The sequence below is a fragment of the Neobacillus niacini genome (assembly GCF_031456445.1).
GTDB lineage: Bacteria > Bacillota > Bacilli > Bacillales > Cytobacillaceae > Neobacillus > Neobacillus niacini_I.
Map to the genome: position 1 here is coordinate 1 of NZ_JAVDUQ010000006.1, position 115,343 is coordinate 115,343.

Annotated in this window: 104 protein-coding genes and 7 pseudogenes; 30 read left to right on the top strand and 81 right to left on the bottom strand. The window is 38.8% G+C overall.

Going from position 1 to position 115,343, the window contains the following annotated elements; translation table 11 throughout:
- Positions 1-623: 623 nt before the first annotated feature.
- On the top strand, positions 624-803 hold the full coding sequence (locus J2Y67_RS07740; protein ID WP_310172521.1) for a DUF3896 family protein: 180 nt from the start codon (positions 624-626) through the stop codon (positions 801-803).
- Positions 804-1,175: 372 nt separating this feature from the next.
- Here J2Y67_RS07740 and J2Y67_RS07745 read toward each other — a convergent pair whose 3' ends face one another.
- Together J2Y67_RS07745 and J2Y67_RS07750 are read right to left on the bottom strand one after the other, a co-directional pair.
- On the bottom strand, positions 1,176-1,754 hold the full coding sequence (locus tag J2Y67_RS07745; RefSeq protein ID WP_310172523.1) for a hypothetical protein: 579 nt from the start codon (positions 1,752-1,754) through the stop codon (positions 1,176-1,178).
- Between the two features lie 361 nt (positions 1,755-2,115).
- Positions 2,116-2,946: a GNAT family N-acetyltransferase gene (locus tag J2Y67_RS07750; RefSeq protein ID WP_310172525.1), complete on the bottom strand. Its 831-nt coding sequence runs from the start codon at positions 2,944-2,946 to the stop codon at positions 2,116-2,118.
- A gap of 125 nt (positions 2,947-3,071) precedes the next feature.
- On the opposite strand from J2Y67_RS07750, the gene J2Y67_RS07755 reads away from it, so the two are divergent.
- The 3 genes and pseudogenes from J2Y67_RS07755 to J2Y67_RS07765 all read left to right on the top strand — a co-directional run.
- Complete coding sequence (locus J2Y67_RS07755) at positions 3,072-3,314, top strand: hypothetical protein (RefSeq protein WP_310172526.1); 243 nt, start codon at positions 3,072-3,074, stop codon at positions 3,312-3,314.
- Between the two features lie 9 nt (positions 3,315-3,323).
- Positions 3,324-3,554, top strand: a complete 231-nt coding sequence (locus J2Y67_RS07760) for a hypothetical protein (protein ID WP_310172530.1) — start codon at positions 3,324-3,326, stop codon at positions 3,552-3,554.
- Positions 3,502-3,719 (top strand): annotated as a pseudogene (locus J2Y67_RS07765) (hypothetical protein); the annotation flags it as partial. The gene J2Y67_RS07760 and the pseudogene J2Y67_RS07765, both read left to right, overlap by 53 nt.
- Here the strand turns inward: J2Y67_RS07765 and arsC are convergent.
- The 4 genes from arsC to J2Y67_RS07785 form a co-directional block, all read right to left on the bottom strand.
- The gene (gene arsC / locus J2Y67_RS07770; protein ID WP_310172533.1) at positions 3,716-4,135 is read right to left on the bottom strand and encodes an arsenate reductase (thioredoxin); all 420 of its coding nucleotides are present in this window, start codon (positions 4,133-4,135) and stop codon (positions 3,716-3,718) included. The pseudogene J2Y67_RS07765 and the gene arsC sit on opposite strands and share 4 nt — an antisense overlap.
- A gap of 12 nt (positions 4,136-4,147) precedes the next feature.
- Complete coding sequence (locus tag J2Y67_RS07775) at positions 4,148-4,789, bottom strand: MIP family channel protein (RefSeq protein ID WP_310172535.1); 642 nt, start codon at positions 4,787-4,789, stop codon at positions 4,148-4,150.
- Positions 4,790-4,799: 10 nt separating this feature from the next.
- Complete coding sequence (locus tag J2Y67_RS07780; RefSeq protein ID WP_310172538.1) at positions 4,800-5,132, bottom strand: ArsR/SmtB family transcription factor; 333 nt, start codon at positions 5,130-5,132, stop codon at positions 4,800-4,802.
- A 201-nt stretch (positions 5,133-5,333) separates the two neighbouring features.
- Positions 5,334-6,506 carry a sulfite reductase subunit alpha gene (locus J2Y67_RS07785; protein WP_310172541.1) on the bottom strand — a complete coding sequence of 391 codons (1,173 nt, stop codon included), beginning with the start codon at positions 6,504-6,506 and terminating at the stop codon, positions 5,334-5,336.
- Between the two features lie 428 nt (positions 6,507-6,934).
- Here J2Y67_RS07785 and J2Y67_RS07790 point away from each other — a divergent pair, with 428 nt between their 5' ends.
- On the top strand, positions 6,935-7,567 hold the full coding sequence (locus J2Y67_RS07790) for a hypothetical protein (RefSeq protein ID WP_310172544.1): 633 nt from the start codon (positions 6,935-6,937) through the stop codon (positions 7,565-7,567).
- Positions 7,568-7,773: 206 nt separating this feature from the next.
- On the opposite strand, the gene J2Y67_RS07795 is transcribed toward J2Y67_RS07790, so the two are convergent.
- The 18 genes from J2Y67_RS07795 to J2Y67_RS07880 all read right to left on the bottom strand — a co-directional run bounded on the left by J2Y67_RS07795 (position 7,774) and on the right by J2Y67_RS07880 (position 28,979).
- Positions 7,774-9,630: a sigma-54-dependent Fis family transcriptional regulator gene (locus tag J2Y67_RS07795; protein ID WP_310172547.1), complete on the bottom strand. Its 1,857-nt coding sequence runs from the start codon at positions 9,628-9,630 to the stop codon at positions 7,774-7,776.
- A gap of 246 nt (positions 9,631-9,876) precedes the next feature.
- Complete coding sequence (locus tag J2Y67_RS07800) at positions 9,877-10,935, bottom strand: 2,3-butanediol dehydrogenase (RefSeq protein ID WP_310172550.1); 1,059 nt, start codon at positions 10,933-10,935, stop codon at positions 9,877-9,879.
- A gap of 17 nt (positions 10,936-10,952) precedes the next feature.
- The gene (gene lpdA / locus J2Y67_RS07805; protein ID WP_310172552.1) at positions 10,953-12,332 is read right to left on the bottom strand and encodes a dihydrolipoyl dehydrogenase; all 1,380 of its coding nucleotides are present in this window, start codon (positions 12,330-12,332) and stop codon (positions 10,953-10,955) included.
- Positions 12,333-12,374: 42 nt separating this feature from the next.
- Positions 12,375-13,616, bottom strand: coding sequence for a dihydrolipoamide acetyltransferase family protein (locus J2Y67_RS07810; RefSeq protein WP_310172555.1), 1,242 nt, complete (start codon positions 13,614-13,616; stop codon positions 12,375-12,377).
- Positions 13,617-13,643: 27 nt separating this feature from the next.
- Positions 13,644-14,672 carry an alpha-ketoacid dehydrogenase subunit beta gene (locus J2Y67_RS07815; protein WP_310172557.1) on the bottom strand — a complete coding sequence of 343 codons (1,029 nt, stop codon included), beginning with the start codon at positions 14,670-14,672 and terminating at the stop codon, positions 13,644-13,646.
- A gap of 71 nt (positions 14,673-14,743) precedes the next feature.
- On the bottom strand, positions 14,744-15,736 hold the full coding sequence (locus J2Y67_RS07820; protein ID WP_310172559.1) for a thiamine pyrophosphate-dependent dehydrogenase E1 component subunit alpha: 993 nt from the start codon (positions 15,734-15,736) through the stop codon (positions 14,744-14,746).
- Between the two features lie 340 nt (positions 15,737-16,076).
- Complete coding sequence (locus J2Y67_RS07825) at positions 16,077-17,252, bottom strand: thiolase family protein (RefSeq protein ID WP_310172560.1); 1,176 nt, start codon at positions 17,250-17,252, stop codon at positions 16,077-16,079.
- Positions 17,253-17,628: 376 nt separating this feature from the next.
- Positions 17,629-19,251, bottom strand: a complete 1,623-nt coding sequence (locus J2Y67_RS07830) for an ATP-binding protein (RefSeq protein WP_310172563.1) — start codon at positions 19,249-19,251, stop codon at positions 17,629-17,631.
- Positions 19,252-19,328: 77 nt separating this feature from the next.
- Entirely contained in the window at positions 19,329-20,420 is a 1,092-nt protein-coding gene (gene phaC / locus J2Y67_RS07835; protein WP_396954060.1) for a class III poly(R)-hydroxyalkanoic acid synthase subunit PhaC, read from the bottom strand.
- Between the two features lie 91 nt (positions 20,421-20,511).
- Positions 20,512-20,895: a hypothetical protein gene (locus tag J2Y67_RS07840; RefSeq protein WP_310172566.1), complete on the bottom strand. Its 384-nt coding sequence runs from the start codon at positions 20,893-20,895 to the stop codon at positions 20,512-20,514.
- Positions 20,896-20,987: 92 nt separating this feature from the next.
- Positions 20,988-22,535: an acyl-CoA carboxylase subunit beta gene (locus tag J2Y67_RS07845; protein ID WP_310172568.1), complete on the bottom strand. Its 1,548-nt coding sequence runs from the start codon at positions 22,533-22,535 to the stop codon at positions 20,988-20,990.
- A 34-nt stretch (positions 22,536-22,569) separates the two neighbouring features.
- A complete protein-coding gene (gene accB, locus J2Y67_RS07850) occupies positions 22,570-23,115 on the bottom strand; it encodes an acetyl-CoA carboxylase biotin carboxyl carrier protein (RefSeq protein WP_310172570.1) in 546 nt (181 codons plus the stop codon).
- Between the two features lie 36 nt (positions 23,116-23,151).
- On the bottom strand, positions 23,152-24,504 hold the full coding sequence (accC, locus tag J2Y67_RS07855) for an acetyl-CoA carboxylase biotin carboxylase subunit (protein WP_310172572.1): 1,353 nt from the start codon (positions 24,502-24,504) through the stop codon (positions 23,152-23,154).
- Positions 24,505-24,535: 31 nt separating this feature from the next.
- Positions 24,536-25,504, bottom strand: a complete 969-nt coding sequence (locus J2Y67_RS07860; RefSeq protein WP_310172574.1) for an electron transfer flavoprotein subunit alpha/FixB family protein — start codon at positions 25,502-25,504, stop codon at positions 24,536-24,538.
- An 18-nt stretch (positions 25,505-25,522) separates the two neighbouring features.
- Positions 25,523-26,287: an electron transfer flavoprotein subunit beta/FixA family protein gene (locus J2Y67_RS07865; RefSeq protein WP_310172575.1), complete on the bottom strand. Its 765-nt coding sequence runs from the start codon at positions 26,285-26,287 to the stop codon at positions 25,523-25,525.
- A 263-nt stretch (positions 26,288-26,550) separates the two neighbouring features.
- Complete coding sequence (locus tag J2Y67_RS07870; RefSeq protein ID WP_310172578.1) at positions 26,551-27,291, bottom strand: SDR family NAD(P)-dependent oxidoreductase; 741 nt, start codon at positions 27,289-27,291, stop codon at positions 26,551-26,553.
- A 234-nt stretch (positions 27,292-27,525) separates the two neighbouring features.
- On the bottom strand, positions 27,526-28,002 hold the full coding sequence (locus J2Y67_RS07875; protein WP_310172580.1) for a 2,4'-dihydroxyacetophenone dioxygenase family protein: 477 nt from the start codon (positions 28,000-28,002) through the stop codon (positions 27,526-27,528).
- A 188-nt stretch (positions 28,003-28,190) separates the two neighbouring features.
- Positions 28,191-28,979, bottom strand: a complete 789-nt coding sequence (locus J2Y67_RS07880) for an SDR family NAD(P)-dependent oxidoreductase (RefSeq protein WP_310172582.1) — start codon at positions 28,977-28,979, stop codon at positions 28,191-28,193.
- 143 nt (positions 28,980-29,122) lie between these two features.
- Between J2Y67_RS07880 and J2Y67_RS07885 the strand changes: the two genes are divergently transcribed.
- Positions 29,123-30,028 carry a LysR family transcriptional regulator gene (locus J2Y67_RS07885; RefSeq protein WP_310172584.1) on the top strand — a complete coding sequence of 302 codons (906 nt, stop codon included), beginning with the start codon at positions 29,123-29,125 and terminating at the stop codon, positions 30,026-30,028.
- A 102-nt stretch (positions 30,029-30,130) separates the two neighbouring features.
- Here J2Y67_RS07885 and J2Y67_RS07890 read toward each other — a convergent pair whose 3' ends face one another.
- The 3 genes and pseudogenes from J2Y67_RS07890 to J2Y67_RS27940 all read right to left on the bottom strand — a co-directional run bounded on the left by J2Y67_RS07890 (position 30,131) and on the right by J2Y67_RS27940 (position 32,844).
- Positions 30,131-30,295, bottom strand: a complete 165-nt coding sequence (locus J2Y67_RS07890) for a hypothetical protein (RefSeq protein ID WP_310172586.1) — start codon at positions 30,293-30,295, stop codon at positions 30,131-30,133.
- Positions 30,296-30,328: 33 nt separating this feature from the next.
- Complete coding sequence (locus J2Y67_RS07895) at positions 30,329-31,618, bottom strand: MFS transporter (RefSeq protein ID WP_310172589.1); 1,290 nt, start codon at positions 31,616-31,618, stop codon at positions 30,329-30,331.
- A gap of 176 nt (positions 31,619-31,794) precedes the next feature.
- Positions 31,795-32,844 (bottom strand): annotated as a pseudogene (locus J2Y67_RS27940) (TauD/TfdA family dioxygenase).
- A 538-nt stretch (positions 32,845-33,382) separates the two neighbouring features.
- Between J2Y67_RS27940 and J2Y67_RS07910 the strand changes: the two are divergent.
- Positions 33,383-34,156, top strand: coding sequence for an SDR family NAD(P)-dependent oxidoreductase (locus J2Y67_RS07910; protein ID WP_310172592.1), 774 nt, complete (start codon positions 33,383-33,385; stop codon positions 34,154-34,156).
- Positions 34,157-34,283: 127 nt separating this feature from the next.
- Here the strand turns inward: J2Y67_RS07910 and J2Y67_RS07915 are convergent, their stop codons facing one another.
- The 8 genes from J2Y67_RS07915 to J2Y67_RS07950 all read right to left on the bottom strand — a co-directional run bounded on the left by J2Y67_RS07915 (position 34,284) and on the right by J2Y67_RS07950 (position 43,839).
- Positions 34,284-35,231, bottom strand: coding sequence for an alpha/beta hydrolase (locus J2Y67_RS07915; RefSeq protein ID WP_310172595.1), 948 nt, complete (start codon positions 35,229-35,231; stop codon positions 34,284-34,286).
- A 193-nt stretch (positions 35,232-35,424) separates the two neighbouring features.
- Complete coding sequence (locus J2Y67_RS07920; RefSeq protein WP_310172598.1) at positions 35,425-36,423, bottom strand: TauD/TfdA family dioxygenase; 999 nt, start codon at positions 36,421-36,423, stop codon at positions 35,425-35,427.
- Between the two features lie 168 nt (positions 36,424-36,591).
- The gene (locus tag J2Y67_RS07925) at positions 36,592-37,884 is read right to left on the bottom strand and encodes an MFS transporter (RefSeq protein ID WP_310172601.1); all 1,293 of its coding nucleotides are present in this window, start codon (positions 37,882-37,884) and stop codon (positions 36,592-36,594) included.
- Positions 37,885-37,977: 93 nt separating this feature from the next.
- Entirely contained in the window at positions 37,978-39,033 is a 1,056-nt protein-coding gene (locus tag J2Y67_RS07930; RefSeq protein ID WP_310172604.1) for a TauD/TfdA family dioxygenase, read from the bottom strand.
- Between the two features lie 31 nt (positions 39,034-39,064).
- Positions 39,065-40,579, bottom strand: coding sequence for a long-chain-fatty-acid--CoA ligase (locus tag J2Y67_RS07935; RefSeq protein ID WP_310172606.1), 1,515 nt, complete (start codon positions 40,577-40,579; stop codon positions 39,065-39,067).
- A gap of 289 nt (positions 40,580-40,868) precedes the next feature.
- Positions 40,869-42,665, bottom strand: a complete 1,797-nt coding sequence (locus J2Y67_RS07940) for a DHA2 family efflux MFS transporter permease subunit (RefSeq protein WP_396954061.1) — start codon at positions 42,663-42,665, stop codon at positions 40,869-40,871.
- A gap of 74 nt (positions 42,666-42,739) precedes the next feature.
- On the bottom strand, positions 42,740-43,393 hold the full coding sequence (locus tag J2Y67_RS07945) for an HlyD family secretion protein (protein WP_310172610.1): 654 nt from the start codon (positions 43,391-43,393) through the stop codon (positions 42,740-42,742).
- A gap of 5 nt (positions 43,394-43,398) precedes the next feature.
- Positions 43,399-43,839 carry a MarR family winged helix-turn-helix transcriptional regulator gene (locus J2Y67_RS07950; RefSeq protein WP_310172612.1) on the bottom strand — a complete coding sequence of 147 codons (441 nt, stop codon included), beginning with the start codon at positions 43,837-43,839 and terminating at the stop codon, positions 43,399-43,401.
- Between the two features lie 217 nt (positions 43,840-44,056).
- Between J2Y67_RS07950 and J2Y67_RS07955 the strand changes: the two genes are divergently transcribed.
- Positions 44,057-44,677 (top strand): TetR/AcrR family transcriptional regulator, encoded by a 621-nt coding sequence (locus J2Y67_RS07955; RefSeq protein WP_310172613.1) that lies wholly within the window; start codon positions 44,057-44,059, stop codon positions 44,675-44,677.
- Positions 44,678-44,782: 105 nt separating this feature from the next.
- Here J2Y67_RS07955 and J2Y67_RS07960 read toward each other — a convergent pair whose 3' ends face one another.
- From J2Y67_RS07960 to J2Y67_RS07970, 3 genes and pseudogenes are all read right to left on the bottom strand, one after another.
- Positions 44,783-44,932, bottom strand: coding sequence for an RNA-binding protein (locus tag J2Y67_RS07960; RefSeq protein ID WP_310172615.1), 150 nt, complete (start codon positions 44,930-44,932; stop codon positions 44,783-44,785).
- Between the two features lie 87 nt (positions 44,933-45,019).
- Positions 45,020-45,130, bottom strand: a pseudogene (locus J2Y67_RS07965) (hypothetical protein); the annotation flags it as partial.
- A 52-nt stretch (positions 45,131-45,182) separates the two neighbouring features.
- Positions 45,183-46,163 carry a glutaminase gene (locus tag J2Y67_RS07970; RefSeq protein ID WP_310172617.1) on the bottom strand — a complete coding sequence of 327 codons (981 nt, stop codon included), beginning with the start codon at positions 46,161-46,163 and terminating at the stop codon, positions 45,183-45,185.
- A gap of 251 nt (positions 46,164-46,414) precedes the next feature.
- Between J2Y67_RS07970 and J2Y67_RS07975 the strand changes: the two genes are divergently transcribed.
- Positions 46,415-47,734, top strand: coding sequence for a sensor histidine kinase (locus J2Y67_RS07975; protein ID WP_310172620.1), 1,320 nt, complete (start codon positions 46,415-46,417; stop codon positions 47,732-47,734).
- A gap of 4 nt (positions 47,735-47,738) precedes the next feature.
- The gene (locus J2Y67_RS07980; RefSeq protein ID WP_310172623.1) at positions 47,739-48,668 is read left to right on the top strand and encodes a response regulator; all 930 of its coding nucleotides are present in this window, start codon (positions 47,739-47,741) and stop codon (positions 48,666-48,668) included.
- 109 nt (positions 48,669-48,777) lie between these two features.
- Here J2Y67_RS07980 and J2Y67_RS07985 read toward each other — a convergent pair whose 3' ends face one another.
- The 5 genes from J2Y67_RS07985 to pdxS form a co-directional block, all read right to left on the bottom strand.
- On the bottom strand, positions 48,778-49,989 hold the full coding sequence (locus J2Y67_RS07985) for a Ger(x)C family spore germination protein (protein ID WP_310172625.1): 1,212 nt from the start codon (positions 49,987-49,989) through the stop codon (positions 48,778-48,780).
- Positions 49,986-51,077, bottom strand: a complete 1,092-nt coding sequence (locus J2Y67_RS07990; RefSeq protein ID WP_310172627.1) for a spore germination protein — start codon at positions 51,075-51,077, stop codon at positions 49,986-49,988. The genes J2Y67_RS07985 and J2Y67_RS07990 overlap by 4 nt, the downstream gene beginning before the upstream one ends.
- A gap of 25 nt (positions 51,078-51,102) precedes the next feature.
- The gene (locus J2Y67_RS07995) at positions 51,103-52,674 is read right to left on the bottom strand and encodes a spore germination protein (RefSeq protein ID WP_310172629.1); all 1,572 of its coding nucleotides are present in this window, start codon (positions 52,672-52,674) and stop codon (positions 51,103-51,105) included.
- Positions 52,675-53,185: 511 nt separating this feature from the next.
- Positions 53,186-53,776 carry a pyridoxal 5'-phosphate synthase glutaminase subunit PdxT gene (pdxT, locus tag J2Y67_RS08000; RefSeq protein ID WP_310172843.1) on the bottom strand — a complete coding sequence of 197 codons (591 nt, stop codon included), beginning with the start codon at positions 53,774-53,776 and terminating at the stop codon, positions 53,186-53,188.
- A gap of 1 nt (position 53,777) precedes the next feature.
- Complete coding sequence (gene pdxS / locus J2Y67_RS08005) at positions 53,778-54,662, bottom strand: pyridoxal 5'-phosphate synthase lyase subunit PdxS (RefSeq protein ID WP_310172631.1); 885 nt, start codon at positions 54,660-54,662, stop codon at positions 53,778-53,780.
- Between the two features lie 105 nt (positions 54,663-54,767).
- Here pdxS and pdxR (J2Y67_RS08010) point away from each other — a divergent pair, with 105 nt between their 5' ends.
- Together pdxR (J2Y67_RS08010) and J2Y67_RS08015 are read left to right on the top strand one after the other, a co-directional pair.
- Positions 54,768-56,177 carry a MocR-like pyridoxine biosynthesis transcription factor PdxR gene (gene pdxR, locus J2Y67_RS08010; protein WP_310172633.1) on the top strand — a complete coding sequence of 470 codons (1,410 nt, stop codon included), beginning with the start codon at positions 54,768-54,770 and terminating at the stop codon, positions 56,175-56,177.
- 172 nt (positions 56,178-56,349) lie between these two features.
- Positions 56,350-56,721, top strand: a complete 372-nt coding sequence (locus tag J2Y67_RS08015) for a hypothetical protein (RefSeq protein WP_310172635.1) — start codon at positions 56,350-56,352, stop codon at positions 56,719-56,721.
- Positions 56,722-57,001: 280 nt separating this feature from the next.
- Here J2Y67_RS08015 and J2Y67_RS08020 read toward each other — a convergent pair whose 3' ends face one another.
- The 5 genes and pseudogenes from J2Y67_RS08020 to J2Y67_RS08040 all read right to left on the bottom strand — a co-directional run bounded on the left by J2Y67_RS08020 (position 57,002) and on the right by J2Y67_RS08040 (position 60,569).
- Positions 57,002-58,621 carry an ABC1 kinase family protein gene (locus J2Y67_RS08020; protein WP_310172637.1) on the bottom strand — a complete coding sequence of 540 codons (1,620 nt, stop codon included), beginning with the start codon at positions 58,619-58,621 and terminating at the stop codon, positions 57,002-57,004.
- Between the two features lie 35 nt (positions 58,622-58,656).
- Entirely contained in the window at positions 58,657-59,064 is a 408-nt protein-coding gene (locus J2Y67_RS08025; RefSeq protein ID WP_310172641.1) for a gamma-glutamylcyclotransferase family protein, read from the bottom strand.
- Positions 59,065-59,320: 256 nt separating this feature from the next.
- Positions 59,321-59,650, bottom strand: a pseudogene (locus J2Y67_RS08030) (alpha/beta hydrolase); the annotation flags it as partial.
- Positions 59,651-59,683: 33 nt separating this feature from the next.
- Positions 59,684-60,082 (bottom strand): DoxX family protein, encoded by a 399-nt coding sequence (locus J2Y67_RS08035; protein WP_310172643.1) that lies wholly within the window; start codon positions 60,080-60,082, stop codon positions 59,684-59,686.
- Positions 60,083-60,146: 64 nt separating this feature from the next.
- Entirely contained in the window at positions 60,147-60,569 is a 423-nt protein-coding gene (locus J2Y67_RS08040; RefSeq protein WP_310172645.1) for a MarR family winged helix-turn-helix transcriptional regulator, read from the bottom strand.
- 195 nt (positions 60,570-60,764) lie between these two features.
- On the opposite strand from J2Y67_RS08040, the gene J2Y67_RS08045 reads away from it, so the two are divergent.
- The 3 genes from J2Y67_RS08045 to J2Y67_RS08055 all read left to right on the top strand — a co-directional run bounded on the left by J2Y67_RS08045 (position 60,765) and on the right by J2Y67_RS08055 (position 63,382).
- Entirely contained in the window at positions 60,765-61,622 is an 858-nt protein-coding gene (locus J2Y67_RS08045) for an SPFH domain-containing protein (protein ID WP_310172647.1), read from the top strand.
- Between the two features lie 13 nt (positions 61,623-61,635).
- Positions 61,636-61,791 carry a type II toxin-antitoxin system antitoxin gene (locus J2Y67_RS08050; RefSeq protein ID WP_310172649.1) on the top strand — a complete coding sequence of 52 codons (156 nt, stop codon included), beginning with the start codon at positions 61,636-61,638 and terminating at the stop codon, positions 61,789-61,791.
- Positions 61,792-61,966: 175 nt separating this feature from the next.
- Entirely contained in the window at positions 61,967-63,382 is a 1,416-nt protein-coding gene (locus J2Y67_RS08055) for a glycoside hydrolase family 18 protein (protein WP_310172651.1), read from the top strand.
- A 255-nt stretch (positions 63,383-63,637) separates the two neighbouring features.
- Here the strand turns inward: J2Y67_RS08055 and J2Y67_RS08060 are convergent.
- A pseudogene (locus tag J2Y67_RS08060) lies at positions 63,638-64,114 on the bottom strand (glycosyltransferase); the annotation flags it as partial.
- Positions 64,115-64,401: 287 nt separating this feature from the next.
- Between J2Y67_RS08060 and J2Y67_RS08065 the strand changes: the two are divergent.
- Positions 64,402-65,085: a response regulator transcription factor gene (locus tag J2Y67_RS08065; RefSeq protein ID WP_310172653.1), complete on the top strand. Its 684-nt coding sequence runs from the start codon at positions 64,402-64,404 to the stop codon at positions 65,083-65,085.
- A 3-nt stretch (positions 65,086-65,088) separates the two neighbouring features.
- Positions 65,089-66,582, top strand: a complete 1,494-nt coding sequence (locus J2Y67_RS08070; protein WP_310172846.1) for a sensor histidine kinase — start codon at positions 65,089-65,091, stop codon at positions 66,580-66,582.
- A gap of 1,003 nt (positions 66,583-67,585) precedes the next feature.
- Here J2Y67_RS08070 and J2Y67_RS08075 read toward each other — a convergent pair.
- Both J2Y67_RS08075 and J2Y67_RS08080 read right to left on the bottom strand, forming a co-directional pair.
- Positions 67,586-68,785, bottom strand: coding sequence for a class I SAM-dependent rRNA methyltransferase (locus J2Y67_RS08075; RefSeq protein ID WP_310172657.1), 1,200 nt, complete (start codon positions 68,783-68,785; stop codon positions 67,586-67,588).
- Positions 68,786-68,929: 144 nt separating this feature from the next.
- Positions 68,930-69,844: a LysR family transcriptional regulator gene (locus tag J2Y67_RS08080; RefSeq protein ID WP_310172659.1), complete on the bottom strand. Its 915-nt coding sequence runs from the start codon at positions 69,842-69,844 to the stop codon at positions 68,930-68,932.
- 120 nt (positions 69,845-69,964) lie between these two features.
- Here J2Y67_RS08080 and J2Y67_RS08085 point away from each other — a divergent pair, with 120 nt between their 5' ends.
- On the top strand, positions 69,965-70,285 hold the full coding sequence (locus J2Y67_RS08085; protein ID WP_310172661.1) for a thioredoxin family protein: 321 nt from the start codon (positions 69,965-69,967) through the stop codon (positions 70,283-70,285).
- A 134-nt stretch (positions 70,286-70,419) separates the two neighbouring features.
- Here the strand turns inward: J2Y67_RS08085 and J2Y67_RS08090 are convergent, their stop codons facing one another.
- Positions 70,420-71,268, bottom strand: coding sequence for an MBL fold metallo-hydrolase (locus tag J2Y67_RS08090; RefSeq protein WP_310172664.1), 849 nt, complete (start codon positions 71,266-71,268; stop codon positions 70,420-70,422).
- 256 nt (positions 71,269-71,524) lie between these two features.
- Positions 71,525-71,674: a hypothetical protein gene (locus tag J2Y67_RS08095; RefSeq protein ID WP_310172667.1), complete on the bottom strand. Its 150-nt coding sequence runs from the start codon at positions 71,672-71,674 to the stop codon at positions 71,525-71,527.
- 196 nt (positions 71,675-71,870) lie between these two features.
- Here J2Y67_RS08095 and J2Y67_RS08100 point away from each other — a divergent pair, with 196 nt between their 5' ends.
- The 3 genes from J2Y67_RS08100 (at position 71,871) to J2Y67_RS08110 (ending at position 73,281) form a co-directional block, all read left to right on the top strand.
- Positions 71,871-72,416 carry a Gp49 family protein gene (locus J2Y67_RS08100; RefSeq protein WP_310172669.1) on the top strand — a complete coding sequence of 182 codons (546 nt, stop codon included), beginning with the start codon at positions 71,871-71,873 and terminating at the stop codon, positions 72,414-72,416.
- Between the two features lie 186 nt (positions 72,417-72,602).
- The gene (locus J2Y67_RS08105) at positions 72,603-72,797 is read left to right on the top strand and encodes a hypothetical protein (RefSeq protein ID WP_310172672.1); all 195 of its coding nucleotides are present in this window, start codon (positions 72,603-72,605) and stop codon (positions 72,795-72,797) included.
- Between the two features lie 52 nt (positions 72,798-72,849).
- Entirely contained in the window at positions 72,850-73,281 is a 432-nt protein-coding gene (locus tag J2Y67_RS08110; protein WP_310172675.1) for a YfmQ family protein, read from the top strand.
- Between the two features lie 36 nt (positions 73,282-73,317).
- On the opposite strand, the gene pdxR (J2Y67_RS08115) is transcribed toward J2Y67_RS08110, so the two are convergent.
- From pdxR (J2Y67_RS08115) to J2Y67_RS08135, 5 genes are all read right to left on the bottom strand, one after another.
- Positions 73,318-74,763, bottom strand: coding sequence for a MocR-like pyridoxine biosynthesis transcription factor PdxR (gene pdxR, locus J2Y67_RS08115; RefSeq protein WP_310172676.1), 1,446 nt, complete (start codon positions 74,761-74,763; stop codon positions 73,318-73,320).
- Positions 74,764-74,888: 125 nt separating this feature from the next.
- Positions 74,889-75,275, bottom strand: coding sequence for a YkvA family protein (locus J2Y67_RS08120; protein WP_310172678.1), 387 nt, complete (start codon positions 75,273-75,275; stop codon positions 74,889-74,891).
- Positions 75,276-75,781: 506 nt separating this feature from the next.
- Positions 75,782-76,378 (bottom strand): DUF2306 domain-containing protein, encoded by a 597-nt coding sequence (locus tag J2Y67_RS08125; RefSeq protein ID WP_310172682.1) that lies wholly within the window; start codon positions 76,376-76,378, stop codon positions 75,782-75,784.
- A 22-nt stretch (positions 76,379-76,400) separates the two neighbouring features.
- On the bottom strand, positions 76,401-76,745 hold the full coding sequence (locus J2Y67_RS08130) for a DUF6220 domain-containing protein (protein ID WP_310172685.1): 345 nt from the start codon (positions 76,743-76,745) through the stop codon (positions 76,401-76,403).
- A 144-nt stretch (positions 76,746-76,889) separates the two neighbouring features.
- Entirely contained in the window at positions 76,890-77,408 is a 519-nt protein-coding gene (locus J2Y67_RS08135; protein WP_310172687.1) for a hypothetical protein, read from the bottom strand.
- Between the two features lie 256 nt (positions 77,409-77,664).
- Between J2Y67_RS08135 and brnQ (J2Y67_RS08140) the strand changes: the two genes are divergently transcribed.
- Together brnQ (J2Y67_RS08140) and serC are read left to right on the top strand one after the other, a co-directional pair.
- On the top strand, positions 77,665-79,017 hold the full coding sequence (brnQ, locus tag J2Y67_RS08140) for a branched-chain amino acid transport system II carrier protein (protein ID WP_310172690.1): 1,353 nt from the start codon (positions 77,665-77,667) through the stop codon (positions 79,015-79,017).
- A gap of 478 nt (positions 79,018-79,495) precedes the next feature.
- The gene (gene serC / locus J2Y67_RS08145) at positions 79,496-80,593 is read left to right on the top strand and encodes a 3-phosphoserine/phosphohydroxythreonine transaminase (RefSeq protein WP_310172693.1); all 1,098 of its coding nucleotides are present in this window, start codon (positions 79,496-79,498) and stop codon (positions 80,591-80,593) included.
- Between the two features lie 41 nt (positions 80,594-80,634).
- On the opposite strand, the gene J2Y67_RS08150 is transcribed toward serC, so the two are convergent.
- From J2Y67_RS08150 to J2Y67_RS08170, 5 genes and pseudogenes are all read right to left on the bottom strand, one after another.
- On the bottom strand, positions 80,635-81,918 hold the full coding sequence (locus tag J2Y67_RS08150) for a VTT domain-containing protein (RefSeq protein ID WP_310172696.1): 1,284 nt from the start codon (positions 81,916-81,918) through the stop codon (positions 80,635-80,637).
- A gap of 304 nt (positions 81,919-82,222) precedes the next feature.
- Positions 82,223-82,455 (bottom strand): annotated as a pseudogene (locus J2Y67_RS08155) (ABC transporter transmembrane domain-containing protein); the annotation flags it as partial.
- A gap of 375 nt (positions 82,456-82,830) precedes the next feature.
- The gene (gene pyk / locus J2Y67_RS08160; protein WP_310172699.1) at positions 82,831-83,895 is read right to left on the bottom strand and encodes a pyruvate kinase; all 1,065 of its coding nucleotides are present in this window, start codon (positions 83,893-83,895) and stop codon (positions 82,831-82,833) included.
- A gap of 220 nt (positions 83,896-84,115) precedes the next feature.
- Positions 84,116-84,487 (bottom strand): hypothetical protein, encoded by a 372-nt coding sequence (locus J2Y67_RS08165; protein WP_310172701.1) that lies wholly within the window; start codon positions 84,485-84,487, stop codon positions 84,116-84,118.
- Positions 84,488-84,637: 150 nt separating this feature from the next.
- A pseudogene (locus J2Y67_RS08170) lies at positions 84,638-84,853 on the bottom strand (glycosyltransferase); the annotation flags it as partial.
- Between the two features lie 183 nt (positions 84,854-85,036).
- On the opposite strand from J2Y67_RS08170, the gene J2Y67_RS08175 reads away from it, so the two are divergent.
- Complete coding sequence (locus J2Y67_RS08175; RefSeq protein ID WP_310172703.1) at positions 85,037-85,858, top strand: HAD family hydrolase; 822 nt, start codon at positions 85,037-85,039, stop codon at positions 85,856-85,858.
- 49 nt (positions 85,859-85,907) lie between these two features.
- Here the strand turns inward: J2Y67_RS08175 and proC are convergent, their stop codons facing one another.
- From proC to J2Y67_RS08205, 6 genes are all read right to left on the bottom strand, one after another.
- Complete coding sequence (proC, locus tag J2Y67_RS08180) at positions 85,908-86,705, bottom strand: pyrroline-5-carboxylate reductase (protein WP_310172704.1); 798 nt, start codon at positions 86,703-86,705, stop codon at positions 85,908-85,910.
- A gap of 65 nt (positions 86,706-86,770) precedes the next feature.
- Positions 86,771-87,688, bottom strand: a complete 918-nt coding sequence (locus J2Y67_RS08185; protein ID WP_310172706.1) for a DUF1002 domain-containing protein — start codon at positions 87,686-87,688, stop codon at positions 86,771-86,773.
- Positions 87,689-87,951: 263 nt separating this feature from the next.
- Positions 87,952-88,386 (bottom strand): hypothetical protein, encoded by a 435-nt coding sequence (locus J2Y67_RS08190; RefSeq protein ID WP_310172708.1) that lies wholly within the window; start codon positions 88,384-88,386, stop codon positions 87,952-87,954.
- Positions 88,387-88,453: 67 nt separating this feature from the next.
- On the bottom strand, positions 88,454-89,365 hold the full coding sequence (locus J2Y67_RS08195; RefSeq protein WP_310172710.1) for a ketopantoate reductase family protein: 912 nt from the start codon (positions 89,363-89,365) through the stop codon (positions 88,454-88,456).
- A 14-nt stretch (positions 89,366-89,379) separates the two neighbouring features.
- Positions 89,380-90,141, bottom strand: coding sequence for an SDR family NAD(P)-dependent oxidoreductase (locus tag J2Y67_RS08200; protein WP_310172713.1), 762 nt, complete (start codon positions 90,139-90,141; stop codon positions 89,380-89,382).
- 183 nt (positions 90,142-90,324) lie between these two features.
- A complete protein-coding gene (locus J2Y67_RS08205; RefSeq protein WP_310172715.1) occupies positions 90,325-91,434 on the bottom strand; it encodes an FtsZ/tubulin family protein in 1,110 nt (369 codons plus the stop codon).
- 201 nt (positions 91,435-91,635) lie between these two features.
- Between J2Y67_RS08205 and guaC the strand changes: the two genes are divergently transcribed.
- Both guaC and J2Y67_RS08215 read left to right on the top strand, forming a co-directional pair.
- The gene (guaC, locus tag J2Y67_RS08210) at positions 91,636-92,619 is read left to right on the top strand and encodes a GMP reductase (RefSeq protein ID WP_310172718.1); all 984 of its coding nucleotides are present in this window, start codon (positions 91,636-91,638) and stop codon (positions 92,617-92,619) included.
- Between the two features lie 198 nt (positions 92,620-92,817).
- The gene (locus tag J2Y67_RS08215) at positions 92,818-93,537 is read left to right on the top strand and encodes a cell wall hydrolase (protein ID WP_310172720.1); all 720 of its coding nucleotides are present in this window, start codon (positions 92,818-92,820) and stop codon (positions 93,535-93,537) included.
- A gap of 30 nt (positions 93,538-93,567) precedes the next feature.
- Here the strand turns inward: J2Y67_RS08215 and brnQ (J2Y67_RS08220) are convergent, their stop codons facing one another.
- Positions 93,568-94,923, bottom strand: coding sequence for a branched-chain amino acid transport system II carrier protein (brnQ, locus tag J2Y67_RS08220; protein ID WP_310172722.1), 1,356 nt, complete (start codon positions 94,921-94,923; stop codon positions 93,568-93,570).
- A 263-nt stretch (positions 94,924-95,186) separates the two neighbouring features.
- A complete protein-coding gene (locus J2Y67_RS08225) occupies positions 95,187-96,497 on the bottom strand; it encodes a HAMP domain-containing sensor histidine kinase (protein ID WP_310172725.1) in 1,311 nt (436 codons plus the stop codon).
- A gap of 192 nt (positions 96,498-96,689) precedes the next feature.
- On the opposite strand from J2Y67_RS08225, the gene J2Y67_RS08230 reads away from it, so the two are divergent.
- Entirely contained in the window at positions 96,690-96,998 is a 309-nt protein-coding gene (locus tag J2Y67_RS08230) for a DUF3870 domain-containing protein (RefSeq protein ID WP_310172727.1), read from the top strand.
- A gap of 120 nt (positions 96,999-97,118) precedes the next feature.
- On the opposite strand, the gene J2Y67_RS08235 is transcribed toward J2Y67_RS08230, so the two are convergent.
- From J2Y67_RS08235 to J2Y67_RS08245, 3 genes are all read right to left on the bottom strand, one after another.
- Positions 97,119-98,330 (bottom strand): acyl-CoA dehydrogenase family protein, encoded by a 1,212-nt coding sequence (locus tag J2Y67_RS08235; RefSeq protein ID WP_310172729.1) that lies wholly within the window; start codon positions 98,328-98,330, stop codon positions 97,119-97,121.
- Between the two features lie 26 nt (positions 98,331-98,356).
- A complete protein-coding gene (locus J2Y67_RS08240; protein WP_310172732.1) occupies positions 98,357-99,544 on the bottom strand; it encodes a CaiB/BaiF CoA transferase family protein in 1,188 nt (395 codons plus the stop codon).
- A gap of 281 nt (positions 99,545-99,825) precedes the next feature.
- Positions 99,826-101,055, bottom strand: coding sequence for a DUF438 domain-containing protein (locus J2Y67_RS08245; protein WP_310172734.1), 1,230 nt, complete (start codon positions 101,053-101,055; stop codon positions 99,826-99,828).
- Positions 101,056-101,332: 277 nt separating this feature from the next.
- Between J2Y67_RS08245 and J2Y67_RS08250 the strand changes: the two genes are divergently transcribed.
- Positions 101,333-102,331 (top strand): NAD(P)H-dependent flavin oxidoreductase, encoded by a 999-nt coding sequence (locus J2Y67_RS08250; protein ID WP_310172736.1) that lies wholly within the window; start codon positions 101,333-101,335, stop codon positions 102,329-102,331.
- A gap of 124 nt (positions 102,332-102,455) precedes the next feature.
- Here the strand turns inward: J2Y67_RS08250 and J2Y67_RS08255 are convergent, their stop codons facing one another.
- The 3 genes from J2Y67_RS08255 to J2Y67_RS08265 form a co-directional block, all read right to left on the bottom strand.
- Positions 102,456-103,058 carry a VanZ family protein gene (locus J2Y67_RS08255; RefSeq protein WP_310172738.1) on the bottom strand — a complete coding sequence of 201 codons (603 nt, stop codon included), beginning with the start codon at positions 103,056-103,058 and terminating at the stop codon, positions 102,456-102,458.
- Positions 103,059-103,187: 129 nt separating this feature from the next.
- Positions 103,188-103,835, bottom strand: coding sequence for a glycoside hydrolase domain-containing protein (locus J2Y67_RS08260; protein ID WP_310172740.1), 648 nt, complete (start codon positions 103,833-103,835; stop codon positions 103,188-103,190).
- Positions 103,836-104,123: 288 nt separating this feature from the next.
- Positions 104,124-108,467 carry a pullulanase X25 domain-containing protein gene (locus J2Y67_RS08265; RefSeq protein WP_310172742.1) on the bottom strand — a complete coding sequence of 1,448 codons (4,344 nt, stop codon included), beginning with the start codon at positions 108,465-108,467 and terminating at the stop codon, positions 104,124-104,126.
- A 233-nt stretch (positions 108,468-108,700) separates the two neighbouring features.
- Here J2Y67_RS08265 and J2Y67_RS08270 point away from each other — a divergent pair, with 233 nt between their 5' ends.
- Positions 108,701-109,114 (top strand): NUDIX hydrolase, encoded by a 414-nt coding sequence (locus J2Y67_RS08270; RefSeq protein WP_310172744.1) that lies wholly within the window; start codon positions 108,701-108,703, stop codon positions 109,112-109,114.
- 248 nt (positions 109,115-109,362) lie between these two features.
- A complete protein-coding gene (locus J2Y67_RS08275; RefSeq protein WP_310172747.1) occupies positions 109,363-110,550 on the top strand; it encodes an MFS transporter in 1,188 nt (395 codons plus the stop codon).
- A 35-nt stretch (positions 110,551-110,585) separates the two neighbouring features.
- Here J2Y67_RS08275 and J2Y67_RS08280 read toward each other — a convergent pair whose 3' ends face one another.
- The 4 genes from J2Y67_RS08280 to J2Y67_RS08295 all read right to left on the bottom strand — a co-directional run bounded on the left by J2Y67_RS08280 (position 110,586) and on the right by J2Y67_RS08295 (position 115,230).
- The gene (locus J2Y67_RS08280) at positions 110,586-111,365 is read right to left on the bottom strand and encodes an HAD family hydrolase (RefSeq protein WP_310172748.1); all 780 of its coding nucleotides are present in this window, start codon (positions 111,363-111,365) and stop codon (positions 110,586-110,588) included.
- Between the two features lie 105 nt (positions 111,366-111,470).
- Positions 111,471-112,649, bottom strand: coding sequence for a glucose-1-phosphate adenylyltransferase (locus J2Y67_RS08285; RefSeq protein WP_310172751.1), 1,179 nt, complete (start codon positions 112,647-112,649; stop codon positions 111,471-111,473).
- A 188-nt stretch (positions 112,650-112,837) separates the two neighbouring features.
- A complete protein-coding gene (locus tag J2Y67_RS08290) occupies positions 112,838-113,908 on the bottom strand; it encodes a permease (protein ID WP_310172753.1) in 1,071 nt (356 codons plus the stop codon).
- Positions 113,909-114,465: 557 nt separating this feature from the next.
- The gene (locus J2Y67_RS08295) at positions 114,466-115,230 is read right to left on the bottom strand and encodes a MerR family transcriptional regulator (RefSeq protein WP_310172755.1); all 765 of its coding nucleotides are present in this window, start codon (positions 115,228-115,230) and stop codon (positions 114,466-114,468) included.
- Positions 115,231-115,343: the final 113 nt, after the last annotated feature.

Sequence of the window (115,343 nt, forward strand, 5' to 3'; positions counted from 1 at the left end):
GGTGATGTTCAACGAGATTTGTATAGTGCCTTTCTAATTATGAATACAAAGGATAATCTGCGTGAAATAGATGTTGAACGAGCAAATAAAACTTGAAACAACTTCTTTGAAAAACACGAACAGGAAATGGAGCGAATGAAACATCTGAATAAGAAACAATTAAGCAGTATTGGCTTGTAAAACTACGAAACAAAAGGGTTTTGAACCGAGCCCACAGGGCGATAATGGCAGCAAAAGCTGCCTTGCCCATGAAAGTCTAAGGGAAATAGCAGAGTGGCTGATGTTAGCCGAAAACTCGTTTTCGGTCATTCAGACGAAGGCTGAATGAAAGTACCTTAGAACCTCGTGACTTCAGTCATGAGAGGTTCAGAAATCTATATCTCTGGGTATAACTCAGATTCTTATCATTGTTTTTTTCTCATCAATAAAATTAAGACTTCATATGTTAAGTTTATCACTGGCAACCTGATTTCATGAAAATCTGTACCAATTTTGTAACGAAGGTGACACCATTTCGCAACAGCTACCGTGCTGCACCTATCACTTCGGAGTATAAAATAAAGATAACACTTACAAAAAACATTGCTGTAATTCTATTCTTAAACAAGGAAGGATGCTGAAGTATGGACTATTTAGAAGTGATTTCAATCATTGAGAAAAACAAAATGAATTTAGTGAAGATGTTAGAAGAAAAGACCTTATCCAAAGAGCAAATGGATTCCATCCAACACTCGATTGATAACTATAATTATATTATAGAATTAACAGAAATGAACCACTTCGAAAGAGGAGCTTTAAATTAAGCTTTAAGCTCCTTGTTTTACATCTGTTTTTACTGTCAAAATAAAATGGCTCATTTCACTTTGGTGAAATGATCCATTTCTAATTTTCAATTTCATTAAATTAAGAGAAAGGCTTTACCTCTAAGAAGTAAAGCCTGGTTTGAAAAAAAAGTCTGGTTTATTTCCATATTGTCTTATATCCCAGTATGGACATGCACTTGATTACGTCCTTCTCGTCTTGCTGAGTACAAAGCTTTAACTGCATTATTCAAATGCTGATTTAGTGTTTCCCCTATCTCTTTCATTGTCATTTTCCTATACATTTAATAGTTGCGAAGGTAACAGAGCCCTTTTAGTACGTTTCGCTTCTTTTATTTTTGCAGCTAATTCTTATTAGAGAATATCCTTTTTCAGAGATGTTTTTACCAGGGCAATCTGTCCATTTTTAGGGACTAATTCACTGATATTTTCGTATTTTCCATCCATTTTTAAAACAACATCAGAGCTCTCCACTTTATATTCCTTAAAAGTCCAGGAAAAGAGTTGTCGTTCAACTCTTCCTTTATCCCCGATAAGAGTAAACCATCCTTGCCCAACATAAAAAGGGTTCATTAGCAGATTATTCACGATAAAAGAGATACGGGTATTTTCTTCCTCTGGTTCAAGTTTTGTCTTAAAAGAAAGCGCCAAAATAAAATAGTTTTTAAATTTATCCAATTCAAGTAATTGAAGGTGGTACCTGTCCCCCTGCTTTTGATTGAAGTCATTCAAGACCGTTTTAATACTTTTTTCCACATCAATTTCAAATTTACTGGCATCTCTCCAAGTCAACAATCGGGAATCAAAAAGGGACAGTGTCAAAATGTAATGTGCAGCAAAACTTTTTGGATTAAAACCTTCTTTCCCAACGGACTTCACATCTTCCGGTTCAACAATAAATTTTTTATATTCAGCAAAAAAATTTTCGTTCATATTCTATACCTTCCCTTCCTTCATACTTTGATGAAATGGATGATCTAAACTTGGTAATTCCGCATTTTTCTCGTAATCTTTCAATATATTGTAGATGACAGGCGAATCGTCATTGTATTTAACTATATATATTCCTCTACCAAAATCAAAAATCCTTCTTTTCCTTCCATAAATCTACATTAATTACTATTTTTAATCATAAAGTCCTATTATATTTTCTGAAAAATTATCGTAATGGGTATATAGATTAGCTTGTTAAAAGAAATTTTTAGGGGAATGAATAAGGCAAAAAAACTGTTGAAAATTTTTTGTTTCAACAGTTTTCCCATTATATTAAATGGTTTAAGTTGGTTCCAAACGATTACTTACCCAGATACTCATAATAATTCTGGGAGTGGTAGCTCCTAAATCCGCATGATTCATAGAGTCCAAGTGCATGAGCATTTTTGGCCTCAACTTCCAGAAAAATAGCCAGACCTTTTTGATCCTCCATTTTCACCACTTTTGAAAGGGCTTTTCTCCCAATTCCCTTCCCTCGTAGTTCAGGATAAATAGCAAAACCATAAATCCACGCTTCGCCATCTTTTTCATTCACACGCATTTTCCCTGCCGTTCTTCCATTGACTTCGATAATGAGCCATTGTTCACTACCGTTCTCCCTAGTCTCCCGTTGCATCTCACGTGCCTCATTTTCATGTAATCCAAAGCCCAAGACATCAAGCTGTATTTCCGCTTCCCAATCCTCATCGGATATAGAAGGTCTTAGGATTATTGCTGGGTCCTCAGATAATTCAGTGTTATGCCACTTCATTTGATATTCCGCAACAGAAAAGGTGCAGTGGATATTCTTTAAAAACCTTTTTGCCGTTTCGGAGCTGGTTGGAGCATTTAACAAAATATTTCTGACTTTTCGTTTCTTTGCTTCCTCAAGTCCCTTTTCTAGCAAATTAGTAAATATCCCTCTTCTTCGGTAATCCGGGTGAACCATTCCGCAGAGTTCCACTTTATTTCCAAAATAATAGCTTCCCAGAAATCCAACAAGCCTGCCATCTTCATAATGAAAGAAGTCATCCTTACTATTTTCTGCCCTGTTTTCAAGCATATCAAAATTCAACTTCAGATGAAATCCACCTTCTCTTTCACAAACCTCCTGAAGACCTTTAATATCAAGCAAATCTATCTCCGTTAACATTTCATTCCACTCCTTTCACAACGCTTTATTTCTATTCTCGTTAAACCCTTGCCATTCCTTCTTTTTTTGAAAAAAGTGGGATCTTGGGGTCTGACCCCCGATGCGGTAACGCGTTACTACACTGAATGCAAACCCCAATTAGTACTTTAAAACAACTTTCAATTCCAAATTGGGACCCGACCCCTGATAATTATCCTTATACGGGCAGAGGATTTACCGGCAGCCGCGAAATCATTTTGCCTGAGTATTATCAGAGTGAAAGAGGCTTCACAAGCGGTGATATTTTAAAAATAATTGAAGGGGATACAGGTAATACATCGATTACATTTGTTTACGACAAAAGGTTAGGATGGTTAAGATATGAATGAGGTGAAATTATGATTAGTGAATATTGTATATATAAAAATATGGTATACGAAGTTGAAATGAAAAATGAAAATTTAAGATTATTTAGTCATGATGTAAATGACAAAATAACAAATGGCTTTAACGAATATGTAGATGTTTTAGGAAGATTGTTCACTGGGGCTTGGTTTTTCAAATTTAAACGATTGCGAAATGAACACAAGCTGTTGTTACGCCCTGCAAGACAAATTCTGGGTTCATGACCCCGACGGAAACGAGTGGTAGTTTTTCTATACCAAAGCAGATGTTGAAAAAACAGTGAAAATACATCAGCTTGTTGCGTTAAATCCCACGATACAACAACTGCTGTTCATAAATTACAAAGGGGCTCACAGTGTGAGCCCCCTTATTGTACTCTTCCTTATTAATTCCTAGTTTCTGCGAATCGCTTAATCCGGTCGCCGATTTCATCGCGGACGCGTTGGAAGATTGCCCATTTTTCTTCTTCTGTCCCTTCTGCTTTGGCAGGATCGACAAAGCCCCAATGGACCCGTTTCACATGAGGGGGAGTTACCGGACAGTGATCTACCGCATGACCGCATAATGTGACGACTAAATTGGCATGGTTTAATATTTCGGGGTCAATGATTTCGGAAGCCTGATTAGAAATATCAATTCCTGCTTCCTTCATTGCTTTTACCGCATTCGGGTTTAGGCCATGCGCTTCAAGACCTGCACTTTTAACAGTCCATTCATCTCCCAAATATTTTTTTGCCCAGCCTTCCGCCATTTGGCTTCGGCACGAGTTGCCTGTACATAAAAAGTAGATAGTTTTATTAGACATGTGTTTTCTCCTTTATGATTCGTGTAGTAGCTTGTAAATCACGGCGGCACAGCATGCCCCTAAAATCGGTGCCAGGATATATATCCATAGATAGTCAGTATGACCTGAAACCAGTGATGGACCGATTGATCTTGCAGGGTTCATCGAGGCACCACAGATAGGACCTGCAAACATCGCTTCCAGTCCTACCGTTGCTCCAATCGCAATTCCGGCAAATTCTTTTACCGCTTTTCCATGAACAGCAGAACCAAAAATCACCAACATTAAGAAAAACGTCAGGATGAATTCCATGATGAACGATTGGAGCCCAGAACCTCTCGGCAAGGTTGCCCCGAGTGATGCTACGTTCCCAAATAGAGATAAAACCGTGGCGCTCGCTATTATTCCTGCCAGGATTTGAACCACAATGTAGAAAAGGGCTTCCCTCTTCTCTATATCCCCATGGATGAGAAACCCGAGGGTCACTGCCGGATTAAAGTGAGCACCTGAAAGGTGACCAAATGTGAAAATGAGAGCCATGACAACAAACCCGAACGTAAGGGCAACCCCTACATGGGTTAGACTTTTCGTCATTTGGTCAATGACCACGGCAGCGGTTCCAGCAAAGATGAGAAAATAGGTCCCTAAAAATTCGCTAATTAACTTTTTTTTCATGTTAATCCCCTTAACAACCGCAGCATTTTTCAATCTGTCTGATTTTTTCCGTCTGCTCCGGCACATGTGCCAAAATATCTTCGATGAGACCAAATAAATCACAATTCGAATTCAAGGAATAATACACCCACTGTCCTTTTCTTTCTTCCATCAAGATACCCGCATCCTTTAATTTTCGCAGATGCTGGCTGATAGACGGCTGACTCATCTCAAACACTTCCTGAAATTCACAGACACAGCAATCCCGCTGTTTTAGCATCGCGATAATCGTCAAACGTGTTTTATCGCCTAATAGCTTTAAGCCATTTGCTGCCCGTTCCAACTCAATTGGTGAATTTGACATACTTTTGTTTCCCTCACTTAAATTAACATATAACTATTTACTTATATAGACTATACCAAGCCTATCTCATTTTCAAGCTAAATAATTCAATCCCTATCCTCCATATTCAATAAAACGATGTTCCTCTGCTAAAGGATACAAAAAAGACAACGTCCCAAAGTGGGTGTTGCCTATTAATAAAAATATTTCGTTATTGCCTAATTAATATACATCACGCTGATAACGGCCATTTGATTGCATATCTTTTAGATACGCTTCAGCGGCATCGCGGGCCATTTCGCCTTCTTTTTCGATCACGGTAATAAGCGCTTCATGAACGTCTTTCGCCATATGTTCCTTATCACCACAAACGTAGAAGTAGGCACCCTTTTCTAACCATGCAAACAATTCTTTACCATGTTCAAGCATTTTATGCTGTACATAAACCTTTTGAGCCGTATCACGGGAGAATGCAGCATCCAGTTTTGTCAGTACCTCATCCTGCTGATATTTTTCTAACTCGTTTTGATAAAGGAAATCTGACGAAGCATGCTGGTCTCCAAAGAATAACCATGTCTGGCCTGTTGCTTTATTCACGGCACGTTCCTCGATAAAAGAACGGAATGGTGCAATGCCTGTCCCAGGGCCAACCATGATAATATCACTTTCCCCAGACTCTGGCAGATGGAAGTGTTTGTTTGGTTGAACAAATACTGGTAGCGTATCGCCTTCTTGAACACGTTCCGCGCATAAAACTGAACAAACTCCTTTACGATCGCGTCCATGAGAAGTGTAGCGGACAGCACCGATGGTTAAATGCACTTCATCGGGATGAGCGGCAATGCTGCTTGCAATAGAATAAAGCCGTGGCGGCATTTTTCTCAAAAGAGAAACGATTTCCTGAGCAGTAGCCTTCCATGGACCAAAATCACGTACCATATCCAGCAAATCACGACCATAACAATATTCTTTCAATTCGCTTGCATTTTCAACCAAGACAAGCTTTTGTAACTCTTCATTTTCAGTAAAGGCTGCTGCCTGCTGCAAAATCTTTTTATTCAGCAGTGTGATTTCAAAAAAGCTTGTGAGCGCTTCCTTCAATGGCAAAGTTTCACCTTGCTTATTAATGGTGACAACGGCTTCTTCATCCCAGTGCATTTCTTCAAGAAGGGTAGCCACAAGTTCTGGATCGTTTTCAGGAACAACACCAAGGGCATCTCCTGGGACATAAGAAAGGCCTGATCCTTCTAGTGATAACTCAATATGTCGTGTTTCTTTACTAGAGGCTTCTCCATTTAAATTTACATTTTTAAGAACCTTCGCTGGAAATGGATTCGTTCTTGAAAATGTAGGCGTAGGTTTATCCTTTTTTGCATTTTCTGCAGTAACTTGCATGATCTCTTACCTCCCAATGTTGTATATATGCTAGGATAACATATTTAATGAGAAAGCAGATATGTTTTTTCACACACAATGTTCAAAAAGTTTAATCCCGATCCTATCAAATATACTACTCTATAGAAAAAATTCATAATAATGAAAAATGAATCGTTAAAGGAACCGACAAAAAACGTTTCATTCTATTTTTTTCGATAGTGGTTCTGCTCATAATTCCTCAACATTTGAAAGCAAACCTCGTTTTTTATAAGAAAGTGACGATGAAAACTCATCATAGTCAGAAAGGAAAGAAGGAAATAATATTGAATTATACTTCATCAGGGTAAAAGACCTTGGAACAATTTCGGAAAGGTTGTGAGTGGATGAGACTTCAGATTGTACAACCTAAGAAAAACTTCAGCTACATCTTCGTTCAATTTCCAGGAATGAAAATGAACGTCCCAATGCTCTCGAGCAATAAGGGAAAGGCAGTGAAAGAAGATGTTGCTCTATGTGTCCAATTAAACTGCAATGAAAAGGTCAATCAATTGTACCTTGTGCACACAGAGAGTATAAAACCATTTGACTTCACAGATGAAGAAGTAGGTGCAACAGCCTATTATCGAGTCATCAAGAAAAAAGAAGCCTCTCCAGACTCACACACGAATGAATCCGAAGATTTCGTCACGTTTATTACCGATGAAGTGGCAGTTGTCCAAAAGAAGACAGAAACAGGATATCAATTCGTCTTGGTTCTAAATGAACGTGAAATCGGAATCGTCGCTTCGATTGAGGAAGAAGTTTTACAAACAGTGAAAGTCTCATTGACACTTCAAGAAGAAGCAAAAGTGCATAACGAAGTTAAAACTATTCATTCAAAAAATAAGATTGTCTTCCCATGGCGGGCTAAAAAGAAGATATTCGCAGGAGGTCATGCCTTTCAGGATAATGGAGTTTTTGAACCAATCCGAATTCTTTTGGAGGGCGCTAAAAGAAAAGTTGCACTATTTTCTCCTGCCGCATTAGACTTTATCGGTCCAGGTGATCAGAACCCAGTCATTTTTATTAGGAAGGGATGATGACGGGGATTATCCATAGCAAAAAAACAACTTCATACAGTATCTAATCGAAACAGAAGGATTAAAAAGGTAATCCTTTTCGATTAAATGAATTCAAAAAAATAAGGACGTGATAAAGAATATTCATTTATTGCTTGTCATAGATAAAAGGGACTTAACCAATCGGGTTAAGTCCCTTATTTCAGTTATAAAATCTCAGAAAGTATTTACATACCAAACTTTTGTAGCCGCTTATAAAACGTACTTCGTGGAATATCGAGTAATTTGGCGGCAGCCGTCACATTTCCTTTTGTTTTTCTTAAAGCCTCTAGCATTAAATCTCTTTGTATTTTTTCCCGTGCATTTAGCTTTCTTTCATCCTCCTCGGTTTCTTCCGGTTCTCTTCCTTGGGGAACAGATGGGTGGTGAATCGTTAAAATCTCAAGACCAGATTGCTGCACGGGTGACATGATATGTAATCGCTCGAGCATATTGGTTAATTCTCTAATATTCCCTGGCCATTCATAATCTTTTAATCTAGCTGATAAATCGTCCAAGTTCGGGGTGTTCCAGTTATTCATTTGACATATATAGCGTACAAGGTGTGGTATATCTTCTTTTCTTTGTCTTAGCGGCGGAACAGAGATTGGATATACATTCAAACGATAATAGAGATCCTCACGAAATTCCCCTTGTTTTACAAGCTCTGTAATGTCACGGTGAGTTGCGGTGATGATACGGACATCCACCGAAACTTCCTTCGTGCTGCCAATCGGTGTAACTTTACGCTCCTGAAGAACTCGCAATAACGCAACCTGCATCGTGTGCGGGATTTCCCCAATTTCATCTAGAAAAATCGTTCCCTTATGGGCCTGTTCAAATTTCCCTTTATACCCTTGCTTTCTTGCCCCTGTAAAGGCCCCCTCAGCATAGCCAAATAGTTCACTTTCCATTAAGTCTTTTGGGATTGCCCCGCAGTTTAAGGAAATAAAAGGTCCATTTTTTCTCGGACTGTTGTCATGGATGGCCCGGGCAATCAGTTCTTTCCCAGAACCGGTTTCTCCAGAAATATAGACCGTGGCATCCGTTGGTGCAACGAGTTTTACTTTTTGTAACGTATTCTGAAAAGCCTTACTTGTTCCACACTCTCCTTTAAAGATGAAGGGATTAGTACTTAAAAATGGAAAATTTACGTTTGGGTGATGAGCAAACTCCTTTGATAAGAAAAGGCAATTTCCGATAATTCTGTTGTCATCCTTTGAATGGAAAGGCATTTCAACCTCAATTTGGTACCTGTTATGTAACATTTCTTGAAGGTTCATTCCGATCACGTGTGGAATTTGTTCACGAACGGATTTACTTGCGGATATGACGATTTGGTTTTGATTACATACAAGGAAGAGCTGATTTGGATAGCACTCTGCCAGGTGAGAGGCTTGTTGGATAATTGCTTTTTCTACCCTATAGGAATGCTTGCATATTTCTTTTTCGATTGCATAGGCAATCGAAGTGACCATTCCAATCATAAAAGGATGGGAAAACTCAACTGGGCATGAAACATCAATGACTCCGATTAGGTTCCCATTTTCATTAAAAATAGGAGTGGCTGAGCAGCTCCATTGATGGGAAGCAACGGAGTAATGTTCAGCACCATTAATGATAACTGCCTCTTTTGTTTGTAACGCTGTCCCAATGGCGTTTGTACCGACCTCATTTTCTGTCCAGCGCACCCCTTCAACAAAATTAATTCTGCGTGCATCCATTAATGTTTTTTCGTTTCCGGTTAGAGATAGAACATATCCCTCTGGATCAACTAGCAGTGCCATCATACCAGAGTCTTTTATTGCCTGATCCATTTTATTTAAAAAAGGAGATGCTGTTTCGATAAGCAGTGAATTCTTCGCTTTTTTTGTCTGTATTTCCTCACTTGTTAATAAATGCATGCCTTTATTCAAATAGGGGTTTACCTTTTCTTTTTTACAACGGTACCAGGATTCCAAAATTCGTTTGTTCAACCGTGCTGTATCAAGAACTCCTTCTTTGACAAAACGCTTCCAAGCATCAAAATAAAAAGTAGTATTCATACAGGCTCCTTTAATCATGGTACTTTTTTTCTATTGATTTGAGATAGATTACTTTTTTTCTAGCTGAGTGAAAAAGAGTGGAAATTAGTAGGCTTTCAAAAAGAGGTAAAATAACTGTTATAATTATACAAAATTAAAAAAGCGCTTTCAATCCTACTATTGTCTTTATTTTAAAAATTCAAAAAAATAAACTTCGCGTAATCAACGCGAAGTTTATTAAATTAGTAAAATTATGCAGTGAGAATTTTATAATAAAGGGTCTACCAGTATTTTAATCTGGTTCTTATTTTTGGTTAATGCTTCAAATCCTTCGGCAACGATCTGCTCTAAAGATATTTTTTTAGTAATTAGTTCTGCTGCTTGAATTTGCCCATTGGCAATCAATTGAATAACTTGGGGAAAAATGTTTCGATAAGCTATGATACTTGTCATTTTTCTCTCAGTTAAAATAAAATTGTTCACCGGAATGCTGGCTGGTTTTTCCCAAATGCTAATATTCACAACATTACCTTCATATTTTGTTGATTCAATCGCAGTATTAATAGTCGCTTCGATTCCTGCTACCTCAAATGCAACATCCACCCCAAGTCCATTTGTATAATCTTTTATTGCTTGAACAGGATTTACTTCCAAAGGATCAATGACGATGTGTGCTCCAGCTTGTTTAGCAATGTCGCGTCGTTCTGGAGAAACCTCCACAGCCATAATTTTGCTTGCACCTGCAGCTTTAGCAGCTTGAATGACTAATAAGCCAATTGGTCCTGTACCAATAACAGCGATTGAATCCCCTATCTTCATATCGCTTTGGCGAACAGCGTGAACGGCAACAGCAGTTGGTTCAACAAGCGCTGCTTGTTCCCATGTCATATTGTCCGGTATTTTATGAACCATCTTAGAGGGCACGACACTATATTCCGAAAAACCTCCTAAGCCGCCAGAAAGACCAATGAAACCTAATTGTTCACAAACATTATAATGCCCTTTTTGGCAAGAAGCGCATTTCCCACAGCTGTAAATGGGTTCCACGCATACTCGGTCACCAACTTCAATCCCTGTTACGTTTTCCCCAACGGCTACCACCTCACCAGCAAACTCATGGCCCATGACAATCGGAGCCTTATCCCTCGATATTGGGTGTACTTCTTCTACTGGGATAAAAATGGGACCTGCTAAATATTCGTGCAAATCTGAACCGCAAATTCCACAATAAGATACTTTTATTTTCACCTGATTTTTTTCTGCCGAAGGCTCAGGAATATTTTCGACTCGAATATCTTTTTGGTTATACCAAAGAGCAGCTTTCATTTACATTCCTCCTTTTTTTACGCATGTACCGCATGCCCAACCGCACTAAGCACGGCTTCATGTACTGCTTCTGAAAGGCTTGGGTGGGCAGCGATGAAATCTCCCATTACATCCGTTGTCAATTCGGCATGAAGCATCACCGTTCCCTGTCCGATCAGTTCCGTAGCATGTGGACCGACAATCGAAATCCCAAGGATTTCCCTATATTCCGGTTCAATAAGTACCTTTACTTTTCCACTGCGTTCGTTCGCAAGCAACGCCTTCCCATTTGCAGCAAACGGAAATTCTCCTATCCGTATGTCGCCATATTGTTCTCTTGCCTGTTTTTCAGTAAGTCCTACACCTGCAATTTCTGGAGAGGTATAAATACAACGTGGGACTGCCCGGTAATTGACGTGGGCTTCCATCCCCGAAGCATTTATCGCTGCTACTGTTCCTTCATGGAAGGCTACATGGGCCAGCTGGATACCGCCGATAATATCTCCACAGGCATAGATATTCGGAATATTGGTTTGCATGTGTTCATTCACATGAATTCCTTGTCGGGAAAAATCAATTCCGATATTCTCAAGACCCAGGAAGTTTACTCTCGGCTTTCGTCCAATGGAAACCAGGACTAAATCGGCTTGTGCCTCATGTAGACCCTGATTATTTTCAAAAAGAACTTTCTTGTGATCAGAATTCAATTCTTTTAGCGCGGTCGAAGTGTAAATGGTTACATCCTCACTTTCCAACTGCTTATGTAAGACGGAGGCAACATCTTGATCTTCTCCTGGCAGCAGTTGGTCTGCCATCTCGATGATGGTCACTTTTGTTCCCAATCTGCTATAGATACTAGCAAATTCGCAGCCGATGACCCCGCCGCCAATAATCAGTATAGAGGAAGGAATGTATCGTAGTGACAAGGCCTGACCGCTATGAACTACCCATTCCCCATCAAAGGGCGCAAATGGCAGCTGTACGGGTTCTGAACCAGAAGCAATAATGATTTTGTCGGCGTGAATCTCTTCTATTCCTCCATCAGTCTCAATCTGTAGAACATGGCTTGTTACAAAGGAAGCTACTCCTTTGATGACCTTTATTTTATTTTTCTTCATTAAATATTGAATCCCTTGAACAAGTGTTGAAACGATTTTGTTTTTTCGGTTTAGGACCAACTTCCAATCCACTTCAATTTGTCCGTCTGGCAGGCGGATTCCGAAGTCCTCTGCGTGTTTCAATTGGCTGTATACTTCAACACTTTGCAATAAAGACTTTGTTGGCATACAGCCTTCATTTAAACAGGTACCTCCAAGGGGTCCTTGATCAATGATTGTCACTTCCTGCCCCTGCTGGGCCGCAGTAATTGCAGCCACGTACCCAGCAGGACCACCACCAATAATAGCGATTGATGCCATAGAAAATCCCTTCTTTCAATAAGGCTCTTTTCTTAAACGTTTTTATAGAAGCATGGTGATGGGAGCTTCTAAATATTGTTTCACCGTTTGTAAAAATGCAGCAGCTGGCGCCCCATCCAGTACACGGTGATCAAATGTCAGGCTAAGCGGCAAAATGCTCCTTCTCTCCAATTTTTCACCCAGATAAACTGGAGTGTCATTGACAGCACCTACACCAAGAATTCCTGTTTCAGGTGGATTTAACACCGGAGTAAAGTGTTCCACACCGTAGGCACCCAAATTACTAATCGTAAACGTGGAACCCTTCATATCCTCATTCGAAAGCTGTCCTTGCCGTGCCTTTTGGGCTAGCTCTTTAATGTTCCGTGACAAGTCAATAAGTGAGCTCTCATCAACATTTCGAATGACTGGAACCACTAATCCTTTTTCAAGTGCAACCGCCATACCGAGATGTACCTGTTTAAACAAGTGAATTTTATCCTCAATTAAAGCACTATTCATATCCTGATGGTTCTTAAGGGAAAGCACAACAGACCTCGCGATAAAATCAGTAACAGTTAGTTTATGACCATATTTCTTTTGAACGGTTTCAGCTGTTTGCTTTTGTAATGCAATGAGATCTGTAACATCGACCTTTATGTTAATGGTTAGCTGTGCTGATTTTTGGAGGCTATCGTGCATTCGAACTGCAATCACTTTCCGGATTCCACTAAGTGGAACCTGCTGGGTTTGTGACTTTTCTACAGGTTTCCTTTGAGGTACCACCCTTGCTTCTTTTGGCTGGTCAGCTTGAAGCCCACGTTGGGTTTTTAAGGCTTCTTGAACATCTTCCTTTGTGATTCTTCCTCCAGGACCAGTTCCTTGGATTTTCTCAATATCAAGGTTGCCTGCCTCCGCCATTTTTCTTGCCACTGGTGAAATTTTCATTCTGTCTTCAGACTTTTTAACTGCTTTTACCGAAGGAGTTTTTTCATTTTTGGAAGCTTGAGTTTCTGCTTTAGCGTTTTGAGCCGGTTCCGATGTCAACTGGGTACCAACTTCTTCACCAGGATTTCCGATATAACAAATAACGGTTCCAGGAGGTACCCCCTCCCCTTCTGGAACTTCAATTTTCAATACGGTTCCCTCTGCCGGGGATTCCACATCGATTTCAATTTTCTCTGAATTCACACTCGCAATGGGTTCTCCCTTCCCAACTGAATCCCCAACCGCTTTATTCCATAACGAAACGGTGCCTTCTTTCATGGCCATTCCCAATTTTGGCATCACGACCTCTACTGCCATGTCTATCTCTCCTTCCTGCCCATTGATTTACACTTCAAGTGGTGCACCGATTAGCTCTGATACAGTCCTTACTACTTTCTGAGCGGTAGGAAGATAAAGATCCTCCAGTGGCGGAGAAAATGGTACTGGTGTATGTGGTGCAGTGATCCGTTTGATTGGTGCATCAAGATAATCGAAACCTTTATCGGCAACAAGTGCTGCAATATCAGTGGCAATACTGCATCTTGGATTTGCTTCATCCATCACGACGAGCCGGTTTGTTTTTTCCACAGAGGAAAGAATGGTTTTTTCATCTAATGGTGACAAGCTGCGGGGATCCACAATTTCCACATCAATCCCTTTAGCAGCCAGCTGTTCAGCCGCCTCCAATGCGGTATGAACCATTTTCCCGACGGCTACAATCGTTACGTCTGAACCTTCGCGCTTGATATCTGCTTTGCCAATAGGAATGGTATAATACCCTTCTGGAACTTCACCTGTCATATTATAAAGAGTCTTATCTTCAAAGAAGATCACCGGATCGTTATCTTCAATGGCAGCAAGTAATAATCCTTTTGCCTCATAAGGTGTGGTAGGAACGACAACTTTTACACCTGGGATTGCTGTAAATAATGCATATAAACTTTGGGAATGCTGCGCAGCCGCTCTAAAGCCGGCACCGTGCATGGTCCGAATGGTCACAGGAACCTGAGCCTTTCCCCCAAACATGTAACGGAACTTAGCACCTTGATTTAAAACTTCGTCCAAACAGCTTCCAATAAAATCATTAAACATTAGCTCAGCAATGGGTCTTAAACCTGTGGAAGCAGCTGCCATCGCCGCACCCATATAACCAGCTTCGGTAATGGGTGTATCTAAAATGCGCTCCCGGCCGAATTCCTGTACCAGTCCTTTCGTTACTCCGAGGACACCACCCCAGGCATCTTCATCCTGTAAGTGGTCAACTTGCGCTCCGCCCGCTACATCCTCACCCATGAGAATGACATTTTCGTCCTTACGCATTGCCAGTTTCATAGCCTCATTGATTGCTGCAGACATACTCAATTTACTTGTCATCATTGATTCCTCCTTTTTAATGGATAAGTAACCCGCTTAAATTGATCCCACTAGAGGGCAAAGTCCTATTTTTAATAAGTTACGTATACATCCGTTAACAATTCAGAAGCACTTGGAAATGGGCTCTCTTCACTAAACTTCACAGCTTGGTTTACCGCATCTTCAACCGATACTTCTAAAGTGACTAACTCGTTTTCAGCCAATAGCTGCTCATACAATAAGTGATTTCTAAAAAGGAGAAGCGCATCTTTTTCCTGCTTATGCTCTGCCTTTTCTTGTTCTGTTTTGTATTTTTGAGCATCCCCTTCAAAGTGGCCATAATTGCGATAGGTCACACATTCAATGAGTGTTGGACCTTCGCCGCGGCGTGCTCTTTGAACCGCTTCTTCTGCAGCCTGGTAGACAGCTAATACATCCTTACCATCCACCTTGATACCAGGAATGTTGTAGGCAACTGCTCGATCAACAATGGATTTACAGCTGGAAGCATAGCTAAATGGTGTCGCTTCTGCATAACCGTTATTTTCAGCAACGAATACAACAGGAAGCTTCCAAATCGCAGCTAGATTGATGCCTTCATGGAATGTTCCATGGTTTTGGGCACCGTCGCCAAAGAAGCAAACGCTTACATTATCGGTCTTTTTATACTTAGCGGTTAAAGCTGCACCGCATGCAAGCGGAAAACCGCCGCCAACAATTCCATTGGCACCAAGCATCCCTTTATCTAGGTCCGCAATATGCATAGAACCGCCTTTCCCTTTACATAAACCTGTAATTTTTCCATAAATTTCAGCCATCATTCCGTTTAAATCGCAGCCTTTGGCAATACAATGACCATGTCCGCGGTGCGTACTGGTAATACTATCTTTATCATTTAGATGGGCACAAACCCCAACAGCTACTGCCTCTTCCCCTGCATATAAGTGAACAAACCCCGGCAAGGTTCCTGATGAAAATAGCTCATGAACCCTGTCCTCAAACTTACGAATCTCGAGCATTTTTTGATACATCCACTGGGCTTTTTCCTTTGTTAAAGCTACATTCTTGCTTTCCAACGTTCTCATTCTTTCAGCCTCCCTGCCTAAATTTCATTACACCTTTTCATTAATGCAAAAACCATGCCAACATAGAAAAGAGGATTTCTCCAATACTCCGGCAGAAAAGTTTTTTAAAAAAAGAGACAAAACAAGACAGGTGTCTCGTTTTGTCTCTTTTTGTTCATTGCTCGAAAAATATCCCAGCTTTTATTAGACTCGAATTTCTTATTAAATTTGTTATCTTTTTAACAATCCGACTGGGACTAAGTATCACTCAAACATTTATAAACATAACCTTAACCACAAAAAAACTGTATAGATAAATTTCTATACAGTTTACATCTTTTTGATAGGGCCCACATTCGTCTTATACCGCTTCTACAATAATTGACACTCCTTGTCCTCCGCCTACACATAAGGATGCTAAACCAATTTGTTTCTTTTGACGTCTTAATTCATGAACTAAAGTAACCACAATCCGAGCACCTGAACATCCTATTGGGTGACCTAAGGCAATAGCCCCTCCATTAACATTTATAATTTCTTCTGGTAAACATAATTCTTTATTTACTGCTAGCACTTGGGCTGCAAAAGCTTCATTTAACTCAGCTAATTCAATATCTTGTATGGTAAGATTTGCTCTCTTCAAGGCTTTCTGTGTCGCCGGCACTGGTCCAATCCCCATAATAGAAGGAGATACAGCTGCACTAGCTACTGAACGAATTTTGGCAAGTGGTTTTAAGTGATATTCTCTTACAGCCTGTTCAGAGGCAACAATAACAGCTGCGGCCCCATCATTTAATCCTGAAGCATTTCCAGCTGTTACTGTACCATTTTCTTTAAAAGCCGGCTTCAAATTTTGTAATTTTTCTAAATTAGTATTTTTTATATTTTCATCTTCTGTAAATAATGTTGTACCTTTCTTATTTTTGATAGGAACAGGAATAATTTCATCTTGGAATTTACCTTCTTCTATAGCTTTAATGGCTTTTTGTTGGCTTCCAAGAGAAAAAACATCTTGTTCCTCTCTAGAAATTTGATAGCGGTCTACTAGATTTTCAGCTGTAATCCCCATATGGTATCCTTCAATTGCACAATGAAGACCATCATGAAAGAGCGCATCCACTGTCTGCAAATTCCCCAGTTTCTGTCCCCACCTGGCATTCAGCACCAAATGAGGAACATTACTCATACTTTCTGTTCCGCCTGCAATGACTACATTCGAATCCCCGGCAAGGATTTGATGGTAAGCTAATGTTATAGAACGCAATCCTGATGCACATTGTTTATCTATGGTAATAGCCGGAACAGAAACTGGAATCCCGGAGTGGATGGCAGCTTGTCTTGCTGGGTTTCCCTTTAGCCCTGATTTTAATACATTTCCTAGCACGACCTCATCTATGCATTCTGGTGAAATGCCTGACCGTTGCCAAACCTCCCTTACTACATCCTTTGCAAGTTGTATCGCACTAACATCTTTCAGAGAACCACCGAAACTCCCTATAGGTGTTCTTAAAGCCTCTACTAAATAAACATTTTGCATTCACTGTACCCTCTTTCTTCATTATATTTATTCGATTACTTTCACAAAAATTATTTTTGTACACCTTTTACCCTATGCTTTTTCAAAAAATAATTAACCAGATTCAGAGGAATTTCTTGAAAGAGAATACTTAAACTCTTGTTTTTTAGAAAAATGGTAAGTTTGATGAGTATAATAAATTTTTGCAACAGCAAGATGGTCGCAAAGAGAACACTTAATTTGATACAAAGCTTTGCTAACATGGGGAGTTTCTAACAATAGCAGTCCTTCTTTCATGTGTGTGTTACAAACCCACATAATTTCACCCCTTCATATAACTTGACCATTTTGTCGACCTTTACTGCGTTCATACAATTTTTATTAAACAAACATTCACCTAACCAGCAATTGGTAAGGTAAGCTCAATTAAAGTACCTTCGTTCACCTTACTTAAATAGTTAATACTTCCATGGTGTTGCTTAATAATTTTATGACAGATCATTAATCCAAGGCCGGTTCCCTTTTCTTTTAAGGTGTAAAATGGCTCTCCTAAACGAGGAAGGAGCTCTTCAGGTATGCCACATCCCTGATCTTGAATAGAAATAATACACGCGCTATCTTGGCCTTTTCTTAAATTGATATAAATCTCACCACCTGTATCCATAGCTTCCATTGCGTTTTTTATTAAATTAATAAAAACTTGTTTTAATTGGTTCTTCTCACAAGTAATAAAAATAGGGCTTTCTTCATAACTGAGTTTAAATTGAATATCCTTCATAATGAACTGAGGAGTAAGTACATCTAATGTATTTTCTATTATGTCTATTATATTTACACGGATTAGTCGGACAGCTTGAGGTTTTCCTAAAGAAAGCAATTCGCTCGTTATCGTTTCAATTCTTTCCAGTTCATTTATAAGCAAATCAGTATACTTTGAAGATTTATTTTCCTTTTTATAAAGTTGAACAAATCCTTTTATGGTTGTCAGAGGATTTCTAATTTCATGTGCTACCCCGGCTGCTAATTCACCGACAACGGATAACTTTTCAGATTGTAAAAGAATATCTTCTGACTTTTTTCGTTCAGAAATATCACGACTAATCATGACAAAATGTTCACTGGAAACGTCCTCTCCCTTTACAGGCATACAACGGGATTCGACTTCAATCCATTCTCCAAGTTTGTGTCGAAAACGGTATTCAATTAGTAAGGATTCATTACTTTCAAACATCCCATCCCATGCATTTTTTACCATATAAACATCCTCAGGATGAATAATTACACTTAAGTCCATTCCGTCCATATCCGATTCTTCATACCCTAAAACATACTTATATGAAGGAGAGAGGTAACGAATTACGTACTCTTTATCCATGACCGTTATCAGATCTAGAGTATTCTCGGCAATCAATCGATAGTTTGATTCACTCTCTTCTACTTTTTTATACATATAAGATAGCTCGAAGTTTAAACGATGCAGCTTAACGTATGACTCAATAAGTAAGGCACCAATAGCTACTCCAACTAACATAAAAAGTAAATACTCAACATGAAAAATTGGATTATCAATAAATATGTTAAAAGTGGATACATAGAAAACATACATACTTACAAAAGTACTGAAAAAAAGTAAAACCCTTTTTATTGGGCTAATCTTAGCAATAAAAAGGTGAAGAATCGAGAAAGCAATCATGATGATTAAGCATCCAATAATCGCTTGGTACCAGAGACCATTTACAAATAGTCTTGCAAGTAAAGCAAGCCCCCCGGTAATGAACCCAGCCTGCGGACCAAGATAGGCGAACACAAGAATAACTGTTGCATATCGCAAATCATATGCATACCCTTGATGCTTTAAAGAAAACATAACCAGGATGATCGTAAAAATTCCAGCATACAAGCCGACCCAGAGCCGAACCTTATGAATGGGTTTATGATTAATATACGAACGGATAACTAATGGAAAAATCACAAATAAGCAAAATATTGAAAGATTCACAATGTAGTTAAAAAAAATCATGCTTTTTCCCACCTATAAGAAATGTTAGCATTTGTATTGTTATACAAGGATCTTCCACTTATTTCAGATCTTGTAAACTATAAACTTGACCGTTTTTCTAACCAGTCAGCAATTGTTGGATAAGTTATTTTAGATGCCTTACTTCCAAAAGCTATAGATGTATGACCAACAGGTAATTTTATATATTGTTTGTCTTTGCTGGAAATGCTGTCCATTAAGGCTTCTACTTGATGTGGCGGCGCAATGATGTCCACTTCACCTGATAGGTTTAGTACATTTGATGTTATGGCCTCAAGTTTCACCTGCCGGCCACGAATTACTAATTCCCCTTTTATCAACTTGTTTTTTTGATAAAAATCTCTTATCCATTGACGATAGGCTTCCCCAGGAAATGGAATGCCGTCATTTAACCATTTTTGCAAAAGATTAAAACTCTTAACAAACTTTTGGTCGTCGGCTCGGTCGAAAAGACTAACAAATGGCCCATAAAAATTTGCCATCGGTTTTAGTAATTTGTTTCCAAAGTCAATCATTTCAGGAGGAATGTTTCCAAGGGTTTGGACCACTTTATCAATATCAAAATATTGTTCATCAAGCATAGCACCGTATAGGCCTGTCTCTTCAAAATCGAATGGAGTGGTCATAAAAACAAGGTTGCGAATCGGCAATTCAGGGTGCAAAGCCGCAAATATTGATGTAATCGTGCCGCCCATGCAGTAACCAAGGACCGACACTTCCTTCGCATTAGATTTTCGCAAAATTTTACGAACTGCACGTGGAATGTAATCCATGATATAATCATCCAATTTCATATTTTTATCTTCGTAACCTGGTGTACCCCAGTCAAGAAGATAGACGTCGAAACCACGATTAACTAAATATTCAACCAAACTGCTTCCCGGCGCTAAATCCATAATATAGGGTTTATTGATCAGAGCATAAATTAATAGAAGGGGAACTTTATGCTTTTTTGGTTGATGAGTAATATATTGATAAAGCGTTGCTTTATTCCTTGTCCAAATTGCTTCCTTTGGTGTAGGACCTACTTCGGGCTCGGTATCCGAAATTAACATTTTAGTTACCTTTTTTACCCGGTTATAGATTTGTTGATACTCTTCTGGTATTGTTTGAATAAACTTTTCATATTCTTTTGTCATAAGACCGCGCATGGCTCCACCCCTTAGAAAATTAATATTTAAAATGCTATTTGAATTTGTATGAATTACTGCTCTAAAAAGTTCCTGGTCACTTCGAAATCTTTTAAGGTTTTAATAGAGTAATAATTTGATTCAATTTCGTATCAAGGCTCTTCATATCCTTTTTTATATTTGCCATTTCCCGTTGCAGTTCTGCTGAATCTATTTGATTATCCTTTGTTTCTTCGATATATTCTTCTAAATCATCCACTTTTGCATCGATATTGACAATCTGAGAGGAAACATGTGCAAGATCATTTCGTGATGGAAGATTAACCAATTCATAACATCGTTCGGTTGTTTCATTCATTATTTTTTTGAATTGAAGATTCATCTCCAACATTTGCCCTATTGCTTGAGCTGGAAAATCATTTGTCACTTTATTATCCAATTGATTACTGTACTTTGAATAATAATCTTTCCAAATTTCATAAAAGTTTTGTACCATCTTTTTTCCTCCTATTACTTAATAATTGATAGTTTTTTTATTGTTGTGGAATATTTGATTTTGCCTTAATCTACTAGTTTTTTGAATTTATCTTATAACGGAATATTTCCGTGCTTTTTTTTCGGCCGTGATTCTTTTTTTGTTCTTAGCATTTCTAAGGTTTGTTTCAGAACTTTCCGTGTATCTCTTAGATCGATCACGTCATCAACCATTCCATGAGAAGCCGCAACAAATGGATTCGCAAACATGTTTCGATATTCCTCAATTTTTTCCGAACGAGTCGCTGCTGGATTACTGCTCCCGTTAATTTCTTTCGAGAAAATAATATTTGCTGCTCCTTCAGGACCCATTACAGCAATTTCCGCGTTCGGCCAAGCAAATACAATATCCGCACCAATCGCTTTTGAATTCATTGCCACGTAGGCCCCACCAAATGCTTTTCTGAGGATCACGGTTATTTTCGGTACGGTTGCTTCTGAATAGGCATATAGAATTTTTGCTCCATGGCGAATGATTCCTCCATGCTCCTGATTGACTCCAGGGAAAAAACCTGTTACGTCTTCAAAAGTAATAATCGGTATATTGAATGAATCGCAGAATCGTATAAATCTAGAAGTCTTATCGGAAGAGTTAATATCCAGCCCTCCTGCCATTACTTTTGGCTGATTTGCAACAATACCGACACTTTTTCCGTCAATTCGTCCAAAACCTACGATATTTTTAGCATATTCCTTTTGAACTTCCATGAAATCACCATAGTCCAATACTTGCTCTAATACACTAAGAATGTCATATACCTTTTTTCCACTGAGAGGTACTAGGTCAAGCAAATTTTCACGCCAATCATTCTCTTCTTTACATGCAAGATTCTGAGGATTTTCCATATTATTTTGAGGCAGAAATGAAATTAATTTTCGTACCTCTTCTAAGACTGCCGATTCAAAATCGCCTGTAAAATGAGCACAACCAATAATGGAGGAATGAACCTTTGCACCTCCCAGATTCTCCGCAGAAATTTTCTCACCGGTAACCGTTTCAATGACCTTTGGACCCGTAATAAACATCTGACTTGTTTTTTCCACCATAAATACAAAATCCGTTATGGCGGGAGAATAGACAGCCCCTCCCGCACAAGGGCCCATAATTACGGAAATTGGTGGAATTACTCCTGAATAGATGGCGTTCCGATAAAAAATTTGACCATATCCGTCTATAGAAACAACACCCTCTTGGATCCTGGCTCCACCTGAGTCATTTAAACCTATAATGGGTGCTCCATTTTTTGCAGCTAAATCCATGATTTTGCAAATTTTTGTCGCATGCATCTCTCCTAATGCTCCACCAAAAACAGTAAAGTCCTGAGCAAATACGTAGACAAGACGTCCATGTATTTTACCGTAACCCGTCACGACACCTTCTCCTGGGCTCTCTAATTTATCCATACCAAAGTTAGTTGCACGGTGCTGAATGAATGGATTTAATTCCACAAAGGAACAATCATCCAGCAATAAATCAATTCGTTCCCTAGCCGTAAGCTTCCCCCGATTATGCTGGGTATCAATTCGTTCGTCACCGCCACCAAGCACGATCTTACTTTTCCGATCCCATAGATCATAAATCTTCTCATAAACTGTGCTCATTGGTTATCTCCACTTCCTCTCTGCTCGAAATAGATTAGGATGTCTGTTTCACTAAGAAAAGAGGTTGGCCGTATTCTACGAGCTGACCATTCTCGACTAGTACTTCAAAAATCTCTCCTTCCATTTCAGCTTCGATTTCATTAAACAATTTCATCGCTTCTAAGATACAGACAATTGTTGATTTCTCAACTTTTTCACCCATTTTCACAAAAGGTTGGGCATCTATTCCTGGTGCCCTATAAAATGTACCTACCATTGGAGATACAATTTTAGAGATGTTTCCATTTAACACATTTTTAGGTGAACTATGTACTTCCTCTGTAGTTTCTTTCACTGGTATCACCTGGACATGGCTCTTTGAAATCTCTTTTATTGTGGATGTTGATAAAATGGATGGAGTCTCTGTAACAACATGATTAACAGGCTCTTCAGTAGGACTTACCTTCTCATTAATAACAGGATCTGTCGGAACATTTCTCTGTATGGAAATTTTAGAATCTCCCTCTTCTATTTCTAAGTGGTTGATCGAAGATTGATCAACCAATTTAATCATTTCTCTAATCTCTTGGATTTTAAACATTTTTATCACTCCCTGTTAATAGTTAGCTAGAGGAAATCAAACCTCTAACCTCAATGGATTGGTTTCAAGAAATTTTGTATTAAACTGGCCCTTTACAAAGGATTCGTGTTCGAGTAATTTTTGATGGAACGGAATTGTTGTTTTAATTCCACTTATGACAAATTCATCGAGTGCCCTTTTCATTCTCCCAATGGCCTCATCACGATCTTTTCCCCAAACAATCAGTTTTGCTACCATCGAATCATAAAAAGGAGAAATTTCACAACCAGGATAAACCGCGCTATCCACTCGTACACCATATCCCCCTGGAGGAAGATACATTTCGACTTTTCCTGGTGAAGGCATAAAATTCTTTGCCGGATTTTCTGCGTTGATTCTGCATTCTATCGCCCACCCGTTGATTTTTATATCCTCCTGACTGAAAGATAGAGGATACCCTGCAGCCACTAAGATTTGTTCCTTGATTAAGTCAATCCCTGTAATCATTTCTGTCACGGGATGTTCCACCTGAATTCGCGTATTCATCTCCATGAAATAGAAATTTCCGTTTTTATCTAAAAGGAACTCAACCGTACCCGCACCATGATAATGAACAGCTTTTGCAGCCGCAATTGCTGCAGAACCCATCTGTTCACGAATCTCTTGTTGAAGGGCTGGTGACGGGGCTTCTTCAACAAGTTTTTGATGGCGTCTTTGGATTGAACAGTCTCTTTCACCTAAATAAACAACATTCCCCAACATGTCTCCAATAATTTGAATTTCGACATGACGCGGTTCCTCAATATATTTCTCAAGATACACACCGGCGTTTCCAAATGCAGTTTCAGCTTCTTTCTGGGCTTGTCGAATGGCTTTGCGTAAATCCACTTCATTTTCTGCAACTCTCATTCCTTTCCCCCCACCGCCAGCTGTTGCCTTTACAATGACGGGAAATCCAATATCCTTTGCAATAATTACAGCCTCCTCCAGGTCTTCTATTAGACCATCTGTTCCAGGAACAGTAGGAACGCCTACACCTTTCATAGTCTCTCTCGCGACCGATTTATCTCCCATTTTATTAATGGCTTCTGCTTTAGGACCTATAAATGAAATATTATATTCCGAGCATATTTCAGTAAAAGCAGCGTTTTCTGCTAAAAATCCATATCCCGGGTGAATCGCATCCGAATTTGTTAATCGAGCAATTCCGATGATGTTGGAAATATTTAAATAACTTTCCTTGGATGCCGTAGGTCCAATACAATAGGCTTCGTCCGCCATTTTCACATGCAAAGCTTCGCGGTCAGCTTCAGAATAAATGGCAACAGAAGATATTCCCATTTCCTTGCACGCCCTAATCACACGAACAGCAATTTCCCCTCGATTCGCAATAAGAACCTTTTTAAACATCTCCAAGTTCCTTTCCAAAAGAAATTTTATTTTAAGAGTTTACTAGGACTTTTTTTAATTCTTCCGTTAGGAGTGGAACCACCTCAAACAAATCACCCACAATACCGTAGTCTGCTATTTGAAAGATTGGGGCTTCCGGATCTTTGTTAATGGCTACGATCACTTTAGAGTTAGACATCCCTGCTAAATGCTGAATGGCACCAGAAATTCCACATGCAATGTACAAATCAGGGGTGACAACTTTTCCCGTCTGTCCGATTTGCAGTGAATAATCGCAGTATTCAGCATCGCAGGCGCCACGGGATGCACCAACCGCACCCTCTAGGATATCCGCCAGATCTTGGAGCGTCTTAAAACCATCTGACGATTTAACCCCTCGACCACCAGAAATGACTACTTTCGCTTCTGATAAGTCTACACGGCCAGTTGTTTTTCGAACTACTTCTTTTACAAACGTCCGTAAGTCTTTAATTTCAGCATTAAAATGCACAATCTCAAACGTTCTGCTCATTTCTGCCACCGGGATGTTATTCGGACGAATTGTTGCAAATGGGATGCCGGATACTGCTTTCTTTTTCTCAAACGCTTTTCCGGAGTAAATAGGACGTGTAAAGATCACGTCACCATCTCCTACTTGAACATCAATGACGTCTGAAACAAGTCCCAGCCCAAAACACGCTGCAATGCGCGGGGCAAGATCTTTTCCGATTGCCGTGTGGGGCATTAGAATCGCATCTGGTTCTACTTCTACGATGACCTGTCGTAATGCTTGTAAATAAGCATCCGTTGTATAAACATCGAATTCTTTGTTGCCCACAAGATATACTTTATTTGCCCCATGTTTCCCTAAAACATTTGCATAATGCGAGCAATCACTGCCGAAAGCCACAGTAATAATTTCTCCGCCTTCCGCAATGCGCTGTGCGGCTGCCAGCGACTCCAGCGAAACACCTCTTAGATTCCCAGCTTTAGCTTCAGTCATTACAAGTACTTTTCTCATGAATGTCCTCCCAAGAGCTTAGATTACCTTCGCTTCACTGCGTAGAAGTGCTGCCAGCACAGAAACTTGATCTTTGATATCCCCGTTTAGGATACGGCCTGCTCCTTTCTTCGTCGGAAAATATGTCTCAGTAGAAATAGTCTTAACCTCTAGAATGTCATCGAGATTTAAATCATCAATCTCCAGCCACTCGATTGGTTTTTTCTTCGCTTTCATGATGCCAGGCAGTGAGGGATAACGTGGTTCATTTAACCCCTGTTGCGCTGTAACCAATACTGGAAGAGATACCAAAACAATCTCTTTATCTCCTTCAACGTCACGCTCGATTACCGCCTCGTTTCCATCAATCTCAAGATTTGTAATCAACGTCACTTGTGGAATATTGAGTTCCTCTGCAAGGCGCGGCCCTATTTGTCCACTTCCATAGTCCACTGCAACATTACCGCCAAATATGATGTCAAATTCACTGTTTTTAATAACAACTGCAAGAATTTTGGCTGTACAGTATTCATCAAGATTTAAATCTTCGCTATTAACGATAACCGCTTTATCTGCACCCATTGCAAGCGCCGTACGCAACACATTCTCTGCTCGTTCCGGTCCTACAGTGATTACCGTTACTTCCCCTCCCTGTTCTTCGCGTAAGCGAATTGCTGCTTCAATCGCATATTCATCGTAAGGATTAATGATGAAGTTTCCCCCTTCTTCCCTAACGGTGCCCATTTCGAGTACAATTTTCTCTTCCGTATCGAATGTTTGTTTCAACAAAACAATTATGTTCATTTTTTTATCCCCTTCACTACTAAAACGCACTCTGGTTCCGACCTCCGTCTAATGTCTTCAACGCAATCTTGAACCCTTCACCCACTTGTCCCAAAAGTTTGTCCTTTGGAACGCGGCTGTCCTCTTATTAAAAGTTTTTCATTTTTCTCTGTGTTCCCTATGCATCCGGAGGATACCTGTAAAAACTCCTACCCTTTTAAGGATGGGAATTCTATGGCTATTTACACTTTTTGCTCGATAAGCTTTCGGGTATAGATGGTTACCTATTTCCTTGGCAGCAATCCCACAGATTTAGCCATGAGTTTATTTTTAAAGCCTGGGATGATCACCGTTTTATTCTTCATTAACCCGTCAAATCCGCATTTGGCAACTGATTGCGGGTCCATCAAGTTCTTAATGAAAATTTTTGTTCCTGTTGCTGCCAATCCTTGCGTGAGCGGCGTTTTGGTAGAAGGGGGACATAATACACAAACTTGAACTCCAGTTCCTTTAAGTTCTTCGGCAATTGCCTCCGTAAAGAATAAGACGTAGGATTTGCTTGCCCCATACATCGACATCCGTGGAGTTGGCTGAAAGGCTGCTGTTGAAGCCACGTTCAAAATTTTACCTTGCTTTCGTTTCACCATGTCATCCGCAATAAGTCTGGTTAAATACGTGAGTGAGATCATGTTGAGCTGCAGGTATTCCATTTCTTTATGAATATCCAATTCCGTCATCAACCCTAATCCGCCAGCCCCTGCATTATTAATCAAAATATCGATGTCGATTCCTTCGCTTTTCAAGTATCGATGCAAGCTCTCTACCGTTGTATGGCTGCTCAAATCGCCCGCAAAAGTATTCACTTGCGTACCATAATCCTTTTTTAAATTCTGGGCGTGGATTCCCAACAACTTTGCGTCTCTGGCAACCAACACCAAGTTATAGCCTTTGCATGCGAAAATTTTAGTGAATTCTAAACCAATCCCTTTTGTAGCACCTGTTATCAAAACCGTTTCTGTTGGCATCTGTCTTTTGTCCTCCATAGATTATTTATGCAAGTTAGCTATTATCGAACATTTCGAATATTCGAAATGTTTAAAATCATATTATGTTATTGATTATACTAATAAGTAATAATTAAATAAAATTAAAAATTTTAATTTATAAATAAATTTCACTAATATAAATAGAAAGAAAAAAAGAGAAGCATCTACGTCATACCTAGACGCTGGGCTTCTCTTATTTTACGAATCTATCATTTAAAATTTAGTTACATCGATTGCTTCAATACCTTCAGCCGCGCAATGGTCATAGTATCTTTTCAGGAATGACTCCCAATTATCTCTGGCAAGAATTTCTCCGTTCTCACCTATATAGTCTAGCGTTGCTTCCACAATATTGAAGGTAATAACATCTTCATCCCCTACAGCTGTAGGTGTATGTTTGGATCCGGCAGGCTCATAAACCATGTCACCAGGTTTGGAAATCCAAGGCTCCTCAAGATATCTCCAAGTCCCTTGGACAGTATATACAATGACTGATCCAGGATGGAAATGGGCTGGAAGCTGCATTTTCGCAGGAACATATAATAACGTAATTGTCTGTCCTGTCACAGGGTTGGCTTTAAGCAATTTAAATTTTGCATCTCCAAAATAAGGAATCCAAGGCAAATCATCTACACTAACATTACCGGCATGATAAGCTGCTACTTCTTTTACATCTTTTACATTACTCACTAAAATCCCCTCTTCCACTGTATGTTTTTTAAAATTCGCATCCTGTTAACGCTTACATAAGACAGCTAATTAACTTTTTCGAATTTATTAATTTCAGTATATTCTTAATTATTAGTTAAGTAAAATTGATATTTTTTACTTGTAATTAATTAAAATTAATGTGCGAAGTCAAGTTAATTGGATGAAATTTACTTAGACCCAAGTCCCCCATCAAGCACCAATATTTGTCCCGTACAATAATCAGACGCTGCTGAAGCAAAATAAAGGAGTGCACCTGTTAAATCATCGTCTCTGCCCAACCTTCTTACTGGGACTTGCGAGGCAATGATCGGGCCAGCTTTATGGACAAGTGTACCCGGTATTTCTGGGTTATTCATTCCAGTGGTAAAAACTCCAGGAGCAATGGAATTTACATACACTCCATGTCGGCCCCATTTTACTGCAAGATCCTTCGTTAATGTCATAACTGCACCCTTACTTGTTGTATATCCGACGGAATCTACAGCTTCAGGGTCAACACCTTTAAAGCCGATACTAGAAGAAATGTTAATGATTTTACCGTATTCGTTATTGATCATATGTTTTCCAACTGCCTGACACATTAAGAATGTTCCTGTCACATTCGTGTTAAGCATTGATTGCCATTGTTCTAAAGGCATTTCTGTTGCAGGCGTTTCAAAAACTGTTCCGCTGCTGTTAACTAAAATTTCGACCTTTCCAAAATAAGAAACGGCTTTTTCCACAGCTTGAACGACAGATTCCGGAGCTGTTACATCCAATGATATGGCAAGTGCTTGTCTTCCTAACGCCTCGATTTCTTTCACTACTTCTTTGCAAACCTCAAGACGACGCGAACAAACTACCACATTCGCACCAGCCTCAGCCAACGCAAGTGCCATTACACGTCCTAACCCGCTACCACCTCCGGTAACCATTGCTGTCTGCCCTGTTAAATCAAATAATTGTTTTGACGACATACAAAAACTCCTTTCGAAATAAGAATATTCAAATATTTTAAAAATCTTATTGATTATGATTATACTAATAAATTATAATTAAATAAAATTAAAGATTTTAAAGTGCAAATAAGTATTGCTAATATTCAAAAAGGGGTACATTCATGAACATTGAACAATTACTATATATTGTTGAAGTGGCTAAATACAGTTCTCTTTCTATAGCTGGACAGAATCTCCATGTGACTCAATCCACAATCAGCCAGTCCATTACCAACTTAGAGAAGGAGTTAGGACTTAAAATTCTTAAGCGCTCACGTGGACACGGTGCTGTACCAACCGATGAAGGTAGAGTCATTTTAAAACTGGCCTACGAAGTACAAAAAAAACTTGAAGAAATAAAAGAGACAGCCAACCTATTCAATTCAACGGATGTGGGTGAACTAAAAATTTCATCTTTACCAGGATTAATGACATTCCTGGTAAAAGCTATAGCCGCCTTTAGACATGATTATCCACACGTAAATCTTGATGTCACCGAAAAAAGTGGATCTGATGTAATTGAAGCGGTTCGACAGCACAAGACCGACATCGGGCTGATTACGCATTCCTCCGATTTAAACATTAATATGGAAGGAATAGCATTTGAAGCACTGATCGAAGGGAAACAGAAAGTATATGTTTCTAAACATTCTCCTCTGGCGTTTCTTGGTACCATAACACCTGAAGAGATACTTGATCAAACTCTTGTTACATATAACGGTGAAATTATGCAGTATTTTGTTCAGAATTTCTTTAACAAATATAAGCCCATGAAAACCCTATTTACATCGAATAATATGGACGGAGTTGGTCAAGCCATCATTGAAAGTCTGGCTATAACATTTGCGCCTGATTTTGTAATGAAAAACTATCCCCCTGTCATTAATGGGGATATCATTCCAATTGAATTGATGAATCATGGGGCTGTCAATATTTCTTTAGGGTTGGCTCGTTCAGAGAATAAACATTTATCCACCTTTGCCAACAAATATGTTCATTATCTAAAATCCGAAATTATTAAGAGTTAAGATGAAAAAAAGAGGAGCCTCTTCTACCCAAGTGGACGCCAGGCTTCTCTTTTTTCATGGATCTAGTTCAAACAGGAATAAGTAAGATTAATAGTTTTAGTTTTATATTGGAGTTTTTAGTCTATCTCCTTCAATCATCCGTGTAGGTCTCTGACATCTTTTCCTGACATCCCCAACACGACTGCGGTTTCGCTCCATAATTGCTAATTCCTCATTACAATAAACACAGCAATCCATTCCTGCAGCCTCCATTTCAGATTTACACATTCCATTCCCTCCTCAATCTATCAAAAATGTTTTTTAAACACTCACTTGTTCCTCTGCCTTTATTGTCACATGTTTTCGGTTTGTATCTCTTACAGTGATCCAAAACAATAAACCAATCATGAACATCCCTAAAGAAGTTACATGAAACCCATAATGGTATCCTTTTGATTGATTTGATGCATATTGAATTAAATATCCGAAAACGAGTGGAGCAATAATACTTGTGGAACTAGAAAGCGCAACATAGGTCCCTTGTGCTTTTCCGATGTTTTTGGGTGAAAAAAAGTCCATTAACATCGCGGGTGCCAGTGACAGAATGACAATTCCAAACCCTGGTGCAAGGGTAAAAAACAGTATGGATAAACCAGTTGAATTCACGGTATTTGCAAGAAATAAACAAATAGCGGAAAGCACTGTTGAAAAACCTGCAAGATTTATCCGTGCCTTACGAATATCTCCTGTTTTGTGATAAAGTCGATCTGATAGTAGGGCAAATCCAATTTGGCTGATGGCTGCAAATAGAAATGGTAATGAAACAGCCAGTTTTAGTGTTTCTGCTTTAAAATGTAGTATTTTGGTAAAGTATGCAGGGAACCAAACCGCCTGAACGGACAATAGCCAATAAGCACTCCCTGCACACAAAACGGTAAAAATAAAATTTTTTGAAAAAAGATGCGGAAGAAACTGACGCCAAGTAACTTTAGAGAGAATTAATGATTGTGTTTCATCTTGATCAACTGTAGGAAGCCCAATTTCTTCTGGGCTTTCTTTTCCGAAAATCACCCATAAAATTAGGACAATAAGTCCAACAATCCCCATGGCAATAAAAGCAGATCTCCATCCATATTGAGTGATTAAGGAGATTAATAATGGCGAAGCAATTGCAGGTCCAATTGTTGCCCCAAAGAGAACAGCACCAAAACCTATACCATGTCTATGTTTAGGAAACCATTTTCCTATTAAAGACGTTGATATTGCAACAGCTGGACCTTCTCCTGCTCCTAAGATCATTCTTGTAAACATTAATAAAGAAAGACTAGTAACAAATGGTGTGGAAATTTGAACAATCAACCAGACAAAAGAGATCCAAACAAACATTTTTTTCGTGTTTTTGGAGTCGGCCATGCCTCCAAGAATGAAAGAGGAAAAAGTAAAGAACCAAAAGAAGGAACTTCCAATAACTCCCCATTGTGAAGGACTTAAATGTAACTCTTTCATTAAGGGAACGGAAACTAAACCAATGATGACTTTATCAACTTGGTTGATCATACCGGAAGCGACAAGAATTAATAGTATAACCCAAGAATATTTTGGAGTTTTCAATTTAAAATTCTCCCCTTACTTCTTCTATTTAAGGAAAACCTTTTTTAGAAAATTAAAAGGTACTCCCATCACATGAATCAATTGGTGTTCTAATGAAACAGTTAATCAAGGTAACCTTATTGGGTTTTTGTTTACTGCTAAACTCCTGATATTGTTTAAAAAATCCATTCATTACCTTATCTTTCTGAAATTCCACCAGCTGTTTTTTCACGCACAGGAATACCACCGCGACCCACTTTACCTGATTTCTCATCAATAAACATAGCGAAATCAGGGGCAATTTCACGGCCATTTGGCATCGTGAGCCATAATCTTAATAAATGACGTTTACGTTCAGGTTCTTCATAATCTTCGTATACAGTCCGTGAATGAAGAACGGTATAATTATTAACGAATTGCATATCACCGGGTTCCATCATCATATCAATATGCATGTTTGCATCGTGAAGAAGAGAATCCATTAAGTCATATGCTTCTATTTCTACTTTTGATAAATAGATACCTGTCTTCACTTGTGCAGATTCTACATATCCTCGATTATATCTGCAGCTTAATTTACCTTTGTAATAACTAAAAACGGGTGATGAATATACTGGAGATTCTTCTTGTGCTTCCTCACCGCGACGATCAATGAAGTATGGACGATAGAGAATTTCAAGGTACTCCGGGTACTTCTCCAGAATTTCGTTGTAAACAGCCATCGAACTTACTATACTGCTGTATCCACCAGATTTTGCTTTTCGAAGACTTTACAATCCGACTACATCAGATCCATCTGGGTGAAAGGGAAGGTGTGCATTCGTTTGATAACCGCGTACATTTGAATCATTAATATCTAACCCTTGGTTAATGACATGCCCTAATAGATCACCTTTTGCGTTTTGCGTTACCGGGATTCCTAAGTGAACTCCGAGACCCCAGTAAATGATGCTCACTTCATCTTCCATATACCGTTCTATTGGTAAGCCACGGATTAATAGAAACCCCTTTCCATTCTCCAACTCGTCAATAAAGTAAGCGATTTCATCAGCGAGATCAGGAATTGGGAAATCCTCCTTGTTAAAATTAGGTGCTTTTAAACCCTTTTGTTTAACATGAAATAAAGCATTCTCAAGTGAGAAAATCGTTTTCTCCGTCAAATAATAAATCCATGATTCATTTTTAGCTAGGTCAATACCTTTCCATGCTGTTGGCCCTAAAACTTTTTCCTTTAAAATAGATGGCATCGAATTCCTCCTTCGTTTTCTAATGAAACGTTTAAATCTCCTTGTTTTTCTTTGGTAATCCCTTTTATATATTTCTACTTATCTAGGAAGCCTATACTTCATTACCCCCTCCCTATACGTGGAAGCGCTTTCTATAACTACTATTGTGACTGTATTAACTATTGTTATATTAATTATATTCATAAAATTCAGTTAAATAAAATTAAAAATTTTAATATATAATTAAATTTTATTTATATACAAGAAGCAAAAACAGCTTTCAGACATGATCATCCATATGAAAATCCCCCTTAGGGGCCAATTTGGTTTAACAAAATATATAAAACCAATACATTTTACTATTGTTTTAGTTCTATTTTCTTTATTAACAAAATAGTTTTCCTTTTTATATTAGTAAAACTTATTTACAAGTTAAAATTTTTAATTTTATATTAATTCAATTTACAGGTAAAATCACAAATATAAATGCATTAATATTCAAAAAATACCACTTGACCTTATTCGTACAGCGTATAAAAAAAATTAGGAGGTTTTATCTATGGACTTAAATTTATCTGGAAAAAAAGCACTTATAGTAGGAGGAAGCAGAGGGATTGGTAAAGCCATTGCCCGCCAGTTGGCTTTGGAAGGTGTAGATTGTACGATTTGTTCAAGAAACGAATCCTCTCTAAAGGCTGCAGCAGAGGAATTATCCCAAGAAACAAAAAGAAATATTTATCCGATTGTGGCAAATACCACGGATCCTGACTCTATCTTAAATTTAGTTGAAAAATCAGCTGCAGAAATGGGAAGCATTGATATTTTAATCAACAGTGGAGCCCGTGTTGGCGGCCATGAGCCAGAGGATTTTAACAGCATTAAAGATGAACTTATCTTGAAAGATTTTGAAGAAAAGTATATGGGCTATTTTCGTTGTATCCGGGCTGTTGCTCCTTATATGATCAATAATAATTGGGGACGTATCATCAATATAAGTGGTCTGGCAGCCAGAATTGGCGGCAATTATTTTAGTTCCGGTCCTCGTAATGCATCTGTTGTCCATATGACAAAATCCGCATCAATAGAATTAGGAAAGCACGGAATTACTGTCAATGCTGTTTATCCAGGGATCGTCGAGACGGAAACGTTTAAAAACCAAATCACGAACGAAGAGGCTAAACGCCAGGCAGCAGCATTGAATTCACTTGGCCGCTTGATTACACCCGAGGAAATTGCTTATGTCGTAACCTTTCTCGCCTCACCTTTATCGGCATCGATTACAGGCGATGTCGTCTCGGTAACCGGCGGAATTGGAAATACCGTTTATTACTAAAGGCCTAGGGTTGATATCGTTACTTTTTCTATATTATCAATAATTTTCCATTTAAAAAATAAACAGGTTAATTAAAAAAACGAGCCTCACGAAATTCTGAGGCTCGCTTCATTTTGAACATTTTCTTTCAATCTATCCCTATTTTATATTTTACGGTACTCAAGAACTTCTCGATCTTAGAAACAGTTGATTCAATGTTCTTTGAAAAAATGGCCATGTGGGCAAAAAATCCGTGGACCATACCCGGTTCACATACATATTCAACATACACATCAAATTTTTTCAGACGTTCAGCATACGCCATTCCTTCATCCCGGAGCACATCATTTTCTGCCGTAATCACAATTGCTGGCGGGAGACCACTTAAATCTTGAGCAACCAAGGGGGAAGCATACTTATTACACCTGTCCTCTTCATTCCCTAAATAATGATCACGGAACCAAATCAGCTGTTCGCGATCCAGACCAAACCCTTTTGCAAAGGTTTGATGAGATTCCGTATTGAACTCAAGGTTTGTCGGAGGGTAAATTAGGACCTGTGCAGCGATGTCGGGACCTTTTTTGTCTCTCGCCATCATCGTTACAACAGTCGCCAGATTTCCCCCCACGCTATCCCCTCCTACTACCAATCTAGTAACATCTCCGTTAAAAGACGACCCTTTTTCGTAAACCCATTCCAATGCCGCATAAGCGTCTTCGACCGGTGTCGGGAACTTATACTCCGGAGCAAGACGATAGTTTACAGATACAACAATACAATCCGTCCTAATAGCTATCATCCGGCAGCTCGCATCCGTGGATTCAATGTCTCCCAGAACCCATCCTCCACCATGGTAATATATAAATAGAGGAAAGGGGCCTTGCCCTTCCGGAATGTATACCCTACATTTGATTTCTTCATCTTGGCTTACCGGTATCATCAAATTCTTTACCCTTGAAAGCGGATCTAATTTTACAGCAGGGCGTGGTGTTTTTGAAAGCATCTCTCTTACAGTCTTTGGATCCATCGTATGAATTGGGGGCATCTGATTAAATGCTTGTAAATATTTTTCTGCTTGCGGATCTAAATTTGCCACGAAACAACATCCTCGCTTCCATATATTTTAAATTAACACGGCTATATCCTAAACCTTTATTCCGGCCTTGATACCCTTACATTAGTTTCATTTTGATATACATAAAATGGTGATTTTATTCACCATTTTTCGATGAAAAAAATCACCATACAGCGTATATAAGAAACAAGGGCTTTTAAATGCCACGAATTGCTTATCTAGTTACAGGTGCTCCACCGATATAAAACTCGAAATCTGAAGCAATTTTTCGGCCATTTGGCATCATGAGCCACAATCTTAATAAATGACGTTTGCGGTCATCTTCTTCATAATCTTCAAATAGTGTACGTGAATGAAAAACGGTATAATTATTAACGAATTGCATATCACCCGGTTCCATCATCATATCAATATGAAAGTTTTTATCATGAGTAAGGGAATCTATAAAATCAAATGCTTCGATTTCCTCTTTCGACAAAGAGATACCTGTTTTCGTTTGTGCTGATTCCACATATTGGCGAATATATCTGCAGCTTAATTTGCCTTCGTAATAGCTAAAGATCGGTGATTGAACTACAGGAGATTGACCTAGTGCTTCTTCCCCTCGAAGATCATGGGCAAATGGAAGATAGAGATTTTCAAGGTACTCTGGATGCTTCTCCAGAATTTCATTATAGATAGACATGGCACTTGCAATACTGCTTAAACCGCCAGATTTCGCTTTACGAAGACATAGTAATCCGACTACATCAGCGAGATCTGTGTGATAGTCGAGATGTACATTTGTTTGGTAACCACGTACTTTTGTATTATCATTAAAGTCGTGACCTATGTTTTTGATATGGCCTAATAGGTCCCCTTTTTTGCTTTGGATGATCGGTAGGCCTAGGTGAAGTCCGATTCCCCAGTAAATGATGCTTGCTTCTTCGTCAGTATACCGTTCCATTGGCAATCCGCGAATCAAAAGAAACCCTCTTCCATTCTCCAGCTCGTCAACAAAGTATGTGATTTCGTCAGCGAGATCAGGAATTGGGAAATCCACCTTGTTAAAATTGGGTGCCTTTAACCCTTTTTGTTGAACATGTAATACAGCCTTGTCAAGAGCTTCAAGAGTATTCTCTGACAAATAATAAATCCATGAATCATCTTTTGCTAGTTCGATACCTTTCCACGCTGAACGCCCTTGAATTTTTTCCTTTAAAATGACTGACATAAATACTCCTCCTTTATTTTGGTCATTTCCTGAATTTGACCGACTGTTGCGAATTATCATTCATAGCACATATAATTATTAATTAAATGAAATTATCATTTATAGCTTATTATTAAGTTAGACTAATATAAAACTTACTAAGAATCTTTCAATCTACCTTTATATCTCTTAAATACTCACTTGCTCCTCTGCTTCAATTATTGTTTGGCTTTCCTTTGCGGGACGTACACCGATCCAAAACAATAATCCGATAATGAGCATCCCTATAGAAGAGGCTTGAAATGCGTATCCGTATCCAATAGCTTCAGTCGCTGCATTTTGAATAAGATAGCCAAATACGAGTGGAGCAATAATACTTGTAGTACTCGCAAGTGCAATGAACGTCCCTTGTGCTTTTCCAATATTTTGGGGAGAAAAAAACTCCATCAATATTGCGGGTGCGAGTGAAAGGATGACATACGCAAAACCCGGAGCAAGGGTGAAGAACAATATGGACATCGCTGTGGAATTCGCGGCATTTGCTAGGTATATGCATAGAGCGGATAACATCATCATTATACCGGCAAGATTTATTCTTGCTTTACGAATATCTCTGGTTTTACGATAGAGCCGATCTGATAGAATGGAAAATCCTAATTGGCAAAGGGCTGCAAAAAGAAAAGGTAAAGACACGGCTAATTTTAATGTTTGACCATTAAACTGTTGAATCTTGGTAAAATAGGCAGGAAGCCAAACCGCTTGTACGGACAATAACCAATAGGCACACCCCCCGCACAAAACAGTCAAAATAAAATTTTTAGATAATAGATGCGGAAGAAACTGACTCCAAGAAACTTTAGAGAGGCTGGTTGATTGCTGCTCCTTTTGCTGTATCGAAGGCGAGCCGATTTCTTGTGGACTTTCTTTACCGAAGATCATCCATGAAACTAACACAATCAGTCCCAGAATCCCCATCGCTATAAATGCAGATCTCCATCCATAATGATCAATTAAGGAGATTAATAATGGAGAAGCGATCGCAGATCCCCCTGTCGTTCCTAATAGAACTGCACCAAAGCCGATGCCATGCCTATGTTTCGGAAACCATTTTCCCATAATTACCGTAGATAAAGCGGGGGCAGGACCTTCACTAGCTCCCAAAATCATTCTGGTTAACACAAGCATAGACAAACTGCTAACGAAAGGGGTAAAAAATTGAACTATCAACCAAATCAACGACATCCAAGTTAACATTTTTTTCGTGTTTTTTGAATCGGCCATGCCGCCAAGAATAATAGAGGAGAAGGTAAAGAACCAAAAAAAAGAACTTCCTACAACTCCCCATTGCGATGGACTTAAATGTAACTCTTTCATTAAAGGAACGGAAGCCAAACCAATAATTATTTTATCCACTTGGTTGATCATCCCGCTAATAACTAGAAATAATAAGATAATCCAAGAATATTTTGGAGTGCTTGTCATTTAATCTCCCCACATTTCCCTATATAAGGAACACCTTTTCCTGAACTCTGAAAAGGTGTTCCCACTTGTTCTTACAAAAAGTTTTACAAAAAATTACTTCAAGGTTTCCACAATACCGCCAGATGTTTGTTTACGTACAGGTACACCACCGCGGCCTGGTTTCCCCGTATTCTCATCAATAAACATTGCAAAATCCGGGGAAATTTCCCTGCCATTTGGCATCGTGAGCCACAATCTTAATAAATGACGTTTTCGATCCGGTTCTTCATAATCTTCGTATTGAGTACGTGAGTGAAGAATCGTATAATTATTGACGAATTGCATATCCCCCGGCTCCAGCATCATGTTATAATGTAACTTCTCATCATGAAGAAGTGAATCCAGTAAGTCTAATGCTTCAATTTCCACTTTTGATAATTGAATACCTGTTTTCGCTTGTGCTGATTCGATAAATAAGCGGACATATCTGGAGCTCAGTTTACCATCATAATAATTAAAGATTGGTGATGTAAATACTGGAGATTCTCCTGGCGCTTCCTCTCCACGACGATCAAAATTAAATGGACGACAGAGAATCCCTAGATATTCTGGGTTCTTCTCTAGAATTTCATTATAAACAGTCATCGAGCTGATGATACTGCTGTGGCCACCAGATTTCCCTTTACGCAGGCTTAATAATCCAACAACATCAGATCCATCAGCATGAAATGGAAGATGCAGTTTCGTTTGGTAACCGCGTACATTAGAATTTTCTAAACTAAGACCTTGATCTTTGACGTGCCCTAAGAGGTCACCATTTGCGTTTTGCGATACCGGAATGCCAATGTGAAGTCCGAGACCCCAATAAATGATGCTTGCTTCTTCATCTGTATACCTTTCAATAGGTAATCCGCGAATTAATAGGAACCCTCTCCCATTCTCCAGCTCTTCAACAAAGTAAGCGATTTCTTCAGATAGATCTGGAATCAGGAAGTCCTCTTTGATAAAATCAGGTGCTTTTAAACCCTTTTGTTTTACATGAACTAAAGCGCTTTCTAGAGATGCAATCGATTCCTCGGACAAATAGTAAACCCATGAATCATCTTTAGCTAGATCCATTCCTTTCCACGCGACAGTTCCTTTCACTTTTCCCTTTAAAATCGATGACATAAATAATCCTCCTTTAAAATATTGTTATTTCTTACTTAACTTCTGTTAGTTGTCTTAGCTCTCTGCGTAAAATTTTCCCCGTTGAGTTTTTAGGTAACTCTTTAAAAAATTCTACTTTTTTAGGAATCTTGTACTTTACAAGTCTATCTTGACAGAATTGGATAATGTCATTCATCGTAATCTGCTCATCCTTCACTACCACAATAGCTTTTACGCTTTCTCCGTATGCACCATCGGGAACTCCAACCACAGCAGCCTCTATAACAGCAGGATGTTGATAGAGGACTTCTTCCACCTCACGAGGATATACATTGTATCCGCCAACTATAATCATATCCTTCTTACGATCAACGATATAGATGTATCCTTCTTCATCCATTGTTGCTAGATCACCTGTATAAAACCATCCATCTTTTAGGGCGGTTGATGTAGCTTCGGGCATCCTCACGTATCCCCTCATGACATTTGGACCTTGAACAACCAATTCCCCGACTTCTCCCCTTAACACTTCTTTTCCGTACTCATCCACTACTTTACTTTTTACAGCCGGAATATTTAGACCGATTGAGCCAGGTTTTCGGATTCCCTTTAGAGGATTGATCGTGACGAGAGGAGCAGTTTCCGAAAGACCATACCCTTCCAAAATAAATACGTTAAACTTGCTTTCAAATTTTTGAAGAAGTTCGAACGGAATCGAAGCCCCTCCTGAGATACATAAGCGAATTGATAAAAAATCTTCCGCAGATGCTTCAGGCAATTGAATAAGAAAATTGTACATCGTAGGAACTCCAGCAAATACTGTTGCATTTCTTTCTCTAATGGTACTGACCACATCTAGAGGGCTGAATTTGGGTTGAATCAAAACCGTTGCTCCGCAAGCAATTGGTGCATTTAGACATACAGTCATACAGAAAACATGAAACATTGGCAGAACAGCAACTACACGATCTTTATCATTGATTTCAAGTAAGTTTGAAATAGATTCTGCATTTGAAGCCAAATTTCGATGAGATAACATTGCACCTTTTGGTTTCCCTGTTGTTCCAGAAGTGTATAGAATTACTGCAAGATCTTCTTGCTCTATGGGAGGGCTTTCAAAAGAAGGATTGCCTATTTGCATCAAATGTTCCCATGTCCATTCTTGATTTTCAGTATCTGTGTAAATTACTAATTTAAGGTTTTTCAATTGTTTATTTACATCTGATAACTTTGGTTCAACAGATACGTGAGCAATGACTGCTTTGGCTTGACTATTGTCTAATATGTAGCTGATTTCGCCTTGGCTATACAACGGATTCATTGGAATAGCAAATGCACCCAGTCGTAGAATACCGTAGTAAGAAATAAGAAATTCGGGGCAATTTCCTAATAATAGAGCGACTCCATCTCCCTTCCTAATTCCTTGTGCAGCCAGTCCAGCAGTAAACCTTTCTACCTGTTGATTTAATTCCTTATACGTAACACTTTGATGTTCAAAGATATACGCGATACTTTCTGGGCTTTTACTTGCACTTCTCCTCAAATTTTCGTCTAGATTATAATTCATTAAATAATTTTCACTCCTTTTACTCACAAGAAAGCATTTGAATGCTAACTATTGTGAATATTTTTAATATTGTTACACTCAGTATACTCATAAGTTTTTATTAAATAAAATTAAAGATTTTAATTTGTAATTAAATATCACTAATATAAAGCGAAGATTAATCCGTGAACATTACTTAGCTGATCAAGTGGGGGCTTAATTAAATCTATTTCACATTCGTACAGGGTAAAAAAAGAAAAAAACTAGAAAAGGTCTTAGTTAAAGAACCTTTTCTAGTTGCTCCATCCATTTACTGTTCTTTTACCTTCGCACGTTTAATAAAGAACGCTAATATTAAAGCGACAAATGCAATTCCCGTAGCCACAATAAACGAATCATTAATCCCGTCAATAGTCGCTTGCTGCATCGATTGCCCATAAACCAAATAGGTTGTAAGCTGTTTTCCTGCAGCAGCCGGAATGTGGGTGTAACCTGATAAGACTTGCGTAAACTGTGAAAATTTATCAGCGATAAAAGGATTTGCACTTGTGACCGTATTGGTAAAGTCACCATAATGAACCCCTTGCCTTGTCGACATGACCGTAACAAGAAGCGCCGTCCCAATACTACCAGCAACTTGCCTAGCCGTATTGGAGGCCGCTGTTCCATGTGCACCAAGATGACGTGGCAGCTGGTTTAGTCCCTCTGTCATAACCGTCATCATAATAAAGGACATACCAAACATCCGCATGACATAGAGAAACAGGATATGGCTATAGCTAGTTGTCATACTTAAACTAGTAAATTGCCAGGTGGTAACGACCGTAATGGCTAAGCCGATAACCGCCAGCCATCTTGCACCGATTTTATCAAAAAGAGCGCCTGAAATAGGAGACATAATTCCCATCACGATGGCACCTGGAAGCATCAATAGCCCTGATTCTAATGCCGTATAACCGCGAATATTTTGCAAATAAATCGGAAGTAAGATCATTGCACCGAACATCGCCATGTTCACAATCATACTAATGATGGTCGTTAAAGAGAAAATATCATATTTAAAGACGCGTAAATCCAGCATTGGCTTTTCAGTGGTTAATTCCCGCCAGACAAAAGCGACTAGTGAAATAATTCCGATCGCTAAGGAAACGATAACGGTACCGCTGTCCCAGCCATCATTTCCTGCCTCACTAAATCCATATAATAAGAAGCCGAAACCTAAGGTTGAAAATAAAAATCCGGGAAAATCAAATTTCAGATTGGTTACTTTCGTTACGTCCTTCATCCACAAGAAACTTAGAATTAAATCAAGTACTCCGATTGGAATGACAATGTCAAACAGTAATCTCCATGAATAATGTCCAATCAACCACCCAGATAATGTTGGACCAATGGCTGGGGCAAAGATCATGACGATTCCCATGATTCCCATCGCCTTTCCCCGCTTTTCCGGAGGAAATAAGGCGAAAAACACGGTCATCAATAGGGGCATAATAATACCCGCACCGCATGCTTGGATAATTCTTCCGACCATCAGCATACTAAAGTTGGCTGACAAGGAACAAACTAACGATCCTAATGTGAAGAGAAGAATGGCAGAGATAAATAGTTTCCTAGTCCCAAACTTCTCAATCAGGAAAGCCGTAACAGGAATCGCAATCCCATTGACCAACATATAACCTGTTGAGAGCCATTGAACGGTATTAGCTGAAACACCTAAATCATTCATAATATGCGGGATGGCAACATTCAATAAGGTTTGATTAAGAATCGCAACAAAGGCACCAAGCATTAAAGCGACAAGCACTTTTCCTGTTCCTGAATTCTCCTTATTATCCGCAGCCTTTTCTTTTTTCCGTTTCTTGCTATTTTCTTCTGGCTGAACATCTACGACATATTCCAATGCCGGTTCAGCAATCGCTGAATCCTCCAGCATTTCTTCGACTTGATAGGATAAATCCTGCTGAGTGTTCGCCGGAATCTCTTCGGTTTCTTTACTTATTTCCTTCCATTCATCATCATTGATTTTTGTTTGGGCAGGATTTTCCTTACCCTCTTGATCCATCCTATTCGATTGAATCATGTTCCGCTTTTTTTGTTTGATCATTGTAAAATTTATAATTAGTAACACTAATATGGCTAAGATAACATAACCCGTGATATATATGGACATTTTATCACCTACTTATGAATTCTTACGGTTACGTTCATACCAGGGACAATTGCAACACCTTTATTATCATCAATGGATACTTTTACAGGAACAACCTGTGTAACTTTTGTGTAATTACCCGTCGTATTAGTACTTGGTAATAATGAAAAAGTTCCTGATGTTGCTAAGCCGATTTGTTTTACTTTTCCCTTTAATGTGCTATTAGGGAAAGCATCCACATAAATATCAACATCCTGCCCGACTGCGATTTCATCAATACTTGTTTCTTCAATATTAGCTGTTACCCATAATTTATTTAAGTTATAGACTTGGGCAAGCGGCGTACCTGCGGCAACAAACGAATCTTGAACGGCATTACTTTGCACCATTGTTCCATCCGTTGGAAGTGTCACATTCATTTTGACAGGTTTTCCATCCGCACCAGTTGTAGTAATGGTTCCAACTTTATCATCTTTTGAAAAATGATCGCCAACATTACCTTTCCAATCTGTTAGCTTACCGTTGGCTGTTGCCGCAATCGTTACTTGTTGTCCGGCAATTTGGGCATTGTCAGTCGTTAAATAATTGACCGTTTTATTATAATAGGCATAAATCCCAAAACCTCCTCCAACTAGAACAAGTAACATAATAATGTTGATTAATAGTAAACGTTTCGCATTCATTAATTCTATTCCTCCTCTATTGTTAACTTCTTTAAGACAAGCTTGTGTAAACGTAACAGTTCAGAGATTTCCTCCTCCGGCAATTCAAGGACTTCGTTCGTTTTTTTAATGACCATTGAATTCGAAGAATAAAACAGATTTAACGTCTTTTTTCCCTTTTCTGTTAAGTGAATAGAAACAACCCTCCGATTTTCTGGCGGGATCACCCTTTCCACCAAACCGATTTGAACTAAGCGTTCAATCAAGCTGCTTGCGGTACTGTTCGTCATTCGTAATTTTTCTGCTAGCTCTCCCAAACTGATATCTGGATTCGCGGCAAGTGTGTAGATTGCCTTTAATTGGACCATTGTAATCCCCAATCGATCCGAATCAAATTTAATGATTCTTTTGAATGCTTTATTAATCTCTAAAAATGATTCATATATCTCATTATTTAGTACTACCATCCCTGCTCTCCTTTCTCTTGTTCTTCTAAGCATTCCAATTAGAATATTTCGTATACGAAATAACATTTACAAAAATAAATTATAATCAGTGGACATCAGGGTGTCAATATAAAAATGACACATTGTCATATGTTAATTGACAAATATTAATAGGTCTATTATCATTTAATTAAATTAAATTGTGACATTTTGTCGTTTGGTGAAAGGATTGAAAGCGATGCCAAAACCAACCTTTTTAAAATTAACAACAGAAAAACAAGAATCATTAATAAAGGCCGCTAAGAAGGAATTTTCGAGGGTTCCTTTATATGAAGCATCCATTTCAAATATTATTAAAGATGCCGGTATACCGAGAGGAAGTTTTTACCAATACTTTGAGGATAAGGAAGATTTATTCTATTTTTTATTAGATGAGCATTCCAAACGGAATAATGAGCGCTTCATTTCCATTTTAAAAATGAATAATGGCGATTTATTCCAGTCCTTTATTGATTGGTTTAAATCCACTCTCATCGCCTTTGAAGAACCGGAAAATCGCAAATATTTTAAAAATACCTTTTTAAACATGAATTATCGAATTGAAAAAACCTTTACGCAGAACATTTATGAGGAAAGAGCCAAAAGTAGATTTTTGGGGATCATTAACTCCATCAATTCCGAATATTTAAATGCAACAAATGAAGAAGAATTGCACCATATTTTTAAAATCATGATGGCCGTAACAATGCGAAATCTCGTTTCTGTATTTGCAAAGGAAGTACCAATGAATGAAGCCATGAAGGCCTTTTCATTGGAGATTGATTTACTAAAAAAAGGATTATATAAGCAAACTGTATAATGATGAAAATAGCAACACACAAAAAATAGAGGAGGTTTTTTGCAAGCCTCCTCTTCTTTCCTTTAAGAGGGTCTTAGAGGACCCTAAACCTGTTATTGATCAATACTATTGAACAAACTGCTCATCATTAAAGTAAATGACCTCAGTAAGAAATTTATAACCATTAATTTTATCGAACGCTTCTTTTGCTTCTTTTTTTGTATCAAACTCAAACATGTTATAATTATTATTTGAATAGACAGTAATGACCCACATAAAAAATACCTCTTTCCATAATTAATATAATTTCATCTATCTACAAAGCAATTTCTTTCAAAGAATCTGAGACGATTGCTTCTTCACTAATAGGGAGCCAATCGTCAATCCAGGGATAATGATTTTAAATACTGTGATGAGTGAGTTCGCTTTAGCAAATAAACTAACCGTCCAATAATTAATGAGAAAATAGATGACCTTCTTTTTAAATGATTGTTCATCTATTCAATCTCTTTCATGTTAGATATATTTAGAAAATGCAGAGATCCCATACTTGTGCCAGATGTTTTAATAACATGACACCGGTCAGGCTATTCCCATATTCATCAATCGCCGGACCATATATGCCGATTCCACAGCCGTCTTGAAATGGCTGATCTCTATTTTTATTCGGCGGAACTAAGGCCAGGATCCCTCCGGATACCCCGCTTTTTGCTGGCAGCCCGACGAATGCCGCAAATTTGCCAGAAGCATTGTACATTCCACACGTAAGCATTAAAGCTTTGGTCAGTCTCGCCACTTCTTTAGGCAAAATCTGTACTTGTTGAATCGGGTGATATCCATCGTTTGCAAGAATCATTCCAATCATGGCAATATCTTCTGTATTCACTTCCAGTGAACAAAGCTTTAAGTAAACTTCCAAGGTTTCTTCCACCTCGGATTCTAAAAAACCCGTCTCCTTTAAGTAGTAAGCTAAAGCTCGATTTCGATGAGCGGTTTGCCATTCTGATTGAAACACTTCCTCATTCAGGTTTGGACGTTTACCTATCATTCTTTCAATTAATTGATGAACAATTTCCAATTTACTTTGGGACGAATCCCCTGGAAGCAAGGAAGCAACAGTAATGGCACCCGCATTGATCATCGGGTTAAACGGCTTTCCTGGTTTATGCATTTCCAAACGAATAATCGAATTAAAGGGATCCCCCGTTGGTTCGACATCGACCCGGTCCAACACATAAGAAATACCACGGGTTACACACGCAGCAATAAAGCTGATTACTTTTGAGATACTTTGCAATGTAAAAGTGACATGCCAATCCCCTGACCGGATGGTTTGTCCGGTTGGCAATGCAATACTAATCCCCAGCTGGAACAGATTTGCCTTCCCCAAAGCTGGAATATAGCTTGCACATTGTCCTTCCGTGGCAAAGGAGCGAAAATTGTTCACCCATTCATCCAACCCATCTATTCTTTGATCATGAACCTCTTGTTTTATCACTTGGACCAATTTCTTCAATCCTCCTATAAAGTTTTTACATCAAGGAAAGTGAAATCCCCTTTCTTTCAAAAAATGTTCAAGTTAGAAAACGCTTTCGAATTGTTACTAGAAAAATATAATTGATTCTATAATCCGTACTACAAAAGAAAACGGAAATCTACAGAAAATTTTTTTATTTTTTAAATAATTTTTTTAACCTTTGCTTGGGCATTGTGTTCAGACATTTCTAACTGTATACTGTTGTTCAGACAAATCAGGAAGTGATCATCTTGAATATCAGCCCAACACTCAAAAAAGACATCTTCATTCTGATTTTGATGTTGATAACAGTCCCATTAGCAGGTGTAATCAATTTTTATCCGATCAACGCCGCCTTCCGGATCAGTTTTGGGGTGCCGACCTTTTTATTCTTTTTGTTATTATTCCGGCAAATACCGGCTGTCTTGCCTGGTTTTTTGACCGCTTTAAATATAGTAGGATTACGTATCCTGATAGAATTTATCCAGGATGAGCATTTTCATTGGCCAAGCTCTTTTCAAGCCAATTTTTCCAGCTTCTTCTTTTATTTGGCCTATGCCTGTTTCTTTTATTTGGCAAAAGTCCAACGTTTTCATAACCGGCTTATAGTAATCGGATTAATTGGTATTGTAATCGAACTTCTGTCTGATATAGTCGAACTGACTGTACAATACTTCATATTAGGAACCACCATTAAATTCTCGGCACTGAGCGAAATCTTGATGATGGCAATTTCACACAGTTTTATTGTCCTTAGCTTTTTCACCATCATGCAGCTATATGAAGCGCAAGAAAGAGAAAGACAAATTCGAAAACAAAATGAGCACATGCTCCTGTTAATCTCCAACTTATATGAAGAAACGATTCATTTAAAAAAAACGTTGGTAAATGCCGAAAACATCACAAAAAAATCCTATGATTTATACAAAGGCTTAAACGAGTTGAAAAACGTACCGACCAACGCAGATTCTATCGAGGAATTAGGTAAGGAGGCATTGAATATCGCTGGGGAAGTCCATGAAATAAAAAAAGATAATCAACGTATTTTTGCAGGACTCTCGAAACTCATTTCCGTTGAACGTTTTGCTGATTATATGGACTTGCACGAACTGATTTCCATCATAAAACGGACAAACGAGAAATATGCCACTTTACTAGGGAAAGAGATTCAAATTGAGTATTCGATTAGAGGAGATCATCCTCCCTACCATGCTTTTACCCTTCTATCGATCATCAATAATATCGTCACAAACGCGGTAGAAGCAATCGACAATAGAGGAACCATTACGATTAACATTGAAAAGGCTCAAGAATCAATTGAATTTCGAATCGGCGATAACGGACCCGGTATCCCTTCAAAGCGAAAAAATGCAATTTTTAAGCCAGGGTTCACCTCGAAATATGATCATTCCGGAAATCCATCTACTGGTATGGGATTATCGTTTGTTAAAGATATGATGGCACAACTTGAGGGTGAAATAACCGTAGAGGATCAAGTAAAAGGAACAGGATCAATTTTCATGATTCGATTACCCGTGAATCATTTAATAAAGAAAGGATGATTCGATGCGTTTTTATATAATCGACGATGATGAAGCAGTACGTTCGATGTTGGCCCAAATCATCGAGGATGAGGGTTTAGGGGAAGTGGCCGGGGAAGCAGAGGATGGCTCATTAATAGATGGCGATAATCTGAACATGCTCAGCATCGAAATTTTATTAATCGATTTGTTGATGCCAAATCGGGACGGATTGGAAACCATCCGGCAAATTCAATCGAGATTCAAAGGGAAAATCATTATGATTTCTCAAGTAGAATCAAAAGAATTGATTGCTGAAGCCTATTCGCTTGGCAGTGAATACTATATCATCAAACCAATCAACAGAATTGAAGTATTGACGATTCTTCAAAAAGTGATGGAAAAAATCCAAATGGAAAAATCGATACAGGATATTCACAAGTCCCTTCATGCCGTGCTTAAATTAGATCCATCACCTAGACAACCACAACCTATTAATGAAAAAAACATAAGAAATTCCGGTCAATTCCTATTAACTGAATTAGGGATCGCCGGTGAAAATGGCAGTAAAGATTTACTGGATATTTTGGAATATTTAGACCAAAATCAACAAACAGACATTTTAAATAATGGATTTCCAACCCTAAAAGAAATTTTTATCGATCTTGCTAAAAAAAGACTGGGAACCTCCGCCCCAGTCGCTGAGTTAAAGAAAGAAATTAAAGCAACCGAACAACGGGTGCGCCGGGCAATTTATCAATCGTTGAATCATCTGGCATCCCTCGGTCTTGCCGATTTTTCTAATTGGAAGTTTGAAAATTATGCTTCAAAGTTTTTTGACTTTGCAAGTGTCAGGACCAAGATGGCAGAATTAAAGAATGGCTCAGCAGCATCCGCTTCTCTTGCACGAATCAATACGAAAAAATTTATTCAGGTCCTTTATTTTGAAGCACACCGGGTACATTCTGAACAATAGCTTACAAGCAAACGTCCCGTTTGATATTTAACAAAAAAACTTCACTGAAGCCTTAGTTTCGTGAAGTTTTTCTATTTGAGGAAAATATCGAATTTGTTCTGTTAGAAACTTATTTGTAATGCCCGGATGCTCCATAACCTTTGATTGTTATTTTTACGTTGTAGCGAATCGGAACTTCACTGAAAATTTGATCCCAATCCTTTTTTACCTTTTCCCATAAATGCGGATGGTCAATTTTTAACTGGTTACCAAAACCGGACACGTCCACCTGATAGTCCTTTTGCATTTTTTTTATAGAATGGTCAATCAATTGTTTGACTGCTATTCCTGTAGACGTTTCCGCCCTTTTAAGAAAAGAATTTTCAAAAGGCGTGCTGGAATCGACCCGATGCTCCGATAATCTCCCTTTTGATACGATGTTGACATCAAAGGAAATGTTGTTTCCCCTAACATGTGGGGTAATTTTACTTTTCATGGACTCCATCTCATACACAATCATTCTTTTTGACTGCAGATCAAAACTTTTGACGACACCACCTTTCCCCTTGCCTGTTAACCAAGTGATGCCCTCCAATTCCTTTTCATTTAAAAAGCCACGCAGTTTTTTCGTCTTTCCATCAATGACGGCAGCTCCGGCAAATTTCACTTGTCCATTTGCTGAAACCACATTCTGCAAAAGAAAACTGGAACCGGATTGGAGCTTGCCATCCAATTTAATTATGGAGACAGGAGGTAATATTTTGGTTGTCCGATAGGCATTATCAACGATTCCAAACAAACGAAAGGCCGGAACTTCTCCTTCCTTCTTGGATAGTAAGGTATCGCTTGCTCTCCCTTTACTGACAACTACCAAACAGCTTGGTCGGAACTCATTATCCCGAAGATACAAATCAAATAACTCTTGCAAACTGAACGATTGTGCCACTTCATCCCCAATGACCACGACCTTCATATGAGTGGCATTTAAAGGAATATCTGTTCGTAATGATAATTCACGCACCTCTTGAAGAATAGAATCGCCCGTTTGAGAAATATTTAAATAGGAATATTTTTGTGATCCTCCCCCTTTACTCGATGAACTGGCGATTTCTGGAGTAATAAGTTGATAAGTGGTAGTAATCATATTTTTCTTTGAATCCCCTTCGCCTTTTTCGTTAATCATTTTCTCGGAGTTTGACTCCTTATTTGTATCGATGGCCATTCCTACCCCTAAACTTAACTCCTCAATTTCATGGCTGCTCCAACAACCTGTGAGGAAAAAGAGCAATAGGACTGAAAGCGACCCAAAGAGAAACCGAACGATGGAATGTTTGAGCTTCATGATCTTCTTCTCACCCATTTCGCAATGATGAGAAGGACTAGTGGCAGGCCGCCAAATATATACAATGCTGCATTTCCAATTACATCCCCAAGCTTAAAAACATCATTCAAATTTTTAGGAATCATTGAAATTAAATAAATGACCGGTACCAGTCCAACCATAATCGGATGAATGTTCTTTTTGAAAATTTGCGCCAGGCCCAGTGCTGCAGCATAGTGTGCTATCGTATAGATGGTAAACATTTGCATGATCCATATCGCCAGAAGCAATGATTCGAATCGTTCAAAAATCAAACCAGAAATTTCAAAGCTTCGGATCAAATCAAGTGTCGGCCATGTTCTCGTAACAACTTCATCCGCTGATAACGCGCCGATAACCATAACAACGGTAATGATATATAAAATTAAAGGAATCGTAATTCCGACTATCACGGCTTTAACTGCTTTGTTCGGCTCTTTCATAAATGCAACAATGATCAGCATAACCTCAGGGCCTGTAAACGCAAGTGCCGTTGTCTTTACTCCTTTTAGCACAGGTAAAAATCCCGCTCCCAATACTGGTCGCAAATTTTCGATGTCAAATATTTTGAAACTCAAAAAAATGGCGAGCAAAAAAAGGACAAGTGTAATCGGTAAAATAATTTCAAAATGACGCGCAATCGGATTGATTCCTCCCATTATTAAATAAAGACCCACCAGCATAAATGGCAGAATAATCGCCCAATTCGGAGTTCCCTCCAGTAATAAGAACTTTGTTACTTCTGTTAAGGAACGGATTTGAAAACCCGATGTTGCTAGAAAATAACCGATTACCAGAAGGCTAAGTGCTACCCCAACCCATTTACCTACAAGATCCTGACTGTATTGATAAAAGGTTTTTTGTGGAAATTGTTGGCTTAATTTTGTAATAATAATTCCCGCCAAGAGAGCCAACAGCCCGCCAAGTAAAACAGTTATCCATACATCAGGCGTGTGCACCTTCTCAACCGAGGCTCTGGGCAGGGTGAGAATCCCTGTGCCAAGAATCGCGTTGATGATGATAACCGCTGCCTGGGAAGTGGTGATTTGATCTTTAGGATTTAGAATCATACCTTACTCTTCCTTTCACGATACGTTATCCCTTCCGTATCTTAGCTTTTGGTTGATTCATTTTCGGCCGCTGCTTCATCATCAACACGGGCATCCGTACCATAAAGTCCTTCCAATCACTTAAGCGATAAGGAGCAGCCGGGCTCACATACGGAACACCGAAGCTTTTTAGTTTTACCAAATGAGCGGTTAAGAAAAGGAAGAAAACAATCACCCCGTACAATCCTAAAACGGCAGAAAAAAACATCGCTATGAAGCGCAAAATACGTAACGAAATCCCTGCACTATATTGTGGGATAGCAAACGAGGAAATAGCTGTTAGGGAAACAATTATGACTAAAAACGGACTTACAATCCCTGCCTGTACAGCGGCTTCACCAATGATTAAACCACCGACAATCCCCATGGCCGGACCAATGGGTTTTGGCAATCGGAGACCAGCTTCCCTCAAAATTTCAATTGCGATTTCCATGAATAAAACTTCAATCAGTGCCGGAAATGGCACCCCGGCCCTCGATCCTATAATCGAAATGGCTAACTTGGTCGGAATCATCCCTGGATGAAAAGAGATAAATGCAATATACAGCGCTGGTGTAAAAAGAGACAGCGTGGCTGCCAGATAGCGAAGTAAGCGGATAAACGTCCCGGGAATCCATCTTTCATAATAATCTTCTGGTGATTGCAACATCATACTAAAGGTAACCGGTACAATTAACGCAAAAGGCGTTCCATCCAGTAAAATAGCTACGCGACCCTCCATTAAACCAGCCATAACCCGGTCAGGGCGCTCTGTATTCTGCGCCTGCGGAAAAGGACTTCGATAATTGTCCTCAATCAACTGCTCGACATAACCGGATTCAGGGATATTATCGAGATCAATTTTCTTAATTCGGTTTTGTACCTCTTGTACTAATTCGGGGTCAGCTATTCCTTCTATGTAGGCGACAACTAAATCTTTTTTTGCCCTCTCTCCTACTTGAAAGTTTAGAAAGGTTAAATCTTTTATTTCACCATTTCCTCTCAAAAGAGAGGTATTATCCCGTAAAGATTCAGTAAAACCAGCCCGTGGACCTCTAACTAAAGGCTCGGATACGGGCTCTTCAATCGTTCTTGTTTTTAATTTTGTGGTACCAAGGATAAGTACCTGTGATGATCCATCTAAGAAAAGTGCGGTAGAACCGGTTAATACTTTGGCCGATACCTCTTTTATCGAGCCGACCTCTTCGATTTCACTGATGGGGAGCACTTGATCTTTAATAAATTCGTTTAAATTGCTTCCCATTAAGGAGGGGCGGTCTTGTTTGTATTCTTCTGAGAAATCAGCCATCAATGATGTCATGATCGGTTGATTAATCAGATCTTTATCACATATTCCATCAACAAAAACGAGGCATGCTCGAATACCGGTCCGCCCCAAGTTAAATTCCCGATAGTGGACATCCCAATTTTGACCGATTGTTTGTTTCACTAAATCTAGGTTGAAAGATAATTTAATCGTAAAAAGATGATTTGAATCTTGAGGCACGGATTCTTGTTGAAATCCCTTTTTGCCGGCAAGTTTCTCTATTTTTCGAATCTTTAATTTACGTACTCTCATTTCTCTATCACTCGCCCTCCGAACGTATACCAACCCACTTTGAAAATCGGAAGATAATGTACAGAATGAAAAAAGTTAACAGCTTGGATAAAAACTTTCTAGACTGGGTGTGAGGATATAAATTCCACATATTAACCACCTTTTAATCTTGAACACCAGTTGCTAATCCGTGAACCAAAATATATAATTTTGCTGCTTATATATGGTCTATTGGATACCATCATCTTTGACCTTTACGTGGAAGTTTAAACCATGAGGAACTTTTTGAAGGACAACCTCTTATTAAAAAAAATAATACTATGTTAAAGTTTAACTCATTATCCTCTATCTTTAACAACTTCTTTTTCTGATGTAGTAAATATTTCTGTAAAACAAAAAACACCCACAAAGATTTATATATAAACATTTGTGAGTGTTTTACCTTTTTATATTTTGGTACACAATATTAGCTTTTAAATCTTTCTGTTTAAAAACTTATATGGAGACCCTTTTTTATCTTTTGAAGGCATTCCTAATGAGATAAAACTATTGTGTTCTCTCGCACCATTTTAATAAAATACTTCATAATTCTACTATCTTCTGTTAACTCTGGATGAAAGGAACAACCTAAAAATTGACCATCTCGAGCTAAAACAATGCGCTCTTCATGTTTTGCTAGAATTTCAACATTTTCACCCGCTTCTACGATATGCGGTGCCCGGATAAATACAGCAGGAACATCTTCCCCTACTCCTGGGATGGATAGCTCCACTTCAAAACTATCTACTTGGCGTCCAAATGAATTCCGTTCCACCACTACATCCATTAACCCCAGATGAGGACTATCATATCCAACGAGTTCTTTTGCTAATAAGATCAGGCCTGCACATGTTCCAAACATCGGAATTCCTTTGTCAGCTAAAGCACGAATGGGTTCTAGTAAATCGTAACGGTCCAACAGTTTACGCATTGTTGTACTTTCTCCGCCAGGTAATACAAGACCATTTATTTCTTTTAGATCTTCAACCGATTTAACCGGAATTGCCTCACAATCAAGCTCTTCAATTTGTCTAATATGCTCCCTGACTGCACCTTGTAATGCAAGTATCCCAATTTTCAGCATATTACCAACCACGTTCCTGCATACGTTCACTTGCATTTAGCGTTGAAATCTCAATACCTTTCATTGGTGTCCCTAACTCTTTTGAAATTTCAGCAATCAGTTTATAGTCTTGATAATGCGTTGTTGCTTCTACAATAGCACGTGCGAATTTTTCAGGGTTATCAGATTTGAAAATACCTGATCCTACAAATACACCATCTGCTCCAAGTTCCATCATTAAAGCAGCATCAGCAGGCGTTGCCACGCCGCCAGCAGCAAAGTTTACAACTGGTAAGCGACCTAATTTTTTGATTTCTAATAATAGTTCAAATGGTGCCCCTAAATTTTTGGCTTCTGTCATTAATTCATCTGTACTCATACCAACCACACGTCTTACTTGTGCATTCACTTTACGAATATGACGAACTGCCTCTACGATATTTCCTGTTCCCGGTTCACCTTTTGTTCGTAACATGGAAGCTCCTTCTCCAATACGGCGTGCAGCTTCCCCTAAATCACGGCATCCGCAAACAAAAGGTACGGTGAAGTCGCTTTTTAATAAATGGTATTCTTCATCCGCAGGTGTTAATACTTCACTTTCATCAATGTAATCGACACCCATTGATTCTAATACACGTGCTTCTACAATGTGGCCAATACGTGCTTTTGCCATTACTGGAATCGTTACAGCGTTCATTACTTCCTCTACAATACGCGGATCCGCCATACGGGCTACGCCTCCAGCTGCTCGGATATCTGATGGCACTCGCTCTAAAGCCATAACAGCAACTGCACCTGCAGCCTCTGCAATTTTTGCTTGCTCGGCATTAATGACATCCATGATGACTCCGCCTTTTTGCATTTCTGCCATTCCACGTTTTACTGTTTCCGTTCCTAGTTGTTTCATTAAAAAAACCTCCATATATTTGATGATTACTAGTATAATAGAAATTGACTTTAAGAAAAGGTTCAATTTTCTAAAAAATTATATGGTCAGTTGGAGGAATTGCGGATGGATATGCTTATGTTTAAATTGGATAAAAGTGCAGCAAAGCCGCTATATGAACAGCTTTATACCGGTATCAAAGACGCCATTATCCAAAAACAAATTGAAGTTGGAACCAAATTACCATCCAAAAAAAAATTAGCTGAATTTTTAAATATCAGTCAAACAACCATTGAAATTGCCTATGCCCAACTTATTGCAGAAGGCTATGTGGGATCTAAACCTCGCATTGGTTTTTTTGTAGAAGAGATAGACGAATTACCCTATATTGAAAAAGGACTTTTAAACATGCCTGTAGAGATGGTCGAGAAAAAAATATATCAATTTGACTTCCATCCAGGAAAAATTGATACCGACTCATTCCCATTTTCACTTTGGCGAAAATATGCAAAAAATTTATATGATAATAGTTCAAAAGAGTTTTTACAAATTGGAGACCCTCAAGGAGAATTCGCATTAAGAGCTGAAATTTCAAAATATCTTTATCAATCGAGGGGGATTGTATGTAAATCAGAACAGATTGTAATTGGGTCGGGAACTGAACATCTACTTCCCATGATTCTAAGATTACTTGAAAATGACTCAAAATTTGCCCTTGAAAATCCTGGCTATTCAGCCATCCCAAAAATACAATTGCAAGATAAAGCCATCTCTATTCCGGTTGATGAAGATGGTTTAATGGTGGATGAACTTGAAAGAACAAATGCCAATGTTGTTTACATTACACCTTCACACCAATTCCCTACGGGTGCGGTTCTATCAGCAACAAGAAGAACACACCTATTAAACTGGGCAGCAAAAGATGAAAATCGCTATATCATTGAAGACGATTATGATAGTGAGTTTCGTTATATCGGAAAACCCATTCCTGCATTACACGGTTTAGACCAAAACAATAAAGTCATTTATATGAGCACTTTTTCCAAATCATTAATGCCTTCATTACGTGTTGCTTATATTGTATTACCTTCAACTTTACTACGAAAATATAAAGAGATATTTAGTTTTTACTCAGCAACGGTACCCAGATTTGATCAACATATATTAGCTAACTTTATGAGAGATGGGCATTTTTCTAAACACTTAAACCGTATGCGGAAAATTTATCGTAAAAAACATGAAAAATTAACTCAAATATTTGAAACGTATTATCCTGATGTAATAATCACGGGAGATCAAGCAGGAATGCATATTTTAATTTCTGTCCCTCTATCAAAAAGTGAAGATCAGTTAAAACAGATGGCAAAAAAAAACAATATTGCCATCTATCCAGTTAGCGATTATCTTTTAAGCCCAATTGAATATAAATATCCAACTTTTCTATTTGGCTTTGGTAGTATTCCATTCGATCAAATTGAAAAAGGCATTCACCAATTAATGCAATGTTGGGGAATTTCAAAATCAAAAAAGCGATAGCTCAGGCGGGCTACTTGGATATAGTACGCAGTTAAAATAATAGCCAAGGGTTCCTTTAAAATTCCCTTGGTTTTTATTTTGTTTTAGGATTGGATTACAATCTTTTGTTTTATTTATTTTGTCTGTTAATATAATATTTGTTGATAAAACAGAGCGTTAGGGGAATATCATAATGGGAAAACTTTTTAAATTCGTTATGCTTTTAGTAGGTGCTTTTGTGTTAATTTTTATCATCGTCGGGGTTGTCAATGGAATCCCACATATCTTAGATGAAAAGAATGCACCACAACAAAGTGGTAAAGCTATGCCTGGAAAAGCAGAATATGATCAAATTCGTGTAGGAAATACAAAGACTGGGGAAGGCGGCATGTCCAAAGCCGAAGTCGAAAAAATCCTTGGGAAACCGACCGAACAAACCCAAGGGCAATCAGGGAAATTGAAAATGGAAGTTTACACGTATGCCGCAAGTGCTGGTCCGAATTCGATTTTGGTTACGTTCATACATGGTCATGTCTCTGGTAAAACTCAAACAGGTCTCGATTAGAAAACGGGTCATTGAATTTCACCAGTCATATTTGCTTTTTAACCGAATATCTATAGTGTAGGGAAGCGTAAGTCTTTACTTCTTCTTAGTGAGACCGGAGGATAGAAAATTCACTTAGGTTAGGAGGGCGAATGAAGATTAACCTTGAGGTTATGATTCAGTTGCTAACGCTCATAGTGATGATGATCGGACTTGCTGTGAAAGAAAAATAGGACTTAAACACCTATGAAAACGAGCCTTAAAATTGGGGCTCGTTTTCTGTTTCATAGCCAAAATCATATTAATTTTTTCGTTTTTCATGCATGAATTTCATCCATTTTTTCAATTTAAAGCTAGAAATAATATAGGCGATAATAGAGAACACGGATATTCCAACCGACAGCTTCCAAATGAGAGGGTGTAAGGTATATAAACCAATCGCAATCCCTGTGAATCCAAGTAGTGTTAATTGAAATAATTGTTTTTTTTGATTTTCAAAAATCGTAAATTGAAATTGTCTTCTTTGTTCAATCTCTTTTAGCTGTTCTATTTTTTGTGGTGCATTTAAAAAATCGGTGACAGAATGAAAAAGTTTAAAGATCGGCTGTGATTGAATCCATTGCCAAACAAAGGACCATTTATTCCCTTGTTTATTAAGCCATTCAATAAAAACAGGTTTTCCTATTTCAATGGGGTCCTCCTCAGGTACCAAATTTCGAATAATGCCTTCAATCGTTACGAAAGAGCGACCTAAAAAGACAAATCTTGTTGGGACCTGAATGGGTAGTGTTTGAATTAAATCGTTCATTTCCATTTTTAATGCCAACAGATCCATCTCCTTTAATTGAGCGGGTTGGAAGGAGATAAATTCAGCTAATAGTCTTTCAATTATCCTTGTTTCAGATTCAGGTAATAAAAATCCTAAATGGAACAAGCAATCAACAGCTTTCGCATAATTTTTAGAAAGGAAGCTTTCTATTAATCCTTGAAAATAAGTTGCATCCTTTTTGGTAATCTCCCCTACCATCCCGAAATCAAGTAAAATGATTTTCCCTTCCTTTGATACCAAAACGTTTCCAGGATGTGGGTCTGCATGGAACATACCAGGCTCAAGCCATTGTGGAAGGAACAATTTCATAAGCTTTTTTGCCATCTCTTTACGACTCACTTCAATATGTTTTAACGCCTCCATATCAGTAAGTCGTATTCCCTCTAACCATTCCATCACCAGGACATTGGACGTACTGAGTTCGGAATACACAGACGGTATCTGAACATCATGCATATCGCTAAATCGATCTTTAAAAAGCAGGATGGTTTCGAGTTCCTTAGAATAGTCAAGTTCTCGTTCTATCACTTGTTTAAGCTCCTTAAACAGAACTTTAAAATTAATAAACCCTTTTGGAATAGGAACCAAGTGATCAGCAAACCAAATGATAAAACTTAAAATACGGAAGTCTGTTTGTATGACCGAATCAATATTGGGACGTTTTACCTTAATCGCAACTTCCGTCCCATTTTTCAGCACACCTTTATATACTTCTCCTATTGATGCGGAAGCAATTGCGGTTTTTTCGATTAAATGGAAGTGCTGATGAAATGTATTCCCCCATTGCTTTTCAAGAATTGCCCGAATATCACTCCAATCAGAAGGTGGAACGTGATCTGTAAGATCTTCAATTTGATGGATAAAGGCATTTGGTAACAAATCAGCACGAGTACTTAGGATTTGTCCGATTTTGATGAGCAAACCTTCTAATTCAAACAATGTTTTTCGAAACCTTTCTCCTATTCTCCCCCAAAGCTTATCCCACTCAGCTTTGGGTTTTTTTCGAATCTTATACCAATAAATTTGAAGGAAGATGATAGAGAATAAAGAAAGCACCTTTGAAACTCGAACCAGCTTGTTTTTTGATTTCATTTTCAATCCTCTCATTTCTTTTTTCCAATACTGTGTCAGGCTCCTCCAAATAAAACTTTGTATAAAATCCAGTCTCCATTTTCAATAAGCTTCATGTTTTTTGAATTCTTATTATCCGGAAGAACATAAACGAAAGCATGGTAATTTCCAGTGTCCGTATGGACCACCTGTTCCACTCGATCATAAAGATTGTCTTTTCCATATCCATAGTAGTCTTCCAACCGGTCAAGGTCAGAAAGCTGCGCATCATCCACTAAATAAAGTTCTCCAACAACTCTACAGTCATTTGATTGCACTAAAAATGGGTACCCATGAAGTGAATCAAACAGCTTTCCTTCTGTCCAACAATGATTTGCAATACAAGCGGCATTCTTAAGCAGATTATGATTACAGTCATCCTTTCTTAAGGTGCCATAAACGAAAACATAGTGCCTTTTATCCATTACCATCACTCCTGAACACCTGAATTCAATTATATTCTGTTTCCTCCACATGGGGAGTCCAAAAATGATAATGAAAAATCCTTATGTCATCTCTAAATTAAAGCCTGATTTATCATACACTTCGATAAAATTTGAGGAATTCCTGCTCTTTTAAAATTTTATAATTTATAAAATGCGTTTCAATCAAAAAGAATTTTTACCCATAAAAAAACTAACCGAAAATAATTCCGATTAGTTTTTAATGATTATTTACCCATTATTTTATTGAAAGCTGTTTATACCATATGGCTGCAGCCTCTACCTCTTCTATTGTTAATTGGTGGCCTCTATTTTCCCAATAAAGTTCTACATTTGCATTTGCCTTTTCGAATAATGATTGTAGTTCGACTGATTCCATTGGTGAACAAATGGGATCGTTTGTTCCAGCTGCAATGAATATTGACTTCCCTGATAAATCAGGAAGTTCGATTCCTTTTCTTGGCACCATTGGATGATGAAGAACTGCTGCCTTTAAAGCATTTTGATAATGAAATAATAAACTTGCTGCGATGTTCGCACCATTTGAGTAACCAATGGCCATTAGATTTAATAAATTCAAGAATCTCTAAATCGAGATATTTTAGAATAAAAATGCATCTAAAGCATATTGACCAGGGCCAACTAAAGCAATACCAATCGCAACGGCAAGCAAAGTAAGGTTATACTCATATCCATTGGATGTTGCCCATATTCCATTAGGACCGTGCACTTTCACGATCGCCATGACCATGGTTCCTGCAATGATCATTCCCGCAAGTGGAGTTAAGAATCCTAATGCAAACAATATTCCACCAATCAGTTCTGCTAATCCTGCGAAAAGAGCCATCGTTACTCCCGGTTTCATGCCAATCGATTCAAACCAGCCTCCTGTCCCTTTTAACCCATAACCGCCGAACCAACCAAATAATTTTTGAGCCCCGTGACCCACGAATAATACACCAATTACCAACCTTATTATTAATAAACCAATATTTATCATTTTGATTTCCTCCTGAGTTATTTTTATCTCGTATTCGAGATATTTGTTTTAAAAAAATGAAATTTTATACTTTATTCTTTACTTTTTCCAAAAGCTGTACCAATGTCTTTGCCTCATCAGAATTTATTGATTGAAACATATTATTAACGAACTCATGATGTTTCGGCATGATTTCCTTCATTAACTCATTTCCTTTATCCGTTAAAGTCACATGGATCACCCGCCGATCATTAGGACAGTCATTTCTCTTTAACAAACCTTTTTGTTCTAATTTATCTATCACATACGTCATCGACCCACTTGAGAATAAGATGCAATGGCCAATCTGTTGGATAGTTTGTTTTCCCTTATGGTAAAGGACCTCTAAAACAGAAAATTCCGTAATACTTAGCTTGTTGTTTATCATTTCTTCCTTTATTCTCTCCTGAATGGCTTTTGATGTTTGCATTAATGCCAAAAAGGGTACATTCTTGCATTTTCTTTCCATTGATTTCACCTCCAAAATCATTTCGAATTTAAATATCTTGAATACGAGATAATATTAATACTTATAATCTTTTATGTCAATACCCTTTTTATTTTAGTCATTCAAAATTGTGCTTATTTACTATTTTTAGCAATAATTATATGATATTAATGTGATATCACTTTTATATCACTTTGACCTTAGGGAGGGGATCTTATGACAGAAAAAACGATTTTTAAAATGAATGGTTTTGCCGCGCTTGTCATTTCTATTTTGTGTATTGTTGGGGGAATTTTATTAATTTTTAATGTATCGACTATTGAAATTATTGCCGGAATTATCGTGGTCCTAATTGGATTGATTATTGCTACAAGTTTAACCATTGTTCAGCCAAACGAAGCAAAAGTATTAACGTTCTTCGGTACGTATCTTGGTGTAATTCGTGACCAAGGGTTATGGGCAACCATTCCCTTCACTTTTAAACGAAGAGTTTCCCTACGGGTTACGAATTTTAACAGCGAAAAGTTAAAGGTGAATGATTTAGAAGGAAATCCAATTGAAATTGCTGCGGTAGTTGTCTATAAAGTAAGAGATGCTGCCAAAGCATTGTTTGATGTTGAAAACTATGAAAAATTCATTCAAATTCAAAGTGAAACCGGGATTCGCCATATTGCCAGCACCTATGCCTATGATTCATTTGAGTCGAATGAAAACACCTTAACGCTTCGTCAAAATAGCGATGAAGTAGCTGATGTACTTGTTTATGATTTACAAAAAAGACTGGAGGTTGCCGGGGTAGATGTGATTGAAGCACGGCTTATGCATCTTGCCTATTCTTCGGAAATCGCTTCTGCCATGCTCCAAAGACAGCAAGCGCAAGCTGTTTTGTCTGCCCGTAAAGTGATTGTGGATGGAGCTGTCGGGCTTGTCAAAGCGGCGATTGATCAGCTTGCTGAACAAGAAATTGTGGAGCTTGATGAAGAGAAAAAAGCCCAGATGGTCAATAACCTCATGGTCGCAATTGTTTCCGAAAAAGGCACGCAGCCTATTATTAATACAGGAAGTATTTATTAAGGTTGTGTCGTAAATGACTAAACGAAAATCATTTCCGCTCCGCATCGATCCTAAATTATATGAAGTGCTGGAAAAATGGGCGGAAGATGAACTCAGAAGTGTTAACGCCCAAATCGAGGTTATCTTAAAAGAGGCTGCCAAAAAGGCCGGAAGATTAAAAAAAGAATAAGCCACAACTATAAAAGGCACGGGCATCTTTATTAATCCCCCGTGCCTTTTAGCATGCTTATGGAATAGTTGCTAACAAACCCATTTGATCCAATTTCCGTCAGACCCTAGGTAAATACACATTTTATTGATTGATACATATTATACATTAATGATTACGCCTAGGGGGAGTCCTAATGATTATCCATGTTGTGAGCGCTGGCGAGACGCTCTGGCAAATTTCAAACCGTTATGCTGTAAATATGAATACTACCATTAAAATAAATGGGTTACTTAACCCAAATCAATTATTAGTAGGACAATCCTTAGTGATTCCGAAACCTGGAACATCTCACATCGTTAAATATGGGGATACCTTATGGTCAATTTCTCAACAATATGGCATTACGATTCAGACGATTATCCAAGGAAACCAACTAACAAACCCAAATGTTTTATACCCAGGTACCAAACTATTTATTCCTTCTATAACACATGTTGTTCAGCCCGGGGAGACGTTATGGCAAATCTCTAGCCGGTATGGGACCACGGCTCAAGCCATTATCAATGAAAATCAAATTCAAGACCCAAACATGATTTACCAAGGAATGCGCTTGATCATTCCTCGAGCAAAAACAGCGATAGAAGTAAATGCTTATACGTACCAATCGAACGAAACAACTGTCGATAACTTTAATGAAATTGGGAATTTACTTACTTATTTTAGCCCGTTTGCTTATATGATTATGGAAGATGGGACCTTACAACCGATGAATGATAAAGTAATGGTTGATGCTGCCATTTCTAAAAATATCGTACCCATGTTGTCCATTACAAACTTTACCTCCACACAAGCTGGATCAAATTTAGCTCATGTCGTTTTGTCAAATCCAGATTTAAGAGAAAAAGTCCTTTCCAATGCCCTTCAAGTGATGGATACAAAGGGCTATAAAGTATTAAACATTGATTTTGAAAATGTATTACCGGCTGACCGTGAGAATTATAATCAATTTTTACAATTGGCTGTTGACCGTTTGCATCCAAAAGGATATTTAGTATCAACTGCACTAGCACCAAAAGTAAGTGCGACCCAAGCCGGGCTCTTATATGAAGCTCACGATTATGAAGCACATGGAAGAATTGCAGATTTTGTTGTGCTTATGACCTATGAATGGGGATATCGACTAGGACCTCCGCAAGCAATCTCTCCTATTAACCAAATGAGAAGAGTGGTGGAATATGCTCTTTCGGTGATGCCGGCAGAAAAAATCTTTTTAGGATTTCAAATTTATGCTCGGGATTGGCTTCTCCCACATGTCCAGGGCCAAGAAGCCGAGACCTTTAGTCCACAAGAAGCAGTAAGAAGGGCTGTTAAATATGGAGCCTCCATTCAATATGATACTACCGCACAATCACCTTTTTTCCGCTATGTAGATGAGCAAGGCCGGGGGCACGAAGTATGGTTTGAAGATGCACGCAGTGCCCAAGCGAAGTTTGATATGGTCAAACAATATAACCTTCGTGGTGTAAGTTACTGGGCATTAGGTTATCCTTATCCGCAAAACTGGGCCTTATTAGGTGGCAATTTTGCGATTAAAAAATTAGCATTGTAATTAACTATTGTCAGGAAGCCTCCTATGTCTTCAACGAATGGAGAAAATACCCAAAATAATTTTCCTTTAGGCAATGAAGAACAAATCTTTCTTTGAGAGCCTGTGAAGTAATCTTCATCCGGGCTATGAAGGACATTTCTTTCTTTGGGATCCTGTGAAATGTCCTTCATTCAGGCTAAGTGATCACAATGTCTATCCCGGTATTCATCCCCCAACAAAAGATGAATGAATCAACCGTTGATTCGGCAGCTTCTTTTAAGTTTCCTCGCCAAAAATATCTTTTACAATGTATAATGGCCGCCCTTTGGTCTCAACATAAATCCTTCCAATGTATTCACCGAGAATCCCAAGAATAAATAGCTTGAATCCATTAAAGACCAGCAGGATACTAATAATGGATGACCATCCTTTAATCAGTGCATCTGTAAAAAGAGCAAGGAATAAGACATACGCTAGATAGACAAATCCAGCTCCGGATAAAAGAAGACCAGAATAAACTGCCAACTTTAACGGCTTATGCGAGAAAGACAGGATCCCGTCCAACCACAGCTTGATCATTCGTTTCAACGGGTATTTTGTTTCTCCAGCAAAGCGCTCATCTCTGACGTATTCAATTGCCATCTGTCGGAAGACCACCCAGCTCACATGACCGCGGACAAACCGATTACTCTCCTTAATCCTCTTCATTTGTTCACACACTTTTCGGTCCATCAAACAGAAATCACCTGTATCTTGATCCGCCTGGTCTGCCTTGACCAACACGTGAATTGTTTGAATTGGTTGTTTGCCACTTAGAAGATGGAATCTTATCTTCGTACTTGTCTATGTCCATATTTTGCTTCTCCAAACTGAATTGGACATGAGAGCTAGCTGAATGTTTCCTGAAAATATAAAAAAGATGTTTAAAAGATATATAATGGAAAAAAGCAAGGATTTCAGCCGGTATTCAGATTACATTCAGCTAATTTTCAGCTTTATAAGCGATAATATCTTTCACTGATTACAGGGGGAATAGAAACGTGAATACAATAGAAGGTATTAAAATTTTACTAGTAGATGATGAGCCGCATATTTTACAATTTTTAGAGTTAGGGCTGGAAAATGAAGGCTTTGAGGTCAAAACAGCGCCAGATGGTTTAACAGGTGTTAATATAGCTCAAGAGTTTCAGCCCCACATCGCGATATTAGATGTCATGATGCCTGGCATGGATGGATTTGAAGTCTGCCGAATGATTCGAAAAAGCGGTGCGCAAACTTCGATTATTATGCTAACGGCAAAGGATGAAGTAGAGGATCGGGTAAAGGGGTTAACGATTGGGGCTGATGACTATGTAATCAAGCCGTTCAGTTTTGAGGAATTATTAGCAAGGATTCATGCCCGTCTCCGTAATCAATTCCCTCATTTGTTTAACGAGGTCACGTACGGACCTTTTAAACTGGATGACCGCAGGAAGGAATTTGTCTATCATGGAAGGGTATTGGAACTTTCGCCTACAGAATATCAACTTCTTAAATTTTTGGTGAGGAACCATGGAATGGTGATGAGCAAAGGAATTATCTTGGATCGGGTATGGGGCTATGATTTCCAAGGGGAAGAGAATATCGTGGAAGTTTATATTCGCTCACTGCGTGATAAATTGAAGGATAAGGAACACCAGCTGATACGGACGATTCGTGGATCAGGTTATCGGGTGGATTTTTAGGTGATGAAAACGATGTTCAAAAAACTATTCTTCCCCCGTTCATTGCGGTATCAGCTTTTAACGCGGACGTTAGTTATTTTAGCCTTGATTCTGCTTGTAATTGGATTAGTGCAATATTGGGTTGCGAAAGACTTCCTTTATCTCAACGAAGCGGAAACGCTTAATGCAAAGCTGATGTCATTGCCTCGAGACATCGGTTTAAATGGAAATCACGGCCCTGCTGATACTAAGCAAAATAGCAACTTTGATACTAATCTTCCCCCCGATAACAAGTTCTTTTTTTTGCAAGATATGTCACTTGCACTCATAGATTCTAATGGTAATTATCAAGATCTTTTGGGAAACAGCAGCCTGCAAGCTCCAAAACTTTCGGAAAAAGAATATCAATCTTTGAGAGAGGATTTTTATAAGCATCAACATATTTCCTACAGAATCGTAAAAAATTCAAACGGAATGGAGCAGTTACTTGTTTTTAGACCAGCAAGAGGAAAACCTGAAGACAATCCTAATCAAGTTCCCGGCGTCGTGCAATTGGGAACTAATACGGCTCCCCTTCAGCATGTCCTGCTACAGCAATTATTTACCTTTATCATTCTTTCAGCTTTGGCCCTAGCCGCGGGACTTGTAATCTATTTACGGGTTCTGAGGAAAACGCTTGTCCCATTATCGAGAATTGTCGGGGCAGTGAAGAAGACCAATGCCGGAAACCTGGCAGAGCGCCTTCCTGTTGAACAGGGGCAAGAGGAAATTGACCGATTGGCTGATTCGTTTAATGCGATGTTAAAGCGAATAGAAAAATCGTTTGATTATGAAAGAGAAACGAAGGAACAAATGAGACGTTTTATTGCAGATGCTTCTCATGAATTACGAACCCCGCTTACCTCCATCCACGGTTTTCTTGAAGTGTTATTGCGAGGGGCAGCTAATCGTCCCGAACAGCTATATAAGGCATTAAATAGTATGCATGGTGAATCAAAGCGGATTATTAAATTGGTGGAAGATTTATTACTTTTGACCAAGCTGGACCAGGCACCCAAATTACAGGTTTCCAGGATTAATCTTTCTGAGTTAATACGGGAAATGGAGCCGCAGTTAAGTGTCTTGGCTGGAGAGCGTACGGTTAATTTTGATGTTACGGAAGGGTTGTTTGGTTCCTATGAAGCGGATAAAATGAAACAGGTGATTCTGAACCTGTTTAACAATGCCGTTCAGCATACAGATTCTTTTGATGGGGTAATCCAGGTGTCTCTTGGAGCATCTGACAAGTTTACGGAGCTTGCTGTTCAGGACAATGGTTCTGGAATGAGCGCTGAAAGCCTCCCTTATATTTTCGACCGTTTTTACCGGGCAGATGCTTCTCGTACAAGGCAATATGGAGGGGCAGGGCTTGGGTTGTCGATAACGAAATCGATTGTGGAGGCACATGGCGGGAGGATTGAGGTTGAGAGCGAGGTTGGAAAAGGTACCATTTTTCGAGTTTGTTTGCCGTTAGGATAATCGGTGTGCATTCTCTCTTTTTTAACTGCTATACGGTCTTTGAAAGGCAAAATTTCATTTAGAAACGGAAAGTATCCCGTTCATTGGCGACACTTTGAACCTGTTCCTCCCTGGTTTTGTCGCCTATTGGGCTTATTAGAGACACTTTCCACTCGTTGCGAACTGATTTTGTCTCCTATCGAGCTTATTGGCGACACTTTTTACTCGTTTCGACCCGGTTTTGTCTCCTATCGAGTTTATTGGCGACACTTTCTACTCGTTTCAACCTGATTTTGTCTCCTATCGGGCTTATTAGCGACATCGTGAACCCGTTCCACCCTGGTTTTGTCGCCTATCGACCTTATTGGCGACACTTTCTACTCGTTTCGACCTGATTTTGTCCCCTATCGAGCTTATTGGCGACACTTCCCTCTCGTTTCGACCCGGTTTTGTCGCCTATCAAGCTTATTGGCGACACTTTCTACTCGTTTCGACCCGGTTTTGTCGCCTATCGAGCTTATTGGCGACACTTTCTACTCGTTTCAACCTGATTTTGTCTCCTATCAAGCTTATTGGCGACACTTTTTACTCGTTTCGACCCGGTTTTGTCGCCTATCGAGCTTATTGGCGACACTTTTTACTCGTTTCAACCCGGTTTTGTCGCCTATCGGGCTTATTGGCGACACTTCCCTCTCGTTTCAACCTGATTTTTTCTCCTATCGAGCTTATTGGCGACACTTCCCTCTCGTTTCAACCTGATTTTTTCTCCTATCGAGCTTATTGGCGACACTTTTTACTCGTTTCGACCCGGTTTTGTCGCCTATCGACCTTATTGGCGACACTTTCTACTCGTTTCGACCTGATTTTGTCCCCTATCGAGCTTATTGGCGACACTTCCCTCTCGTTTCGACCCGGTTTTGTCTCCTATCGGGCTTGGTACGGTTCACCGCACCCAATGTAACGGGAAATTATTTCATTTGGTAAATCTAAAGGGACATAATGCCCCCTATGTTCGTGCATTCTTCTAGCCATTAAGCTTTTTAATAAACACAACTTTAAGGTAGTTTCCTTCCTTAAATTGCTGAATTGCTCTAAAGTCTTGAGGTAATGAAAATTCCTCTTCTATCCTATATTTCCTATTGCTTTCCTTAAATGCAGCATCAATAAACCCTTTGAATTTTTTCATGTCAAACGCAGCACAATTTGTCGAAGCCACAATTACCCCATTATTCTCCGTAATTGCGATCGCTTCTTTCAGGAGATTTTTATAATCCTTTTCTGCACTGAAGGTAAATTTCTTCGACCTTGCAAAACTAGGAGGGTCAAGGATTACCATATCAAATGTTAGTTTCTTCTTACCTGCATATTTAAAATAATGAAAAACATCTTCCACAATAATGTCATGAGCTTCATAATCAATCCCGTTCACACTGAACTGCTCAATTGTCTTCGGTAAACTACGATTAGCCAGATCAACACTTGTGGTTTTTACAGCTCCCCCCATTGCTGCAAAAATAGAAAATGCACCTGTATACGAAAAGGTATTTAATACAGTCTTTCCTTTAGCATACTTATCACGAATCGTCCTTCTCACATCGCGCTGATCAAGAAAAACCCCAACCATAGCTTCTTCGTTTAAATAAACAGCTAAATTAACCCCATTTTCTTTGACAATTATCGGAAACTGTCCTCTTTCTCCAACCACAAATCCGTCTTCTTCAATATATTTTCCCTCTATATTAAAGCGCTTCTTCTGGTAAATTGCTTTATAATCAACTAGATTTTTTAAAGAAGCAAGCACATACTCGCTATATCTATAAATCCCTTTACTGTACCAATTGATTAAGTAATAGCCATCGAAATAATCGATGGTTAAGCCGCCGATTCCATCACCTTCTGCATTAAACACTCGAAAGGCGGTCGTTTCTTGATCTTTAAAAAACGATTTTCTTTTGTCTAATGCAGCTCTAATCTTTTTTTCAAAAAACAATTGGTCAATCTTTTCTGCCTCATTATGCGAAAGCACCCAGCCATACCCTTTGTTTTGCTTACCGTAATAACCTTTACTTATAAATGTATGTTCTTCATCAACAAGGTTAATCAGCATACCTTCTTCTATTAAATCAGATGCGTTGTTAATCACTTGTTTCGATATAAGGGGATAACCTCCCTTATACTTATTAACGAATGTTGCCTTCACTGTTACAATCACTTCTGATTCCATTTTCTCCATCCTTACCTTAAGATACTTTCTATTCTTACATATGTAGACAAAATTTAAAAGAAAAGGCTTGTACTTTCGCCTCCATTGATAAAATTCACTCTTTATTTCTTTGAAGACTGTTAAATTCACCTTTATAAAATGAATTTATCTTTTTTTTACAATAACAGATTGATAGCTGTTAAATAATTTTAATGATAAGTTTTTTGTAAATTCTTGGGCCTCATGGATAAAAGCGGTTAGGACGGGACTAATGTAATCTGATGAACGGACCTCAAGCCCTAAATTTTGGTACACTTGAGGGGATAAGTAGGAAGCAATGACTTTCGGCAAAGTTGAGGGAATTGCCAGCTCCGGAAGTATGGTATTTCCAACCCCTTCTTGTACCATCGCAACGATGGTCGTAATATCGCTGACTTCAAATTGACTGTTTGGGGTTACTCCTTGTTCCTTAAAGATTGCACGAAGTAGACGAGCACATTCCTTTGGCATAATCAGAGGTTCACTGGCGATTTCTTTTACTGTTATAGACGATTGATTTCCCAAAGGGTGTTGCTCCGGAACAATTACAACCATTTTATCCTGTAATAAGGGAATAAATTCAAATTCATGCTTTTCCTCCGTGACCACACCAACATCAACAACCGATAATTTAATCCAATTTTTCACTTCTTCATAATTTCCTTCATAGAGAGTAATTTCTACACCGGGAAATCGTTTTTTAAATGAACTGATCATTCCTGGCAATAGTTTCGTTGCCATGCCGGAAATACTTCCGATTTTTACCGTTCCTGTTTCAAGACCTGTCATTCCATTTGCTTCATTTTCTATTTTTGTTTTAATTGTGATTAAATCTTTAATCAGGCTCGTAATGCGCTCTCCAATTTCTGTAACGCTAACCCCATTTCTGTGTCGGTTTAATAATTTTATATTTAACTCTGATTCCAAAGCTGCAACTGCTTGACTGACAGCAGATTGTGAAAGACCAATTTGCTCCCCTGCTTTTGTAAAACTTTTCGTTTCAACTACCTTTAAGAAAACCTCTAATTGAAATATAGTCATTAGATCCCTCATTGGCTTCCATTAGTATTTACTTATTTAAGGTATTAAAAGTATTAATTTTACTTATAACACAACTCATCATATACTACAATCAAGAATATAAGAAGGGTGGGAATTTTCATGGGTATTTTACACGCTAATGGGCAAGAAATTCTCAGGGAAATCCAAACTAGTCATTCAGTGCTTATCGATTGCTGGGCTCCATGGTGTCCTCCGTGCCGAATGATTGGAGCCGTTTTGGAAGAAATTGATGATGAATTGGAATTAAAAATTGTAAAAGTGAACTCCGATGAAAATGAGGATTTTATAAGTCAATTTCAGGTACTAGGAATACCTACATTATTGTTGTTTAAAGATGGCCATCTGGTGAACAGAATAACAGGATTTCAACCTAAAGCAATGCTGATTGAATCCTTAAAAAAATATAGCTTGCTTGACTAAAGAGTATTTTTCAACAAGTCTTCAGATATTGGTTGATAGCGTTTAAAAAGAAAAGAGGTTAACTCTCCAAAAAACAAAGAGTAAGCCTCTTTCCTTTTAATAGGTAGAAAATATCCCCTTAAATTTGGTGAAATTTAATATCCATTCACAAAATTAGTGATTGTTGCCATTTCGTCTTCTGAAAGTTCCCTCTTTACGTATTTCTCATATTCTTCCTTTATTTCCTGTTGCTTCCCGCTATACGTTTCTGTTAGTCTTGCAATGGTTCTAAGCATGGTGACTTCCTGATTAAATTCCTTTTTTGTAATCGGTTTCCAATGGGAAAGGATGTATGTATCAGCATCAAATGCCTCTAATAAATCTAAAAGTTTAAGTGTTCCGTGAATTGTATAGTTTTCTTTTTTGGAAAAAATATCTGGATAAATGCAGTCACCTAAAAATAGAATTTTTTCTTCCTTGATATACACAATGACAGAGTCTGAGGCATGGTCCCCTCCGACGTGTTGTGCGATACAGGTTACTCCACCAAGGTCTATTTCCACATAATTTTCAAAGACCAAATCTGGTAGAACAATGGTGATATCTCGGTGATCGGTGTATTCCTTCTTTATCGCGTTTGCACAAAATTCAATCTCCGTTCCTTCTTTGACCCTTGCCTCTAATGCCTCGTCTGACCAAGACAGATGAATTAATTTCTCCATCTCCTCTTTCGTTTCTTTGGAAGAAATAGATACTGTATTCGTTAACTCCGCAAGACCAAAGATATGATCCCAATGCCAATGAGTAAGGACAACCAGATCAGGTTTTGGGACTTGCTTTTTTGAAAGTTCTTCCTGAAAATATTGGGCATGGTTTACCGAGTTTCCTGCGTCAATCATTAATGTCTTGTGATCGCCAACCACCATCCCAAGAATCGGCCGGTCGGTCTCAGATATTGGCGTTATATACCAAAACCGTTTACCAATCTTCTCAATCGAATGCATATATTCTTCTCCCTCTTACCTTAAATGTTTTTAATAATTAGGCATATTTTTTGAAAAAGCTTAATCCTTCACTGTCTAATCCTATCATTGAACTATTATAATGTTACACTTGTCAAGAGATCAATTATGTTCAACGATACAGTTGATACGTCCTACAACTCCCCTATAGGTACCATCATTCGGTCGGAACAGCAGCCATAGTGGCTGCTGTTTTATTGAGGAGGTTAAATCTGATTTGGTATCTTCAATCATCAGGCTATTGCTGATTATACCGGTTTTGCTGTTGTATGCTTACTTTTTTTGGTGGGTTTGGATAGGTCCCTTTTCCAGCATCGTCTGGACCAGTAAGATTATTTCTTTGATCCAGAACTTTACCCGTATATTCAATCGGATTGTTCTTTACCATTGTTTCACCTCATTTATGTGGATTAAAAAATACTCTTTTAGCATTCGTTATTCACTCCTCGAAAATTCAGATATAGATTGTTTGCTAAATCAATTTCTAATTAGGTATACAATTATCACAATATTAACTAGCTCAATTTCATTCCTTTATTTTTCCTCGAATCCCTTTTATACATGTTTCACCGCTTGAATTAGGCGTGAATAATCTATTATTAAGTATGGATGATTCACGAAAAATGCAACAGCCTTCGGTTGATGCATTTTTAAAACGTATTTTTGAAGGAAAATTGGTATGGGGGGAAGAGAAATTGAAGATTTACCGGGTAAAAGGAACGGAAAATAAAGTGGAATTGTTAGAAATGACGAATTATGGGATCGTGAAGGTTAAAAATTTAGCAACCAATGAGATCATTGAAATTTCAGAGCAAGCTTTTGAAATCGCATTTGAACCAACGGAATATAAATTTATTGCTACAGTCAGTCCAAAGGAAGAGGTGCTAAAACAGGAAATCACACAGTCTGACATTGATGCAATGATGGAAACTGCCCATGTGGAAATCGTTGAACTTTTTGGCAAATGTACAATGGTTGCAGTTCAACTGGTTAATGGTTTTGTCCTCACAGAATCAACTACGAGCAAAGACTCGGCAAATTACAATAAAGACGAAAATACCCAGATTTGTTTAGAACGAATCAAGCAAAGAATTAGGGAATTAGAAAGCTACAAATATCATGATCATTAAGGGAATAAAAAGGGCCAGTGATGTAAAAATCACTGGTCCTTTCTCATTTGACTGCGGATTTTTACCCTTTGTTAGAGGAAGATGACCTTAAAGTGGATGGTCATTTTTCAGCTAAATTGGATGGTATTTAATCCATTCAGATACGTTATGATGGAATCATAAAGAAAGTATGGTAAGAGGTGCAGCATGAATATAATGTTAGGTTTGGTTACTTTTATTCTAATTATTTCAGTCGTTTTGACCTTATTCATAACCGGGAAGCCCGATGAGGACTATACGAACTCTACAAAAAGAAATACAACTAACTTGACCTTAATCTATGTAGTGATTATTATTATCGCACTGATTTCACTAGGAATCTACATTTGGTTGACTTCCTAAATTAGAATAGTCCACTACTTATTAGGAATACATTAAACGGAGATGATGAATTTTGACATGGGCTGTGGTTTCAATTGTTCTTTTAAGTATTGTTAAAATCTTAATGACCTGTCTTCCAACCGGTCCAGTGGAATGGCTAATCAACAAATTTGAAACTCATACAAAACTTACTGACAGAAATGTTACCGTTACCCTTGGGGAGAAACAGCTTGAAGGTGAAGCCAGAATGGAAGTGCTTCATTCTTTTAACGAAGCTACCTTTTTAAAGAAGCATTATATTTACCCAGGGACAGAGGAATTATATTTATACCCAGTGAACAGTGAACCCCCTTTCGTCTTTGAGACAAAAGAGGGTAATAAAGAGGTTATGATATATGTGTACTGTTCAAATCATCACGTAGAGGTAGTCAAACAGTACAAGAAAAAGGTAGTTGCCTATCGTTTGCTTTCAAAAAGACTACAAAAATGGTCATTTTCTGCTTAATAAGGCTAAAATAAAGACGGTCTTTTCATGACCGCCTTATTTCTTTTCATTTTGAACAGCATTCAGAGCATCAGCAAACCTTTTAATCCCTTCATGTATATTTACTTCATTTTCCCTTGAAAAGGTGAATCGGACATATCCCTTCTCTGACCCCATTGTCGATCCAGGAACATAAATGACCCCTCTTTTAATAGATTCTTCTAAAAGTTGATTTTCGTTAACGTCCTTTTTTATTCTACACCAAATATGAATTCCACCATTCGGAATAAAAAATTCTACCTGTTCTTTTAATAAAGACTGCAGGCTGATGACAATTTGATCTCTCCTGCTCTCTAACTGCTTCACTAAATTCTTCATATGAGATTCAAAATCGCTGGACTCTAAAAAATCATTAGCAATCCATTGCATGTAACTGGCATGTCCGTAATCAACCTGCTGCTTGGCATCTGATAACCGTTCAATCACCGCTCTTGGACCAATAATCCATCCAATCCTCAAACCTGAAGCAACGATTTTCGTCAATGAGCTAATATATAAAACATTCCCATTCCGGTCTAATGATTTGAGCGTTTGCATTTTTTCCCCTGTAAAAGAGGTTAAACTGTACGGATCATCCTCCACTACTGGAATTCCATATTCAGCGGATAATTCCAAAACCTTTTTTCTTCTTTCTTCCGACATTAACCTACCTGTAGGATTTTGAAAAATAGGATTCAAAAAAATCATTCGGATTCGATGTTTTTTATATAAAGAAGCGATATCGTTTGGGTTTACTCCCTCTTTATCCATTTTTAAGGAATAGGTTTTGATTCCTGCTGATTTAAATACAGGCAGATTATAATGATAGGACGGATTTGCTATCGCAACGGCGTCTCCAGGTTTTAATAAACATTGTACGACAAGATGCAAAGCTTGCTGGGCGCCTGAAGTAATTAGGATTGATAATGGGTTTGTTTCTATATTGCGAAATTGTTTTACATGGGCCGTAAGCGTTTGCCGGAGGATTGCATTCCCTTGGGGATGATCATACCCCAAGGTTCCGATAAAGGATCGGCTGGATGTAATCTCTCTTAGGGAGGTCCTTGGAAAAAGATCTTGAGACAATTCCCCACTGGCTAAATTAATTAGCTTATGATCCGTCATTTCTTTATGTATTCTTTGTGTGACTGGCAAATTGGGGAGAAATGAACCTGCCTCAATGTATCGGTTCCAACTTGGTATTCGTTTTTTGGCCATTCCCCAAATATCTTTGCTAACCGTTGTTCCACTGCCTCTATTCCGATCAATGAGTCCGTTTGCTTCCAATTCGTCATAGGCAGCGACGACCGTGCTTCTGTTGATTCCAAGCTCTTTCGCCATGCCCCTTTCAGAAGGCAATGGTTTATCAGGTGGGAAAGTTCCATCAGCAATCCCATTCTCTATGTAGACAGCAAGTTGTTTATAAATAGGTGTTTTCGATTCTCGATCCGGTTTCCAATCCATTTGTTACATCCTTTATTTCGATTTAGATTTAGACTTATACCTATTGTATACTTTTTCAAGGCTTTAAAGTAAGGATGGAATGATCAAGCTTATTAGAGAATCAAGAATTAGGACCAGTGTGTAAATCACTGGCCCTTCAAAATTTGATATCCTTTTATAATCAGCCATAGTACAAAAAGACTCCAAATGATAATAATGAGTGAACCAGCAACCCAATTCTTTGGCTTTCCATTTTTCAGCATTTCTTCTGCTTTCATTTCACACTCAGCGATTACGTTTATAGGAATTATCTTTAATGCAAGCATAATTCCTAACGGTACGATAATGATATCATCAAGGTAGCCAAGAATAGGTACGAAATCGGGTATTAAATCAATCGGACTGAAGGCATAGGCTACAACACCAGCCGTAAAGGTTTTTGCATACCAAGGTACTCTTTTATCTTTACAGGCAAAGTAAAGAATAAATATTTTTCGTTTTAAATTTTTTGCCCAAGTCTTTATTTGACCCATTTGTTTCTCCTTTAAAATGTAACGATTTTATTCATATTATGCCAATTTAGTTCTATCTGATAGTTTTTACAGGAATTTGAAAATACACACATAGTTTTGTATTTTCAGGCAGATGAAGGCCAAATCCCCATGGATAAACAATAGAAATGGTCTTTGGTTAAATTTTTTAATTTCCTTAAATACATTTTTATGGTAAAATATACCTTAATCATAAACAAGGGAAGGTGGAAAATGATTAGAAACATTTTAATAGTATTTTCAGCCCTAAATATTTTTTATATAGGAATATTCCTGTTTTTTGGATTAAAAACTCTGTTATTTAGCGGATTATGGATGTTCATTTTCATTATTGGTATTCTCTTCTCATTATTTTCTTTATTTAGGTACAGAAAAGAACATAATTCCAATGTTTATTGGTCTATATTTGTTTTGGCGGTAAGTATTGGTTCATTCGGGACTTTTGGGTTTACATATTTATTATCACATTTAATGGGTTAATAACATACTTAATTTTTTTCGTTTAGTATCCACCACTCTACTAAAATAAAATTTACTAATAACCCTACCCATATATTAACATTAAGTACTTCTTCGACCATCTTTTCTCTTCCCCCTGGAAGGGAGAAACCGTTTAATAAAGAATAAATTAGGAGTAATACTGGCACCACAAGACGGCCACTTACCGCCACTAACGTAACTCCAAAATTCCGAATCATCCATATTCGGTGCTTTTCCAATTGTTTTCTTACCGCCGTCCGATACCCTTTCCAGCAAGTAAAGAGCCAAATAAGCGATAAAACTAGGAAAGAAACAGCTTTCGAAAAGTTTTCAATATAGAAAGAAATAACTAGAGCAAGTCCTCCACTTATAAAGACACTCATTACATAAACCCTGCCAAAATAGCGATGCAGTGTAGGAGTCTTTATTCGAATTCGATAAATAAATTGGACAAAGCCAGTTATTACCGCAACACATGCCGATATTATATGGGCTACCAAAAGAGGAAATTGTACGGCTGTCGAAGTAATTGACACACGGCTATCGGCAGGATTAAATGTTAAATAGGGAGCCGCAAAAGGAATGATGACTCCAACTGAGATCACAACCAATCCCCACCAACCTCTTTTAGTTTTCAATATTTACACAGTCAGGCTTTTTTGATTGTAAATACTTTTTCTTTCCAATCGACAGCCACCGCCATGAACGTTTCATTAAGTGCATTGAGATTCCAAATAACAACAAGGCATCAATCGTGTGCAGAGCCCGCAGGTATCCGGAAAAAGTTTGAATGGTCATATGTTGTAAAGATGTAAGAACCAATAAGCCTAAAGGGAACCAGCGAAGTCCTCCATGAATTCTTCCCAAAAATGTTAATAGAAATAGGAGTAACGCTATCCCCTCAAAATAATTGGCGAATACTCGATGCAGTTGCCAATCACTAGAATTTACAAACAGCCCCAATCCTGCCAAAAATACTTGAAGGATTACACAATAAAATAAACGGCTGCCAGACCCCCATATATAAGCCTTACCGTGCGAACACGTGGTAATGCTTTTTCATCTTTATTTAACACATTCCCTTTTTTATTTTCCATTTCTCTTCTCCCTTCATTTTCATACAAGGTTCATCTTTTTCTTTTTTCGTTGTCCCCAGGGCTTAAAAACTGAAATCACGAACATCGAAACTAGTGAAATAATCTGAAGGATAATTCCAATCCAAAGCTGCCATTTATTTACTGTAAATGCTGGATTGATCAGTGCGTTTATCCCATCATTCGTTGTCAATGTGACTGCTTTAAGCGTTAAGGTATACATTGCGAATGGTCCCAATATAATCGAGAGCAACGTTAACCCTTCTTTAACGATAATCCAGTAAAATTTGAACAATCCCCATTGAGTCAGCACAGAAAGTAAAATTCCTGTTATTACGGTGCCAATCGTAGAAACACGAACGGATGTCTTCGCAAGCACATGCATGCTGGAAAAACATGCTTTCAGTACCCCTACATTGTTTGTGTTGGCAGCCGTTATACTAAGAATTAGAAAAACGATCGAAACTCCTAGCATGATCGCGGAAAACAATAAATGAAGGATTAACAGCCATTTTCTCTTGGTTAGGCTTAGTCTTTTCATTCAATAGATCTCCTTTCTTCAAAACTATTTCCGTTATTAATGATAATCGTTGTGTCTAAAAGGAATCTAAACCAAATCTAAAAAAAGTATAAAAAATGAAAGAGAAATCCTTCGCTTTTTTAGTAGTTAGGAGAAAAAACTTGAAAATAAGACGGGTGAAAATGTTAACAATCCCTTTCAAAAGTATTGAAATTATTATATTATTATATTATTTTAGAAAAAAACATTTATTAAACATCAAAAAGGAGCAATTTGTATGCAACAAAAAATACCCTTTTCAACGTATGCAGTCATTGGTACGATGTTGTTCGGCCTATTCTTTGGTGCGGGAAATTTGATTTTCCCAATCCAGATGGGGCAACTTGCTGGTACCAACTTTTGGCCGGCATTAATCGGCTTTTTAATCACAGCAATTGGTCTACCCTTTATGGGGATTCTAGCGATTGGTCTATCTGGCAGTAATGGCTTGCGAGATTTAACAAGTCGCGTCCATCCCCTATTTGGAATTGTCTTCGCAATGGCTCTTTACTTAACAATCGGGCCGTTCTTCGCTATTCCACGGACGGCAACAGTACCATTCGTTGTCGGGTTTGAACCGTATATTAATCCATCGCACACAAGTCTTTATCTCGGACTCTTTAGCTTCTTATTTTTTGCAATTGTCTATTATTTTTCATTGAATCCGGCAAAAATCATGGATTATATCGGAAAATATTTAACACCTGCGTTTTTAGTGTTTTTATTCGTATTAATTATCATTGCTATCGTGAAACCAATGGGACACTTTGGAAAACCGACAGGGGACTATAGCGGACTCGCTTTTATAACAGGCTTTAAAGAGGGTTATAACACAATGGATGCCCTTGCCTCCCTCGCATTCGGTATTGTTGTCATCAATGCGATAAAGGGCCAAGGCATCACCGATACGAAAGCTATTGCAAAAGCAACATGGAAATCAGGTATTTTTGCAATGGGGCTCATGATGCTCATTTATGGATTAATTACCTATATGGGTGCATCAAGTGTATCAGCTATAGGGAATTTCAATAATGGCGGACTGATCTTTGCAGCCGTCGCTCAACACTATTTTGGCTCATTCGGTAACATTTTACTGGCAATTATTATTGTACTAGCTTGTTTAAAAACGAGCATTGGGCTGATTACATCATGCAGCGAATTTTTCCATTCCGTTTTTCCGAAAGTAAGCTATAAATGGTTCGTGGCAATTCTATGTCTTGTTTCGTTTATAATTGCAAACTTCGGCTTAAACAATATCATTCAATTCGCGATCCCAGTATTAATGTTCTTATATCCGCTGGCCATTGTTCTGATCTTATTGGCACTTTTCTCACCATTATTTGGCCATAAAAGAAGTGTTTATGCAATGGCGATGCTTCTAACCTTTTTTATAAGTATCTTGGACGGCTATAGCACATTAGTCACCAGCTTACCTGGAGCGACTGTTTCTTTGTTCGAATCTATAAAAACGTTTTATGTCCATTATTTGCCACTTTACGATATTGGTCTTGGATGGATATTACCAGCAGTAGTGGGAGCTATGGTCGGCTATTTGTGGCCCACCCGTCTTAAAAAAATTGAAACACAATAATGGAGTTCTGCAACAGAAGTAAGGGCAATGAGGTAGAAAAAACCTCTTTTATAAGAAATACATTTAGAATAACAAGAAAGGGTCATCAAATCGGTTACCATTTGATGACCCTTTTCTAATGTTGATTATATTTGTATTGGTTCTTTTTTGGCAGAAACCATCAGAATCGGGATGTTCTTCACTTGGCAGATTCTCCTGCAAATTTCAAAGCCGTCCGTATATAAACGGCTGGTACCAAAATGAACACTGTCGCTAATATATACAGCAAACAATTGATAAATGGGGATCCCACTTTTTCCGACTGGTAAAATCTTTTTAAAAATGAAATAAAAAAATAATCCTCGTTCCTTTTCCCATTAATACAACATTGGAAACCCTTTCTTACCACGATTTACTCCCTCACGCAACAAAATACTTATCCTAAAAATTTAAAAAATATGTTATATTCAAGTAAATCAAAATTTGAGGTGAGTTCATAATGAAACTACAAACAAAGCGTGCCTATAATTTTAATGCTGGTCCCTCTGCCTTACCTATTTCCGTCCTGGAAAAAGCACAACAGGAATTAATTGATTTTCGCGGTACCGGTATGTCTGTGATGGAGCTTAGTCACCGTAGCAAAGCGTATGAGGAGGTACATAATCAGGCAATTAGCAATTTAAGAGAATTACTGTCTATTCCTGAAAACTATGAAGTGCTTTTCCTTCAAGGTGGAGCAAGTCTTCAATTTTCAATGATTCCGATGAATTTTTTACAACCTGGAAAACAAGCTGCCTATGTAATGACAGGTTCTTGGTCGGAAAAAGCTTTTAAAGAAACTTCTCTATTCGGAGAAGCTTACCAAGCAGCTTCCACGAAAGACGACAAATATCGCAGCATTCCTAAGCTTGATGAATTGCAGTATAAAGAAGATGATGCTTATGTGCACATTACATCCAACAATACGATTTATGGCACACAATGGCAGGAATACCCGGACACTGGGAATGTTCCATTGATTGCGGATATGTCCAGTGATATTCTTTCAAGGCCAATTGATGTCAGCAAATTTGCGCTTATTTACGCCGGTGCCCAGAAAAACCTTGGACCATCAGGTGTAACCGTAGTGATTATTCGCAAAGATTTCCTTGAACAAGCGAACACCAATATTCCAACGATGTTAAAATACAGCACGCAGGCTAAAAATAACTCATTGTATAACACACCGCCAACATTTGGCATTTACATGCTCGGCGAAGTCCTGAACTGGGCTCAAGAATTGGGTGGAATTGAGGCGATTACTGAGCTAAATGAGAAAAAAGCAAAACTCGTTTATGACGCTATTGACTCAAGTGAAGGATTTTACATTGGACATGCGGAAGCAGACAGCCGTTCATTGATGAACATTACCTTCAACTTAAAAGATGAAGAACTAGAAAAGAAATTCTTAGAGCAAGCAAAACAAGAAGGCTTTGTCGGAGTCAACGGCCACCGCTCCATCGGCGGCTGCCGCGTATCTACTTACAATGCCGTACCTTATGAAGCTTGTCAGGCATTTAGTGAATTTATGGTGAAGTTCCAAAAAGAAAATATCTAAGAATAAAAATGAGACTGCTTAAGTCCTAGCAGTCTCATTTTTCATTTCAATTCTTTTTCCAAAACAAGCCGGAACATTTCAAACAATAGGAAGTTAAAAAAGATCCAAACACCTCCATAAACATATCCACCCATTAAATCACTAGGGAGTATATCGGTTGCTAAGATGTTGGCAATGGTAACACCTAATAATAAAATAATGCCAAATATAGGAACAAATACGGTCATAGGTAAGCTTTTCGAATGACGGACAAGTAAAAAGATGCATGATCCGAATACAATGATCAAAACCATTGCATTTAAATCAGGAAAGTCAGCTGAGTGAAATTTCCCAATAAATCCAAAGGATTGAAGATAAGAAAATGCCTCCATCAGGGTATCATGAAAAGGTTTTGCCCCAATGATGGTTACGACAAGTAAAAGATACTCCAACCCCCTATTCCTTCCTCTTCGCCAGATCTGAAGGGTGGTTATTACAATTGCGACGCCAAGAAAATATGGCGATTGTAAGCCTAAAAATCCTTTCGTCCAACCTAAATAAAATGCGGACTTAATTAGATATACCGTTACTTCATTGAATTCTGTAAAGTCATTTGCCAGATAGTCCTGAGCAATGCTGAGCATTAAGGTGACCATTCCAATAAAGGCGAGAGTTAGAAAAATTAGAAAGATTTCGGTTGCGCGAATCGTTTTAAACCGGAAGATTAACCATTTCACGAAACGAATGAAAAAGTCCTTAATTTGATTTTTATAAAACCGGTATAACAAATATGCTACTAACAATACAGCAAAAATGATAATGAAAATGATAAAATATTTACTTGCTGCTTGATGGAAAACCTGCCAGCGGGGACCCAATACTTTTCCTAATGTAATAAAGCATAATCCCCATAAAAATGAACCAATGTAGGCTGGTATGAAAAACTTGCGAAATGGCATTCTTGAAATCCCCGATATATAACCGGTGAAATGTCGAATTCCCGGAATGAAATAAGCAATGACCAATAATTTACTGCCTGATCGTTCAAACCAGGCCGCTGTTTTTTTGTATCGTTCAGGTCCAAGATGAATATATTTCCCATATCTTTCGATTAGTTTATATCCCCCTGCCCTCCCAATCCAATACGTAGCCGTAATCCCCGCACCACCTGCTAAAAAGACGGTGAGCAGTGCCAAAATGTAATTCATCTTTCCCTGAAAGACAAAGTACCCTGCGTAGCTCATTAAAAACTCCCCAGAAATAGGCAGAGCCATGAGTTCTAGAAATATCCCAATAAATAGAATCAGATAACTGTGTTGTTCAAATAAAGTGATTAAATGTGACATAGAAATGCCTCCAAATTTAAAAGAGAAATAAGCTAATTTGAACAATCTCCAAATTTAACTCTATTAACAATGTAGCATGAATGATGAATACAATTTGCATCTTCATGAATTATTAATTCTTTATTCAGTGAAAGTACAAGTTCATTTTATAAACATAAGATGCCCGATTATGGAGACAAAGAATCTTTTTAAAAATCATGACAGAAACCTATATAGCTGCAAAAAAAATTGGGCTTTATTCATAAAATTGGGGGAGGTAAAACAATGAAAAGATTGGTAGAGGCAACCATGCAAAGAGCCATTCTATGGAAATCGTCCCGGAGAGAAAATTGCTCAATTCCGTGATTAATCCTTTTACTACACCCGGCTCACGGTCTCACCTGATTGATATTCATCGTAGTAACTGACGGGTAAGACCAAAAGCTTCTTCCATAATCGTTCCCGAATACGGGCCACAACGGATTGACCGATGTGATTAAGCAAGTAGATAGATATTTCGCTCGCAGCAGCCTGAATCAATAACGATGCCGCAAGGCTAAAAGCGATGGAGCTTAAGAAGTGGAAAATAAACGGGCTAAAGGAGAAAATAAATAATATAAAGTGGAAAATAAAATCAAAATTCGCCTAATGAAGTATTTAAAAACCCAGTTCACTGGAAATATACGGGATTTATTGGGTGATTTCAGTAGAAAAGTTACCTAAGCCAAGCCCAAAGCCTGGCTTTTTAACAGAAAACCTGGAGAGTGGAAAATAAAATAGCCAAAGTGGAAAATAAATGCTTGAAAACGGCAAATAACTTCAAAAAGTGGAAAATAAATTTTTAGAAAGAAAAAATTTTACACAGGTCCGTGTTTTTTTCATAAAAAAATACGGATAACTAATGGTTATCCGTGCCTTCTATCAATATTTCTCCTATATACCTAATGTTTTATCCAACAAATTTAACATATCTCTCAAATCAAACGGTGCTTCACGCTTTACCATATCCGCAAATTGCGAGACAAGCTTCAAGGTTTCGATGCTTTGAACTGGAAAGTCCCCTGCAGCACTTTCAGCAGATAGCATCACAGCGTTCGTTCCATCCATCACCGCCTGGAACACATCCATAACTTCCGCTCTTGTTGGCAGCGGATTTTCTACCATAGATTGCAACATCTGAGTCGCTGTTATAACAAAAGTATCATTCCGATTACATTCGGCAATCATCGCTTTTTGCAGCAACGGAATCCATTGATAAGGAAGTTCAACACCCAAGTCACCACGTGCAATCATTACTCCTTCTGCCTCCGAGCAAATTTCTTGAAAATTGTGAAGTGCCTCCATCGTTTCAATTTTTGCCACCAGTTTAGATCCCTGTTCCCTGCCAATGAAATTTCGTACCTCTTGAAGATGCGAGGCCTTCCTTACAAAAGAGCAGGCAATGAAATTTACCTCTTGTTTTAATAGAAATTGAATATCTTGTTGATCTTTTTCGGTAATAGCAGGCAAGCTCGTTACAATTCCCGGGAGATTTACGCCCTTATGAGAGGAAATATCGCCGCCTCTTTTGACGGTTGTTACCACTTTCGCTGGCTCAACATCCGTAACCGTTAATTCCACCGCTCCATCATTTAATAAAATTCGATTGTCAGGTATAACATCCTTCACTAGCCCCTGGTAATCCACACTAGCCTGTTGTTCATTTCCTGTTACTTCGTCGATATATAGTGTGAAGGTTTTTCCCGGCTTTAGGGTTACTTTTTCTCCTTCAATTTTCCCTAAACGTATTTTTGGCCCCTGAAGGTCACCCAATATTTTAATCGGCTTGCACGTCTCTTTACTTAGAGATTTTATCAGTCGAATTACATTTCCATGACTCTCGTGGGTGCCATGAGAGAAGTTCAATCGCGCTATAGTCATTCCATGATTAATTAACTCACGAAGAGTATCTTCATCATCACTGGCTGGTCCAATGGTACAAATACAATCGATTGACATTGAATCACCTCACATTATTAATTAAGATTATTGTCCCCTATAAATGGCAATTATCCGATTAGAAGTAAGTCTCTACATGGCGCAAACTAAAACACCAACCAAAAATTGGTTGGTGTTTTATGGTAGAATCCGCAAGTTAGGGATCACTATCGAAAATTGGAAATCGTTTTTCGATAATTGAGGACCGCCTTTACGCCAATAATTTTTTCTCCAAATTTATTTATATCTGAAAAACACTTTCAAGTATGGCCAATGGGCTGTCAAACTTTATCTCAAAATTGCTTCCCGTGTAATAAAAATTAGGATCGGTGTCTCCATCAAAATGAATGTAAATGTTTGCGATTTCTTCTTTTCCTTTCATAATCATAAGTTTTCCAGTTTCGTCTGAAAAAGCCTTAAAATGTAAGGTGTCAAAAGAGGCTCTGACTGAATCACTACTTTTTCGAATGACAAATCCTCGTTCTCGAAAATAATCTTCAAATTCATCAAGAAATTCCTGTCTTTTTTCTACTAGGGCTGACTGAACATTTTTTTGATAAAGTTCTTGATTGTTTTCTTTCAACTTGAGTAGTTCTTCCTTTTTAAAACTCATTTTTTGTTCTCCTTTGGATTAATTCAAATACAATATAAAATAATGGTACTACTGTTTTCATGAAAAGTGTAGAATTTCTGATTTGAACATTTCAAAATAAAAAAAGGAAATCAACAGAGACACTTCTGTTAGATTTCCTTTTAATCATCTTCACTGAAACTTCTCTGGAAACTGCTTCACAATCCCCTCAGTCAAAATATCCCCCATATGAATCAAATGGGTTTCATTCGTATCGGCTGTTCGAATATCGCCGACCCAGTCGCCTTTTAGCCGATCAAGAACCTCGTCAGTGGTTAATTTCAGGTGGGTATAGAACATTTCGGTTAAGACTTTTTTGGACCAATTCGGGTTTGCGGATGTTAAAAATGGATGAAAGAAATAATCGCTTTTTTCATGGATATTTACTCCTTTATTTATTATTTTTTTCCATTTTAGTATTGATAAATTTTTATTTCTTATGCTCACAATATCCAATGCTTGACCAAACTTTTTTGCAGCAAAATCTGATATAGTAGTTTTTAACGAGGAATAGAAAGGATTTTTAAAAAAATGAAATGTATTTCAATTGATTTAGATGGAACACTCTTAAACTCGGAACATGAGATTTCTGAAGAAAATGAAAAAGTTTTAAACGAATTGAAAGCACAAGGACATGAGCTTATTTTGAACACAGGGCGGGCTTTGGCGGATGTCCTTCAATTAAAGGCTGTACAAAATTTGGAGATTCCTATTTTTTGTATAAATGGTTCTGTTTTGTATTCGCATACTAGAGAAAGGCTGTATGAAGCGACTTTGACGATTTCTACCTTTAATGAAATTCTTCCCATTTTGAAAGGATTGGGCGCAGGCATTCTTGTTTACACCAATCATGGCGGTTTTCCCTCCACCTTGCCTCCATTAAAAGATAAAAGTAAAGAAGATCTCGATACGTTTTTTCAAGAATTCAATTATGATGAAATTCTTGAGCTTGAAAATCTTAAAATCTATAAATTAATTGCTTTGGTGCACCATGACCAACTCGAAAAAGTTGATGAAATAAAAGCGGCGTTAGCAGGAAAATTTCCAATCACAATGGCTTCTTCGTTTCCTAATAATGTGGAAATTACTTCTGGTGATGCACATAAAGGAAAGGCGTTATTACGGTACCAGCAAATGATGGATTTATCTTTTGATGAAATTATTGCCTTTGGTGATGGCGGGAATGACCTTGGCCAATTTGAGGTTGCTAATGTATCAGTTGCAATGGGTAATGCCCCGCTGTATGTTCAACAAAAAGCGGATTTTATTACAAAAACAAATGACGAAGATGGTTTTTCTTATGCGGTTCGGCATTTATTACATTTAACTGACACTCCAGTCGGGCAGCATTAATCCAAAAAGCCTTCACATTCATCAGAATGGAAGGCTCTTTTTTGTTCGGTTAATCTTGAACCATTGCTTTTTGGCGGCATGCTTCAATCGCATCGATCATTAGGTGGTCTAAGTGGTTGGTATCCAACACCTCTAAACCAGCTGCCGTTGAACCGCCAGGAGTGGCTACCTCATCTGCAAGTTCGGCGGGATCCGCATTCGTTTTCAGCATTTCTGCTGATCCTGCTATCATGTTTGCGACAAGCTTTCTTGCTTGTTCTGTCGTGACACCGGACTCCAAAGTGATTTTTTCAAGAGCTTCTGCCACTCGGTAAATAAAGGCCGGGGCGCTACCGGTGACCGCAGTCAGTTCATGAATTTGCTGCTGGGTCACTTGTTCAAATTCACCAATTCCGCTAATCAATGCCTCGATCCAAACCTGCTGTTCTTGATTGACATGTTGACCAAGTGCGTACAAGGTCATCGACTTGCCCAATTTGGCGGCTGTATTAGGCATAATCCATGCTACAGGAGTTCCTTTAGGTAGTTTGGACTCGAGATAGGACGGATCGATTCCAGCTGCAACTGTGATGACCAATTGACCATGAATGAGCTCAGCTAATTCTACAAGAATGGGATCATGGGATTCCGGCGGCATTGCAAGAATGATGATATCCATCTTGCTTACGTGTTGGTGCCAATTATCGGTTGTTTCGACGTCATAGGTTTCTCTTACCTCTTGAAGCCGTTCTTCATTACCATTATTGCCGACAAGTATGGCAAATTTATTCTTGTTTAGTCCTTCAATAAGGGCTTGGGCCATGCGCCCTGCCCCGATAAACAAAACATTTTTCTTATTGTTACTCATTGCTGTTCACCTTGATTTTCTAAATTGAATATGTTGCTTAGCTTACCCAATTTGGCGGATAAATTTTATGAAAAAATACTCTTAATTGCGTCTATTAGTTTTTGAAAGAAATCGGCTACTTTTTGAAAAAATCCTTGGTCCACAGCATTCTCGACCTTCTGTTTAACGTCCTGCGCAAGATGATCGAGCTGAGATTGGACGTTATCAAAATTGATGTTCAGATGGCGCATTTTATCAAACAGGTCAATTAACAGCTGGCGATCTTTATCACTCAGGCTGATGTTCAATGTTTTTAATTTTTCATCAACGATATTGGCAATGTCTTCTTTTGTTGCAGGATGCTGTGCGGCAATTTCTTGTTTAATTTCCGTTAGCAGCTGACTCACTTTATCAGAATCCATGCCATCTTTCTTGGCCAAATTGGTGGCTAAACTTAATTCTTCACTAGCTACTTCCGTTCGATCTTTATTTAGGTTCGTGCCTTTGCCGGTATCATATGCCTTATAAATCCCAACAAGAGCGGAATGTCCACTAACTTTTATTGGAGATGCAACGTCCACTTCGGCATCCTTTACTCCCGCCGTTAACAAGGCATTGGCATACATTTCCTTTGTGACCTCTGTAATATTTTCAGGCGTAACGATATTAACAACAATCCCCTCACCAGAGTCGTCTCTAGTGATTTTTGCAGAGGAATACATATTGGCATGGGCATCCCCTTTAATATAGTTCACAAGGTCTTGTCCAGTTGCTGTAATCTCTCTTACCTGGCTCGGGTCAGTTATATCCAAAAGCTTTCTGACTTCGTCCTTTTGTTCGGTAGATAATTGTGCCCCATACACAACTACCGGTGGTCCGTACTTTTCATTGATGCTGTCATTATCCCCACTTGAGGCTAGAGCAATGCCAGTATTTTTAACTAATAATGTCGTTATCAAGACACCGGCGATGGCTGCCCCTTTTAAAAATCGATTCCATTTCATTTTTAAGTCTCTCCTTTTCCCATAAGTGACCTTGGTCGATAAAACCATATTTCAGAAACCTATTTTACTCTATCATGAGAAGATTTTCATGTGAATAGGTTTCTAGCCGTAAAAATTTCTGGTTTAGCTGATTGGAGAGGCCTTTTCGCCAATTGGGGGCTCCGTATCGCTGATTGACCATTCCGTTTCGCTGATTGAAGCCTGTTTTTCTCTGATTAACTTTCAAAAAAAAGAAAACTCGCCGATTTTAAGCCAGTTCTCCATTAATGGAACAGTTCCTTTACCTCGTAAAAAAAGGTTATCACCAGTAATATCCCGACACCGACATGTTCGGCATCTGGAACAATATGATTTTTTATTTTTGGCAAAAACTTAAAGGTCCTTTTGAAATAGGTATCATAATCCTTTTCTACCGATTTAGGATAGCCTGTAATGTAGGGGATCCACCATGAATATAAATGCATGATAAGGATAATGGTTGTCAAAACAAACCCGATCCACATGCTAATCGGATGATGGATATAAAAACAAATCGCAATGATGACCAACGGCGGATAATTTCCGAAAACCTCTAATTTCCTTAACCGTTTGTCGCGGACCTGAATATCATTGAAAGGATACAAGTTCACAAAATCGATGATAATTTGATAGGCTAAAAAAAGAAGTGGCAAAACTGAATTAATTAAGTGTAAACTCATTGAACACCTCAAATCCACATAATTAAGATAATTTTACCAATTTTTTCTAAAACTATAAATATTTAAATTAACTAAACTTATTTTCCATGGTTTTTATTTTTTCATATAGCTCTTTATTAACAGGAGTGGATACTCCATGTTTTTGCCCCAGCCCCAATACAGCACCCGAAAATAAATCCACTTCACTCATCCGTTTAGCTTCCATATCCTGCGCCATCGAAGGTTTGCCGGTCGGACTTAAGGTCGAAAGAACATCTAACCAATAGTTCAAATCCTCTTCTACTAAGTGGATTCCTTCTTTTTCAGAAAGCTGGATGACCTCTCTCATAGCGGCAATCATTGTGTCTCTAGCTTGTCCTTCTTTCTGAATTTCACTGTAATTACCTTGATAAACGGCAACCGTTTGATTGACACCGACATTCAGCATAAATTTACCCCATTGCCGCCTTTGCATGTTGGGATCAATCTCAAAAGGCACCTCCATTTTTTCAAAAAATTCTGCTACTCGTCTTGTTTTGGATGAAATCACTCCTGGCTCCCGGTCTCCAAAACAAAGCATTCCCATATGATCGTAGGTAAGTTGATTCCCAACCTTAACGGCATCCATCCCTTGTGCCACACAGTATAAAACCTTGTCCATTCCAAAAGATTCTCCGATAATCGCTTCGCTCGAAATTCCGTTTAAGGCTGATAAAATAACGGTATTTTCCCCGATATGATGTTTAACGGCTCTAATTGCATCATCCAATCCGTTAAATTTTACCGCAAAAAGGATTAAATCAGCGGGTTCACAGGGATCTTCAGGTGTAAGATATTGAAATTCACAGCTTTCACCGTTACAAAAAACCCCTTCTTCCATGTACCGTTTAATCCTATCCTTATCGGCAATAATCCGTAAATCCCCTTTTGGCATTTTTTTCGATAAATGGTTTCCAAATAATATCCCTAATGCTCCCAACCCAATGATCGATACTTTCACATTATTTCTCCTCTCTAAAAATTCATTTTCGACTGGCCGCCATCGACATTGATGCTAGTTCCGACAATCCAAGAGGCTTTCTCAGAAGCAAGAAATGAAGCTACATTCGCAATCTCCTCCGGTGTGCCAAATCGCCCGGCGGGAATTTCTTTTTTCACAAATTCTTTAATGTTCTCCGGATCCTCTTCCATCCGTCTTTGCCAATTGGCGCTTTCATGCAAGATACTTCCCGGAGCAATACTGTTGACCCGAATCCCATATGGAATGACTTCATCTGCCAATGACTTTGTGAAACTGATCAAGGCAGATTTTGCATTATTATATGTAACTTTTCCGCCACTTTCTCTTCCGTAAATGGATGTGATATTAATAATCGAACCTGCTTGCTGTTTTTTCATATTTTCGACAGCCAATTTACTTAAATGAATGGCGGAAAAATAATTCAACTCCATCGCCTTGTAGAAGAGATCCATCTCGGTTTCGGTCGCTTTGCCGCCATTGCTGCCACCGGCATTGTTGATAAGGACATCGATGGTTCCGAATTGTTCGATGAAATCGTGTATCAGCTTGATGCGTTCGTCCGCACTTGTTAGGTCTGCTGGAAAAATGGAAACCTTGCCGCCGAGTTCTTCTTTTGTTTTTTCTAATGCATCAAGTCTGCGGGCGGTGATCGCCACGTTTGCTTCTTCTGATACAAACGCCTTGGCAATGGCTTTCCCGATTCCCTTTGAACCTCCAGTAATCAAAATATTTTTATTTTGTAAGTGTAAATCCATTGTAAAGGCTCCTTTTTTAAATTGCGAAAATATTGAACTATTTATATTATAACGGTTTTTTGAGTAAATTTTAAAAAAGCTACTTATGCTTTTACCGGAAAGCTCTTTTTCACTCTTCAAGGGTAATGGAACATCCCTTCAAAAAAATGACACCCCCATTTTCAGGAGATGCCGAGTAAAATCCTATTTCTGATACTTAGATAACTTCGATGTGACCGACCCGGGCTTTCTTTCAGGTGCTTTGGCTTTCAGGCCGGAAGCCCAGGACACCTGAGACTCATATTTTTCTGTTTGCTCCTTATTAACAAGGAATTGCAGCCGCTCTTTGTTCTTTTCAAGCGATTCCTCGAGCGATTTTAGCCGGCCAGGCGGGAAGGAAAGCCCTGCTAGAATAGTTGTCACAGTTGGGTCACATTCCGAAATATAGGTACCTTCAAATAATTCCAGAGGTTCACCAATTTTTTCAAAAACCTGCGGCACATTAATCAGTTTGGATACCGTTTCTGGACCCTCATAAATCAGTCCAGCACGGATGACCCCGACTGTATCAACAGGACAGAAAATCGAATGCGCCCATGAGCGTTGAATTTTGCTAGATACGTCCGCAGATGTCCTCGCATCCGTTACCGTCGCCGAAGAGATGATCGTTACCCCGCGTGTATTCAGAATATTCATCAGATCCGTCTCATCAAAGTTCCCAAAAAACGAGCTCTTTTGTGTCACCTGCAACACATAGTTGATAGCCTCCATCACTTGGCGATTCGAAGAAAGATAGATTTGTTGTTTACTGGATTGCGGGTTCGCCTTACGCATTTGGTCGTTATCGACCAGGAACACTGAAGAAATTCCTTCAATTTTTGAAATCTGTTCAATGCATTCCGCAGCATTAATCCGGTTCCCTGCCAACACATTACGTTCAGGAACAACTGCAATCGCTCCAATGTTAACGCCAGGCAGTTGGTCTAATAAAATATCAATTAACAGCGGGCTCATCCCAGAGCCGGATCCGCCATCCGTTGAGAAGGCAACCAATAATAGTTTGATGTTTTTAAAGGATTTTTTCACAAAATCAACCATTTCGCGATAATGCTCATGAACGGCACGCAAACCAACTGAACGGTCCTGCCCTGCACCATTATATCCAGGGACAAAGTACTTCTTCTCTACTTTCGTGTTGACTACCCCATCACGTTGATTCGTATTAATAAGGGCGGTTTGAAAGCCCAACGTCGATGCTATTTCAGCAATATTTCCACCCGCTTGACCTACACCCAAAATTCCAATTGATTTCACCAAATCGCCTCCTTATCTACTAAAATAATACTCACTTTTTATGAAAATAGACTTGTTCATTGAAAAAAGCTCAATCTCCGAAATATTTTCCACATAAATATTAAAATATTTTGACATACTGATAAAAATAAGGTAAATTAACAAATGTACGAACAATATTTAAATAACTAACATTAATATTCGTGTTTAGGAGTGTAACTCATGGAAAATGTTTTTGATTACGAAGATATTCAATTGATTCCTGCAAAATCGATAGTAAAAAGCCGTTCAGAATGTGATACAACCATAAACTTTGGCGGTCATAAATTTAAGCTTCCAGTCGTACCAGCCAATATGCAAACCATCATTGACGAAAAAATTGCCATCTTCCTAGCGGAAAACGGTTACTTTTACATCATGCACCGTTTCCAGCCGGAGAAGCGGATTGATTTTATAAAAGATATGAAAAAACGCGGTTTAATCGCCTCGATTAGTGTGGGCGTAAAAAATGGAGAATATGATTTCATTCAACAACTAGCAGATGAAAACCTTACACCCGAATACATTACAATCGATATCGCACACGGTCATTCCAACGCCGTGATTGAAATGATCCAACATATTAAGAAACTCTTACCTGGAAGCTTCGTCATTGCCGGAAACGTTGGTACACCTGAAGCAGTAAGAGAATTAGAACATGCTGGTGCGGACGCAACAAAAGTTGGGATCGGTCCTGGTAAAGTTTGTATCACAAAAATTAAGACAGGTTTTGGAACCGGCGGCTGGCAGTTAGCTGCATTGCGCTGGTGTGCGAAAGCAGCAACAAAGCCAATTATTGCCGATGGCGGGATTCGTACTCATGGGGATATCGCAAAATCCGTACGATTTGGGGCAAGCATGGTAATGATCGGTTCCCTCTTTGCCGGCCACGCGGAATCTCCAGGTGAAACCTATGAGAAAGATGGAAAATGCTATAAAGAATATTTCGGTTCCGCATCCGAATTCCAAAAAGGCGAACGCAAAAATGTCGAAGGCAAAAAAATGTATGTGGAGCACAAAGGTAAATTAATCGATACCTTAATCGAAATGGAGCAAGATCTTCAATCCTCTATCTCCTACGCCGGCGGCAACAGGTTAGATGCCATCCGTACCGTGGATTATGTGGTCGTAAAAAATTCCATTTTCAATGGTGATAAGGTTTATTAAGTGAAATGAGCGGGTTCAAATACGAACCCGCTCATTTTTTTAGCCCTCGAAACTATTATTTTTCCAAAAAATGCCTGACAATGTCATTAAACTGTAATAGTACTCTACTAACTGTAATACTAATCTACTCCTGGAGTTCATAGTCATAGAAATAGATAAGAGATTTACAAGTGATGAACTAGATCCAGGAGGGAAAATATGTTAAAGAAATGTATAACCGCCATCACGATTTTGGTTTCACTGCTTTTTACAACCCCAACCTTTGCTTATACCGTTAAAGATGGAGACACCGTGGAGACAATCGCTCAAGACCATTTTTTAACCTTGAAGGAATTAACAAGACTAAACCCGCAAATTGAAAATAATAACGCCATTTACATAGGGCAATACATCAATACAATTAAGCCTAAACATAAAGTGGGGGAACCCCTTCAGATAGGAAAAAACACCAATACAGCCGAACCCGAATACATAACGAAGGCAGACTTAAAAATTAGACAAGCTATTCGCAAGTCGAAACCGAAAATAAATACAAAAAGCACACCCAAATCAATGGAAATCTCCGCTTACGAAAAAGATTTACTAGCTAGGCTTGTCAGGGCTGAAGCTCAAAATGAGCCATTTAATGGTAAAGTGGCAGTTGCTTGTGTGGTCCTGAATCGTGTAGAAAGTAAAAAGTTTCCAAACTCTATTAGTTCCGTGATTTATGCTAGAGGCCAGTTTCAGCCTGTTTTAAATGGTCAAATCAATAAACCCACTGATAAGGAATCTTTGAAAGCAGTGAATGAGGCTTTGAGGAGTAAACGGGATTTGGTTGGCAGTTCTTTATTTTTCTATAATCCCAAAATTGCGCAAAGCAGATGGTTGGATACCCGTCCCACCACACTAGTAATTGGTCGTCATGTTTTTAAAAAATAAAAGGACCTCCAAATAGAGATCCCGTTTGTTCTATGAGCGAACCTCAGAGAACTTTGGTATGCGGATCAGTAATCCCGTTACGGCAATCACGATTAACACTGGAATTAGCCATCCGAGACCGTTCTCATAAAAAGGTAAAGCCCTATTATAAAAATCAATAATCGGTGCGAGCCAGCTAAAATATTCGATATTCAGAAGCTGGCACAGGGTTTTAAATCCATCGATAATACTGATCAACAACGTGGCTGCAATTGCTGTTACATAAACCATCTGCGAGTGCTTGAATAGTCTTGACGTAAAAGTCAAAAGCATCAACACCACGGCTAAGGGGTAAAGAAACATTAAAACGGGTATAGAAAAATTAATGATATTGGATAATCCAAAGTTCGAAATCACAAAAGACACCAGAGAAAAGAAAACAACCCATGCCCTGTAACTTAACTTTGGAAGCAGCCCATGGAAATATTCTCCGCAGGCTGTGACCAACCCGATACTTGTCGTAAGACAGGCCAAGATGATAATTACCGATAACATGACCGTTCCTAACGTTCCAAAATAGTAATAAGCTGCTTTTCCAAGGACAGGTCCGCCTGTATCAAACAAACCGAACCTTCCTGTGCTGGAAGCCCCTAAATAGGCAACCCCGGCATAAATAATTCCGAGAAAAACTACCGCTACCAGTCCGGACTTTGCGGATGTAACAAGGACTCCCCGTGCAGAGGTAACCCCCATGGAACGAATCGCATTGATGACGATTATTCCAAAAACGAGGGACGCCAGCGCATCCATTGTGTTATACCCTTCCATGAAACCTTTTAGGAATGCTCCGCTCGAATACGTCTCTTGCGGTTCCCCGATCGGACCTAATGGTTTTACAATTACCATGAATAATAAAACTAGGATTAGGACAATGATAGCAGGTGATAAAATTTTCCCAACATTGTCGACAATCTTTGCTGGATTTAAAGAAAACCAAAGGGTTACCGCAAAAAAGATGAGCGTAAAGATAAAAAGTCCAATATGGCCATAGTTTTTGCCAACAAACGGTGCAATCCCAATGTCGTACGCAACGGCACCCGTCCTCGGCGCGGCGAAAAACGGCCCAATTGTTAAATAAAGCAATGCGGTAAAAATCACCCCATAGATTGGATGAACCCGGCTTGAGAGCTCCTGAAGGTTTTTACTTCCTGAAAAACCCATCGCCAAAATCCCAAGGAATGGCAAACCGATTCCGGTAATCAAAAAGCCCGCGATCGCTATCCAAACATGAGATCCTGCATTCTGCCCTAATGATGCTGGAAAAATTAAATTTCCCGCTCCAAAAAATAAGGCAAAGAGCATCACACCAATAACGAAATATTGCGAAAATGGTAACTTGTTTTGCATAAAAAAGCTTTTCCTCCTATGTTTTACATCGATTGATATTTTAAAATATCATTTAAATTTAGTATATTAGCAAAATAATCTTACTCTTCTTGTACGTGAAATGCAACACAAACTCACGATTTTTTATACAATTCAAAAAAGTCACTCCCAGATCTTGAAAAAAAAGTAAGAAGAAAGAGGACACGGTTCCCCCCCGGTCCTCCAGATTTATATAGCGTCATTTTCTTTTGAGCTTGGAGAATTTCCCCCAAGCTGTTTTTTTGCTATGAACGTAAAACCTTTGTTTTCAATGAAATAGGCGTTTCTTTCGCCAAAACCTTTTCTGTCATATAGATTGGAAATATTACCGTAATCGTCGTCCCCTCATTCGGGACACTCTCGATCTCCAGCTTCCCTTTCATCATATGAATCGTCTTCACCGCCACCATTGACCCCAGCCCGGTCCCCTTTTCCTTACTACTGTAATAAGGCTCACCAAAACGGTTAATTTGTTCCTTGGTCATTCCCATACCCGTGTCGCTTACCTTAATGGTTAATTCCTTTTTATTTAAAAAGGTGGTAATTTCGAGTTCTCCACCATTGGGCATGGCCTCAACCCCGTTTTTCATGATATTTAAAAAGCATTGCCGGAAATAATTCGCATTCCCGAGCACTGAACCTGGTGCAAGCTGATCCTTTATTTTTACTGAATTCATGTTTGCCCATGGCTTCAGAATTTCAATAATATTTTTGATTTCACGTTCAACGATAATCATTTCAACTTTTTCCGTTGACGGTTTTGCAAAGGCTAAATAGTCACTAATAATCGATTCTGCATTATTTAGTTCTCTCACCACATGTTCAATATATTCCTCTTTTTTATCCTGCGATAAATTAGCGTCTTTAAGCAGCTCGATAAATCCTTTTACCACAGTTAATGGGTTGCGAACCTCATGAGAGATACTGGCTGCCAGCTGGCTGACAACCTCCATTTTTTCCAGCTTCACCATTTTGGACCTGACATGAATCGTATCCATTAGTAACTCTAACAGATAGACGGCAAAAAATACGACCAAGGGAGGAACAAGGATAAAGTAGAAAACATAGGCTTCGGTTACTTTAAAAAACTCAGAAATCATAACGGCCATATAAGTTGTAATGATTTCCAGAAATAAGGTAATCAAAGCAGAAGAGAACAGCTTTTTCTTTTTATTCAATCGATTGAACTTTGTGGAAAAAAGGGCAGTGGCAATAAAGATGACGACGTAAACAATAAGCGTCAATAAATTAAACCCATAAATGGCAAACCGGCTGATCAATAAAAGGATCAACAGGGCAGCACCCGTCGGCCAGCCGCCGAATAGGGTTCCAATAAACAGCGGAATTTGTCTTAAGTCATGTACACAGTACTGATCAATATAGATTGGGAATTTCATACATAAAATAATCGGTAAACTCATGCAAGCAGTAAGCAGGATTTTCTTATACTTTTTAAGCTGACTCACATTATCATATAAAACAAAAAACATGAGAATACTAACGATAATATAAAACAAGTTATCTAAAACATTATGATTGATATAAACGAAGTGCATCGTTGCATACTCCTAACTATGTTGGTTAGAGCGTCTTATAAATTATACAACAAGAAGGGGTATGCAAAAAGAGATTTCTACTATAATGGTGTTCTTAAATAGTTCCAATCTTATATTTAATATTTTTTTCTTACCAAAACTCCATTTTTGTATTATTTTAAATATAGAATACGAACTTTAGGAGTGTGTTACATGAATACAATGTTTATTGCCGGACATGCAAAATTACCATCAGGTATGGCAGCTAGCAGTTTGTTTGAAACGTTAACGATTACAGCAGAAATCGATAATCATTATGGGGTTATTGTGGATGCTGCCTGCACCCTGGCAACTGATCACGGCAATGATTATATTGCTAGACTCTTAAAAGGCCATAGTCTTCGTCATGGAATTGACAAACCACTCGATGATGTAAAAAGATTTTACAATGGAAAAGCAGCCAATGCTCTAATTGCTGCGTTAAAAGACTTATATAAACAATTTGAATCGATTAAAAAATAAGCGTTTTTACGAAAATATGGAATTTTTTTAATGTAAAACGCTAGATTGAAAGCGGCTTTAAGTCACACACTAAAACCCCGGAGGTTACTCACTCTCCGGGGTTTTAACGATTAAATTTAATTATCCTTTTTTCACTGTTTCCCTTTCAAATGGCCATGCCGGCAGAGGGTTATTTAAAGGTTTGTCCTCCCGATATCCAAGAACGTATTCTGCTTGCATGATAGTATGGATCTCTCTAGTCCCTTCATAGATGACCGGTGCTTTTGAATTTCTAAGGAAACGTTCAACCGGATATTCACTCGAATATCCATAAGCACCATGGATTTGTACCGCATCATCTGCGGCTTTATTCGCGAAATCACAAGCCTGCCATTTTGCTAGCGATGTTTCTCGTGTATTTCGAACACCTTTGTTTTTGAGTTCCCCTACACGATAAACTAATAATCGGCTCATTTGTAAACCTGCTTCCATGTTTGCAATCATTTGTTGAACCAATTGGTGTTTGCCAATTTCTTTCCCAAATGTCTTCCGTTCATGACAATAATTCACGCTCTCTTCCAAAGATGCCATGATTAAACCAACGGCACCAGCCGCAACCGTAAAACGTCCATTATCAAGAGCAGCCATGGCAATTTTGAAGCCCTCGCCCTCTTCACCTAATCGGTTCTCTTTTGGAACCCTTACCTGATCAAAGAATAATTCTCCTGTATTACCAGAGCGGATTCCTAATTTCCCTTTGATGGCACGGGATGAAAACCCTGGCATCGTTCTTTCGACGATAAACGCAGATATTCCATGATGTTTCTTTTCCTTATCCGTATAAGCAAATACAATGAAGTGATCGGCAACGTCGCATAAAGAAATCCATGTTTTTGAACCGTTTAGTATATAGTCATCCCCATCCCGAACGGCAGTAGTTTGCAGTGAAGCTACGTCTGAACCCGCACCTGGCTCTGTTAAACCAAAGGCTCCTATTTTTTCACCCTTCGCTTGCGGAACAAGGTATTTTTGTTTTTGTGCCTCTGTTCCCCATTGCAATAAAGTTAAACTATTTAAGCCGGTATGAACGGATACCGCTGTACGAAAGGTTGTATCTCCTCTTTCCAGTTCTTCACAAACAATGGCCAGTGCATTATAATCCATGCCGCTTCCACCGTACTCTTCTGGAATACAAACACCCATAAAGTTTAAATCACTTAAGCGCTTCCAGATCTTCGGATCAAAGGCGCCTTTTTCATCCCACTCTCTCATATTCGGAATAATTTCTTTATCTACGAAACTTCTAATCATTTTTCTTAACATTACTTGCTCTTCTGAAAAATTAAAATTCATTGTAAACACTCTCCATTTTTCGTATTTTAAATAATTTTTTTCTGAATCAATTGCTGAATTTTTTCAGGAGTATACCCTGCTTCTTGCAGAATTTCGATTGTATGTTCACCTGCTATAGGCGGGTGCCTTTCTAATTTCGTACTTGTCCTTGATAGTTTGATCGGAGATCCAACAAGTTTTACCGGACCTGCCTCTGGATGATTTATTTGAACAACCATATCACGTGCCATTACCTGCGGATGGTCAAAAACTTGATCCATGGTTTGGATCGGGCCGCAAGGGATATTATTTTGTGAAAATAATTCCATCCAATGGTGCGTAGGTTTTAATTGAAGCTTATTTTCCAAAATTTCGGTTAGCTCCATCCGATTCTCTACCCTCGCTTCATTTGTACGATATTTTTCATCTTTCGCTATTTCAGGAATCTCCATTGCTTCACATAATGCGGTAAACTGTCGGTTATTCCCTACCGCGATAATGATTTCGCCATCCATTGTATTAAATATCGAATAAGGTACAATATTTGGGTGGTCATTTCCAAGCCTTTGCGGAACATTACCAGAAATCAGATAATTGCTGGCTACATTTGCAAGCGAGCTAACCGCAGCATCCATAAGCGACATATCAATTTTTTGTCCCATTCCGGATCTCTCTCGTTCTAACAGGGCTGCTTCAATGGAAATAGCTGAATATAATCCTGTAAGAATATCAACCATTGCCACGCCAATTTTAAACGGGCTGCCATCTTGATTTCCCGTTATACTCATCATTCCGCTCATTCCTTGGATTATATAATCATATCCGGGAAGATGGCGATAAGGGCCTGATTCTCCAAATCCAGTGATTGAACAAAAGACTAATTTTGAGTTTATTTTTTTCAATGAATCATAATCCAGTAACCATTTTTCCATCGAGCCAAATTTAAAGTTGTGAATCAGCACATCCGCCTCTTTGGCAAGTTCTCGGATAATGTCCCTGCCTTCGTCCGTTTTTAAGTCAACAGTCAGGCTGCGTTTATTCCGATTGGTACATAAATAATAGGCACTTACGCCATTTTGAAAAGGAGGTCCCCATCCTCGTGTTTCATCACTTCCACCGGGAGCTTCGACCTTTATTACATCTGCACCTAAGTCAGCTAAAATCATTGTGCAGTAAGGTCCCGCAAGCACTCGCGTTAAATCCAATACTTTAATTCCTTCTAATGCACCGCTCATGTTTTCCTCCTCCCTTTTTTTGAAAAAAATCATTTTTTGCATACAAAAAGCCAGTCCTTTCCACCCAAAATGGTTAAGGACTGGCTACATGATCCATTTTGTCCAACTGGAAATAGTTGGTTTTGGAATCTTATCAGTCAATTCATTCTTCATTTACTAGAATCTTCACTTCCTTCAGCTGAAAGGCTGATAGGGAGAAGCTACTTTTATCTTAAAAGAATCTTCTGAATAGTTCAAGTGTTTTTGGAAAATTTTTTTGAATTCATTTTTTCTATTCCTCCTTATGATAGTATCCGTTTTTCCCCATCAATCGCTTTGATTGGGTCAATGTTTTGCGTAAATTCTAGTGTACCGATATATTCCCCGTTCTCATCCCTCACCGCGAAATAGCGAATATAAACGTATTTATCCTTGAACTTGATCCAGAAATCCTCGGCGTCCTTTTTCCCTGATTTAAAATCTGCCAACAGCTCTTCGACGACGTGGACACTTCTAGGCGGATGGCAATTTTGGACCGTACGCCCAATAACCGCTTTCGTACGGGCAAAAATTCTTTCTTTTCCGTGTGAAAAATAACGGACGACATCGTCCTGGTCAATAAAGGTGATGTCCACCGGCAAATGGTTTAACAACAGTTCGAGCTGCTTTAACGATAAGATTCCCGTTTCCATCTTGATATAGCCTTCTGAGATAGCGTTCTCGGCGATTGCCATTCTGTCCGGCATCCATACTGCAGCCGGTTCAGTAAGGCAAAAACCTATTTCATCACTTTCATGAGCAATTTTGACCCATTCATCTTCAGTCAGATTATTCAAAGCCATGGGGAACAAAATATTCTCTTCTCGGTAAATCATGTCGTTTACTTCATTAATGATATAAGTAACGACTTGAATAATACCCTGTTGATCTCCCTCGTAAACGGATAATTTTTGTTTGGCATCCTTAATCGCATCACGAATGAAATCATCGATTCTCCACATATTTGTAGAAGGTCCATAGATACCGTATTTCTCAAGGTATGGGAAAATCAAATGCTCCTTACGGTTAAAGTGCTTATCAATATCAAGTAATAGATTGCAATCCTCCAGGAGCTTGTAAACATTCTCGGATGAATCTTCCTTCTCAAACTGCCATAAGTGGATTTGAACCTTTGTTTTTATTAATTTTTCTAGCTCCCTATTTTCTAATTTAAAGGTATGGACCGGATGCCCTGGTTGATCCTCGGGATGCTGCGAACGCTGATCTTCTTCGATTGAACCTTTAAAAAGAGCAGTGTGCGCCGCGTATAAACGCTTCACTTCCTCTGCTGGCAATGTTCCCTCCTTGGTAAAATCATGTTGAATTTGCGAAATCTCATCAACAGTGATTTTTCCGATTAATGCATTAAAATGGGCTTTTACCTCTTCCACACTTCTTCCATTATGAAGATCCGTAAAAATTTGTTTTATCATATCAAGTCGTTCTGTATTCTTTAATGAAAATTGCTCACGATTATTAATCATTTCACTCATAACGATTCTCCTTCGCTAAAGCATGCTATACCTTAGTGATAATTTTTCTCAAGAATAACATGCAGCCAAGCGAAAGATTGTGATTTATATCATTAATACTATGTTAATCAAACAATGTTCACAAAATAGTCAACCCTTTCAACCAAATCCAAGCGGCGACAGGTGTGCTTCAGAATTGGTCGAATCAAAAACACCTGCTATTATGGCCTGATGATAATTATCACATCCAATTCAAGACCTAAATGGTATGATGCAAAGGAGTTGTAAATCAATTTAAGTGAAATGGGGTTATGTAGTGAACTTTCCACAACTGAAAATAGGACATATGATGCCGAAAGTACCGATTATGCAAGGTGGTATGGGTGTTGGTATTTCTCTAAGCAAGCTGGCTTCAGCTGTTGCAAATGCCGGCGGAATTGGCATAATATCCGGTACTGGAATTTCAGTTGATGAAATGAGGTCCCATATAAGACAGGCAAAAAATCTTGTCAAAGAAGCTGGATACATTGGCGTAAATGTATTATTTGCCATGAATGATTTTGCGGATAAAATGAAAGCAGCCCTTGAAGAAAAAGTGGATTTTATTATATCAGGCGCTGGAATCTCACGGGATATGTACGCATGGGGAAAGCAGGCGGGAATACCCGTTATTTCGATCGTCTCTTCGGCTAAACTAGCCAGAATTTCCGAGCGGCTGGGTGCAGCAGCGGTTGTAGTTGAAGGCTTTGAAGCGGGAGGACATCTTGGAACGGATCGCCCCATGATGGATATTCTACCAGAAGTAGTAGAAGCCGTTTCTGTACCTGTCATTGCGGCAGGAGGAATTATGACGGGGGATGATATTGCAAAAGTTTTGGAAATGGGCGCATCAGGCGTGCAAATGGGTACCCGGTTTGTTGCAAGTGAGGAATGTGATGCCCCCCTTGCCTTCAAGCAAAAATATGTGGATGCGCGTAAGGAAGATACCGTTTTGGTTAAAACGACAGTTGGCCTTCAAGGAAGAGCCATTATTAATAACTTTACAAAATTGATCAGTGGTCCTGACAAGTTGAAAATTGCTAAATGCCACGATTGTCTAAAAAATTGCTCCTATCGTTTTTGCACACTTGATTCTCTCCTTGTTTCTGTTGGAGGAGATGTAGAAAATGGATTAGTTTTTGCCGGAGCAAGAGTCGGTGAAATCAAGGAAATTCTTCCGGTCCAAAAAATCATTGATAATCTTACTTTTGAATATGATTTGGCTGTAAAAAATTCTCAAAGGTCTATATTGTCCTAGAATGGGAACAATCACGGCAACTTTTTGGTTAAAAACTAACAAAACCCGGGTGTGGATTAAAACACTCGGGACTTTTTTTAACCTATAGTTTTATACTTCCATGATTGCCCTGCCATATTAACAACTATCTCACTATTAAAACCTTCTTGATCATCCGTGACAATCCATAACCCGCATATACCCCAAAGACATTTAATATCAAATCATCCACATCCAAACTTCCTCTTTTAGTAAGGAATTGCAAAACCTCAATCAATATAACAAAAATAAGGGGAATCCCGAATCGTTTTATAGGATTACCAGGTGATTTTTTAGCTATCATCATTGCAAAAATGCCAAAGGGGATAAACAATAAAACATTAGCGGCTAAATTATAAAACGCAATGAAGAACGAAACTTCTCCGCTTAAATAGTAGAAGATCGTTTTAAAAGGAATCAGGTTGTAGGTTTGATATTCCTGATTGGATGGTCTGAAAAATAATAAAATAAGCAAGCACCATGAATAAAAGAATAAGGCGGTCGATAATACTCGCTTTGAAATGGTGATTGTATTCTTGGTAACCATAAAAATCAAGTAAAAAATAAAAATGGTTATACAAAACCACACCTCAATCAGTACGACTGGGTGAAGATAGGTAAATAATTTTATCAAAATAGGAATGAAAGCTGCAAATAAGCCTTGTGAAACGATCACGGAAAGCCAAACTGCCCATTTTTTTGAAACCATTCAAGATCCCCCATCACAAAAAATCCATTCTTAACCATTCTACCACGAAAAAAAATGGTCGGGGGAACCCCATACATCAATATCAAAAAAATTCGGGCGACGCCTGGCATCACCCGAATTTATCGATTCTCAATGCATGAGGTTAAACAATTTTTCATCTGCTAAATTGGTGTCAATCGGGCAGACTTTTGCATCTCTACCGTATTTCCAGGCCCACACTGATCCAGGGCAACGCGGTTTTTGGGGATTAAATTTCGGTTTGTTCCGTTTGGTGCTGATCCCTTTTTCAGGCTTCGCACTCCACAATACCGCTTGATTTTTTACGAGTGCCTCTTTTTGAACTGCTTCACAGTAGGCACTATGAAAATCACCGGCAATTGGATCATGATAAAATCCCGGTCTATATGAACTGGTATAAAAAGTTTCAACCCAGCCAATTAACCACTCTGCATCCGCTTCATGAAACCGCTCTACATTGGCGAATATTACGGTTCCTTTACGTATTCCCAGTCGTTTTGCATGATAAATGGCGTTCCGCGCCATCACTCTTCCTTCTTGTTTCCCAACCGGGTTTTCAAAATCATTATAAATGGGCATAACTTTGATGCCTTTCGACCTTAAAAATCGCAGTTCGTCCTTCGTAAGTCCCACGCTCGCATTGGGCACCGTACTTAAATATCTTCCCCAAAAATCCGGGGCACCAAAGTTTTTTTGGACACATTGTAATTTTTCCTCATTAGCACTTACTGCAGAGTCTACGCCCCAAAAAACTGCCATACTACACCTCCATTTTCATCTTCATTTATATGCGAAAGATGCTTATCCTTATGAAAAAACTTCGTTTATAAACGATTTCTCAATTTATTTTCCAACTTTTTATTTTTATAGCCCTATTTTTGAACTTTATTTGCCACTTTTGTAATTTTATGTGCCAGTAAATTAAACAACACTTTCGCTGCGGCTCCGTCTCTTCAACTTAACCTTGCATGTATTCATATGAAAAATAATCCAGTTTTAAAAGAAATGCCTCTATCCTATTATGAGGACAGAGGCAATACAACTGGGTTAGTTTTTAATAATTGTATATTCTATTGTCTTCGAATTTTTACTAATCGCACCGCCATCATTTTTAAAGATTGTCGATTTAACATCCTCTGATGGTTCAATGTGAATCGTTAATTTGTTCTCGCCATCTTTTAAGGCAACAACGTGAGAGAAGGTCATGTCACCATTAACCGGTATAGTCTCCCCATTAATCGTAAGGAGTCCACCCTTAATGGCGGTTCCTTTTAATGTAATACTGTCACTTGAAACAGTTTCGCCATCCGTGTGGGATGTAATGACTACTGGCTGGTCAATCCAGCGAAGGATTTTGTCCTGAATCACCATTTTGTTGCCGCCTTGATTGGTGACCACTATCGAAAGATCCGTTCCTTGTGCGCCGTAGCCATAATAGCTGACATCATCATCATTCGAGTTTGCAGGAGTATGGTCGGCGAGGCCTTCTTCATCCCATGTTCCATCCTTAACGTATTTATAGGTCAGCACTTCGCCTTCCTGCGCTTCAACCGTGTACTCATAATCATTTGTTACTGCACCGCCGCGCGTCATTGTCCAAGCACCGGTATTCCAACCATTTTTACTGCCTGGTATCGTAATATTCACTCCAAGCGGTGTATAAGATGGTGCATTCATCTTGAACGTCACCTTTACGGTCACAAGATCAGGTATAATCGTAACTTCGTTTGATTTTTCAACATTACCAGCCTGGTCATAGATATCTACTTCATACCGATACGATTTTCCGTTTGTCACATTAATATCCTTGTATGAATCCGTACTAGATTCAAAAAGCTGATCAATCATTTCTCCATCACGGACAATGCCAATCATGTAAGGATCTTTCGCCCCATCGACTTTCCAAGAAAGGTTCACTTGCCCCGACTCTTGTGCAGGCTGTTTCAAGGTTACCTTTTCCGCAGGAGCGGTGGTATCATCTCCTTTTGTGAAATTTACCGCTTGGGTATCACTCTCAACCCATGACCTGCCAAGATCCGTTGAAATCGCATATCGGTATTGATAACTTCCTTCTTTTAACGGAAGGAAATTCGCGCTAAAGACATTCGCAGTTTCATCTTGATTTACATAAGCCGCCTCATAGTTCGACCAAGTATCATTCCCCGGCGTTTTCACTTGCAGCTTTGCTAGTAATCCTTCCATCTGTCCTTTTTCTGTCTCTCCTTTTACAAAAATACTGGCAGTGACCGTTTGTGTTTTTGCAAGGTCAAGCGTAGCAGATTGCAGAGTGGTAATGTGATCCATTTTATAAAGGCCATCCGTTAACGCCAAATGCGGAATAACTGCCTTCGCTGTTTCCACCTTTTCGGAGTTATTTCCGTTTTTATCAAGTGCTGCAACAGCAAAATAATATTTTCGACCATTATCTAATCCATCAATGGTTACAGAATTTCCAACGGTTTCATTTACTTTTTTATAAAAAGCTCCTGAAATGGTCGTTTGGTAAATAGCATAGCTTTTTGCATCGCCTTCCCATGTTAATGTAGCAGAATGACTTCCTTCTTTAGCAGTTAATTCACTAGCAGGTTCTGGACGTTTTAGATTCTGACCTTTATCAGAAACAAGCATCCGCCCGCTCATTGCTGGAATAGTAACTATAAGTTTTCCATCCTTGGAAACAACCGAGTACTTTTTGTCCAACTGATCACTTAAGTAAATGCCGTTTTTCAATACATCTTCTATATTCAGTTCCACCGTTTTTGCTTCGTTTCCCCGGTTGGTCAATACCACCGCGAAATTCTTTTTATCCGCACGGGAAAAAGCAAGCACATCCCCTTTTGCATAGAGATGGTTTAAATCACCATAGCTGAACAAATCATGGTAATCGTTGCGCACTTTACCAATTGTTTGATAGTGTTTCACGAGATCCTTGTCTTCTTTACCCCATGGATAAGTTCGGCGGTTATCCGGATCCTTCGAGCCCGACATACCTGCTTCGTCCCCGTAGTAAACAGTCGGCACACCGGCATAACCCATTTGCAGAATGGCTGCAAGCTTAAGGCGTTGAACCCCTAACTTCGGATTATAATTTTTGTCCAACTCCGCCCGTTCAAAGGAATCCGTTCCATTCCCTAATATAAAGGAAGCACGTGCGGTATCATGGGAACCCATTAGGTTCATCAAGGAATAAAAAGCTTCCTTTGGATAGTCTTCATAAACCGCATTCAACTGATTTTCGGCGCCTTCTGCATTTCCATTTTTCAAATAATTCATCACGGCGTCACGGAAACGATAGTTCATGACGGAATCATATTGGTCGCCAAGAAAATATTTGGAAGCATCATCCCAGATTTCCCCTAAAATGAGCGGGTCATCTTTCTTTCCCGTCTTTAGCTCCTTGCGGAATTCGCGCCAAAATTCTGGATCTACTTCATTTGCAACATCTAATCGCCAACCAGATGCACCAAGGTCAAGCCAAGTTTTGGCAACGGAATCCTTATCATACATAATATAATTGGCAAACTGTTTATTGTTTAACTCCGAATTATAATCGACCGCATCCCCTGGGATGGATTTGATTTCTGGGAGTGAATCATAGCCCCACCAGCCCTGATATTGATAGACACCGTCTACCTTTTTATTTTCAATGTTGAACCAGTTTTGGAAGCCATAAGGGCTAAAAATTTGCCCCTCCGCCTTAAACTTTTCCTCTACCTGTTTCTTGGCGTCAGTTTGTTTTACCCCTTTGTTCATAAGATCGAAAATGGCAGACCAATATTCATATGCTCCTACCGTTTTATATTTTCCGTAACGGTCAAAATAAATCGAATCATCTCCAACATGGTTAAATACGCCATCTAAAATTAAATGCATTTTCCGCTTCTTTAATTCCTTGGTAAAAGCTTGGAATTCCTCTGGTGTGCCGAACATTGGATCAATGGTTTTATAATCGGTTGCATCATATTTATGGTTCGACGATGCTTCGGCGATTGGATTTAAATAGAGTGTATTCACACCTAATGATTGGATGTAATCAAGCTTTTGTTGAATTCCCGCAATATCCCCGCCGAAAAAGTCATTGGACCAAATTTTATCGCCATCATACTCATCTGTGTTTTCCTGACGAGGGTTATCAGGGAGCTGATCCCAGCTACGATGCTCAATCGGCTCCTCTCCACGGGCATTCGTTTTTGCATGATCATTCTTTTTATTCCCATTGAAAAAGCGGTCCGGAAAAATCTGATAAACGACCGCTTCCTTCATCCAATCTGGTGTTTTGAATCCTGGATCAAAAACAGTTAGTTGGAATAAAGAGGCATTTGAGTCTGAAGTAATACCTTTTCCGCCTTCTTGGGTGTCTTCACCGTATTCTTCTCGTGTGTTGCCATCACGGGCAATAAATTTATAGCCGTAAACTCCCTTTTCCCTCGGCTTGAATGATGCTTCCCAAAGCTCTACTTGTTTATCATTCTGCTTAAGCCAACCTGCATTTTCCATCTCGACAGTAGTGGTATTACCCGTGTTATAGTTTTTAAGCTGAACCTTGGCGCCGGATAAATCCCCCTTCTTTGCCTGTAGACGAAGTTTCACCGTATCTCCAATCTTTACTGCGCCAAAAGGTGCACGGTAAGCGATGTCCCATGTATTATGGAATAGTTGATCGCTATGGATTTTTCCATCCGGCACTCCCGGGTCATAGTCAGTATAAACATCTTTTGTATCATGATTATAAAAGAACGTAATGGTCGAATCCTTTAGGACATTGAGGACAAAATTGTTTCCAGGATATGCGGGAGCGTCCCAGCTTTTCCCTAGAACAATCTTAAACTCGTATTTTCCTTTTGGTACTTGAGTGGTGTACGTGTAAATATTGTCCTGATCTTCATCTTGTAAAATAGCCGTGGCATCGCTAGGCGACCATTTACCGCCGGCATTGATTTTCGGTTGGATATCCCCGACAAGCCTTGGTTTTTGATCATCCGGCAACTCCAGAGGAATTGTCACTTTATGGGTCCTATCATCATAAATAAATTTGACTTGTGTTTCTTTTTCGAGAGACAATTTGTAATTTTCGCCACCTGCAACCCCGTTCGCCCCATAGTTTTCATCCCATGTGCCATTGATAGCAATTTTATATTCATAGTTTCCTGCAGGCAGCGTTCCTGTGAATATGTATGTTCCGTTATCCTGCTCCTTCATTTGTGTGGCAGGATCAGCAGGTTTCCAATCCCCCGATCCGCCCAATTCGGTCTGAAAATCTCCTACTAGGGTTACAATCCTTTCCGCTGCGTTTGTTTGTTTTGGATTGATTAGCGTAGTGGTTGCAACCGTTTGCACAATGAGCAATAAAAGGGTTAGCAAGCTAACAAACTTACGGGATTTTCCTTTCATAAAATTCCTCCTCTTAGTTTTATTTAATTTAGGCAAACGTTTGCACAAAATACACTAGGAAACGCCTACTTGAAAACTATTATCTCACCTGAATATTTTCGGAAAAATAGGACTATTTTACCTTTTTGTCAGATATTTCGACAAATATTTTGTTTGGCTTCTATTCCCTAAACCTTTTCATTTCATAATATAATAGAAGTATCAGGAATTATTTTATAATGAAGGTGTTTTGAATGAACAAAATGGTTGTTGTAGTGAAAGGCATTATTTTCCATAATGGTAAGGTTTTATTAGTCCAGCGGGCAAAAAACGAGAAAATTGGCGGCGGTACATGGGAATGTGCCGGAGGTAAAATCGAGTTTGGTGAGGATTTAACGACCGCGCTTAGAAGAGAGATAAAAGAAGAGGCCGGTTTAGATGTTACCGTTGGAAAAATTTTATATGCGACCACATTTAAGACAGATCCTACTAGACAGGTAGTTGTCATAACCTATTTATGTGGAAGCTCTGATAATTTTGTAACCCTTTCAGAGGAGCATACGGCTTATATATGGGTCAGCAAGGAGGAAATAAAGGGGTTCCTCAAATCGGAAATTATTAAGGACTTTGAGAAAAATCATGTGTTTGCACTAGAGGATTGGGGATGAGTTTTGCCTTTTCATTTGAAGGAATGTTCACTGGTCTCCACCTTTATTTTGTCCTTCATCTCCCTTTTGAAGGACATTTTCAAAAGTCTCCACCTACGTTTTGTCCTTCATCTCCCTCATGAAAGACATTTTCAAAAGTCTACCATTCAAAATGTCCTTCACAGCCCAATAAATAAAATTTCTCCCACTCTCATCACAACTTTCTGGTAAAATGAAAGATATTTAGCAAACCGAAGGAAGTGAGCATCTTGAAATACGGAAACGGAAAAATTTTGCTTGGGTTATCGATTGCTGCCTTTATGGGACCGTTTACCCAAACCATCTATACACCCAGCTTGGCGGAGGTGGGACATTATTATCACGCGAGCCAATTTATGGTCAATCTAACCATCTCCTTATATACCTTTGTGTTAGCGACCAACCAATTCCTAGTCGGCCCATTGGCAGATACGCGCGGGCGGAGAGCGACCCTGCTTCCGGGCCTGCTTATTTTTATAGCAGGATCCTTGATTTGTTTCCTCTCCCCCAACTACTATCTATTTCTATTTGGGCGGGCGCTGCAGGCATTTGGGATCACGACTGGCTCGGTCGTTGCGGCTGCGGTCATCGGAGACCTTTATCCACCAAAGGAACGTGGTAAAGCAATGAGCGTGTACCAGACCATGGTGTTCCTTGGCCCTGTACTTGGTCCGGTTGTTGGAAGCTTTATTGCCGCCTCCGCTGATTGGCACACCGCTTTTGCTGTTCTAGCAGCCGGCGCATTATTTGCCTACTTTTATAATCGCGTCATCCTGCCAGAAACCCTGGCAAAAGAAACTGCTCCTAGAAAAATTACGATTCATACTTTTTTAGGAGTTCTGACGAATCGGGCTGCTTTTTCTGTTTTACTTCTGGGCTTTGTCCAGTTTTACGGCTATTATATTTACCTTGTTTTTATTCCTGGCTTGTTAGACGAATTATTTCAGGTTCCATTGGCTGTAAAAGGGCTGTTTTTCCTGCCGCTTACCGCAGGAATCGTCATAGGTTCGCTTCTCGGCGGAAAACTTCAATCCTTCATGAGGCATACATCCATTCTAGTTTATACGGCCTATGGAATTGGAATCGTGGTAACCGTCTTTTGGGTGTGCCTGCACTGGGGTCTCTTAAATATACCAGCCCTGATTGTTTTACTCCTTTGCTATGGAGTCATGCTCGGGATGAGCTTACCGTCTCAATCTACCTCGCTTGTCAATCTATTTTCGAAGGAAAAAGGAACTGCCATGGGGGTTTATAACTTTGTCCGCTTCACCGGTGCGGCAATTGGTCCGCTTCTTGGATCAGCACTTTTTCATATCGGAGGCGATGATGCCTTATACATCACGTTATTCTTGTTCCTGTTATGCGGTGCTATAGTAATCCAAAAGAGCAGTCGTGCAAACGAAGCGTTACACGGATAATACAACAAAAGCCAGGCACTCCGCCTGGCTTACTTTCATTCCTTAATAATCCCAAAAAGCTCTTCTAAATGCTTAATTTCATAAGTAGGAATCACTTCATTCCGATCCTTTTCATGGCGGTTAATCCAAACCGATTTAATTCCCGCACGATTCGCCCCTAAGATATCCGTCATAAGGTTATCTCCCACCATAATCACTTCATCTTTCTCCAGCTCCATTAAGGAAAGCGCATGTTCAAAAAGAGATGGATCCGGCTTTCCTCTGCCAAAATCCCCGGAAATGACGATTTTATCAAAATATGGCACCAGCTCAGGTGTAATCGTTAGTTTGGTATTTTGTAAATCTGGTGAGCCGTTGGTTAATAGCAACAGCTTGTATTTTCCCTTTAATGCATCGAGTATTTCAAAGGTTTCTTGGTAGACAAACGGTGTCTTGCGGCGCTCTTCTGGAAAACGCTCCGCTAACTCAAAGCCAAATTCCGGGTCATCTACACCCAATTTCTTTAAACCCGCTGTCCAGGCATCTTTTCGATAGAACGGAACCGTTTCTTTCATTTTAGGAAACTCATCGTGTTCATCTAAAAAATTTCCCCATAGCCCTTCAAATGGGTTAATCCCAATCATTTGGGTAAATGGATAAAATTCATAGGAGGAATAGATCTTTCTCGCTTCGTCACGAACCGCCTCCTCCAATTGTTCATGGTCGATTCCATATCGTTCTTCCGCAACCTTACATGTCGCAACGAACGCTTCCTTTACACTTTTTTGATCCCAAAGAAGTGTATCATCTAAGTCGAAAAATATTGCTTTTAACATTTTGTCCCTCACCTTGTGTTTGATTTATATTTTAATAGTTTACCATTTTTACAATAAAAAAAATATAAAGAAAACTCGCCAATTAAGCGAGCTCAAAAAATTATTTTACGTCATGACCATTTTTATCCTCGATTGCAGCTTAGTTTGTTCAATACCTAAATCAATCGTTACCTGGTTCCCTACAACCATTAAATGCCTCTTTGGATTTTTCGAAAAAATAATGACCCCTTTTTTGATTAAGGATTGCCCACCAACGACGGCATTTTCTATCCAGACGTTTTCTTCCACAACGGTCTCTGGCAGGATCACGGCATTTTTAATCTGTGCTCCCTTCCCTATCTTAACACCACTGAATAATACGGAATTCTCAACATTTCCATATATTTCACAGCCCTCGCTTAGTAAACTTTGCTGTACTTTTGCCCCTTCGTCTAAGAATAACGGTGGGTAATGGCTATCAACCGTTTGAATCGTCCAATCCGTGTTATTTAGAAAAATATTTTGTTCACGGTCTAAAAGATCTAAATTTGCCTGCCAATAACTGTGAACCGTACCAACATCTTTCCAATAGTCCCTAAAACGATACGAAAAAAGCTTTAGTCGATCCTCAAGCATAGCAGGTATAACATCCTTACCAAAATCACGATGTTCCTTTTGTTCTGCCAATATCAAATATTGTTTTAAAATGGACCACTTAAAGAGATAAATTCCCATTGAAGCTAAATTTGAAGTCGGATTAACCGGCTTCTCCTCAAAATCCAGAATCCTCCATGTAGCATGGTTGATTCTTAAAAGACCAAACCGGTCTGCCTCGGCCCACGGAACTTCGACTGCAGCAATTGTACAATCGGCATCGGTTTCGATATGCTGATCAAGCATAAGCGAATAATCCATTTTATACACTTGATCCCCGGAAAGAATGAGGACATGCTCAGGATCATAATGCTCAATAAATTCAATATTTTGGTACACTGCATGCGAAGTTCCTTCATACCATTCCACACCTGCTTCATCCCGTTGATAGGGTGGAAGAATCGATACGCCACCTTTCCGGTCAAATTGACTGTAATTTCCGAGATGAGAATGGAGTGCACGCGGCATGTATTGTGTTAAAATCCCAACTGTCTCAATCCCTGAATTTTTACAATTACTCAAAGCAAAATCAATGATGCGGTACTTCCCGCCAAATGGCATCGCAGGCTTTACCATGGTGCGGGTCAAAAGATTTAACCGTTTCCCTTTTCCACCTGCCAACAGCATCGCAATCCATTTTTGCTTATTCATTTTTCAACCACCTCCTTAAGAAATTCAATCCGCTATGCCGCCTTTTTACATCTCTCTCTATTACTATTATCTCCCGATTTTTCCATCTTTTCGGTTTTCATGTTACAGCTTTGTGAATATTCACCAGTTTTTTATCGACTCGAAATGACAAAAAAATAGACGCATGATCGATCATGCGCCTACGTTTATTAGAGTAAAAACATCCCAACAATTCCGCTGAGGATTCCGATTACAACAGTAGATCCTGCAACGAAGAACAATACCTTTTTCGGGAATGATCTTGCCACAAGGATTAGGGATGGAAGACTAACGGATGGCAATGTCACTAATAGTGCTGCTGCCGGTCCGCCGCCAAGCCCAAAGGACATAAAAGTTTGAATGATGGGAATCTCTGCAGCAGTTGGAATCACGAATAACATCCCGGCAATCGCAAAACCGATGACAGATAGGATTCCATTTGCAGCTGCGTCACTAATATGCGGGAATAGCCAAACTTTTACCGCACCCATTAGCAAAACAGAAAGAATATAGGCTGGGACAATGTATAACACCATGCTGCCCATTGCTTTTACCCATCTTTTTGAAAATGAACCTGATGCTTCTTTCTCTGCTTTTTCCAGCATTTTATCAAGGTCTACCGCTTTTAAATTAGGTACAAAGCGGTTGGCTAAGTAACTGACACCGAATGTTAAAATGACACCAAAAATCAAGCGTAACAAGGTAAACTTCCAAGATAAAACAAAGGTCATAAAAATTAATACGGCTGGATTCAGGGTTGGATTCCCAATCCAAAACGCAAGGCTCGCGCCGACAGAGACATTTTTTTTACGTAAGCCGACCGCAATCGGTGCTGCACAGCATGTGCACATCATTCCTGGAAGTGCTGCAAGTCCGGCAACAGCTGTGCTTCCAAAGGAAGTTCTCCCTAAAACTTTTAAAAGCCAGTTGGTTGGGACTAATACTTGAACTAATGATCCAAGTATGATTCCGAGAACAGCAGCTTTCCAAACAGCATTAAAGTAGGTAAGTGCATAAGCCCAGGCACTGTCCCAGGAAGCAGAAGGCAAATTTGCTTTATCTCCTAAAATCGATGTACCGATTGAATGAGTAGTGGCTGCAAGTATGGATTTTCCATAATAAGGAATCCATTTTACATACGCTAATCCGGCAATCGCAACGAATAAAAATATAATGGCATACACAACAGTCTTTTTGGAGTTAGGCTGCGGCGTTGAAATGGAATTATTTATTTGCGCCATGTATCAAAACCTCCATTAATAAAATCAAACATTTACTATTATAACACAATTAGTCAATCTATTTAGTTGATTTCCCTTAAGCAAACTGTCAAAGATGGCTTTAGGGTGCTATCCTCCAATGAACTTACACTGTTTTTCAAATTCGTCCGCTGAAATCGGGATAACGTCCGGATTTTGATCAAATAGTGACTTATAATATTGTTCATTCAACTGCAATTTTTCAGATTGACCTAAAATCTACCGCCTGAAGGAAGAAATGATTAAGAAAAAAAGAACAATCGGTATCAGTATAATGAAATCTAGGTTGGTCAATGAATGTACCCCCAGTAAGCCTTTTCAAAGTTGTGATTAATGGTTTGGATGGGATGTTTCGGAAAGGATAGACCGATTCGATCAACGTTTCGTGGAATTTACTTATTTATAAAAAGTATATCGAAAAAAAAGATGCCAAGTACTGTCCAAATAATGGATGGTACCTGGCAACTGATTTAGGTGAATTTAAAGCCCACAGAGACGTGTTCTCCCTTTTATACGTAAAGGAAAACGCCTACTATTTCTTATCCTTTAACCCCTGTATAAATTTGAATGGCATCTCGGAGGAATTCCGCTGTCCCCGGCAGCTCCTTATCGTAATAAGCCTTAAACCGTTCATCCTCCACATACATTTGCGCAAGCCCGGCATGAGCTTCCTTGCTGTACTCACTCCAATAATAGGTCAGCCACTGCTTGTGCAGGTCTGCCGCTTTTTGTGCTAATTCACCTGCTGGATCCCCTGTTGCGAAAGCTTGAGACAAGGTTTCTTTTACCTGCTGTTCAAGTGTGGTAACCTCCTGATATTGCTCTTGCGTCATGTTCTTTACCTTTGTATTGGATTTCTCCACCGCATCTTTTCCATACTTTTGACGAACTTCCGCCCCATACTTTTTCTCATTTTCCTCTATCATCTTTTGCTTAAAGCCTTCAAACTTTTCTTGATCCGACATATCAATTCTCCCTTCTGTTAAGGCAATTGTTTTTTCGACATTGGCAATTAACACATCTAATTGTGCTCTTTTTCCTAGGAGTTTTTCACGATGTTCCCGCAGTGCTTTTGCTCCGTCAAAGGAAGGCGCGGTAACGATTTTCTTAATACTGTCTAAATTAACACCAAGCTCACGGTAAAAAAGGATTTGCTGCAAACGATCGACTTCCTTCTCTCCGTAAATCCGATAGCCTGATGAATTGATTCTTGCCGGCTTAAGAATTCCAATTTCATCATAATAGCGAAGTGTCCTGGTGCTAATTCCAGCTAATTTTCCGAGTTTCTGCACTGTGTACTCCATTCGCTCACCTCCTAAACTAACGATACACCTTTACGCAACGTCAAGGTCAATCCTATTTTTTAAAAATTTTTCTCTTGGATGTTTTTTGATAATTACAACTTTTGCAGATTGCA

Bases quoted from the DNA above. Each gene is read 5' to 3' on its own strand.
- J2Y67_RS07790 (WP_310172544.1), top strand. From the start codon at position 6,935: ATGAAAATGAACGTCCCAATGCTCTCGAGCAATAAGGGAAAGGCAGTG.
- J2Y67_RS07865 (WP_310172575.1), bottom strand. From the start codon at position 26,287: ATGAACATAATTGTTTTGTTGAAACAAACATTCGATACGGAAGAGAAA.
- J2Y67_RS07775 (WP_310172535.1), bottom strand. From the start codon at position 4,789: ATGAAAAAAAAGTTAATTAGCGAATTTTTAGGGACCTATTTTCTCATC.
- J2Y67_RS07885 (WP_310172584.1), top strand. From the start codon at position 29,123: ATGAACATTGAACAATTACTATATATTGTTGAAGTGGCTAAATACAGT.
- J2Y67_RS07780 (WP_310172538.1), bottom strand. From the start codon at position 5,132: ATGTCAAATTCACCAATTGAGTTGGAACGGGCAGCAAATGGCTTAAAG.
- J2Y67_RS08285 (WP_310172751.1), bottom strand. From the start codon at position 112,649: ATGAATAAGCAAAAATGGATTGCGATGCTGTTGGCAGGTGGAAAAGGG.
- J2Y67_RS08090 (WP_310172664.1), bottom strand. From the start codon at position 71,268: ATGCATTCGATTGAGAAGATTGGTAAACGGTTTTGGTATATAACGCCA.
- J2Y67_RS08120 (WP_310172678.1), bottom strand. From the start codon at position 75,275: ATGGGTCAAATAAAGACTTGGGCAAAAAATTTAAAACGAAAAATATTT.
- J2Y67_RS07890 (WP_310172586.1), bottom strand. From the start codon at position 30,295: ATGTGTAAATCTGAAATGGAGGCTGCAGGAATGGATTGCTGTGTTTAT.
- J2Y67_RS08085 (WP_310172661.1), top strand. From the start codon at position 69,965: ATGGGTATTTTACACGCTAATGGGCAAGAAATTCTCAGGGAAATCCAA.
- J2Y67_RS08295 (WP_310172755.1), bottom strand. From the start codon at position 115,230: ATGGAGTACACAGTGCAGAAACTCGGAAAATTAGCTGGAATTAGCACC.
- pdxR (WP_310172633.1), top strand. From the start codon at position 54,768: ATGGATATGCTTATGTTTAAATTGGATAAAAGTGCAGCAAAGCCGCTA.
- J2Y67_RS07860 (WP_310172574.1), bottom strand. From the start codon at position 25,504: ATGAGAAAAGTACTTGTAATGACTGAAGCTAAAGCTGGGAATCTAAGA.
- J2Y67_RS07785 (WP_310172541.1), bottom strand. From the start codon at position 6,506: ATGCAAGTTACTGCAGAAAATGCAAAAAAGGATAAACCTACGCCTACA.
- J2Y67_RS08235 (WP_310172729.1), bottom strand. From the start codon at position 98,330: ATGAATTTTAATTTTTCAGAAGAGCAAGTAATGTTAAGAAAAATGATT.
- guaC (WP_310172718.1), top strand. From the start codon at position 91,636: ATGGAAAATGTTTTTGATTACGAAGATATTCAATTGATTCCTGCAAAA.
- J2Y67_RS08050 (WP_310172649.1), top strand. From the start codon at position 61,636: ATGACTAAACGAAAATCATTTCCGCTCCGCATCGATCCTAAATTATAT.
- J2Y67_RS08070 (WP_310172846.1), top strand. From the start codon at position 65,089: ATGAAAACGATGTTCAAAAAACTATTCTTCCCCCGTTCATTGCGGTAT.
- proC (WP_310172704.1), bottom strand. From the start codon at position 86,705: ATGAGTAACAATAAGAAAAATGTTTTGTTTATCGGGGCAGGGCGCATG.
- J2Y67_RS07990 (WP_310172627.1), bottom strand. From the start codon at position 51,077: ATGATTCTAAATCCTAAAGATCAAATCACCACTTCCCAGGCAGCGGTT.
- J2Y67_RS07810 (WP_310172555.1), bottom strand. From the start codon at position 13,616: ATGGCAGTAGAGGTCGTGATGCCAAAATTGGGAATGGCCATGAAAGAA.
- J2Y67_RS08020 (WP_310172637.1), bottom strand. From the start codon at position 58,621: ATGAAATCAAAAAACAAGCTGGTTCGAGTTTCAAAGGTGCTTTCTTTA.
- J2Y67_RS08255 (WP_310172738.1), bottom strand. From the start codon at position 103,058: ATGGTTTCAAAAAAATGGGCAGTTTGGCTTTCCGTGATCGTTTCACAA.
- J2Y67_RS08215 (WP_310172720.1), top strand. From the start codon at position 92,818: ATGTTAAAGAAATGTATAACCGCCATCACGATTTTGGTTTCACTGCTT.
- serC (WP_310172693.1), top strand. From the start codon at position 79,496: ATGAAACTACAAACAAAGCGTGCCTATAATTTTAATGCTGGTCCCTCT.
- J2Y67_RS07910 (WP_310172592.1), top strand. From the start codon at position 33,383: ATGGACTTAAATTTATCTGGAAAAAAAGCACTTATAGTAGGAGGAAGC.
- accB (WP_310172570.1), bottom strand. From the start codon at position 23,115: ATGTTTAAAATCCAAGAGATTAGAGAAATGATTAAATTGGTTGATCAA.
- J2Y67_RS07940 (WP_396954061.1), bottom strand. From the start codon at position 42,665: ATGATCAAACAAAAAAAGCGGAACATGATTCAATCGAATAGGATGGAT.
- J2Y67_RS08265 (WP_310172742.1), bottom strand. From the start codon at position 108,467: ATGAAAGGAAAATCCCGTAAGTTTGTTAGCTTGCTAACCCTTTTATTG.
- J2Y67_RS08040 (WP_310172645.1), bottom strand. From the start codon at position 60,569: ATGGAAAGAAAATGCAAGAATGTACCCTTTTTGGCATTAATGCAAACA.
- J2Y67_RS07740 (WP_310172521.1), top strand. From the start codon at position 624: ATGGACTATTTAGAAGTGATTTCAATCATTGAGAAAAACAAAATGAAT.
- J2Y67_RS07950 (WP_310172612.1), bottom strand. From the start codon at position 43,839: ATGGTAGTACTAAATAATGAGATATATGAATCATTTTTAGAGATTAAT.
- J2Y67_RS08055 (WP_310172651.1), top strand. From the start codon at position 61,967: ATGATTATCCATGTTGTGAGCGCTGGCGAGACGCTCTGGCAAATTTCA.
- J2Y67_RS07840 (WP_310172566.1), bottom strand. From the start codon at position 20,895: ATGGTACAAAACTTTTATGAAATTTGGAAAGATTATTATTCAAAGTAC.
- pdxT (WP_310172843.1), bottom strand. From the start codon at position 53,776: ATGCTGAAAATTGGGATACTTGCATTACAAGGTGCAGTCAGGGAGCAT.
- J2Y67_RS07755 (WP_310172526.1), top strand. From the start codon at position 3,072: ATGCAAACCCCAATTAGTACTTTAAAACAACTTTCAATTCCAAATTGG.
- pdxR (WP_310172676.1), bottom strand. From the start codon at position 74,763: ATGGATTGGAAACCGGATCGAGAATCGAAAACACCTATTTATAAACAA.
- J2Y67_RS07760 (WP_310172530.1), top strand. From the start codon at position 3,324: ATGATTAGTGAATATTGTATATATAAAAATATGGTATACGAAGTTGAA.
- J2Y67_RS07920 (WP_310172598.1), bottom strand. From the start codon at position 36,423: ATGTCAGTCATTTTAAAGGAAAAAATTCAAGGGCGTTCAGCGTGGAAA.
- J2Y67_RS08230 (WP_310172727.1), top strand. From the start codon at position 96,690: ATGAATACAATGTTTATTGCCGGACATGCAAAATTACCATCAGGTATG.
- J2Y67_RS08290 (WP_310172753.1), bottom strand. From the start codon at position 113,908: ATGGCGCAAATAAATAATTCCATTTCAACGCCGCAGCCTAACTCCAAA.
- J2Y67_RS08015 (WP_310172635.1), top strand. From the start codon at position 56,350: ATGGGAAAACTTTTTAAATTCGTTATGCTTTTAGTAGGTGCTTTTGTG.
- J2Y67_RS07870 (WP_310172578.1), bottom strand. From the start codon at position 27,291: ATGCCAACAGAAACGGTTTTGATAACAGGTGCTACAAAAGGGATTGGT.
- accC (WP_310172572.1), bottom strand. From the start codon at position 24,504: ATGTTTAAAAAGGTTCTTATTGCGAATCGAGGGGAAATTGCTGTTCGT.
- J2Y67_RS07985 (WP_310172625.1), bottom strand. From the start codon at position 49,989: ATGAAGCTCAAACATTCCATCGTTCGGTTTCTCTTTGGGTCGCTTTCA.
- J2Y67_RS07955 (WP_310172613.1), top strand. From the start codon at position 44,057: ATGCCAAAACCAACCTTTTTAAAATTAACAACAGAAAAACAAGAATCA.
- J2Y67_RS07935 (WP_310172606.1), bottom strand. From the start codon at position 40,579: ATGAATTATAATCTAGACGAAAATTTGAGGAGAAGTGCAAGTAAAAGC.
- phaC (WP_396954060.1), bottom strand. From the start codon at position 20,420: ATGCGCGGTCTTATGACAAAAGAATATGAAAAGTTTATTCAAACAATA.
- J2Y67_RS08260 (WP_310172740.1), bottom strand. From the start codon at position 103,835: ATGGCAGTTTTTTGGGGCGTAGACTCTGCAGTAAGTGCTAATGAGGAA.
- J2Y67_RS07745 (WP_310172523.1), bottom strand. From the start codon at position 1,754: ATGAACGAAAATTTTTTTGCTGAATATAAAAAATTTATTGTTGAACCG.
- lpdA (WP_310172552.1), bottom strand. From the start codon at position 12,332: ATGGCATCAATCGCTATTATTGGTGGTGGTCCTGCTGGGTACGTGGCT.
- J2Y67_RS08190 (WP_310172708.1), bottom strand. From the start codon at position 88,386: ATGAGTTTACACTTAATTAATTCAGTTTTGCCACTTCTTTTTTTAGCC.
- J2Y67_RS08185 (WP_310172706.1), bottom strand. From the start codon at position 87,688: ATGAAATGGAATCGATTTTTAAAAGGGGCAGCCATCGCCGGTGTCTTG.
- pdxS (WP_310172631.1), bottom strand. From the start codon at position 54,662: ATGAAACAACTAGGAACGGAAACAGTAAAACGTGGAATGGCAGAAATG.
- pyk (WP_310172699.1), bottom strand. From the start codon at position 83,895: ATGTCAATCGATTGTATTTGTACCATTGGACCAGCCAGTGATGATGAA.
- J2Y67_RS08245 (WP_310172734.1), bottom strand. From the start codon at position 101,055: ATGAGTGAAATGATTAATAATCGTGAGCAATTTTCATTAAAGAATACA.
- J2Y67_RS08025 (WP_310172641.1), bottom strand. From the start codon at position 59,064: ATGGATAAAAGGCACTATGTTTTCGTTTATGGCACCTTAAGAAAGGAT.
- J2Y67_RS08200 (WP_310172713.1), bottom strand. From the start codon at position 90,141: ATGGATTTACACTTACAAAATAAAAATATTTTGATTACTGGAGGTTCA.
- J2Y67_RS08150 (WP_310172696.1), bottom strand. From the start codon at position 81,918: ATGTCACATTTAATCACTTTATTTGAACAACACAGTTATCTGATTCTA.
- J2Y67_RS07815 (WP_310172557.1), bottom strand. From the start codon at position 14,672: ATGACAAGTAAATTGAGTATGTCTGCAGCAATCAATGAGGCTATGAAA.
- J2Y67_RS08135 (WP_310172687.1), bottom strand. From the start codon at position 77,408: ATGAAAAGACTAAGCCTAACCAAGAGAAAATGGCTGTTAATCCTTCAT.
- J2Y67_RS08105 (WP_310172672.1), top strand. From the start codon at position 72,603: ATGAATATAATGTTAGGTTTGGTTACTTTTATTCTAATTATTTCAGTC.
- arsC (WP_310172533.1), bottom strand. From the start codon at position 4,135: ATGTCTAATAAAACTATCTACTTTTTATGTACAGGCAACTCGTGCCGA.
- J2Y67_RS08270 (WP_310172744.1), top strand. From the start codon at position 108,701: ATGAACAAAATGGTTGTTGTAGTGAAAGGCATTATTTTCCATAATGGT.
- brnQ (WP_310172690.1), top strand. From the start codon at position 77,665: ATGCAACAAAAAATACCCTTTTCAACGTATGCAGTCATTGGTACGATG.
- J2Y67_RS07880 (WP_310172582.1), bottom strand. From the start codon at position 28,979: ATGTCGTCAAAACAATTATTTGATTTAACAGGGCAGACAGCAATGGTT.
- J2Y67_RS08280 (WP_310172748.1), bottom strand. From the start codon at position 111,365: ATGTTAAAAGCAATATTTTTCGACTTAGATGATACACTTCTTTGGGAT.
- J2Y67_RS07830 (WP_310172563.1), bottom strand. From the start codon at position 19,251: ATGATTTTTTTTAACTACATTGTGAATCTTTCAATATTTTGCTTATTT.
- J2Y67_RS08045 (WP_310172647.1), top strand. From the start codon at position 60,765: ATGACAGAAAAAACGATTTTTAAAATGAATGGTTTTGCCGCGCTTGTC.
- J2Y67_RS08240 (WP_310172732.1), bottom strand. From the start codon at position 99,544: ATGAGCGGTGCATTAGAAGGAATTAAAGTATTGGATTTAACGCGAGTG.
- J2Y67_RS08075 (WP_310172657.1), bottom strand. From the start codon at position 68,785: ATGGAATCAGAAGTGATTGTAACAGTGAAGGCAACATTCGTTAATAAG.
- J2Y67_RS07820 (WP_310172559.1), bottom strand. From the start codon at position 15,736: ATGAGAACGTTGGAAAGCAAGAATGTAGCTTTAACAAAGGAAAAAGCC.
- J2Y67_RS07800 (WP_310172550.1), bottom strand. From the start codon at position 10,935: ATGAAAGCTGCTCTTTGGTATAACCAAAAAGATATTCGAGTCGAAAAT.
- J2Y67_RS07930 (WP_310172604.1), bottom strand. From the start codon at position 39,033: ATGTCATCGATTTTAAAGGGAAAAGTGAAAGGAACTGTCGCGTGGAAA.
- J2Y67_RS07825 (WP_310172560.1), bottom strand. From the start codon at position 17,252: ATGCAAAATGTTTATTTAGTAGAGGCTTTAAGAACACCTATAGGGAGT.
- J2Y67_RS08175 (WP_310172703.1), top strand. From the start codon at position 85,037: ATGAAATGTATTTCAATTGATTTAGATGGAACACTCTTAAACTCGGAA.
- J2Y67_RS08165 (WP_310172701.1), bottom strand. From the start codon at position 84,487: ATGAGTTTTAAAAAGGAAGAACTACTCAAGTTGAAAGAAAACAATCAA.
- J2Y67_RS07995 (WP_310172629.1), bottom strand. From the start codon at position 52,674: ATGAGAGTACGTAAATTAAAGATTCGAAAAATAGAGAAACTTGCCGGC.
- J2Y67_RS07750 (WP_310172525.1), bottom strand. From the start codon at position 2,946: ATGTTAACGGAGATAGATTTGCTTGATATTAAAGGTCTTCAGGAGGTT.
- J2Y67_RS07925 (WP_310172601.1), bottom strand. From the start codon at position 37,884: ATGACAAGCACTCCAAAATATTCTTGGATTATCTTATTATTTCTAGTT.
- J2Y67_RS08095 (WP_310172667.1), bottom strand. From the start codon at position 71,674: ATGGTAAAGAACAATCCGATTGAATATACGGGTAAAGTTCTGGATCAA.
- J2Y67_RS07960 (WP_310172615.1), bottom strand. From the start codon at position 44,932: ATGTGGGTCATTACTGTCTATTCAAATAATAATTATAACATGTTTGAG.
- J2Y67_RS07795 (WP_310172547.1), bottom strand. From the start codon at position 9,630: ATGAATACTACTTTTTATTTTGATGCTTGGAAGCGTTTTGTCAAAGAA.
- J2Y67_RS07945 (WP_310172610.1), bottom strand. From the start codon at position 43,393: ATGAATGCGAAACGTTTACTATTAATCAACATTATTATGTTACTTGTT.
- J2Y67_RS07845 (WP_310172568.1), bottom strand. From the start codon at position 22,535: ATGAGCACAGTTTATGAGAAGATTTATGATCTATGGGATCGGAAAAGT.
- J2Y67_RS08035 (WP_310172643.1), bottom strand. From the start codon at position 60,082: ATGATAAATATTGGTTTATTAATAATAAGGTTGGTAATTGGTGTATTA.
- J2Y67_RS07980 (WP_310172623.1), top strand. From the start codon at position 47,739: ATGCGTTTTTATATAATCGACGATGATGAAGCAGTACGTTCGATGTTG.
- brnQ (WP_310172722.1), bottom strand. From the start codon at position 94,923: ATGCAAAACAAGTTACCATTTTCGCAATATTTCGTTATTGGTGTGATG.
- J2Y67_RS08225 (WP_310172725.1), bottom strand. From the start codon at position 96,497: ATGCACTTCGTTTATATCAATCATAATGTTTTAGATAACTTGTTTTAT.
- J2Y67_RS08080 (WP_310172659.1), bottom strand. From the start codon at position 69,844: ATGACTATATTTCAATTAGAGGTTTTCTTAAAGGTAGTTGAAACGAAA.